The sequence below is a fragment of the Streptomyces sp. ICBB 8177 genome (assembly GCF_003144095.1).
In the GTDB taxonomy this organism is placed as follows: domain Bacteria; phylum Actinomycetota; class Actinomycetes; order Streptomycetales; family Streptomycetaceae; genus Streptantibioticus_D.
The window spans coordinates 190,228-303,134 of sequence record NZ_NSKH01000002.1; the positions used below are offsets into that span (position 1 = coordinate 190,228).

The window sequence follows — 112,907 nt, forward strand, 5'->3', positions numbered from 1 at the left end:
GCTGACGCAGGATGACCGTACCGGGCGCGGAGACGACCGTACGGACGGTCGCGCGGTGTCCGCCCCGGGCCGTGGGAGACCTCAAGCCGTAGGAGGAGACCGCCGGTGAGCCAGTACGTGCCCCGCCTGGGCGCGCGCCGCGCCCGCACGCACACTCACGGTGTCGTCCCGCGCCGCATGCGCCGCGCCGGCGCCGCGGGGGTCAGACGCGTCGCCATGCTGAGCGTCCACACCTCCCCGCTGCACCAGCCCGGCACCGGCGACGCGGGCGGGATGAACGTCTACATCGTCGAGCTCGCCCGCCGCCTCGCCGACCTGGGCATCGAGGTCGAGGTCTTCACCCGTGCGACGACCGGCGGCCTGCCGGACGTGGTGGAGCTGGCCCCCGGCGTGCTGGTGCGGCACGTCGACGCCGGGCCCTACGAGGGTCTCGCCAAGGAGGACCTGCCCGCGCAGCTGTGCGCGTTCACGCACGGGGTGATGCAGGCGGAGGCCTCGCAGCGGCCCGGTTACTACGACCTGGTGCACTCGCACTACTGGCTGTCCGGCCACGTCGGCTGGCTGGCCGCGCAGCGCTGGGGCGTGCCGCTGGTGCACGCGATGCACACGATGGCCAAGGTGAAGAACGCCGCGCTGGCCGAGGGCGACACACCCGAGCCCGCCGCCCGGGTGATCGGCGAGACGCAGATCGTCGAGGCGGCCGACCGGCTGATCGCCAACACCGAGGAGGAGGCGGAGGAGCTGGTACGGCACTACGCCGCCGCCCGCGAGAAGGTCGCCGTCGTCCATCCCGGCGTCAACCTGGAGCGCTTCCGCCCGGCGGACGGCCGCGCCGCCGCCCGCGAGCGCCTCGGCCTGCCGCAGCACGCGCTGGTCCCGCTGTTCGCCGGCCGGATACAGCCGCTGAAGGCGCCTGACGTGCTGCTGCGCGCGGTCGCGCTGCTGCTCGAAGAGGTGCCGTCGCTGCGGCAGCGGCTTGTGGTGCCGGTGGTCGGCGGCCCCAGCGGCAGCGGCCTGGCCAAGCCGGAACGGTTGCAGAAGCTGGCGGCGCGGCTGGGCCTGTGCGACGTCGTGCGGTTCCAACCGCCGGTGGAGCAGGACCGGCTCGCGGACTGGTACCGGGCGGCGAGCGTCTTGGTGATGCCCTCGCACAGCGAGTCGTTCGGCCTGGTCGCCATCGAGGCGCAGGCGTGCGGCACGCCGGTCGTCGCCTCGGCGGTGGGCGGACTGCCGGTCGCGGTGCGCGACGGGGTCAGCGGCTTCCTGATCGACGGGCACGACCCGGCGGACTACGCGAAGGTCCTGCGGCGCTTCGTGGACCGCCCGCAGCTCGGCGAGGAACTGGGCACCGCCGCCGCCCACCACGCCCGCGCGTTCGGCTGGGACGCCTCCGCCGCGGCGACGGCCGACGTCTACACGGGTGCCGTACAGCACCACCGGCTGGCGGCGCGGGCGTAACCGGGCCCGGCCGGAGGGCCCGGCCGTAGGCCTGGCCGGAGGCGGGCCCATCCAGCGGCGGCCCGCGCCCGGCCGGGCCCGGGGGGTGCCGGGCGCCCCCAGGCCCTACGATCGGCCCCATGGCGAGCGCGAGCGAGGCGGAACGGACGCAGGAGGCGGCGTGCCGCGTCCTCGAACAGGTCTTCAAGGACGCGGAACTCGACTGGGAGCACCCGGAGGGCTCACCGCGCACCTACGTGGTGACGCTGCCCGGCACCCGCAAGCTCGCGACGACCTGCGCGCTGACCGTCGGCCGCCACACGCTCGCGGTCAACGCGTTCGTGGTGCGCCGCCCCGACGAGAACCACGACGCGTTCCACCGCTGGCTGCTGGAGCGCAACATCCGTATCTACGGCGTGAGTTACGCGATCGACCGGCTCGGCGACGTCTACCTCACCGGCCGCCTCCCGCTGGCCGCGGTGACCCCCGAGGAGGTCGACCGGCTGCTGGGCTCGGTCGTGGAGAACGCTGACGGAAGCTTCAACACCCTGCTGGAGCTGGGCTTCGCGGAGGCGATCCGCAAGGAGTACGCGTGGCGGACGTCACGGGGGGAGTCGACGAGGAACCTGGAGGCGTTCCGTCATCTGACGGGGGAGGGGACGTCGGGGCCGGAGGGGGAGGCGTAGGCGGCTGGACGGGAGGGGGCCGCGGGGCGGGCGGGATCGCGGTGGCCGGAGCGGCCGGGATCGCGGAGGTCGGGGCAGGCGGGATCGCGGTGGCCGGGATCGCGGGGGCGGTCGCCGCGGGCGCGCAGCAGCAGCCAGTAGCCCAGCGCCGCCACCGTTCCCACGCCACCGCAGGCGAGCCACATCGCGCCACCCCAGGCCTGTAGCGCGACGCCGCCCGCGAGCGGCCCGACGAACGACGCCGCCGACCACGCCAGCGTGTACATGCCCTGGTAACGCCCTCGGGCCCGCGTCGGCGACATCTCCGTGACGACCGCGGTCGAGGTCGGCGCCTGGAGCATCTCGCCCACCGTCCACACGACCACCGTCAGCGTGTAGACGCCGGCCGATGCGGCGAAGGCGGTCAGCCCGAAGCCCCACCCCAGCAGCAGCGCCGCCGCCACCAGCAGCCCGGTCCGCCCGCGTCCCCGCGTCAGCCGGGTCAGCGGGATCTGGAAGATGACGATGAGCAGGCCGTTCAGCCCGACGACCAGCCCGTACTGACTGGGCGTCAGCCCGGCGCGTCCCATCGACACCGCGAGCGTGGTGGTCCCCTGCTGCATCACGGTTCCCAGGAGGAACGTGATCCCGACGAGCGCCATGAACCGCCGGTCGCGCAGCACGTCGACCAGACTTCCCGGCGCCTCAACCGCCTTGCCGCTCACCGCGGTCGACGGCATCGACTCCGGAACGCGTACGAAGACGACGACCGCGCACAGCGCAGTGGTCAGCGCGTCGAGGAGGAAGAGCAGCAGGTAGCCGTGGGCCGCGATGACGCCCGCGCCGGCCGCGGAGACGCCGAAACCGATGTTGATCGCCCAGTAGTTGAGCGAGAACGCCCGCACCCGGTCCCGTGCGGGCACCACGTCCGCCATCATCGCCTGCGCGGCGGGCCGCGAGGTGTTGCTCGCCACGCCGACCGCACAGGCCACCGCCGCGATCGCCACCGGACCGCGGACGATCCCGAGCGCGGCCGTCGCGACCGCGGTGCCGAGCTGCGCCGCGAGCATCGTCGAGCGCCGCCCCCAGCGGTCCGCCAGCACCCCGCCGAGCAGCGCGCCGCCGGTCCCGCCGAGCCCGTAGAGCGCGCCGACCAGACCGGCGTACGCGGCCGAGTAGCCGCGGTCGACGGTGAGGTAGAGCGCGAGGAAGACGGTGACGAAGCCGCCGAGCCGGTTGATCAGCGTGCTGGTCCACAGCCACCAGAAAGCCCGCGGCAGCCCGGCCACGGTCTCGCGAGCGGCTCCGGCGATCCGGGTGGACAGTGACCCGGGTCCGGGTCCGGAAGCGGCGGCGGCCAAGGTTGTTTCCCCCGATGGACGTGATGCGGACATGGTGCGGCGGCGCCCCGCAAGGACGGAGCGAGCCGTGGCGAAGTAATAGGTGAATGTGCGATCCGTAGCTTACGAGGGTCGCCCCGGAGCCCGCCAGCGCTTTTCGACTAGGCTCACGACCATGGCTGCTGCTCAGTACAAGCTGATCCTCCTCCGCCACGGCGAGAGCGAGTGGAACGCGAAGAACCTGTTCACCGGCTGGGTTGACGTCAACCTGACCGACAAGGGCGAGAAGGAAGCGGTCCGCGGCGGCGAGCTGCTCGTCCAGGCGGACCTGCTGCCGGACGTCGTCCACACCTCCCTCCAGAAGCGCGCCATCCGCACCGCGCAGCTGGCGCTGGAGGCCGCCGACCGCCACTGGATCCCGGTGCACCGCACCTGGCGGCTGAACGAACGCCACTACGGCGCGCTCCAGGGCAAGGACAAGGCGCAGACGCTGGCGGAGTTCGGCGAGGAGCAGTTCATGCTCTGGCGCCGCTCGTACGACACCCCGCCGCCCGTGCTGGAGGACGGCACCGAGTTCTCCCAGAGCGACGACCCGCGCTACGCGACGATCCCGCCGGAGGCCCGCCCGCGCACCGAGTGCCTCAAGGACGTCGTCGCGCGGATGCTCCCGTACTGGTACGACGGCATCGTCCCCGACCTCCTGACCGGCCGCACGGTCCTGATCGCCGCCCACGGCAACTCGCTGCGCGCCCTGGTCAAGCACCTGGACGGCATCTCCGACGCGGACATCGCGGGCCTGAACATCCCCACGGGCATCCCGCTCGTCTACGACCTGGACGAGAACTTCCGCCCGACCAACCCCGGCGGCACCTACCTCGACCCGGAAGCGGCAGCCGCGGCCATCGAGGCGGTCAAGAACCAGGGCAGGAAGAAGTAGCTTCCCTCGACCGAGGTCCGTCCGCCCCACGCGTGTCCGAGTGAGGCGGACGTGCCTCGGTGTGCCGTAGACCGTTCAGGAAGCGCTCAATCCCACGCAAGCCGTTGACCGTCGGGTCCGGCATGCCACCGCAGTCGCCCGGCGCCCGGTTCTCCCGCCGCCCGCCAGGCCGTGATGCGTTCCGTGATCGTGTCCCAGAGGCGTTCGGGCCCCGTCTGGCGTACGGACCAGTGGCCCGCGTCGTCCTGGGTGAGGCAGGCCCACGCCTGCGCCGTGACGTCGAGCAGGACGTGCCGCGTTCGGCCGTCCTCGTGCGGCAGTGTCAGCCGTTGGACCGTCGGGGCCGCCGACTGCGCGACGTAGCGGGTGGTCCAGTCGTCCAACGCGTCGGCGCCCAGCGAGCAGGGCTCCTCGTCCGCACCGGTCAGGTCGGGCAGCACCCCGAAGGGCGGCGGTGATTGCGGCCGCGCAGGCATGAAGGTGACGTGCCAGACGAGGACCGGACCGCTCGCGGTGCCGTCGCCGTGGACGGTGAGGCGGACGAGTTCGGAGGCGTGCATCCAACCGCCCATCGGCACGAGGATCTCCCCGCCCGGCCGCGTCTGCCCGATCCACGCCAACGGAACGTCGCGCACCCCGCACGTGGCGGTGACGCGGTCGTACGGAGCCCCCCCGCGTGACCGCCGAGGCCGTCACCGTTCACGAGGCGGGGACGCAGGCCGAGGCCCGCGAGCGCGATGGCGGCGCGGGCGGAGACCTCGGCGTCCAGATCGATGGTCGTAACGTGGTCGTCGCCGACGAGGTGGCAGAGCAGGGCGGTGGAGTAACCGGTCCCGGTGCCGATCTCCAGAACACGCGAGCCGGGTCGTACGCGTAGTTCCTCCAGCATGCGCACGACCAGGCTCGGCAGGGTCGAGGAGGAGGTCGGTGCTGCGGCGACGCGCCCCTCGACCTGATCCGCGAAGACGCCGCCCGCGACTTGGGTGGCGAGCGTGTCGTCCTCGTAGATTCGAGGCAGCGAGCGTTCGTCTGCCCGCGTGGCCCGGAACCAGCCGCCGTCCTCGTGCTCGAACCACCCGTGCGACAGGAATGCCTCCCGAGGCACGGCACCGAGGGCGTTCTTCAACGCGTCGGAACGCAACGTGTCGCCCCTGACAAGCGCGTGAACGAGCCGGCGGCGCAGGCGCTCGGAGCCGGGAAGGCCGTCAGTCACGTTCGGGGTCTTCCGTTCTGGAGCAGGTCGGCGATGGCGGCCGTGATCGGCAGGTTCGCGGCGGCTTCGAGCCAGGCCCACTGGCCGTTGGGGTTGCATTCGAGGAATCACTCGTCGGCCACGGCGAAGTCGAAAGGACGAGACCGGACGTGGGTGACCGCCTACCTGGCCCGAGCCCAGCTCGGCCAAGGTGAGATGGACTCGGCTGTGGCCACGGCGATGACCATCACGACCTCGGCCCCCACCCTCAACCCCCGCGCGTACGCGTCCTTTCGCGCCTTAAGCGCAGACCTGCAACGGCACGCGCCACACAGCACCGCAGCCCGAAGGTGGGATACCCACGTCCGCGAGGTCTTCAACAGCAGTGCCCGTCAACGGGCGGCTGTCACACGCACGCGAACACCAGTTAGCTCAGCACCTGTTGGTGGAACGCATGAGCCCACGAGCAAATGAAGCAGTGACTCTCACCCTTCGGCGAGACACCTAGCCTTGAGCTGTGACCTGGAGTGAGGCGGAGTACCTCGACTGTCTGAAGTCCGAGCGGCGTGGCTACGCATGGGTGATGCGGCACCATGGCGGGTTCACGCCGGCGGAAGCCAGGGAGGCCGCTCTGGAGCGATACCCGTACGAGCCGGATGGCGACCCGCACCGCGGGCTCATTTTCCACGACGAGGCGTGGCACTGGGCGATGCTGGCGATACACGGCGATCGGTACGTGGTCGAACACCCGGAACTGGTCGACCCGTCGCCTGAGTACCGGGCACTTGAGTGAACCGATGCGCGGGGGGGCGATGTGGCTCAGCTCGTGGGCCCAGAACCCGCTCGTCGCCGACGGCCGCTGCGGACCAAGAAGATGTGGTTGCCGACAGTCACGGCCTGGGCGTCCAGGGCTGCGGTGGCTCGTTGGGCGACGGCGTCGCGGTGCAGGGGGTATAGGAGATCCTGCCGTTCTCGAAACGACGGCTCGGCCCTCGCCATGACGAACGCGGGCAGCGGCCCGCTGGGGGACTGCCTGGCGGCGGCCAGCAGCGCGCTTTGCCCCTCCGGGCTGGTGTCCGCTACGCGGGCCTGCGCCTCCTCTTCTACGGCTCCGGCACGCTGCACGGGCGAGGCCTGCGCGGGGTTCGGCGTGCGGGCACTCGGAGGGGCACGATTGCCGGTTTGCCGAAGCGGGTGCGCCGACGACCCGCGTCGTCCCGGACGGCGCAGACCCACGACGCGCCGGAGGCGGCGCTCAGAGCGGGCAGCCTGTCGGCGTCACTCGATCCAACGGGCAGCCGCCTCGTAAGTAGTGGCTGGGTTGCTGTTGAACGCGATGGCCGCGCCGGGCGCGTACCGTCGGATCAGGTTGACCACTCGCTCCAGTAGCTCGACCTGGTTGTCCGAGTGCCGCAGGCCACCGCCAACGGTGACGCATTCCCACGAATGAGCTCGCAGCGCGTTCCCAACGGCCGCTTCCACGTCATCACTTCCGTCAAGCCCGATCAGGCAGGTTTCGACCCCGACACCGTGGGCGGCGAACTTGGCCAGGCCCGCCTCGATCGCCTTGGCCGCCGGCTCGGGATCCCACGGCCCGGGCACCCGGTACGGATCAAGTCCGATGACGAGGACGCGGGGTGAGGCGGTGGACTCCATGTCGGGATGATACGCATCAAACCACCCACGAATCGGGGACGACGTTCGGGCAAGGCCCCTGACTCGCCGAGACCCGGGCAAGGGCAGGGCTGGGTTGGGCTTGGCGCCAGGCAGGTCGTCGCGCGGCGCATCGGCAGCAGCGCTCGCGGGAGCGGACTCGCGCGGCGACCCTCAACTGCCTCGTGGCGCGAGGCTCGCGCCACCGTCCCGCAGTCGGACGACGGCGCGCGAGGGCCGCATGGCGAACGCGGCTACGCCTGGAAGACCTAACGGTGTGGAACGACCTGACGCCCCCACCAGATCGGTGCCGGTCACGCCGTCAGTCACGGAGACGCGGCGGACGCTCAACCGGCGGCCGGGCCCAACCGCCGGACAGCCGAGAAACGTCCTGCGCGCCCGCGTCGAGCGGGGACTACTGGAACTGCTTGTGCAAGACGTGGCAGGGACGGCCTGCCTGGCGGTCCGCTCGGCGGTCGATCTCCTGGTATCCGAGCGTCGTCCAGAATCCGAGCGCCTTCGGGTTGTTCTGGAGCACGGCCAGGCGGGCGCCGTCGCGGCCGTCCGTACGGAGACGGGCCTCGATGTGGGCCACAGCCACACGGCCGTAACCCTGCCCGTGGAAATCGGCGTGGATGAGCAACAGGCCGATCCACGGGTACGTGTCGAGAGGGTCGGGGTGCTCGTGCAACAGACAGGCGACGCCGACCGACCTGTCCGGCTCATCGCGGATGAGGAGGACTTCCGAGGCGGGATGGGCAAAATCCGGGGCGAGCGAGGATGCCACCTGCGCCGCGTCGATGTGCTCGGGGTCGGGAAAATCGCCACTGAGGCGATGGAACGCGACGTTCGAGGCGTAGACCGACGTCAGCTCCGTGAGCTGCGGCTCCGGGAGGGCCCCGTCGACGGGGTTGAGAGGCACCAGATGCACGACTCCACGCTAGGGGAAACCGCCTGCGACCGTCACCTCGTCCGCACACCGGAAGGGTGGCGGTTCCGGCGGATCGCCGTGCGTCCCGTCTGGACCACCGGTGAGCCGCGTGTCCTGAATCCTCCGGCCGACGACCCTACGCCGCACGGCGACTGAGCCGCCGCCGTCCTACCCCGACGCCCCCAGAGCCCTACGCGCCTCCGCCACGAACTCCTCGCTGACCGCCACCCTCGTGCGCAGCGCCTCCGCCCGCGCTGACGCCTCCGCCTCCGCCGAGGCTCGCCTTGCCCGCGCCTGGCGGCGGAACTCGTCGCCTATCGCCTCCACCACACCCGCCCCCTGTTCCGCGACCGCTTCCGGGCCCACCAACCGGACCCGGACATACGCCTCGTCCAGCGCCCTCCGCGCGGCGAAGCCGGCCTCCCGACGTCCCGCTTCCTCGTCGTCCGGCGCGGACCACCCCTCGTCCAGCATCCTGTAAGCGGCGTCCGCCCTCGTCAGGAACCGCTCGTACGCCTCACGCCGCAACTCGCGAAGAGCGACGGCCTGTTGTGCCGCCTGTTCCTCCCGCGCCAACGCGGCCTGGTGCCGCAGCTGCTTGCCCGTCGTCAACGCCGACGCCGTCCCCGCCATCCCGGCGGCGGCCAGCGTCGACAAGGACGTGATCAGGGCAACCGCGACCGTGTCGTTCACGGCGGCCATTCTGGCGCAGCGCCACGATCAGCTGTGGACCGTTCCCACGACTTCGCGGCACTACCCGCGCCTAGCCGGCCACCCGGCGCCCGACAGGACGGTCTTCCCGTAGCCCGCGTCATCCAGGTTCACATCCGTGCCCGGCGGTACGACACGGTCGATTCGGTCGAGGGCCGCTTAGACCAACGCCATGCCTCGCGCGGTGAGTTGGGAAGCCAAGTGCTCCGCCGTACGCGGTCCGATGATCGCCGCGGCCACCGCTGGATGCGTCGTGCCGAAGGCCGCCGCCGACTGACGGGTCGCCGGGACGGCGCACGGCCTGCGGCATCCTCAACCACCCCGCAATACCCAGACGTTCCGGCGCGCGATCCGGTTACCCTTTCCGGATGGCGGCAGTTCAGCGCATCGGATCCCGCAACGCCCGCTTCCAGCAGTGGCAGGCCCTGCTCACCAACCGTGCCAAGCGGCAGCGCGCGCGGGAGTTCGTCGTCCAGGGGGTGCGAGCCATCTCGCTCGCCGTGGAGCACGGGTGGCAGATCCGCGCCTTGCTGTATGACGCCGACCGCCCGCTGTCGCGCTGGGCCGAGGGTGTCCTGCGCACCGCGCGCGCCGGCGAAGTCGTCGCCATGGCGCCTGAGTTGCTCGCCGAACTGGGGGAGAAGGGCGAGGCGACGCCCGAACTGGTCGCCGTCGTCGGCATGCCGGACGACGACCTGGGGCGGATCAGCGTCAAGGACGACTTCCTCGGCGTGCTCTTCGACCGGCCGAGCCAGCCCGGCAACGTCGGCAGCGTCATCCGCTCCGCCGACGCCTTCGGGGCGAACGGACTGGTCGTCACCGGCCACGCGGCCGACCCCTACGACCCCAAGTCGGTGCGCGCCAGCACCGGTTCGCTCTTCGCGCTGCCCGCCGTGCGCGTTCCCTCGCCGCGTGAGGTGACCGAGTGGCTGGGCGGGCGGGCCCTGCTGGTCGGCACCGACGAGCACGGCGAGACCGACCTGTTCGACTTCGACCTCACCCGGCCCGTGCTGCTGCTCGTCGGCAACGAGACGACAGGGCTCAGCAACGCGTGGCGCGAGCGGTGCGACCACACCGTGCGCATCCCGATGACCGGCGCCGCCAGCTCGCTCAACGCGGCGAACGCGGCCACCGCGGTGCTGTACGAGACGCGCCGCCAGCGGATCGCGGCACGCTGACGGCCGCAGCCGTTCCCGTACGGTCAGCCGCAGCAGCCGCCGCACTGGCAGGGGCCGCCGGACTGGCAGCCGCACCCGCAGCCGGAACCGCACCCGCACGCGCCGAGCAACGGCAGTGGCGAACGGAGCGGGCGCGGGGCGGGATCGAGTGACGGCTGGGGGCGGGCGGTCGGCGTGCTGGGGGAGTCCGGCATCGTTGCCTCCTTGGCCTGGGCCTCGGCGTGCGCTGTACGACCGCACGACGCGGTCGCCACCAGTGAACTACCGGGTCCACGGTGCATCAAGGGCGCGTCGGGGCGCGTGAACTCCCGCGCCCCGCGCGCCCCTCGTCAACCGAGCGCCCCCGCAGCCTGGTTCGGACCGCCCCACCGCCCTGAATCGGCCCGCCCCAGCGGTCCGCTCAGCGGCCCGACCCGGACCGCCGCGCTCTCACACCGCCGTGTCGTCGCCGATGACCGTCGCCGGGGTCAGCTCGTCCGCGTGCTCGCCGGTGACGAGGTAGACGACGCGCTTGGCGACCGAGACCGCGTGGTCCGCGAAGCGCTCGTAGTAGCGGCCGACCAGCGTCACGTCGACGGCCGTCTCGATGCCGTGCTGCCAGCGGTCGTCCAGCAGGTGCTGGAAGAGGGCGCGGTGCAGCTCGTCCATGCGGTCGTCGTCCGCCTCCAGCTGGAGCGCGGCGTCCACGTCCTTGGAGATGATCACCTCGGCCGCCTTCGCCATCAGGCGCTGCGCCAGCTGGCCCATCTCCAGCAGCGTGCTGTGCAGGTCGCGCGGCACGGCCGAGACCGGGAAGCGCAGCCGCGCCAGCTTGGCGACGTGCCGGGCCAGGTCGCCGGAGCGCTCCAGGTCGGCGCTCATGCGCAGCGAGGTGACGACGATGCGCAGGTCGGTGGCGACCGGCTGCTGCCGGGCGAGCAGGTCGATGGCCCGGTTCTCCAGGTCCCGCTGGAGGTCGTCCACCTTCTCGTCCGCCGCGATCACGCTCTCGGCGATCTTCAGGTCCGCGTCGAGCAGCGCGGTGGTGGCCCGCCCGATCGCGGAGCCGACGAGCCGGGCCATCTCGACCAGGCCGTCGCCGATCGAGTCCAGCTCCTCGTGGTAAGCGTCCCGCATCGTGTTCCTCTCCTTGCACGTGCCTGCGAGCCCGGCGCGAACCGCGGGGCCCAGGGAGCGTAGGACCCGGTGTCCGCGCCGGTCTCCACCGTGCGGCGTACACGCGTCCCGGCCGGGCATCCGAGGTGAATCAGCCCCGACACCACGGTGAACTCTTGGCAACGAGTGTTCGAGAGGCCACCTGGATGGCTGTGGACCAGTGCTCGTCCCCGCTTAGCCTTGCAGACATGGACGTGAACGCGGCGGTGGCCGCAGCCAGCGCGATCGGCGGTGTGTGCACCGGCGCCTTCGCGGCGCTCGCGTTCCGCTGGAGCGAGCGCGAGCAGGCGCGTCCGTCCCGCTCCTCCCTGCACACCGAGGCGGTCCTGCCGCCCGGCGTCGACACCGTGCTGTCGGTACTGCGCTCGTCGGCCGTCGTCCTGGACGAGGGTGACACCGTCGTCAAGGCCAGCTCCGCCGCGTACGCCCTGGGGCTGGTGCGGGGCGGGCGGCTGGCCGTGGACCGGATGCTGCAGATGGCCCGCGAGACCCGGCGGGACGGCGAGATACGGCAGGTCGAACTGGACCTGGCCCGGCGCGGGGGGCGCGGCGAGCCGCTGGCGGTCTCCGCCCGGGTGGCCCCGCTGGGCTCCCGGCTGGTGCTGCTGCTGGTCGAGGACCTGACCGAGGCGCGGCGCATCGAGGCGGTCCGCCGCGACTTCGTGGCCAACGTCAGCCATGAGCTGAAGACGCCGGTCGGGGCGCTGTCGCTGCTGTCGGAAGCCGTGATGGACGCGGCCGACGACCCCGAGGCGGTCAACCGCTTCGCGGGCCGGATGCAGATCGAGGCGACCCGGCTGACCAGCCTGGTCCAGGAGATCATCGACCTGTCCCGGGTGCAGAACGACGACCCGTTGGACGACCCCGAGGCGATCGCCGTCGAGGAGCTGATCGCCGAGGCGGTCGACCGCTGCCGCCACCCGGCCAACGCCAAGCACATCACCATGGCCGCCGGCGACACCTCGGGCCTGTTCGTCCAGGGCCACCGCGGTCAGCTCGCGGCGGCGCTGGGCAACCTGGTCGAGAACGCCGTCAACTACAGCCCCGCCCGCACCAGGGTCGGCATCGCCGGTCGCAGAATGTCGGTCGGGGGCGGCGAATTCGTCGAGATCTCGGTCACCGACCAGGGGGTCGGCATCTCCCAGGCCGACCGGGAGCGGATCTTCGAACGCTTCTACCGGGTCGACCCGGCCCGCTCCCGGGCCACCGGCGGCACCGGCCTGGGCCTGTCCATCGTCAAGCACGTCGCCGCCTCGCACGGTGGCGAGGTCACCGTGTGGAGCTCCGAGGGCCAGGGCTCGACGTTCACCCTGCGCCTGCCGTCCGTCCCCGACCCCGCGGCCACGCCGCCGCGGGACGACGCGGAGGACGAAGTACGGGACGACGACGGCCTGCGTGACGAAATCGGCGACGACGTCCGTGACGACCTACGTGACGACGACGTGCTCGACGCGGACGCCGTTCGGGACGCGGACGCCGTACGGGACGCGAACGCCGTGCGCGACGACGGTGCCGCCCGGCGCGGGCCCGCCCGTGCCGTGACCGGCGGCGCCATCACCACCATCACCAGACCCGCAACCACAACCCTTCCCGCCCCGGAGGTCCTTCCGTGACCCGAGTGCTCGTTGTCGAGGACGAGGAATCTTTCAGCGACGCACTGTCGTACATGCTCCGCAAGGAGGGCTTCGAGGTCGCCGTGGCGGCCACCGGGCCCGACGGGCTGGAGGAGTTCGAGCGCAACGGCGCCGACCTGATCCTCCTCGACCTGATGCTGCCGGGCCTGCCCGGCACCGAGGTCTGCCGGCAGCTGCGCAACAAGTCCAACGTCCCGGTGATCATGGTGACCGCCAAGGACAGCGAGATCGACAAGGTCGTCGGCCTGGAGATAGGGGCCGACGACTACGTGACGAAGCCGTTCTCCTCGCGTGAGCTGGTGGCCCGCATCCGCGCCGTGCTGCGCCGCAGGGGCGAGCCGGAGGAGACGCTGCCTACCGCGCTGGAGGCCGGGCCGGTCCGGATGGACGTGGACCGCCACCTGGTGACGGTCTCCGGCGACAAGGTCGACCTGCCGCTCAAGGAGTTCGACCTGCTGGAGATGCTGCTGCGCAACGCGGGCCGCGTGCTGACCCGCATGCAGCTGATCGACCGCGTGTGGGGAGCGGACTACGTCGGCGACACCAAGACGCTGGACGTGCACGTCAAGCGGCTGCGCGCCAAGATCGAGCCGGACCCGGGCGCGCCGCGCTACCTGGTGACGGTGCGGGGTCTCGGCTACAAGTTCGAGCCGTAAGCCGTAGCCGTTGCCGTAGCCGTAGCTGTGAACCGTCGGCCGTAGCCGTGAGCGGTCGGCGGTAGCCGTAAGCCGTACCCGGTCGGCCGTACGGGGCGGTGTCGGGCCGTACGGCACCGCGCCGACGCGACGCAGGTGCGCGGACCGCACCCGGCCGCAGGAACGCGTGAGGGGCGCCCGGATCGATCCGGGCGCCCCTTCGCGTGCGCGGGCCTCAAGACCCGCAGCCGAGCCTTACGGCTTCCGGCCCTCAGGGCCTTACGGCCTCACCGCCTACGGCTTGGCCGACGTGCCGGCCTTGCCGGAGGGCGAGGTGGAGGCACTCGGGGCGCCGGACGCCGGGGCGCCCGCCGAGCCGGACGGGTGCGCGGACGGACGGCTGCTCGCCGACGGCGCGCTCGCCGGGGCGGTCGGGCCGTAGCCGCTGAAGTAGTGGTCCGCCGGCACGACGCCAGGGGTGACCGTGACCTGGCCGGAGCGGCTGAAGCTGAAGACCGTGGTCTGGAAGTTGCCGTCGACCACGCCGGTGTCGGAGGCCAGCATCGCGGAGGGGTTGCCCTTGCCGCCGAGGGTGATCGAACCGCCGGCCGGGATGGTGACCGGACCGGTCGAGCCGTTAGGGCCGGACAGCTTCACCGGCTGCGCGGCGCCCTCGACCGTGATGGACGTCAGCTGCTGCGCCTGGGTGCTGTTGTTGAAGACGCGGGCGCTGACCGCGGCCGCCCCCGAGCCCTGCGGCTCGGTCAGGATGTAGGCGTTCTGGATCTCGATGTCGCCGACGGTCGTGGCGACGGAGTCCGGCTTGACCTCCTGCGTCTGCGCGCTGCTGCCCGCACCGCAGGCGGCGGCGAACGGGGCGACCGAGGCGACGAGAACGGCGGCGAGGGTGGCGCGTCGAAGGGCGCGGGTGCCCCCGGCCGAAGGAAGGGGGAGGCTCACGGCGGCGGCATCTCCTTGGACGACTTGGACGTGGTGCGGCTGATGTAAAGCCGCACTAAGGGATCTTCCAGCGCGCTTAGGTTACCGAGCCGCCGAACGCGCACCGCACCCGGCCACCCCTTCGCGCGTCGCGCCCTCTTCTGCCACGTTCCGCCCGCCACGCGTCCGGGGCCGCCTTCGGCGGGCGGGGCCCGTGCGGCCGGGCCCCGTGCGGCCGGGCCCGTGCGCCGGGGTCCGCGCGCCGCGCCCCCGGGTCTGGGCCTCCGCGCGCCGGGGTCCCGGATTCCGCGCGTCGCGCGCACGTGGTCCGTTTTCGCGTGCCGCGTGCCGCGTGCCGCGTGCCGCGTGCCGCGTGCCGCGCCCCCGGGCCCGCCCCTGTACGAGCCGGCGCTCGCGCCTGCCGCCACTCCGCGCGACCCGCCCTCGCCACCCGCCCACATCCCCCGCGCTCATTCGTTCCCCGCGCCGATCAAACGTGCCGCAATATGCCGTGTCGCATGCCACCCTTCGTGCCCTACTTCACGCCGTGCTTCCGAAGATCGATTTCCGGGCCGCGTGGATGTCCTGCGGATGTCCGACGGACTCTGTGCGGATAATCGGAAACTGTCCAAATGATGATCACGCTCGCGGGTGGAAATTCGGGTTTTCGTGCGCGTTCCGCCCGGCCCGGGCGCGAAGTCGCGGCGGAACGGCCCGATCTCGCCAGTGACCAGCCGTCAGATCTCCGAACGGAGTAGCGGGAGCCCACTCCAGGGGGGTCGACAAAGCGGGATGAAACGCCCTTCTCTCCAGTCCTCCGATCGTGTAACGTGCGCGTTTCGCTGTGCCCGTACAGCCGCTCCGACCTGCGGATACCCGCTCCCGGACTGCTCCTCCAGCACGATCCGGCCGCTCTTGTCAAGCCCCGAGATATGCCCTGACCTGCGAAAACGCCATTCAGATGAGGCCGTTCCCGTGTTACCCTGGATAGCCACGGAAGGGGTACCTGTCACATGACGTTCAAGGTTGGCGACACCGTGGTCTATCCCCATCACGGGGCCGCGCTGATCGAGGCTATCGAAACTCGCCAGATCAAAGGCGTGGACAAGACCTACTTGGTGCTCAAGGTCGCTCAGGGCGACTTGACGGTGCGCGTACCCGCGGAGAATGCGGAGTTCGTAGGCGTACGCGACGTGGTCGGTCAGGACGGGCTGGACCGGGTCTTCGAGGTGCTGCGCGCGCCGTACACCGAGGAGCCGACGAACTGGTCCCGTCGCTACAAGGCGAATCTGGAGAAGCTGGCCTCCGGTGACGTCATCAAGGTCGCCGAGGTCGTGCGTGACCTGTGGCGTCGTGAGCGGGAGCGCGGGCTGTCGGCCGGTGAGAAGCGCATGCTCGCCAAGGCCCGGCAGATCCTGGTCAGCGAACTCGCACTCGCCGAGAACACCAACGAGGACAAGGCCGAGGCGCTCCTCGACGAGGTGCTCGCGTCCTGAGCCGGGTGCTCACGGTCGCGCGCTCGCGTCCTGAGTTCCAGGGCGGACGAATCGTGGTCGCGGGGTGACGCGGGCGACATGCCCCTTCACGACGCGCCTCGCGGTGTCCCGCCGACGCAGGCGTCCAGGTGCCGACGTGCTCACCACGTCGGAGGCTTCGACGCCGTCCTGACACAACATCGCCGCGGTGCCCGGGTGCGGTCCGGGTGCTGCGGCGTGTTTGTATGGCACGGTATTCCTGACGTGACGTGTCTGGCGCGTCCCCGAACCGGCTTCACGGAAGGGGCCTGCGAGGGGCGCACCGGCCACGTTGAGGCGATACCCATTTCGGCCAAGGACACAAACCTGAGTACTCCGACCCCCTCCGAGAACGCCCCCCTGCGCGGACCCGTCGCCGCCGTCATCCCCGCCGCCGGCCGTGGCGTCCGGCTCGGCCCCGGCGCCCCCAAGGCGCTGCGCGCGCTGGGCGGGGTGCCGATCCTGGTGCACGCGGTCCGGGCGATGCTGCGGGCCCGCGCGGTCGCCCTGGTCGTGGTGGTCGCTCCCGCCGACGGGGTCGCCGAGGTCCGCGCGCTGCTGGACGGCAACGGCCTGCCGGAGTCCAAGGAGATCAAGGTCGTCGCGGGCGGCGACACCCGGCAGGAGTCGGTCCGCCTGGGCCTGGCCGCCCTCCCCGACGACACCGCGATCGTCCTCGTGCACGACGCGGCCCGCCCGCTGGTCCCGGTCGAGACCGTCGAGGCGGTCGTCGCCGCCGTACGCGACGGCGCCCCCGCGGTCGTCCCCGCGGTGCCGCTCGCGGACACCGTCAAGGAGGTCGACCCGGCGCCGCGCCCCGACGCGCCCGAGCCGGTCGTCGGCACGCCGGAACGCGGCCGGCTGCGCGCGGTACAGACGCCGCAGGGCTTCCGCCGCGACGTGCTGGCCGAGGCGCACGAGAAGGTCACCGGCGCGGTGACCGACTGCGCGGGCATGGCCGAACGGATCGGCGTGCCCGTCGTCGTCGTCCCCGGCCACGAGGAGGCGTTCAAGGTCACCCGTCCGCTGGACCTCGTGCTCGCCGAGGCCGTACTCGCCCGCCGGAGGGCCGCCGATGTCTTCTGACCCGACCGCGCCCGGAGGCCCGACTGCTCCTGGAGGCCCGACCGCGTCCGGGGGCCCGACCGCGTCCGGGGAGTCGGCCGCTCACGGCCCCTTCGCCGTGCCGCTCCCGCAGGTCGGGATCGGGACCGACATCCACGCTTTCGAGGCGGGCCGGCCGATGTGGGTGGGCGGGCTGCTCTGGGAGGACGAGGAGGTCGGCCTCGCCGGGCACTCCGACGCCGACGTGGTGGCGCACGCCGCCTGCAACGCGCTGTTCTCCGCCGCCGGACTCGGCGACCTCGGCGCGCACTTCGGCACCGGGCGCCCGGAGTGGGCGGGCGCTTCCGGGGTGACGCTGCTGACCGAGGCCGCCCGCATCGTGCGTGAGGCGGGCTTCACGATCGGGAACGTCGCCGTCCAGGTGGTCGGCGTACGTCCGCGGATCGGCAAGCGCCGCGAGGAGGCGCAGAAGGTGCTGTCGGAGGCGGTCGGCGCCCGGGTGTCGGTCTCCGGCGCGACCACCGACGGCCTCGGCTTCACCGGCCGGGCGGAAGGCCTCGCGGCGGTTGCCACCGCACTGGTGATTCCCCTGGGGAATGCGGGTTCCTGACGCAGCGTTGGGTACGGATCGCAGGAACCGTTCCCTGACCGTCCCGAAGGGCATGCCATGACCGCCGCACTCTCCGACGACCTGAAGAAGCTCCTCGACACCCCGGTCTTCGTCACCATCGCCACCATCCAGCCCGACGGCAGCCCGCAGCTGTCCCCGGTCTGGGTGAAGCGGGACGGCGACGACGTGCTGATCTCGACCACGGTCGGCCGCCGCAAGGAGAAGAACCTGCGCCGCGACCCGCGGGTCACCGTGCTCGTGCAGCCCTTCGACGCCCCGTACACCTACGCCGAGATCCGCGGCGAGGCGACGCTCACCACCGAGGGCGGTCAGGAGCTGATCAACGAGCTGTCGCGCAAGTACACCGGAAAGGACTACGCGGACTTCAACCCGGCCTCGGGGGAGGACGCGGAGCGAGTGGTGGTCCGGGTCACCCCGCGCAAGGTGGTCGGCAGGGTCTGACGCCCCGGCGTCCCGGGTCCGTGGTCCGGGCGGTGAGCCGCCCGGCCGCGCCCCGGCGGCCGGCGCGGACCACGCCGGCACCCCGTACGCCGAAAATCACTTCGGTCACCGTCACATTTGTGTGTCCAGACGCCCCTTCGGGCCCTGGGCACACCGTCACGCCCACTACCCTGGTGGGCGTGACTATTCGCCTGTACGACACCAGCGCACGTCAGGTCCGCGACTTCACCCCGCTCGTGCCGGGCTGCGTCTCGATCTACCTGTGTGGCGCCACCGTCCAGGCGGCTCCGCACATCGGGCACATCCGCTCGTACCTCGACTTCGACATCATGCAGCGGTGGTTCGCCTACCGCGGCTACCGCGTGACGTTCATCCGCAACGTCACCGACATCGACGACAAGATCATCGCCAAGGCCGCCGAGCAGGGCCGCCCCTGGTGGGCGATCGGCTACGAGAACGAGCGGGCCTTCAACGAGGGCTACGACGCGCTCGGCTGCCTGCGGCCCACGTACGAGCCGCGCGCCACCGGCCACGTGCCCGAGATGATCGAGATGATGCGCGGCCTGATCGAGCGCGGCCACGCCTACGCGGCGGACGGCAACGTCTACTTCGACGTGCGCTCCCAGCCCGGCTACCTCGCGCTGTCCAACCAGGACCTGGACAACCTGCGGCAGCCCGAGGGCGAGGGTGAGACCGGCAAGCGCGACCCGCGCGACTTCGCGATGTGGAAGGCGGCCCGGCCCGGCGAGCCCAGCTGGGAGACCCCGTGGGGACGCGGCCGGCCCGGCTGGCACCTGGAGTGCTCGGCGATGGCCCACAAGTACCTGGGCTCCGCCTTCGACATCCACGGCGGCGGCATCGACCTGATCTTCCCGCACCACGAGAACGAGATCGCCCAGGCCCGGGGCTTCGGCGACGAGTTCGCCCGCTACTGGGTGCACAACGCCTGGGTGACCATGAGCGGCGAGAAGATGAGCAAGTCGCTCGGCAACTCGGTGCTCGTCGCCGAGATGGTCAAGCGCTGGCGGCCCATCGTGCTGCGCTACTACCTGGGCTCCCCGCACTACCGCTCGACCATCGAGTACAGCGAGGAGGCGCTGCGCGAGGCCGAGTCGGCGTTCGCGCGCATCGAGGGCTTCGTGCAGCGGGTCGTCGAGAAGTGCGGCGCGGTCGAGCCGGCCGCGCAGGTGCCGCCCGCGTTCGCCGAGGCGATGGACGAGGACCTCGGCGTCCCGCAGGCGCTGGCGATCGTCCACACGACCGTGCGCCAGGGCAACTCGGCGCTGACCGCGGACGACAAGGAGTCGGCGGTGGCCCGGCTGGCCGAGGTCCGTGCGATGCTCGGAGTGCTGGGCCTCGATCCGCTGGACCCGCAGTGGGCCTCGGCCGAGCGCGGCGACGACCTGCACGGCGTGGTCGACTCGCTGGTCCGGCTGGTGCTGGAGCAGCGGGAGGCGGCCCGTACCCGCAAGGACTACGCGACCGCCGACGCCATCCGTGACCAGTTGCAGCACTCCGGCCTGGAGATCGAGGACACGCCCAGCGGACCGCGCTGGTCGCTCGGCACCCGCTGAGCGGCCCGTCCCCGGCCGGCCGGGGACGGCCAGGGGGACCGTGCGGAAGCGAGGATGCTTCCGTACGGCTCATACTCATGTACGTCTGTATGTCTGCACGGTCGTCCGTACGCCTGACGCGCACGGCGGCCGTCGAGCCCGAAGAAGAAGTGAAGGTGCCCTGATGGCCGGGAACAGCCAGCGGCGTAACCGCCGTACCACGTCCAAGAAGGGCCCCACGGTCGGCAGCGGCGGCCAGCGGCGCCGCGCGCTTGAGGGCAAGGGCCCGACCCCGCCCGCCGAGATGCGCAAGGGGCACGCCAAGCAGCGCGCCGCGCAGGCCAAGGCGAAGCGCTCGGCGGCCTCCCAGCGCCGGGCGGCCGGCGGACGTGGCGGCAAGTCCTCCTCCGAACTGGTCGTCGGCCGCAACCCGGTCGTCGAGGCGCTGCGCGCGGACATCCCCAGCACGGCGCTGTACGTGCAGCAGTTCGTCGACAACGACGAGCGGGTGCGCGAGGCGATCAAGCTCGCCACCGAGCGCGGCATCCCGCTGATGGAGGCGCCGCGCCCCGAGCTGGACCGGATGACCAACGGGATCAACCACCAGGGCCTCGCCCTGCAGATCCCGCCGTACGACTACGCGCACCCCGAGGACCTGACGGCCGAGGCCGCCGACCAGGGCGAGGACCCGCTGATCGTCGCGCTGGACGGCGTGACCGACCCGCGCAACCTGGGCGCGGTCGTCCGCTCCGTCGCGGCGTTCGGCGGCCATGGCGTCGTCGTGCCGGAGCGCCGCGCCGCGGGTATGACGGCCGGCGCGTGGAAGACCTCCGCGGGCACGGCGGCCCGGATCCCGGTGTCCCGCGCGACCAACCTGACGCGGACGCTGGAGGGCTACCAGAAGGCGGGCCTGACCGTCGTCGGCCTGGCCGCGGACGGCGACGTCGAGCTGACCGACCTGGAGGTGCTGGACGGCCCGGTCGTGATCGTGGTCGGCAGCGAGGGCAAGGGGCTGTCGCGGCTGGTCGGCGAGACCTGCGACGTGCGCGTGCGCATCCCGATGCCGGGCGGCGCGGCGGAGTCCCTGAACGCGGGCGTGGCGGCGGGCGTCGTCCTGTACGAGGCGGCCCGCAGGAGGCAGCTCCGCGGCCGAGCCTGAGCCGCGGGAGCGCCCCCCGGATTCGATGGCGGGGGCTTGAGTGCCCCGGCGGTCGCCGGGGTCGGGCGGTCGGGCTCGCGGGCTTCCGAAGCAGCTGGCCACGGGGGGGCGGGCTCGCGGGGCCCCGGCGGTCGCCGGCCTCAGCCCGTCGGACCCAAGGGCCTCCGTAGTCGTCGGCGTCGGGCGGTCGGACCTGCGGGCGGGGCGTGGCGTGAGGTGAGTGCGCGCCCCCTCGCGTGCGGTACGGCGCTGGAAGCGCGGGGAGCGCGCCCGGGGGCGCGTTTCCCGCGCACCGCACGCACCGCACGTCAGCCGTCGCTCTAGGCACCGTTCGGCCCAAACTCCCCGCCCCTCACTCGTTCCGGTGATCTCCGGACCCGCGTTCGGTGATCTTGACGGGCCTCGGACATTCCGCCGCGCGTCAGGCAGTGTCCTAACCGGGCGTCACTCGGTTAGATGAGTGTGGACACCAGAACACCCCGCTCCCCTTCGGGGGGACGGTCGCCGGGGTTCGACGAGGACGTGCTCAACACGGTGCGCGTCCCGAGCGACCCAGCCCAGGTGATCGTCAACCACGCGAGTTTCCGGGTGAAGCTAGGCGCGAGCGCGCCACCGCCGCGGTTCGGCGCGGCCGCGGGCGACACCGCGCCCATGCCGGTCATCCCGACCTCCGTGCGCTCCGCCGCCGAGGCCCGTACCCGCAGGCGGCGCGCCGCGCCCGTCGTGTGGTCGGGGCGGGCCGAGGCAGGCGACGCCGAGGCCACCCAGCTGCTCCAGGCGGCGGTGCGCGGCGTGGGCGCGGGCGCCACGCAGGTGCTGCCCAGGGTGGCGGCCGAGGAACTGCTCGCGGAGGAACTGGACGAGACCCTGCCGCCGGTCCGTCCCGCGGTGATCGCCCCGCGCTCCCCGTTGCAGGGCGGATCGCTGCCCGGCGTCAACCTGCTCGGCGGCGTCCGTCCGGTGCGCGGCGCGTTCGACCACGACGCGGACGACGCCGCCTACGACATCTCCCGCCCCTCGCACTACGGCGAGGGTGACGACGGCGACGCGGACGACTACGACGAGCGGGACACCCGGGCCCGCGCGCGCGAGCGCCGGCGCAACGACCCGGTCCGGCACGCCTGGTACCCCGGCCGCCGGATGAACCTCGGCGTCGTGCTGCTGCCGATGCGCGTCTTCCTCGGCTTCATCTGCGTCTACGCGGGCCTGGGCAAGCTGTGCGACCCGGTGTACTTCGACGGCGGGCAGCGCGGCTCGATGGTGCACTGGCTGTCCTCGCTGCACCCGTGGTCGGTCGCGGAACCGCTGCGCGCGGCCGCGCTCGACCACCCGGTGGGCGCGGGGCTGACGGTGGCGTTCCTCCAGGTCGTCGTCGGCGTGCTGACGGTCATGGGCCTGTGGCAGCGGGTCGCCGCCTGCATGGGCGCGATGCTGTCGGTGGCCCTGCTGGTCACGGTCAGCTGGCGATCCGTCCCGGTCTACGACGCGCCGAACATCATCTACCTCGCCGCCTGGAGCCCGCTGGTCATCGCGGGCGCCCCGGTCTACTCGGTCGACGCCAAGCTGGCCGGCGAGGCGTGGCGCAAGCTCGGCCCGCGCGCCCCCATCTGGGACCTGCGGCGCTACGTGCTGCGGCGCGGCATCGTGCTGGCGACGTTCGTGGCGGGCGGCACGCTGATCCTCGGCGCGTTGTTCGGCGGCGCCGTGCGGGCCTCGCAGTCGCACCCGGCCGCTCCCGCCACCCCGACCGACCTGCCCACGAACAACCTGCCGGGCTCGCCCCTCCCGCAGGCCCCCGGCACCGGCGTGCCGACCCGGCACCGCGCGGTGCTGCCGGGCGCGTCCCGTACCGCCAAATCGGCCCTGCCCAAGGCGTCTTCGACCGGCCGCCCCGGCGCCGCGGGAGCCACGACCGGCCCCGGCAGGACGTCCGGCGCGGGGACCGGAGGCGGCCTGCCCAGCCAGGAGCAGACCGTGCAGGCCCCCACCCGGCACGTCACGCCGCCCCAGCACACCGCGCCCGTCGCCCCCAACCCGGCGCCGCCGAGCGGCGGTTCGTCGGGCGGCAGCGGCGGTGGCGGCTCGCTGGGCGGCCTGCTCGGCATCAAGCCCAGCAACGGCTGGCTGCTGGGCATGTCCGGCGAGCAGGGAGCGCCGCGTTCGCCCTCGGGCGGCAGCATGGCGTAGGACCGCCACGTACGACGGCGGCACACACGACGACGGCCGCGTACCGTTCCGCGCGAGCGGGGGTACGCGGCCGTCGCCGTGCGGGCGGTCAGGCCTGGGCGGGGGCGCCGTCCTCGGAAGGGGCGGAAGTGGCCGCGGCCGTGCCTGACGTGCCGCGGGCGAGTTCCTTGGCGGCCTCGGTGAGGTCCTTGGCGGTGTCGATGGCCCGCCAGTAGGAGCCCTGGGGCAGGCGGAACCCGGCGAGGCGGCGTTCGCGGGCGAGTTGCGGGAACGTGGTGCGCTCGTGGTCGCCGCGTTCCGGCAGCAGCGGGGCGAAGTCGGCGCCGAAGACGTAGACGCCCGCGTTGATCAGGTACGGCGACGGCGGCGCCTCGATGAAGTCCAGCACGTGGCCGAACTCGTCGGTCTCCACCGCGCCCCAGGGGATGTTGGGCCGGGCGAGCGCGAGCGTCGCGGTGGCGCCGCGTTCCGCGTGGAAGGCGGCCATCGAGCGCAGCGAGAAGTGGGTCCAGATGTCGCCGTTGGTGGCGTACCACGGTTCGTCGGGCCGGGGCAGCGACTTCGCCGCGTACTTCAACCCGCCGCCGCGGCCGAGCGGTTCGGGTTCGACGACGGTGGTGGCGTTGAGCGGGAGGTCCGCGCTCTCCAGCCAGTCCTGGAGCACCTCGGCCAGATGACCGCAGGAGATGACGGCGTCGGTCACGCCTTCCGCCGCCAGCCAGGCGAGTTGGTGGCCGATGATCGGGGTCCCGGTGCCGGGAATCTCGACCATGGGCTTGGGCCGGTCATCGGTGTAGGGCCGCAGCCGCGAGCCCTGGCCGCCGGCCAGGACGACGGCTTGGGTGACCGGGGCGGGGGAGTGGGCACCTGTCGTCATGCTGTGACGATACGGGGTGCGGGCCCCGGCAAGGAGCCGTACGCGACGAGAACGACGTCAACTTTCGGGGTCAACCGGCGTACTCACGGTTAACGGGAGTTGACGCGAGCCGGCTGCCGGGGCGGAGGCGCGGTGGTTCGGTCGAGGGGGAGTGGCGGGCGCCGCGCGAGGCGGCGGGTCGTCGTGGTGCGAGCCCGCCCGGAGGCCGACGTGGACGGGTACGGGACGCCCGTGGGCGCCGGACGCGTCCGGGGCGCCGGCCTCCGTGGCCGGGTCAGCCGGCGGAGGCGCTGTCCGCGCCGTATCCGGTGCCGTAGTCCGTGCCGTCCGTGCCGTTCGCGCCGGAGGAGACGCCGACGGCGAACGACGTGTCGCACACCGGCCGCGACCACGACTGCGCGCGCTGCCGCCCGTACTTGGCGACGGCGGCCCGGCCGAGGGCGCGGGCGATGGCCGAGCAGTAGCGGGCCAGGGTGGGCCGCTTGGCCATCTGGACCTGGAGGTCGGTCAGCGCGGCCCCGGGGTTCTTCCGCTGGAGGTCGGACAGGAGCTGCCGGCGCAGGACGTCCTGCGGGGCGTTGGAGGGCTCCGTGCCGCGCTTGGTGGAGGCGGTCAGCACCTGCGCCTGGGAGGGCGACACGGCCCACGGGACGCGGGTGACGGCGAGGGTCCCGGACAGTACGAGGACGACCGGGAGCACGAGTGCGAGAGTCTTGCCGATACGGCGGGCTGCCTGGTTCACGTCCGTGATGGTAGCGAGCAGTAATGATTTGGCGACATTTAGTCACCCTCAAGAGGGAACGAAGTCGCTGGATCGGGGGGTTTTTCTTGACGCATGGACGGCGAACTCCTCACGATCGCAGCCCAATTGTCGACAAACGGCGACGGCCACCCGCCGTACGAGGGCAGGTGGCCGTCACCGTTCATCGAGGGATGTCCGGGGCGTATTCAGGGCGCCCGGGGCCTCCGTAGCGCCCGGGGCTCAGTCGCTGAGGCGTTCGCCGGTGGAGGTGGAGAAGACGTGGGTCTCGCCCGCGCGGGGAACGACGTGCAGGACGTCGCCCTTGAGCGGCACCGAGCGCCCGCCGACCCGTACGACGATGTCCTTCTGCTCGCCGCCGACCTCGGCGGTGCCGTAGACGTAACCGTCCGCGCCGAGTTCCTCGACCACGTTGACGGTGACGGCGACGCCCGCGGGCTCGTCCTTGGACAGCGACTTGGCCTCGCCGTCCGCGATGTCGAAGTGCTCGGGCCGCACGCCGACCGTCACCGTGCGGTCGCCCTTGTCGACCGCGGCGGCCACGGCCTCGCGGTTGACCGGGACGATGCTGTTGCCGAACTTCACGCCGCCGTCGGTGACCGGGACCTCGACGAGGTTCATCGCCGGGGAGCCGATGAAGCCGGCGACGAAGAGGTTGGCGGGCCGGTCGTACATGTTGCGCGGCGAGTCGACCTGCTGGAGCAGGCCGTCCTTGAGCACGGCCACCCGGTCGCCCATGGTCATCGCCTCGACCTGGTCGTGGGTGACGTAGACGGTGGTGGTGCCGAGGCGGCGCTGCAGGCCCGCGATCTGCGTGCGGGTCTGCACGCGGAGCTTGGCGTCGAGGTTGGACAGCGGCTCGTCCATCAGGAAGACCTGCGGCTCGCGCACGATGGCGCGTCCCATCGCGACGCGCTGGCGCTGACCGCCGGACAGCGCCTTGGGCTTGCGGCCGAGGAACTCGGTGAGGTCGAGGATCTTGGCGGCCTCCTCGACGCGGGTGCGGATCTCGGCCTTGCTGACGCCGGCGATCTTCAGGGCGAAGCCCATGTTGTCGGCGACGGTCATGTGCGGGTAGAGCGCGTAGTTCTGGAACACCATGGCGATGTCCCGGTCCTTGGGCGGCAGGTGGGTGACGTCGCGGTCGCCGATGCGGATCGCTCCGTCGTTGACGTCCTCGAGCCCGGCGAGCATCCGCAGGCTGGTCGACTTGCCGCAGCCGGAGGGCCCGACCAGGACGAGGAACTCCCCGTCCGCGATGTCGATCTCCAGCTTGTCGACCGCGGGCCGGTCGGAACCGGGGTAGACGCGGGTCGCCTTGTCGAACGTGACAGTGGCCATGGTGAGAGGTCCCTTCACCGGCAGGAACGTGCCGGACGATCCGAGTAAAGGAGGTCTAGTCCACTGCACGCAGCGAACTGCGCGTGACGCTACCTGTCGCGGGAGCGCTTGTCAGTAGCCGGAAGCGGTGGATTCCGTGGGACGCCGCGGATTCCACCGGCTTCCAGGCCGAGGCCGGACCCGCCCGGCGGCGCCGAAGACCGGGAACGCTGAAGCGGGTCGGCTTCCGTCCCGCCCCCGTGGCGCACGCTTGGTACCCTTCAGGTGACCCCGTACGGCACGGCCGCCCGGGGCCAAGCCTCCTTAGCTCAGCTGGCCAGAGCACCGCTCTTGTAAAGCGGGGGTCGTCGGTTCGAACCCGACAGGGGGCTCTCGGCTTCCGAGCCGCAGGTGGTACGACGAAGGCCCAGGTCGACCGGTGGTGAGCCGGTGGCCTGGGCCTTGATCGTGTCGGGCCGCGGATCATGACGCTTCGGCGGTCGTGCCAGATCCGTGCCAGATCAGTTGATCTTGCCCTTCGTCCCCTTCGGGTCCTTCCTTCCGCCCTTCGCGTTCTTCCGGGACTTCTTGATCAGGCGGTCGACGTGGTCGGCGATCTGCTGGTCGCGTCCGCCGACGAGGTGCTGGTAGACCATGGCCGCGCGGACGGTCGAGTGCCCCATCCTGTGCATCAGCTCCCGCGTAGTCGCGCCGCCCGTCGCCGCGAGGGTGTTCCCGGTGTGCCGGGGATCGCGATGGAGGCCCGCGCGCTCGCCCGTACCGGAGACCGGCGGGCCTGCGAAGCCGCGCTTACCGAGGCCGCACGCGCGCTGGACAGCCGCAACAACGACGACGAGCCCGAGTGGATCACCTATTTCGATGAGGCCGAACTTGCCGCCGAGGCCGCCCATTGCTTCCGCGACGTCCGCAGCGCCCGCCAAGCCGTCGCCCACGCCGAGAACGCGATGAGCGGCAGCCACGTCCGCAGCGACTTCTTCGCGACGATGGTCCTGGCCGACGCTCACCTCCACGCCGACGATCCCGAGGAGGCGTGCCGAGTCGCCCTCGACGCGCTCGATCTCGGCGAACAACTCAAGTCGGCCCGATGCGTGGCCTACCTCACGGAGTTCCGACGCCACCGCACGTTCCAGGCGTCACCGACCGTCCGCGAATTCCACGAACAAGCGCGGGAGCATCGGCTGTGGGCCGCAACGGCGACCGTCATTATGCAGTCACGATAGACATCGTGAGGCTCCTCGGGGCACTGTGCGCACGATCACGTCGAGGGTGGAACAACCTGTCCAGTGACTGCGTCGATGACGACAGGTGTGCCTGGCGAACCCGCTGCTCCCACGGTCACTGCCCAGCAGGGCCGCCAACGACCGTCCTCTTGTTGGGCGAGAAGGAAGGCGGCCTGAACAGGGCCAGGATTCTGTTTGGCAGCTATGGCGAGTGCCTGAGCCCTTGCGATCTTGACTGCGGGAACGGCTGGGTCGGGCACGTTCCGCGACGTGAACTGAACTATGTGCCCGCCCGGATCGACCTCGATGTCGAGTCGCATCGGCTCCAGTAGGCCGTCAGAGGCACGGTAGCGCCGGTACTCCACGATCCTCCGGGCCTTGGTGGGATCGATCCTGAAGACCTTCGACGTCGCCCCTGCGGCGTCGCGCGGGAACCAGCGTCGAGCGAAAGCGTCGGCGGTTGCCCGAGCTTCCCTGTCTGATCCGCCGGTCGAGGGCAGTGGCTGGAATCCTAGGGTGCCCTGGTTGAGCTGGCCGGACGGCCATTCGACGCTGAAGGACCCGGTATCGGTGGTGACAAGGAGGAGTTCCGGGACTTGAGCGAGGGCCGCTTGGTCCTGCACTCTGACGACCTTCGTGTGGACGCCGAAGAGGGCTTCCGCATCGCGGTTCGCCAGTGCTTCCTGGGTTGAAGAGTGCGAGTCCGTCAGGGGGGTGTCTTCCCACTGCGGTTGAATCACCCCTCGCTGCACCATAGCGAGCGCGACTGCGCCGGCCGCCAAGGGGGCCACCGCCCAGACAGCCTCACGACGGGTCGGTATGAGAAAGCGCTGTCGTGTCGAGATCCAGAGGCAGGCGGCGCCCACCCCTGCTATCGCCCCAGCAGAATTCGTGACGAAGTCCTGGGAGTCGCAGGCGCGCCCAATGTGAGGAATCAGGGCTTGCAGGGTCTCCGTTGTCGCGGACAGCAGGAGGCATCCGGCCAATAGGGCCAAGGGCTTGCGGAGGGCCAAGACACCGAAGAGCCCCAGTGGCACGTACATGGCCACGTTCATCAGGCCTTGCTGATCGCCGAACGCGGCGGCGAAGTCGTAGCTGTAGAAGCAAACGTAGGAAGCAGCAGCGTGCTTGCCGGTCGGGTACAGCGTCGCGGTCAGCTCCGCGGCTAAGGAGACCCCGAACAGGACTGTGGTCCACGTTGGTGTGCGGCCTCGGGACAGACGCCACGCGGCGACGCCGAACAGCACGGCAAGAACGAAGAAGGTGGGCATCAGGTCCGGGTTGGCGCCCAAGATCGCGCGGAGCATGCAACGTCCTTCGGCGGGAAGAGGGGAAGGCCTGCACCTCGTGTGACGCGGGTGCAGGCCTTCCGGTGCCTCTCTTGCGGTGTCAGTACCTCAGCAGTCGTCTACCGGAGGGGTCTGGAACGTCCCCTGGCCGGAAACCGACAGGGTTCCCACGATGGGCGCGCATGACGCCGGGTACTGGTTCTTCCACTCGAACGTCTTGGTCTGGCCCGAGGTCTGGCTGAAGGCGCCGTTGTCGTGGTGGATGCTCGATCCGTCGTCGTACTCGAACCGCGCCGTGATCGTGCCGGTGTGCGCAACTGGGCGGCAAACTGGGGCCCGGGAACTGGCTACGTTCCCGGGCCCCGTCGCGTCGTTGCTCCGGCGTCCCGTCGCGGCACCAGTCCCGTCCCGTCGCGAGGTCGTCGGCGAACCGGTCGACGGCAACAAGATCTGGTACCGGCTGCGCGACCGCGTCGGAGGCCAGCTCGCCTGGGTCACCGCGCGCTGGGTGCGCAACACCGGCAGGGTTCCCGCCTCCCCGCCCAGCCCCCGCCTGACCCGGCAGGAGACGGCCCCCGTCGAGCAGAACACCCGGCAGGAGAGCCCGCTGGGCTGACGTCGAGTACCCGGGCGCCCCAGCCCCAGCCAACCGGGCGCCCGATCCCCACTCGGGCGCCCGGGTCCGCCAGGCCCGCGAAGCGACGACCGCGACGGCCCGCCAGGGCCGACCGGATCACAGATGTCGGTCCAGGAACGCCCGTATGCGGTTCATGACGTCCGCCTGGTGTGTCGGGTCGGAGAAGACGTGACCCTGCCCGGCGTAGCGGACGAATTCGTGGGGCACCCCGAAGTGGCGCAGCGCCCGGTGCAGGTAGACCGCCTGAGCCACGGGGACGTTCGTGTCCTGCTCGCCGTGCAGAATGAGCACCGGAGCGGTTATGGCCGCGGCGTAGCTGATCGGGCTGACCGCGTCGTGCGAGTGCGGCCCGGGACCTTCCCAGCCGTGGGAGCCGCTGTATCCGGCCTCCTCGCGGCCGAGTTCGCCGAACGCGGTCTGCATGCCCCAGTCGGCGATACCCGCGCCGACGATCGCGGCGCGGAAGCGGTCGGTACGGGCGGCGGCCCAGGCGGCGAGGTAGCCGGCGTGGCTCCAGCCGGCGATCGCCAGCCGGGCGGGGTCGGCGACGCCGTCGGCGGTCAACTGGTCGATGCCGGCCAGGACGTCGTCGAGTTCGGCGCCCCCGAGGTCGCCGACGACCTGGGCCGCGAAGGCCGGGCCCCGGCCCAGACTGCCGCGCGGGTTGGGCAGCAGAACGGCGTAGCCCCCGGCCGCCAAGTGCTGTGCGGACACGTAGGAGTTGAACTGCAACGCGTCCGCGTACCGCGCGTACGGGCCGCCGTGCACGAGGGTCACCAGGGGCAGCGGTCCGTCCGCCCGGCACCGGCCGGGGGGCAGCACCAGCAGGCCGTCGAGTGGCAGTCCGTCCGGTGCCGTCCACGTCAGGCGTTCCTGCGGTCCCCAGTCGACGTCGCGGAAGTGAGGCCTGGTGTCGCTGAGTTGGCGCGGCCCGCCGCCGCCGGAACCGAGGGCGAACACGTCGTTCGGGGTGTGGGGTCCGCTGATCCGCAGTGCCGTCACCTCGCCGTCCCGGTCGGTGGCCAGTGAGGAGGCCAGCCCCCGTACGCGGGCGATCTCCTCGAAGTCTCCCGCCGCGGGGCGGAACCGGCGCACCGAGGTGTCGAGCCCGTCGGCGAACAGGGCCAGCGGCCCGCCGGAGGACTGGACGAGTTCGACCGGACACGTGGTGCCGGACGGTGTCAGATCGCGCAGAGGGCCGGGCGCCACGCCCTGCGGCGGCACCGTGGCGTCCAGCACGGTCAGACCGCCTACCGGCCCCGGCGGGACGACGCCGAGCAGCGCGATGTGCCAGGCGGTCCCGTCGTGCCACCACACGGGACTGGACGCGTTGAGCGGCAGCGGACCCATGTCGCGGGCGGTGTCGTGACGCGGGTCGACGACGTGCAGCCGGGCGGTGAACGCGCCCGGTTCGTCGGCGGGTTCGTCCCAGCTGACGACGGCGAGCGCTCCGCAGTCCGGCCGTGCGGCGGCCGCGGTGACGTGCCGATCGCCCAGCGCGGTGAGCTGCCGGGGTGCAGTGTCGCCTGGGGTGAGCAGCATCAACCGTGCGCCGGCCGGGGTTTCGTCGCCGGTCCAGACCGTGATGCCGTCCCGCGGCTCCTGGCGGTCCGGCTCGCCGACCAGCACGAGCAGGTCACCGTCCAGCGGAATCACTTCGCCGATCGAGCCCGTCCACGCGGTCGGCGCGGCCTGGACCCCGTCGAGCCCGAGCCGGACGAGTCCGCCGTCCGCCAGGTGGATCAGCGCGCCGGAATCAGGGGTCCAGCGCGGCCGCGACACCCGGCGGGTCCCGTCGGTCAGGCGCCGGGCGGGGGCCGAACCGTCGGCGGGCGCCACCCACAGCGCGGCGTACGGCGCCCCCTGCGACACCACCGGCCCGGTCACCCATGCCACCCAGCGACCGTCGGGGGACACCGCCGGCGCCGAGGGCGACCATCCCCCGTGCAGCAACTCAGGCGTGATCGACATCGTGCACCTCCCCGGTGATCAGGACGGCCCGAGCCTATGGCGATGCCGTCCTGCGCGCCGCGCAGTTCTCGGCCTCCTCGTGCCGACGACACCGCCGGCCTGGAGGTCCATCTGCACCGGGAGTTCGCGCCTGGTCGAGTTCACGCAGGAGCCGCGGGCGCTGGAGTGGCGGGCCAGTAAGGCGGGTTGAGCGCGGCCCGCTGTCCGCCCGCCCCGCCTCAGCGCCCGCCTCAGCGCCCGCCCGGCCTCAGCGCCTGCCCCCCGCGTCAGCGCCTGCCCCCCGCCTCAGCGCCCGCCTCAGCGCCCGCCCGGCCTCAGCGCCTGCCCCCCGCGTCAGTAATACCCGCGCATCAGCTGCTTCGACCACTCCGGCTGGGTCACCTCGCCGCTCGGCGCGAACTCCGCCATGTACGGCTTGATGTCGAGGACCGGGGTGCCCGCGACCGCGTCCAAGCCGCTGACGTGCAGGTCCAGGCCGTCCACCCGGTGGAGGCGGCAGCGGGAGACGCCCAGGCGGTTGGGGCGGTTCTTGCCGCGCTGGGCGAAGATGCCGACCAGCGGCCAGTCGGGGTTGCCCCGGGGGCGGCGGGCGCCGGTCTCGATCTTCTCCGGCGGTACGCGGTCGAAGTGGAAGACCACCTCGATGTGCGAGAACGCGTCCAGGCCGTACAGCGCCTCCGGCGTGAAGCGCGCGGCGTCCAGGCGGATCACCGCCTCCACGTCCTGCCAGGCGTCGTCGAAGACCTCCGCCCGTCCGCCGACCACGTGCGCCACCGGTTCCACGACCACCGTGCCGTCGTCGCTCACGACAACTCCCCCTTGACCACAGTTCCTTGGGCGCGTCCTGTGCGCGCCCCGGTCCGATCCTCGCACCCGCTCCGTCCGCCACGTCACCCGGGCCTCGTGCGCGGTAGCCTGCGAAGTATGAACGCCGGACTCAAGCGGCAGCGCGAGCAGGGGATGGCCGGCCTGCTGGGCGCGATGGTGACGGCGCGGGCCCTGGCGGTCGGCGTGATCGTCCTGGTGATGCTGGCGCTGCTGCTCGTACGGCTGGTGTGAGCGCGGCCCCACGTCAGGCCAGGTGCGTCAGCAGGTCGTCCGCGGCCGGGTAGGGCCGTTCCAGTGGGAGCGCTGCCCTGGCCTCGTCCTCCCGCCCCTCGCGTACGAGCGCGTGGACGTGGTGGGCGAGCGGGGTGACGTCGGTGATGGCGACCGTCCACTCGTCGGCGTAACGGCGTGCCGCCTCGCCGGACAGGCCCAGTTGGAGCGAGCGGTACGGCAGCGGGCGCAGGTGGAGGTCGCGTTCCGGATCCCACTGCACCCGGGCCGGCGCCTCCTTCAACTGCCGCCGCCAGGACGGGAGATCACTGTGGACGCCGCGCGCGTAGTGCGACAGGCAGGCGTGCCGCAGCGCCCACTCGAAGCCCTCGCGGGTGATCTCGACGGCGAGGACCGTCTCCTGGTCCTGCTTGGCGCCCCAGCCGCAGCGGTACATCATCCACAGGAACGAGGGCTTGATCCACGTCATCCGCTCCCGGCTCCAGGACGCGGGGAAGCGGCCGTCGCGGGCGGCGGGCAGGCCGATGGACGGCGCGTAGGCCTGGTAGACGGTGACGGTCGAGTCGGTGTGCAGCGCGCGGACGCGGTGGGTCGGTGCGGTCACCGCGACAGCCTGCGGCAGCGGCAACGGGACGCGCCACCGCGTTTCCGGCGGCCCCCTCGGCGCCTACTTCGGCGGGCGGCGCAGGAGCCGGGCCCACAAGCCCCTGCGCGGGCCGCGGATGACGACGTTGCCGCTGCGGACGCTGCCGCTCATGGTGACCGTCAGCCGGCGCGGCAGGGCGGGGTCGGGGTGGACGCGGTGCCGGATGCTGCCGCTGCGGACGGACACGGCGTCGACGTCCACCATCACGTCGGGCGGCACGACCAGCCGGACGTTGCCGCTGCGCACCGAGATCGCCAGGTCCAGCTCGGGGTGGGAGATGGCGGCGGTGGTCAGGTCGATCAGGACGTTGCCGCTGGTGGTCTCCACCTCCAGCCTGCGCGGGACCGCCCACGGGCCGCCGCGTTCCAGGTTCCCGCTGGTGGCCTGGAGCCGGACCAGGTCCTTGACCGGGGCGGTGGGCGTGACGGTCGCGGCGGCGGACTCGGCTGGCAGGTCGCGCAGCAGGACCTCCAGCTCACCGTAGGTGCGGGCGGTCAGCGCGGTCTCCAGGCGCTCGTCCAGCTCCTGCGCCGTCAGCCGTCCGTCGCCCGCCGCGACCCGCAGCCGCTCCACCACCCGGTCCCGGTCGTCGTGCGAGGCCCGCAACTCGCGCCGGTCCGGCAGCATCTCGCCATCAGCCATGGCCCGCACCCTATCCGGCGCGGCGCGAAGCGTCGCCGGGCGTCACTCGTCCGGGAGGTGGTCCCAGATCTCGCCTTCCTCGACCAGGTAGAAGCCGGCCTCGCGGGCGATCCGCCGGGCCTCGGCCTTGCTGCGCAGCGCGGCTTCCACATGGGGGTCGGCGGTGGACTGCCCGGGGGCGGGCGTGGTGTGCCACACCTCGTAGACGACGCGGCCGTCCGCGTCGCGCATGAGGATCATCAGGGGGGCGTCCGCCTCCGGCTTGTCTCCCATAAATGGACAATATCTCTCATTGTCCTGGTTTGCATCGCTGTGCGCTACGGCGTCACCACCGAGCGCTCACCGGCCGCTCACCGGCCGCTCGTCGGCCGCCACCTGACTCCTCGGCCGTCGCCCGGCTCACCGGCCCGCCCGGTCCCCGCCGGCGGACCCCGCGAAGCGGATCTGCGGATGGCAGGGGGACGGCCCGTCGAGCAGCGTGCTGTCGCGACCGCGCAGCCAGCGGTCGAAGAACGCGGTGAGGTACGCCTCCTGCGCGGCCACCGCCCGCGCCGGACCGGCCGTGCCGACCAGAGCGGTGACGGTGGATCGCGGCAGCCGCAGCTGCCGGGCGATCTGCGGCACCATCGACTCCGCGTCGGTGAACGACGCGTGCCGCCCGCCCAGCAACGTCAGATCGCGCCGCCACCCGTCGCTGTGCTCCCACAGCAGCCCCCAGGACGGCACGGTCGTGTGGTCGTCGCCCTCCTCGCCCATCAGCATGAACGGCTTCCGCAGCCCGGAGCGCGCGACCGGGAACGGGTTGCCCGGCGTGTGGTCGTCCTGCTCGTACGCCAGCACGCCGTCCATGTCGACGCCCGCCGCCAGGCGCGGGTCCTCGTGCATGGTCTCCAGCGCCGCCATGCCGCCCGCCGACTGGCCGAACATGCCGACGTGGTGCGGGTCCAGGGCCCCGGCGAGACCGCGCGGCAGCCGCCGTCCGTCCGCGTCCGGGTCGTGGCCGGCGGCCAGCGCGTCCACGGCGTCCAGCACGGACCGGGTGTCGGCGACCCGCGCGTCCACCGTCCTGCGCAGCAACGCGATCACCTTCGCCGGATCGCCCCCGGTCGCCGCGAGCGCCGCCGGGAGGACGGACTTCTCGACCCGCCCGTGAGGGAACTCCACCGCCGAGGCGTCGTAGGTGTGGTCGATCGTGACGACGACGTAACCGTGACTGGCCAGCTCGTCGCCGAGCGTCGTGCCGAGGGTGCGCGGGTCGCCGACGCCGGGGGAGTAGAGCACCACCGGCAGCCGTCCGCGCCCGCGCGCCACCGGTGCGCCCTCGTGCGCGTACGACAGCGTGCCCGCCCAGTCCACCTTCCCCTTCGGGATCTTCCCGCCGAAGTTGTCGAGCGCGTCGAACCCGGCCGCCGCGCCCGGAAGCATCTGCGGCGCACGCGGGTAGCGGTCGGCGTCGCGGGCCGGGTACCGCACGCTCACCATCAGCTCCCGGTACGGCACCGAGGGCACCCAGGGGTCCTTGCGGGAGTGGTCCACCAGCCGCAGTTCCACGGTGCCGACCTGGTCGGGCCCGGTGGGCCGGGGCAACGTGAGACGGGCCTGCCCGGTCGTGGCGCCGGACGTCCCGGTGACGGCGGTTCGCGTGGCGGCGGTGGCCGGGGCGGCCGTGAGAGCCGTGGCCGTGAGCGCGGTGACGGTGAGCGCGGCTCCCAGGCCTGCAAGGCGCCGCCGGGTCGTAGCCGAACTCGCCCGCCCGGTGGGCGGGTTGACGGGTCGTCGGTGTGCGGAGTGCATGGGTTCCCCGTTCGGTCGTGCGTGGTGATGGCGTACGTGTGATTCGCCGGACGGCTTCCAGGGTCCGCGTGGGCGGGGTGGGAATGCCATCCGGCGGTCCGCAGAACCACGTTCGGGTTATCCCCCGGAGCCACTCGCGCCGGACGGGCCGTCAGTGACCGCCGACGACCTTCACCATGACGATGCCGAAGCCGATCATCACGTCCGCCGTTCCCGCGAGCAGCGCGGCGACGCGTCCCTCGCCCATCCGCAGGCCGGTCACCGTGCTCCACGCGAACAACTCGGCGAGGTCCACCCCGCAGGCGGTGTACATCGCGACCGGCAGGCTCATCAGGCCCAGCGCGGAGACCCCGGTGAACGCCAGCGGGCCGACCGCGCTGAGCAGCAGCGGGCTGCTGGTGTACAGCATCTGCCGGAACTCCTCGCTGCGGGCGTAGCGGTGGGCCACCGCCCGGTGCGCCTGCTGGTCGGCGACGAAGGTGGCCAGCCACACGCCGACCGAGGTGCCGAGGATCGACCACACCGCGTCCTCGTGGTTCGCCGTGCCCCCGACCGCCAGGGACACCACGACCGCGAGCATCGTGATCGTCGCGTAGACGCGTTCCTTGAGACGCTCCTTGAGCAGGACGTTGGCGAGGATGGGCTGCGTGAAGGCCGGGCCGCCCAGGGCGGACCCGTCGGAGTCCGCGGCCTGCTGCGGCCCGGCCGTGTCCCGGTCCGGCCGCCGCGCCCCGCCCTCGGCGTCGTCCGGTGTCCTGTCCGGCACGGCGTGGACCGCCTCAGCCGATCGACTGCACCGACTCCAGGGCCATCGGCCGCGCCTTGCCCTCCACCATCGCGCCCAGACCGCGCACCGCGCAGTTGCCGGGGCTGTCGGCTACGACCAGCGGCATGCCCGTGGTCGTGCGCAGCATGGTGTCCAGGCCGGGCAGCAGCGCGCTGCCGCCCGCGAGCGTGATGCCCCGGTCGGCGAGGTCGGCGACCAGGTCGGGCGGGCAGCGCCGCAGCACCGCGCGGATGCCGTCGAGCACGGAGTTGAGCGGGGTGCGGATCGCCAGCCGGACGCTCTCGGTGTCCACCCGGACCGATCGCGCCAGCGCGCTGGCCGCGTCCATGCCGTGCACCTCGATGCTGGAGGGGCCCTGGCCGGCCGCCGTGGTCTCCAGCATCCGGTGCAGCGGGCGGACCGCCTGGCTGGGGAGCATCAGGGCGTGCTGGTTGCGCAGGTGCTGGATCACGGCGCGGTCGATGACCTCGCCGCCGACCGGGATGGTCTCGGCCGCCACGATCGCGCCCAGCGACAGCACCGCGATCTGGGTGGTGGCCGCTCCGCACACCACGATCATCGTGGCCTCCGGGTACTCCACCGGCAGGCCGCAGCCGACCGCCGCCGCGATCAGCGTGTCCACCAGCTCGACCCTACGGGCGCCGAGACCGGTGAGGGTCTCTACGGCCGCGCGCTGGGCCATCGGCTCGCTGCCGTGCGGCACGCAGACGGCCGCGCGCATGATCGGCTTGCGGCGCCACGCCTTGCTGAGCTTGTCGCCGATCAGGTGCCGCAGCATGCGCTGCGCCATCTCGACGTCGACCACGATGCCGCTGGCGATCGGGCGGACCACGCGGATGTGGTCGGGGGTGCGGCCGATCATCCGCTCGGCGGTCTCGCCGACCGCGACCAGCGATCCGGTGTGGCAGTCCACGGCGGCGACGCTGGGCTCGTCCACGACGAGGCCGGTGTTCTTGAGGTAGACCCTGGTCCTGGCGGCTCCGAGATCCACGGCTACGGAGCAGCGGCGCAACTGGTCGAGGCTGGCGGTCATGGTCTGTCGAACCTGCCCTTGGTCGGTCCATCCTGCCCGGGTGCCCCGCCGGGGTGCCGTCCGGCGGCTGCCGTCCGGCGTCGCTCCCGCCCGGGGTGTCGTTCGGCCGAATTTTCGGACGATATGTCAGCCATGTTCCATGGGGCGGGCGTTGTGTAATCCGCCGCCCGGGGAAATCCGCCGGAAAATGCGCCGGTTGGGTGAGCGCACGCGGGGGCGGGCGGCGGCCGGGCCGCCACCGTTGAGCCTCTTCCGCGCGTCCCTCGTCGTCCGCGCCCGCCCCGGCCGTCCGGGCCGCCCGCCCGGCCGCCTCCCCGGCGCCGCCCGACGGCCCGCCTCCCCGGCGCCGTCCGCATCCGCGGCGCCGCCCGACGGCCCGCCTCACCCGGCGCCGTCCGCATCCGCGGCGCCGCCCGACGGCCCGCCTCACCCGGCGCCGACCGCAGTGACCTCGCCCCGGCGCCTGCGTCCCGTTCTCACGCCGTCCGCGCCACCGCCGGCGTGCGCTCCCGTCGCGTCGCCATCGCCGCGTACGCCACCGCGAGCAGCGTCTCCAGGCCGGTCAGCGCGGCGATCGCCAGGCCGAACGCGTGCGGGTAGGCGTCCGGGCGGCCGGTGCCCAGGGCTTCGTAGAAGACGATGCCGATGAGCGCGACGCCGAGCGCGTTGCCGACCTGCTGGACGGTGGCGACGACGCCGGAGGCGGTGCCGACCAGCCGCGGTGCCACGCCTTCCATCACCGCCGAGGTCATCGGCGCGATGACCATGCCCATGCCGACGCCGTCCACGAACATGCCCGGGCCCAGCCACCACACGCTGCCGCTCGTCGCGACGTCGTGCGCCGCCAGCCCGGTCAGCGCCAGCCCGGCCGCCATCAGCAGCATCCCCGCGGGCAGGGTACGGCGGCCCAGCCGGGCGGCGATCAGGTGCGAGGTCGTCGAGGTGATCAGGTAGCCGGCGCCGATGGTGACGAAGACCAGCCCCGAGCGCAGCGCGTCCAGCCCCCGGCCCTGCTGGAGGTAGAGCGCCAGCACCAGGAAGAACGACGCCTGGCCGCACCAGAACAGAAGCTGCGTCAGCAGCCCCAGCGCCAGCGGGCGGTCGCGCAGCAGCGCGGTGTCGACCAGCGGGTCGCCGTCGCGGCGGGTGAGCCGGTGCTGGTACGCGCCGAAGACCGCGAAAAGCACGGCCGACCCGGCCAGGCACACCCACGTCCACGCGGGCCAGCCCTGCGCCCGTCCCTGGATCAGCGGCAGGACGAGCGCCACCAGCGCGCCGGTGCACAGCGCGACGCCCACCGGGTCCAGCCGCGGGCGCCGGGGGGCGCGGGACTCCGGCAGCGTGCGCCCCACGAGGGGCAGGGTGACCAGGCCCACGGGGAGGTTGATCAGGAAGCACGCCCGCCAGTCGAGGCCGAACAGGTCGGCCCTGATGAGCAGGCCCCCGATGAGCTGGCCGAAGACGGCGCCGAGGCCCATCGTCAGGCCGTACGCGCTGAACGCCCTGGCCTGCGCCTTGCCGGTCCACGCGGTGCCCAGGATGGCCAGCACCTGCGGGCCGGTGAGCGCGGCGGCCACGCCCTGCGCCACACGGGCGGCGATCAGGGTCCCGGCGGTCGGCGCGAGTCCGCAGGCCACGGAGGCCGCGGTGAACAGCGCCAGGCCGACCGCGAAGACCCGTCTGCGGCCCGCGACGTCACCGATCCGGCCTGAGGTGATCAGCCCGGCGGCCAGCGCCAGCCCGAACCCGGCCACCACCCACTGCACGGCGGCCGTCCCCGCGCGCAGGTCGCGCTGCACGTCGGGCAACGCGACGTTGACGATGAAGAAGTCGAGCGCGGTCATGAAGGTCGCGGCGAGCAGGACGAACAGGGAGAGGGCGGACGGCCTTCCCGGCGTCTCGCGTTCCGCGCGCGGTGCGCGGCGCCGCGTTCCGGCGAGCGGTCTGAGGGCAGTGGGCACGGCTGGGCTCCTTGGCTCATGGATCTCGTACAACGGGAGGCGGAGTGGGCGGGGTGAGCGGGGGCGGGGGCCGTGCGGGCCCCCGGGGGCTCGCGGAGCGAGCGGGCTTGCGGGGCGCGGGCGGCGCGTCCGCCCCGGGTGGGGCGGCGCGTCGCCCGCGGTGCCTCACATCGCCGGCACCTTGTCCAGGAAGCCGTGGACCGCGGTCAGCCGGAGCGCGTCCGGGCCGCCCTCGGTGCCGTTCAGCACCGCCACGTCGAAGCCGACGACCAGCGCCTCGCCGTCCTTCGGGCCCAACTCCCAGGTGAAGCGGGCCAGGTGGTGGTGCGCGTCGACCGGTCCGGCGAGCCGGAAGACCATGTCGGGGAACTGCGCCCGCACCGCGCCGATCGTGGCGTCGATCGCCTCCGGGCCCTCGGCCACCGCGAGCGGGTCCACGTAGCTGCCGTCCTCGGTCCACAGCGCCTCGACCATCGCGCGCCGGGCGGTCGGGTCGGCCTCGTTCCAGGTGTCGATGTAGCGCTCGATCAGGGCACGGGCGTTGTCCGCAGTGTTCATGGGAAGGTCCTCCGATTCTCTGTCCGCGAGTTGTTCTCGCAGGTCAAGACGGTACGGAGGACGGCGGGACGCGGAATCCGTCACGCTTAGGCAATCGTGACGCGCGCTTAGGTAACCGCACCCGTCGCACGCCGGAGGGCTCGGGCAACCGTCGCCGGACAATGGCTTCGACGGGGTCCGCGCGATGCCCGTAGGCTGCGGACATGCCGGTCACGCTGTACGGGAGAGAGCACGAACAGGCGGTCGTCGACGGGCTGCTGGCTGACGCGCGCCGAGGGGCCAGCGGCGTGCTGGTGCTGCGCGGCGAGCCCGGCATCGGCAAGACCGCGCTGCTCGACCACGCCGCCGACGCCGCGACCGGTCACGGCATGCGGCTGATCCGCGCCACCGGCGTCGAGTACGAGGCCGAACTGCCCTTCGCCGCACTGCACTTGCTGCTGGGCGCCGACTTCGGGCGGCTGGCCGCCGCCCTGCCCGAGCCGCAACGCCTCGCCCTGCAAGCCGCGTTCGGGATCACCGCCGCCGGCGACACCCCCCGCTCCTCCGACCGGCTGCTCACCGGCCTCGCCGTCCTGACGCTGCTCGCCGAACTGGCCGAGGAGCAACCGCTGTTGTGCGTGGTGGACGACGCGCAGTGGCTCGACCACGCCTCCGCCGAGGCGTTGCTGCTCGCGGCGCGCCGCCTTCAGGCCGAGCCGGTGGCGCTGCTGTTCGCCGCCCGCGAGGGGGAGGGCGCCTTCCCCGCGCAGGGCCTGCCCGAGCTGCGACTCGAAGGGCTGACGCAGGAGGCGTCGGGGCGGTTGCTCGACGCCCGTTCGGCGGGTTCCACCGCGCCGGCCCCCGCCGTGCGCGCCCGGCTGCTCGCCGAGGCCCACGGCAACCCGCTCGCGCTCACCGAACTCCCGCGTGCCCTCGCCGCCGAGACACGCGCCGACGGGGGCCGGGCCGCCAGGACGCCCGCCGCCGCGTCCGAACCGCCCGGTGCGGTGGGGCCGCTCGGCCCTGCGGGCGCGGTGCCGTTGACGACCCGGCTCCAGATCGCGTTCCACGGCCAGGTCAGCAGGCTGCCCGCCGCCACGCAGACGCTGCTGCTGCTCGCGGCGGCCGAGGAGAACGGCGACCCGGAGGTGCTGCGCCGCGCCGCGGGTCACCTGGGTCTGGCCATCGACGACCTGGGCCCGGCCGAGGACGCCGGGCTGGTGCGGCTGGTCGGGCGGGTCGCGTTCCGCCATCCGCTGCTGCGCGCCGCCGTCTACCAGCGCGCCCCGCTCGCCCAGCGTCTCGCCGCCCACCGCGCGCTGGCCGACGCCCTCGACACGGCGGGGTCCCAGGGCCCCGGCGGCGCCGACACCGAGAACGCCGACCGCCGCGCCTGGCACCTGGCGATCGCCGCGCCCGGGCCCGACGAGCGGATCGCGCGGGCGCTGGAGCAGGCCGCCCTACGGGCCCACGAACGCGGCGGTCACGCCGAGGCCGCCGCCGCCATCGAACGCGCCGCCCGCCTCACCCCCGACCCCGCCACCGCCGCCCGCCGCTGGACGCTCGCCGCCGAAGCCGCCCTGGAGTCCGGCGACCTCGCGCACGCCCACACCCTCGCCGCCCGCGCGGAGACCCGGATCACGGCGGGCGGCCCCGACCCCGGCGCCCCCGAACGGGCCGCGGGCGCCGGGGGCACGACACAGACCGAAGGCCCGGGCGGTCCCGGCACCGGTCTGGCCGCGGACGGCTCCGCGCCCGCCCTGCTGCGCACCCTGCGCCACGTCCAGGCGACCGCCCGCTTCCTCCAGGGCGACTTCCCGGCCGCCTACCGCCTGCTGCTGCGCGACGCCGCACGCACCGCGGGCGCCGACCCCCAGCAGGCCGCCCGGATGCTGCTCCAGGCCTTCCACGCCGCCTGGTACCTCGGCGAGGAGCCGCTGCGCGAGGTCACCGGCGCGCTCGCCGCGCTCGACCTGCCCGAGCGGGACGCCATCGGTCCGCTCGCCCGCTACGTGGTCGCCGCCGTCCGCCCGGTGCTGGGCGAGCCGTCCGGCGCTCTGCCCGGGGTGGACGAGACGGTGGAGGCCGCGCGCCTGGGCGGCGCCATGGTGCCGTGGGACGTGGTGCAGGTCTGTGGCGCCTCGCTGATCCTCGGGCGGGACGCCGAGACGCACCGGCTGGCCGCCCGCCTCGCCGCCGACGCCCGCGCCCGCGGCGGCTTCGGCCAGCTGCCGACCATCCTGTTCTTCCTCGCCGAGGCGGAGCTGTTCCACGGCCGCCCCCGCGACGCGCTGGCCGGTGCCACCGAGGCACTGCGCATCGCCCGCGACACCGGCCAGCGCCAGTGGACCAGCCAGCTGACCGCCTTCCTCGCCCACCTCGCCGCCGTGGAGGGCGACCCGGAGGCCTGCCGCCGGCTCGCCGACGAGGCGCTCGCCGTCACCGGCCCGGACGCCGCGGGCGTGATCGCCCCCGGCACGCCCTGGGCCCAGTGGGCGCTGGGCCTGCTCGACCTGGGCGCGGGCCGCGCGCGGGAGGCGCTGGACCGGCTGGAGGCACTGGCGAACGGGCCGATGCGGCACCACGTCTGCGCGACCCGGGCGATCCCCGACCTGGTGGAGGCGGCGGTACGGCTGGGCTGCCCGGAACGCGCCGCCGGTCCGCTGGCCTACTTCCGGCGCTGGGCAAAGCTGACCGGCCAACCGTGGGCCGAGGCGCTGGTCCTGCGCTGCCGGGCGCTGGCGGAGGAGGCCGACGAGGACGAGGTGCGGGCGGCGTACGAACGGGCGCTGGCGCTGTACGGCGGCGACGCCGGGCCCGACCGCCCCTTCGAGCGGGCCCGCACCGCGCTGCTGTACGGCGAGTGGCTGCGCCGGGGCCGACGCAGGACGCGGGCCAGGGGGCCGCTGCGCGAGGCCATCGGGGTCTTCGAGCGGCTGGGCGCCGTGCCCTGGGCCGAGCGGGCCCGGGCCGAGCTGGACGCCACCGGCGAGTCCGTCCCGCGCGCGGGAGCCGCAGGGCCGGCCGGGCTGACACCGCAGGAGTCGCAGATCGTCCGGCTCGCGGCACGCGGACTGTCGAACCGGGACATCGCCGCGCAGCTGTTCCTCAGCCCGCGCACGGTCGGCTACCACCTCTACAAGGCGTATCCGAAACTCGGCGTCGCGGCCCGCGGTGAACTCGCGGACCTTCCCGAACTGGCGGAACTCGCGGGACCCGCCGCATGACGACGGACGGTCATTTCCGTCGCGTTGCGTCCCTGTCCCCTGCCTGTGCGTGACCTTCGCGCGCGCTGTTACCAACCTATGACGTAATTCATGGACCCGGCGGGCATCCGCGCGCCGTCCTTTCGCATCTCACAAGGGGAAATCGGACCCGTGTGCGTGTTGATGTGAGGAAGCAAGATCCGGTGGAGCGATCCGTGAAGAAGCGCTGGCTTACGGCGTTCGTCGCCCTGTTGTCGTTGGGGCTGGTCGCTGGGTGCAGCGATCAGGGGGACCCCGTCTCGTTCGGCGCCCCGAGTTCGTCGGCGAGCGGCGCACCCGGTGGTGCGGCCGACACCCCGCCGGCCGGTGGCGCCTCGCTCGCCCAGATGGCCACCGGGCCGCAGGCCACGTGGAAGGTGCAGCGCACCGTGGAGGCGGCCGACAACACCAAGATCGCCGTCACCACGTACCACGGTCCGAAGTCCGGCTTCACCGGCAAGGTGTGGGTGTGGGCCCCGCCCGCGTACTTCCAGAAGGAGAACGCGAACAAGGGTTTCCCCGTCATGATCGCCCTGCCGGGCGGGCTCGGCTATCCGAACAACTACTGGTTCGGCGCCGACCTGAAGCTCCAGGAGGACTTCTACAAGTGGACGCAGGAGGGCAAGGCGCTGCCCTTCATCGTCGTCATGCCGGTGCTCAATCCGGACAAGCAGTACCACGACTGTAGTGACATTCCGGGTTCCGAGAAGATGGGCACCTGGCTCACCGAGGACGTGCCGAACCTGGTGCGGCAGAATTTCCGGACGCTGAAGACGCGGGACGGCTGGGGCTACATGGGTTCGTCCTCCGGCGGATTCTGCTCGCTCAAGAGCGTGCTGCAGTACCCGGACCGGTTCAAGACGGCGATTCCCTCCGGTCCCGACATCGTTCCGGACTCGCCGCTGTGGCACGGCGACGTTGCCGCGATGCGCGCCAACAACCCGGAGTACCTCGCCTCGCAGCTGATCAAGAAGGGCGGCCCGGACGTCTACCTGGGCTTCCAGGTCGGCACGACCGAGGTCAGCGACATGGCCAAGGTGAAGAAGTTCATCGCGCAGTACGGCAGGGGCCCGGTGCACACCAGGCTCCAGGTGATCGGCGCGGGCGAGCACAACGCCGCCAGCTACACCCGGGGCATGGACGAGGGCACGATCCAGTGGATCAGCGAGCAGATGCAGGGCCCGAGCACCTGAGGTCAGGCCTGACGGCCGACCCGGGCACGTGACGTCAGGCCTGACGCCCGTCGCGTGACGGCGGACCGGCGGGCCGTGCGTGACGGTTCCGCGGCGGCCTCGCGTGACGGTTCGCGGCGGCCCGTACGCGACGGTCGCGCCCGTGTAGCACACCACCGCGTTCTCCCTTCCGGGAGGGCGCGGTGGTGTGTTACGGTGAAGTCGTTGCAGTTGTGGTTCCCATGTAACTGATGTGTGCGCCTGCTGATAAACGGCATGGCGCATTTCTTGTTTTTCCGGGCTTGCCCGGGCGGGGCAATCATCACGGCGACACGGAGCCCACGAGGTGTGGGCTTCGGCACTGCCCCGAAGGAGACAGACATGGCTACCGGCGTCGTCAAGTGGTTCAACGCGGAAAAGGGCTTCGGCTTCATCGAGCAGGACGGCGGCGGCGCCGACGTCTTCGCCCACTACTCGAACATCCAGGCTCAGGGCTTCCGTGAGCTGCACGAGGGCCAGAAGGTCGAGTTCGACGTCACGCAGGGCCAGAAGGGCCCGCAGGCGGAGAACATCCGCCCGCTGTGACCCGTTCGGCTCGCTGAACGGACCACGTTCCAGAGCCTTTTCGAGCCGGCACGCTCCGCGCTCGAACCGAGGGGCCCGCACCGTCACGGTGCGGGCCCCTCGTCGTGCCCCGGGCCGTCCGCCTCTCAGCCGCTTCCCGTGCCGGTTCCCGATCCCGGCGAAGTCGAGTTCGAGGCCGAGGACGACGGGCTCGGCGTGATGCCGATCTGCTTGTCGTATGTCACCTGGTACTTCGGCATCAGCGACTCGATCTTGCTCACGTAGTCCTGCGTCTCGCTGATCTGCGGAATGCCCTGAGCGTTCAGCACCGCGCTGGGGCCTGCGTTGTACGCGGCGAGCGCCAGCTGCGTCGGGTCGCCGGGGACGCCCTTGACCTCCTTGAACAGCTCGCACATGTAGGCCGCCTGGGAGGGGATGGCGTCCTTGGGGTTCCACACGTCGGGCGCGCCGTCACCGGAATAGGACTTGCCCCACTCCTTCCAGGTCGACGGGTAGAACTGCGCTATCCCCTGGGCCTGGCCGGAGTCGGCGTCGGGGTTCCACTTGCTCTCCGCGTCGATCTGCGCCGCCAGCAGCGGCACGTTCAGCTGCGGGCAGGTGGTGGCGGCCAGCTCCACCGTGGACAGGTACTCGTCCGGGATCGAGGGCAGCGCGGGGGGCCGGGTGAGCCACCAGGCGACACCGATGGCGGCGCCCGCGACGACCGCCACCAGCAGAGCCAGGCTCACCAGACAACCGCGGCCCTTCCTGCGGGAGCGTCCGGTCTCTGTCTCCATGTACGTCCTGTGTTCGCGTCGTGACGTGTGGTCCTCGCCCCCGTTCCCCCTTCTATACACGGGGAAAGCGGAGGTGGAGGTTCCAGACGGCCGGGTTGTCCGCCAGGCCGTCGTGCATGTCTACCAGGTCGGCGAGTACGTCGTGCAGGAAGTCCCTGGCTTCCCGCCGCAGATCACCGTGGTTGAGGGAGAGGGGCGGTTCGTCCTCGGCCCAGTCGGCGGTGACGTCCACCCAACCGAATCTCCGTACGAATCGCAGCCGTTCGGTGGACTGGGTGAAGTCCAGCTCGGCGCGCTGCGGCCGGGCGGCACGGCTGCCCATCGGATCGCGGTCGAGCTGCTCGACGATGTCGCACAGCGCCCAGGCGAAGTCCAGCACCGGCACCCATCCCCAGGCTGTGGACAACTCCCGCTCGCCCTCGGCGAGGTAGACGTCCCCGCAGAACAGGTCGTGCCGCAGGGACCGCACGTCCGCCGTGCGGTAGTCGGTCTGCGGAGGGTCGGGGAAGCGACTGGAGAGGGAGTAGCCGAGCTCGATCACCCGGGAATGGTAGGCACACCGCGAGCGGCCCTCGGGCCAGGGCCGGCGCTCGCCGGGGTCGGGCCGGTGCGCCGCGCCACCCGCGGTGGCCACAGGCCGGGCGGAACGCGGCGCCCTGCGGAGGACGACCGCTGCGGCCCGCGCAGGAGTCGGGGGCCCGTAACTCTCGTACCCGTCGCGCAGCCGCCAGCGAAGGGGGCCTCCGGGCTCGCCGCGCGCCCCCGGGGGTCGTTGCTGGTGCCATGCCCTCGTGACGGCCGCGCGCAGGGCCGGGGGCGGGCGCGAGCAGCCCCGTTCACGGGGTCGCGCGAGAGACGGCCTGCGAGCCGGTTTCCGGTGGGCGGGGTGCGGCGCACGTGACGCACCGGTGAGGGGCTGGACCGGGCCGAGGGCCCCTCACCGCCGGCGGCTCCGCCGCGTCAGACGTTCACGCCGAAGTCCTGGGCGATGCCGACCAGGCCGGAGGCGTAACCCTGGCCCACCGCGCGGAACTTCCACTCCGCGCCGTTGCGGTACAGCTCGCCGAAGACCATCGCGGTCTCCGTCGCCGCGTCCTCGCTCAGGTCGTACCGCGCGATCTCGGCGCCGCCGGCCTGGTTGACGATGCGGATGTACGCGTTGCGCACCTGGCCGAAGTTCTGGCTACGGGTCTCGGCGTCGTAGATGGAGACCGGGAAGACGATCTTGTCGATGTCGGCGGGCAGCCCGGCGAGGTTGACGTTGATCTGCTCGTCGTCGCCCTCGCCCGCGCCGGTGGTGTTGTCACCGGTGTGCACGATGGTGCCGTCCGGGGTGGACTTGTTGTTGAAGAAGACGAAATGCGCGTCCGAGTGCACCTTGCCGGTGCCGTTCACCGCGATCGCGCTGGCGTCCAGGTCGAAGTCGGTGCCGGTGGTGGTCCGCACGTCCCAGCCCAGGCCCACCGTGACGGCGCTCAGCCCCGGCGCTTCCTTGGTGAGCGACACGTTGCCGCCCTTGGACAGGCTCACTGGCATGGAAGTCCCCTCCGGTCCTCGTGCGGCGGCGGTCACCGCCTGGTCTCACCCCTCACAACGCGGGCCGGGGGGCGCTTGGTTCCGGGAAACCCCGGTGACGGGAGGCCGGATTCGCGGGATCATGGACATATGTCCGGACCACTTCTCATCCGCGGTTCGGTCTCCGTGCCGGAGTCCGAGCTGATGTGGCGCTTCTCGCGCTCCTCGGGCCCCGGCGGCCAGCACGTCAACACCTCCGACAGCCAGGCGGAGTTGCGCTTCGACCTCGCGCGCACCACCGCGCTGCCCGAGGCGTGGCGCCGCCGCGCGCTGGAGCGGCTCGCGCCGCGGCTGGTGGACGGCGTGCTGGTGGTCCGGGCCAGCGAGCACCGCTCGCAGTGGCGCAACCGCGAGACGGCCGCCGCCCGGCTCGCCTCCCTGCTGGCCTCCGCCACCGCGCCGCCACCCGCGCCGCGCCGCCCGACGCGGATACCGCGCGGGATCAACGAGCGCCGGCTGCGGGTGAAGAAGCAGCGCTCGGAGACGAAGCGCTCGCGGGGCAACCGCGACTGGGACTGACCGGCGGCGCGCCCGCCGCTCCCCGCCCGCGCTCGCGCCGCGCCGTCGTTGCGCCATCCGGGTGAACGGGACGGGTCTGCGCGTGCCGCGGCCCGGTTCGCGCCTCCACGTGCCGCCGGCTCAGCTCAGCCCGTGGTAGCGGCCCCGGAAGTACGTCAGGGGCCGCCCGGAAGCGCTCGGGGTGGACGCGGTCAGCACCTGGCCGACGACGAGCGTGTGGTCTCCGGCGGCGACCCGCCGCACCGTCCGGCACTCCACGACCGCCAGCGCGCCGCTGATCAGCGGGGCCCCGGTGACCTCACCGCGACGGTAGGGGACGTCGTCGAAGAGCAGCCGGTCGCTGATCCGGCCGCGCATCGCGAAGCGCCCGGCGACGTGCCGCTGGCTCTCGCTGAGCACGGAGGCCGCCCAGTACGGGTGCCGGGCCAGCAACTCGTCCATCCGGGAGTCCTCGCGGACGCTGACCAGCACCAGCGGCGGCTCCAGCGAGACGGACATGAACGCGGTCGCGGTCATGCCGACGTCCTCGCCGCCCACGCCCTCCTCGGGGTCGTGCGCCGAGACGAGCACCACGCCCGCCGTCAGCCGTGACATGGCGGCGCGGAACTCGCCCTCGCTCGCCAGGGGTTCGTCCGGCACCCCTCCAGGATGCGGGAGGCCGGGTGCGGGCCGCTCGGCGGGAGGGACGGCGGGCTTCATGGAGGACTGGGTTCGTTCGGCGGAAGACACGTGTCGAACGTAAGCGCGCGCCGGGCCGTCGCGCATCGGGCCGGGGGCCCGAGTGCGGCCGGCAGGCGTCCTAGGACTTGCCCAGGTCCACAGTCGTATGTCGTACTCTCCCACCTCGGCCGGATTCCGACCGCGCAGAAGCTTTCCGTATGAAACCACGAAGCGTATTCGACTTCAGGTTCGATGATGTGACCTCAGTCACAAGCAGGGGTAATTGTTGACCCTGTGTACCGGGCGGGCTGCTCGCTGTGATTCAGTGGCGGTGTCAATCGGACCATACGACATCAGGGATTCTCAGGAGTCGATCCGCGAAGGCTCGTCGGGGGAGTGACATGGACACCGAGTCGGAGCCCTACGTCCGCCTCGCCACCCTGCGCCAGCTGCACCAGGTGGTGGCCGACCTCAACACGGCCCGCAGCCTGGCCGACACGCTGCAGGCCGTGGCGGACGGTGCCGTGGCCGGGCTGGGCTTCGAGCTGGCCGCGGTCAACCTGGTCCGTCCCGACGGCGACCTCATCGTCGCCGCCGTCGCGGGGGACGCCAGCGCCGAGGCCCTGATGGCCGGGCGGGTCGCCCCGCGCTCCGCCTGGGACCGCTGGCTGGCGATGGGGCACCACTGGGGGTCGCTGCGCTTCATCCCGTACGACGAGGGCTGGGTGCTGGACGACGACGAGGTGCCGCAATGGCGCTCGGAGGGCCCCGCCCCGCGCTTCCCCGACGAGTGGCACCCCGGCGACCGGCTGCTGGCCCCGATGTACGCGACCCCGGCCGGCGGCGGCGAGCTGATCGGCGTGATCACGGTCGACCGGCCGCGCGGCGGCCGCCGCCCCGGCGCGTGGTCGCGCGAGGCGCTTCAGACGTACTCGTTCCAGGCGGCCATCGCCATCAGCAACGCCCGGCTGCGCGCCAACATGCAGCGCGCCCTGGTCCGCCTGGAGCGCGAGCAGCAGGCGCTGCGGGCCAGCGAGGAGTCGTTCCGGCAGGCCTTCGAGTACGCGCCCAGCGGCATGGCGATCGCCGAGATGGGCGGCGAGCAGCACGGCAAGCTGCTGCGGGCCAACGACGCGCTGTGCAGGCTGCTGGGCCGACCGGCGTCGGTGATGCGCCGCTACGCCTTCTCCGACCTGGTCCATCCCGACGACGTCAACACGCTGCTGCGCACCTCCGCCGAGGGCGGTCGCGCCGAGCTGCGGCTCGCCCGCAGGGACGGCAGCTACCTGTGGGTGTCGCTGCGCAACTCGGTGGTCGCCGACACCACCGACGGGCCGCGCTTCCTGCTCACCCACGTCGAGGACATCGAGGAGCGCAAGCGCCGGGAGCTGGCGCTCGCCCACCGCGCGAGCCACGACTCGCTCACCGGCCTGCCCAACAGCGCCGAACTGCGCGCCCGCCTCAGCTCCCGGCTGTGCGGACGCCCGCTGACCGCCGACGGCCTGCCGGGCGGACCGGACGACTTCGGCTACGACTTCCCCGCCACGCCCGCGCTGCCCTACGACCACCACGTGCACGCCGTCGAGCCGGACGAGGACGGCGGCGGGGCGGACGGCGCCAAGGGGCTCGCGGTGCTCTTCTGCGACCTGGACGGCTTCAAGACCATCAACGACCGCTTCGGACATCACACCGGTGACGCGGTCCTCATCGAGGTCGCCCGGCGGCTGTCCAGCGTGGTGCGCGACGGCGACACGGTGGCCCGGCTCGGCGGCGACGAGTTCGTGGTCCTCGCCGACGGCCTGGACCGCGAGGGCGCCCAGGAGCTGGCCGTCCGGCTGCGCAACGCGATCATCCCGCCGATCCGGGTGGACGGCCGCGCGGTGCGGGTCGGCGCCAGCTTCGGCATCGGCTGGGCGGGCTGCGGGATGACCGTCGAGGAGGTCCTGCACTCCGCCGACCAGCGGATGTACATGGAGAAGCGCACCCGTTCCAAGGCGCACCGCAGGGCGGGCTGACCCGGGTCCGGCGCGGTGCCCGGGATACGGGAGCGGGACGCGTTCGGACACGCGATCGGGGTAGGCTCGCCCGGGTCCAGTCATGTCCGGACCGCGCAGGCCGGACGCAAGGGGAGTGAGCAGCGGATGACGGCCGGTAACAACGGCACGCCGGAGCCGGGGAACGACGACCCGTTCGCGTACCTGTACCGCGGCGAGGGTGACGAGGCCGCGCCGCCACCGGACCGCCCCGGGGTGCCGCGCACCTCCTACCACCAGGTCTCCCGGGTCGGCGAGCGCCGCCCGGCGCCGCAGCAGCCCGCGCAGGGCGGCTACGGCTACCCGCCCCAGCAGCCCGCGTACGGCCAGCAGCAGGCGCCCTACGGCCAGCAGCCCGGCTACGGCCGGCAGGGCCAGCCGCCGTACGGCCGTCCGCCCCAGCAGCAGCCGCCCGGTGCCGAGCCGCCGCAGCGCGCGAGCCACGGCGCCGGCTCCGGCGGCGGATCGAGCCGCCGCGGTCTGATGATCGCGGCGATCGCGGTCGTCGTGGTGGTCGCCGCGGGCATCGGCGTGGCGCTGGTCGCGGGCAACGACGACAGCGGCGACAAGGCGGGCGGCGGCACCCCGGCCCCGACGACCAGCCAGACGCAGCCCTCGCCGTCCACCTCCGTGAGCACCGACCCCAACGCGACGCTGCCCCAGCAGTTCGCGGCGGCGCTCGCGCTGTCGGGCGGCGCGGCGGTCAACCATCAGGACCCCGGCGCGAGCGGGCCGAACGGTGTTTACGTCACCCTCGGTTCGGTAGGGGCCACCGCGACGTGGAACGTCAACGTGCCTGAAGCCGGGTCGTATTCGCTGTACGTCGGCTACGGCAACGCTGGGCAGTCGGCCACCGCGACGCTGACGGTCAACGGCCAAGCGCAGTCGCGGCCGATAAACCTCGCCAACTTCACCAAGCAGAGCGACCCCGCCCACGCGTGGACGGAGACCTATTCGTTCGTGGATCTCAAAAAGGGCGCGAACAGCGTCGCGATCTCCTGCGCGCAGGGAGACCAGTGCGCTTTCGATCTCGACCGCGTCTGGCTCAAGGCGCGCTGACCGGGCGCGCTGCATGGCCCGGCGGGGTCGGCCGTGCTGTCGTCGGCCGACCCCGCCGAGGGCACAGGTGCTGTCTTGGTCCAGATGCTCAGTACTGCCCGACGCCCACGCACCGCGTGGCTACCCAGAGGTCCTTCCCCTTGTAGTTCACGGCGGTCCACTCGTTGCCCGAGGGGCCGCCGCTCCAGCACTTGTAGGAACCACCGGGCGCGTAGCCGCAGTTGGACTTCCAGCACAGCACCTTGCCACCCGCTGGGATGGTGACCACCACCCTGCCGCTGGTGGAAGCGGCGTCGCGCAAGTTCGCGGCGTGACCGGAGACCTTCTGCCCCCACTCGTTCGAACCGAATATGCCGCCGCCGACGTAGACGCCGCCCCAGGCGTCGTCCGACGGAGCGGCGGAGGCCGAGGTGGTGCCGACGGCCAGCCCGAACACGGACAGGATGCCTGCTGCGATCAGGGATTTGTCCTCGTGGCGCGCATGGTTTTGGAATCTCCCCATCAGTGGTTGTGCGAAGAGCCGGCAGAGCCGCCTGCCTTCGCCCGGATCGATTTTGATCTTGAAGTGGGGGAGGCGAGGCGTCAAACGCCATAGGTTCCGGACGTGTGGAACCGGCCATTCCCTGGGCATGACGTCGCGCGAGCAGGCGGACATGAGCAGCAAGGATGACCGGAGAGCGCGCCTAATCGGCGATTCGGCTCGGCGAATCGACCCGGACCACGGGCAGCAGGCGTTCGTACGCCTCGCGGTCGAACTCGCCCGCCGCCGGGGCCAGTACGGTGGCCGCCGACAACGCCACCGCGCGGGCCAGCCGGTCCGGCCACGGCAGGCCCTCCGCCAGCCCCGACAGCAGCCCCGCGACCGCCGAGTCGCCCGCGCCCGTCGGGTTGCCCTCCAGCCGCTCGGGCACCGGCGCCTGCCACACCCCCTCCTCGGCCACCGCCAGCAGCCCGGCGGGCCCGGCGGAGGCGACGACCGCGCGGGCCCCGCGCCTGCGGGCCTCGCCGGAGGCGCGCGACGGCTCGGTCAGGCCGGTGAGCTGGGCGAGTTCGTCCGCGTTGGGCTTGATGGCGTCGGGGCGGGCCGCGATGCCGCGGCGCAGCGCCTCACCACTGGTGTCCAGCAGCACGTACACCCCGGCGGTGCGGGCCGCGCGGACCAGTTCCGCGTAGGCGCCGACCGGCAGGCCCGGCGGCAGGCTGCCGCACAGCGCCACCGCCCGCGCCCCGTCCAGCAGTTCGGTGTAGCGGCGCACGAAGGCCGCCCACTCCTCGGCACCGACGAGCGGGCCGGGCTCGTTGAACATCGTGGTGTCGCCGCTCGCCGCGTCCACCACCGCGACCGTGCGCCGGGTCTCGCCGCGCACCGTCATCAGCGCGTCGGTCACCCCCGGCGCGACCGCGGCCATCCCCTCGCGCAGCGCGTCGCCGGTCCGGCCGCCGGCCAGACCGGTCGCGACCGTCTCGTGGCCGAGCGCGGCCAGCACGCGGGAGACGTTCAGACCCTTGCCGCCGGGTCGCGCGGTGACGTCGGAGACCCGGTGCGTGGCGTGCGGCGTCAGCCGGGGCACGTGGTACGTCACGTCGAGAGCGGCGTTGAGCGTGACCGTGACAATCACCGCGAGGCACCCCTCCTGTGTGGTTGGCGTTCCGCGTCGTCGCGTCGCGCGAGCGATCATGCCAAAACAACGGCGGCCGGCCCAGAGCCGGGCCGACCGCCGTACCTGATTGTCGTCCTGCCTGCCTGAGTGGCCCCGGCCGGTGCTACGACGCGATCGGGTGGGTGAGCCACTCACCCTTGCGCATGACACCGGCCAACCGGAAGTCCTCGTCCAGCACGACCAGGTCCGCGTCCTTGCCGGCTTCCAGCGAGCCGATCCGGTCGTACCGGCCCAGCAGCCGCGCCGGGTTGGCGGAGATCGCGGCCACGACCTGCTCCACCGGCAGCCGGTCCACGGTCACGGCCCGCCGGAACGCGGTGTCCAGGGTCAGCGTGGAGCCCGCGATGGAGCCGCCCTCGACCAGCCGCGCCACGCCGTCGCGCACCTCGACCTCCATCGGCCCGAGCGGGTAGCGCCCGTCGCTCATCCCGGCCGCTCCCATGGCGTCGGTGATGAACGCGACCCGCCCGGCGCCCGCGGCGCGGTGGGCCAGCTCCAGCACCGACGGGTGCAGGTGGGTGCCGTCGTTGATCAGCTCGACGGTGACCCGCTCGTCCTCCAGCAGCGCCGCCACCGGACCCGGGTCGCGGTGCCCCAGCGGCGGCATCGCGTTGAACAGGTGGGTGGCGACCGTGGCGCCCGCGTCGACCGCCGCGAGGGTGGCCGCGTAGTCGCCGTCGGTGTGGCCGACCGCCGCGATCACGCCCTGCTCGGCCAGCAGCCGCACCGACTCCAGACCGCCCGGCAGTTCGGGCGCCAGCGTCATCATCCGCGCGGTGCCGCGCGCGGCGTCCACCAGCTTGCGCACGTCGGCCGGGTCGGGGTCGCGCAGCAGCGTCGGCTGGTGGGCACCGCAGCGGTGCGGGGAGATGAACGGGCCCTCGAAGTGCACGCCCGCCAGGTCGCCCTGCTCGACCAGCTCCGAGAGCACCGCGGCCTGCCGGGCCAGCTCGTCCAGGTCACCGGTGACCGTCGAGGCGAGCATCGTGGTGGTGCCGTGCGCGCGGTGCGTGGCGATGGCCGTCATCGCCTCCTCCACCGTCCCGGCGGAGAACGAGGCGCCCCCGCCGCCGTGCACGTGCATGTCGACGAAGCCCGGGACCACCCAGTGGCCGGTGAGGTCGACCACCTCGGCCCCGGCCCGACCGCCGGGGGAGGCGGCGGCCTTCGCTCCGGGGGCGGCGGCGATCCGGTCGCCCTCGATCGTCAGGTCGTCCCGCACGACGCCCGCCGGCAGGACCACGCGCGCCCCGGTCAGCACGGCGCGGCGGGGGTTGGTGTGTGCGGCCATCAGGCGGATACCTCCACGGAGAGTCGGTCCCAGGCGAGCAGTCCCGCGCCCAGGCAGCCCGCGGCGTCGCCGAGCGCCGCCGGAACGATCAGGGGGAGCTTCTGGAAGGTGATGCGCCGCTCGACGGCGGCGCGCAGCGGCGCGAAGAGGGTCTCGCCGGCCTCGGCCAGTCCGCCGCCGACGATCAGCGTGCCGGGGTCGAGCAGGGTGAGCCCGGTGACCAGGCCGTCCGCCAGCGCGGCGACCGCGTCCCGCCACACCGCCAGGGCGCGCGGGTCGCCCTTCTCCACGGCGGTGGCGCACTCCGCCGCCGTGGCGCCCTGCCCGCCGCCCGCCTCGGCCCAGGCGCGGGCCACCGAGGACGCCGACGCCTCGGTCTCCAGGCAGCCGGTCTGCCCGCAGGGGCACAGCCGGCCGCCGGGGCGCACCACGATGTGGCCGATCTCGCCCGCGTAGCCGTTGGCCCCGGCCTCGATACGGCCGTCGATGCCGATGGCGGCGGCGATGCCGGTGCCGAGGGCGAGGAAGAGGAAGCGGTCGCGGCCCCGTCCGGCGCCCAGCCTGCCCTCGGCGAGGCCGCCGCAGCGCAGGTCGTGGCCGAGGGCGACCGGCACGCCGTGCAGCCGGTCGGTGAGCAGGGCCCGCATCGGCACGTCACGCCAGCCGATGTTCGAGGAGTAGACGGCGATGCCGGCCGCGTCGTCCACCACACCGGGCACCGCCACCCCGGCCGCCGCCGCGGGCTCCCCGAACTCGGCGATGCCGTGCCCGCGCAGCTCGTCGGCGAAGTCCAGCACGGACGCGACGACCGCCTCGGGCCCGCGGGCCCGCTCGGTCGGGCGGCGCGTCTCGTAGAGCCGGTCGCCGCTGGGCGCGATGAGCGCGCCTTTCATGCCGGTGCCGCCCACATCGAGGGCGATGACGTGTCTCACGGGGTCCAGTCTGACCCGGCACCGGCCAAGAGGTCTAGTCCACCGGCCGGCGGGAGCGTCGCCGCCGTAGCCCCGCGGCCGACCACGCGACGGCGGTACGTCACGAACCGTCACCGGCCCGCGCCGCGGCCCGCCGGACCCGGAAGGGCGCCGCGTATGTCGGGAATGGGGGAGCTGCGTGTCGCGCAGTTGTACCGAAGGGGAACCCGTTGTCGAGTCGATACGGAGAGTGGTGTAGACCTTAGGGGGCGGTTGCTAGCAGACTGTGCCGTTCCGAGAGGCTCAACGGGTCGGCGAGAAGGCGGTAGGACAAGTGGATCGGCGGCGTTTTCTGGGACTGGCGGCGGTGTCGGTCCCGGCGGCCATGTCGCTCACGGCGTGCAGCGGTGAGGGGGTGGGCGGCACCAAGCTCACCATGATCGCGGCGAACTACGGCGACTCGTCGGCCAACGACTCGCAGACCTACTGGAACGACGTCGCCAGTGCCTTCCAGAAGAAGTACGGCGGCATCAGCATCGACATCCAGGTCTACGACTGGACCGAGGTCGACAAGAAGGTCGCCCAGCTGGTCGCCGCGGGCAAGGCGCCCGACATCGCGCAGTGCGGCGCGTACGCCGACTACGCGGCGCGGGGCGCCCTCTACAGCGCCGACCAGTTGCTGTCGGTGTCCGTCGAGGCGGACTTCATCAGCTCGATGGCCGACGCGGGCAGCGTCAACCACACCCAGTACGGCATGCCGTTCGTCTCCAGCGCGCGCATGCTCTTCTACAACAAGACGCTCTTCAAGCAGGCCGGTGTCGTCGACGCCCAGGGCCAGCCGGCGCCGCCGAAGACCTGGGACGAGCTGAAGGCCGCCGCCACCAAGCTGAAGTCGGCGGGCGTCAAGGTGCCGTTCGGGCTGCCCTTCGGTCCCGAGGAGCCGGCCGCCGAGACGATGATCTGGATGCTGGGCAACGGCGGCGGCTACACCGACGACGTCGGCAGCTACACCATCGACTCGCCGCAGAACATCGAGACGTTCCAGTGGATCAAGACCAACCTGGTCGACACCCAGCTGACCGGCACCAACCCGGCCAAGACCAACCGCCAGGACGTCTTCGACGCGTTCAGCCGCGGCGAGTGCGGCTTCCTCAACGGGCACCCCACCCTGATCCAGCAGGCCGACAAGGGCCGCATCGACTACGGCATAGCCAAGATCCCCGGCAAGAACGGCCCGCTCACCTCCACCCTCGGCGTCGCCGACTGGGTGATGGCCTTCAAGCGGAACGGGAACGCCTCCGCCGCGGGCAAGTTCCTGGAGTTCATGTACAGCGCGCAGAACACGCTGACCTTCCTCAAGGAGTACGAACTCCAGCCGGTCACCGTCTCCGCCTCCAGCGCGATGCGGACCGACCCCTCGCAGAAGAAGATCTGGCCGTTCCTCGACGAGCTGCCCAACGCGCAGTTCTACCCGGACGACAAGACCTCCTGGGGCCCGGTCAACGCGGCGCTCAAGCAGGTCATCGGCAAGGCCGTCACCCAGGACCCGGCAGGCGTGCTGAGCAGCCTCCAGCGCACCGCGGAGGCCGACGACAGCAGCGCCGCGGCGAAGTAGCGTCGAGGCGTGGACAACGCTGAGCCCGGCACCCCGCCCCCCGGGGACGAGCCGGAAGCCGCCGAGGCGGAGGCCGCCGAACCGGAAGCCGCCGAGCCGGAGGCAGTCGCCGCCGCGGCCGAGGAAGCAGCGGCCGTCGCCGGCGACGCGGGCCTGCCGCCCCAGGACGCGGCGCTGCTGGACCTCGAAGGCCGCCAGTGGCGCAGCCAGGGGGCCAAGGAGCGCGCGATCCGCGAGCGCCTGGAGATCTCCCCGACGCGCTACTACCAGCGGCTCAACGCCCTCCTGGACGACCCCCGCGCCCAGCGGCACGCCCCCGCGCTGGTCAACCGCCTGCTGCGGATCCGGCGGGCGCGCCGAGCGCAGCAGGGGTAGCGCGGGCCGCGCCGCCTCCCGCGGGGACGGCGTACCGCGGCGCGTGCGTCCGTGCGCCCTCCGGTGGCGGCGCGTTCCCCGGTAGGGTCGTCGCATGGGCAGCCAACCCCTTCCACAACCGGGCACCCCGGAGGGCCGCGCGGGGCTCGACGCGTTGCTGGCCGAACCGAAGCGGGCGGTCGTCGCCCTGGACTTCGACGGCACGCTGGCCCCGATCGTCGCCGACCCCGACCAGGCCCGCGCCCACCCCGGCGCGGTTCCCGCGCTGGCCAGGCTCGCACCGCAGCTGGGCTCGGTGGCCGTGATCACCGGCCGGCCCGCGGGCGTCGCGGTGCGCTACGGCGGCTTCGCGGGGGTGGCCGGCCTGGACCGCCTCGTCGTGCTCGGCCACTACGGCGCGGAGCGCTGGGACGCGGTCACCGGCGAGGTGCGCAGCCCCGGCGACCACCCCGGCGTCACCGCCGTGCGCGCCGAACTCCCCGGTGTCCTGGACCGCAACGGGTCCTGGAGCGGTACGTGGATCGAGGACAAGGGCGGCCGCGCGGTCGCCGTCCACACCCGCCGCACCAGCGACCCGCAGGCCGCCTTCGACGCGCTGCGCGGCCCCCTGGCCGAGCTGGCCGAGCGGCACGGCCTGATCGTCGAACCGGGCCGCATGGTGCTGGAACTGCGCCCGCCCGGCGTCGACAAGGGCGCCGCCCTCCAGGCCTACGCCCGCGAGGTCGGCGCGGGGTCGATCCTCTACGCGGGCGACGACCTCGGCGACCTGGCCGCTTTCGACGCGGTGGAACGGCTGCGGGGCGAGGGCGTGCCGGGTCTGAAGGTGTGCAGCGGCAACGCGGAGGTCGAGGCGCTGGCCGCCCGCGCGGACGTCGAGGTGGACGGGCCCGAGGGCGTGGTGGCCCTGCTGACCGCGCTGGCGGACGCGCTGTAGCCGACCGCGTGCCCTGGCCGGGGAGCGGTCACCCGCCGAGCGCGTCCAGCTGGTCCAGGAACCACCGCTGCGGCGGCAGGGCCGTGGCCGCCGCGGCCAGCCGCTTGGAGCGGTCGGCCCGCTCCGCCGCCGGCAGGCTCAGCGCCTCGTGCAGCGCCGCGGCGGTCGCCTCGACGTCGTAGGGGTTGACCACGAACGCGTCCTGGCCCAGCTCCGCGTACGCGCCCGCCTCACGCGAGAGCACCAGCGCGCACCCGGCGTCCGAGACGACCGGAACCTCCTTGGCGACCAGGTTCATGCCGTCGCGGATGGGGTTGACCAGGGCGACGTCGGCCAGCCGGTAGGCGGCCAGCGAACGCGCGAAGTCGTCGTCCACCCGCAGCAGCACCGGCTGCCAGCCGTCCGTCCCCCAGCGGGAGTTGATCTCCTCGGCGACCTGCTGGACCTTCGCGGTGTAGTCGCGGTAGACGGCCAGGTCGTAGCGGGAGGGGTAGGCGAACGCGACGTGCACCACGCGCTCGCGCCACTCGGGGTGCTCCGCCAGCAGGCGGTCGTACGCCTGGAGCCCGCGCACGATGTTCTTCGACAGCTCGGTGCGGTCCACCCGCACGATCGTCCTGCGCCCCTCGCCGATCTGCTCGCGCAGCCTCGGCAGCCACGCGTCGACGTCCTCGCGGTGGGCGCGCTCGCGCAGGAAGTCCGGGTCGGCACCGAGCCCGTGTACCCCGATCCGGGTGGTGCGGCCCTCGTGGGTGACCGCCAGCTCGCCGTTCGTCCCGGCGACGTCGCGGACCTCGGCGCCCAGCACGTCCGCCGCGCAGTCCGCGAAGGCCCGCGCCCAGCGGTGGGTCAGGAACGCGGCGCGGTCGCCGCCGAGGATGCCGCGCAGCACGTCGGCGGCGACGTCGTCGGGCAGCAGGCGGAAGTAGTCCGGCGGCGCCCAGGGGGTGTGCGAGAAGTGGCCGATGCGCAGGTCGGGGCGGCGCTCGCGCAGCAGTCCCGGTGTCAGTGTCAGGTGGTAGTCCTGTACCAGGACGGCCGCACCCCGCTCGGCGTCCCTGGCCAGCGCGTCCGCGAAGGCGGTGTTGTAGCGGACGTAACTCGACCACTGGGTGCGGAAGTCGGGGCCGAAGGACGGCTCCAGCGGGGTCTGGTAGAGGAGGTGGTGGATGAACCACAGCACGGAGTTGGCGATGCCGTTGTACGCGTCGGTGAACGTCGCCGCGTCGATGTCCAGCATGCGCACGCGCTGATCACCGGTGTCGGCCGGGTCGAGGTGTCCGTCCGCCGCGCGGGCCGCCGCGCGGTCGTCGTCGGACAGCGCCGAGCAGACCCACACGGCACCGGCGTCCGGGCCGATCGCGCTGAGCCCCGACACCAGGCCGCCGCCGCCGCGTTTCGCGGTCAGCGTGCCGTCGTCGGCGCGGGAGTAGGAGACCGGTCCGCGGTTGGACGCGACCAGGATGCGGGCGGTGTGACCAGCGGTGCGCGGTTCGACCATGTGTCCAAGCCTAGCCGCGCGCCTCGTGCCGCAAACGGGTCCGGGCCGCGCCCGCCGCGTCGTCGCCGTCCGGTGTCCGGATCACGCCGCCCGCTCACGCCCCGGCCGGACCGCCCGCTCACGCCGCCCGCGAGCGCGCGTACTCCGGGATCGTGATCATCGGCGGGCGCTCCTCCGCCGCGACGTCGTGCACGCGCGGGGTGAAGACGCCGTCCGGGGCGCGGTCGAACTGGGTGAGCACCGGCCGCGTCAACTGTGCCCGCGCCAGCCGCACCTGCGCCGTGCGGTAGATGGTCGCCGCCATCCGGCCCAGCGCCTGGCCGTCCTGGTGGCGGTGGTGCCGCACGCCCACGTCCACCTGCGCCAGCGCGTCCAGCCCGACCTCGGCCAGCGCGTCCACCAGCATGCCCAGCTCCACCCCGTAGCCGACCGGGAACGGCAGCCGCTCCAGCAGCGAGCGGCGGGCCGCGTACTCGCCGCCCAGCGGCTGCACGAAGCCGGCCAGCTTCGGCCAGTGCAGGTTCAGCAGCGGGCGGGCGACCAGCTCGGTGACCCGGCCGCCGCCCGCCGGGACCACCCCGCCGCCGGTCTCCAGCGGCCGGTCGTACATCGCCTTGACCAGCCGCACCCCCGGATCGGTCAGCAGCGGGCCGACGATGCCGTGCACGAAGGAGGCGTCGAAGTCCCGCAGGTCGGCGTCGACGAAGCAGACGATCTCGCCGGAGGTCGCCAGCAGCGACCGCCACAGCACCTCGCCCTTGCCCGGCACCGCGGGGATGCGCGGCAGCACCTCGTCGCGGTGCACCACCCGCGCCCCGGCCCGCTCGGCCACCTCGGCGGTGCGGTCGGTGGAGCCGGAGTCCATCACCACCAGCTCGTCCACCAGCGGCACCGGCCCGTCCATCAGCTCCCGGCGGATCTCGCCGACGATCGCGCCGACCGTGGCCTCCTCGTCGAGCGCCGGAAGCACCACGCTCACCGTGCCGTCCGGCCCGGCCGCGCGCTTGGCGTCCAGCAGCCGGTCGAGCGGCCGGTCCGCCGCGGACCACGACCGCGTCCGCAGCCAGCGCTCCACCTCTTCCAGCACGTACGCGTCTCCTCGCTGTGACCGGGCGAAACCCTGGGTGCCTGTGATGCGTCTCGCGGTTCGGACGACTATCTCAAGTGTCCGATGCTTCGGTTACAGTCTTGAACAACGCGTATGACGCCCGCATGCCGGGTCCGCGCGTGACCACAAACGCCCGGGCCCGCGCCCGGTGCCATACCGCTCATCCAGAGGGGCAGAGGGAACGGCCCGTTGAAGCCCCGGCAACCCTCCCGCCGACCGCGAGGTCACGGTGGGGAAGGTGCCAATTCCGTCTCGCGACGAGGTACGCCGCGAGGAAGATGAGGAGAAAGGGCCTCGCCATCATGGCCGTGCAGACCGCCGACACCGCCACCCCCGCACCCCCCGCCGCCCCGGACTTCGGGCCCGCCGTCGCGCTCTCGTGCCGCGAGTGCGGGGAGCGCACCCCGCTCGGCCCGGTCTTCGCCTGCGCCTCGTGTTTCGGCCCGCTGGAGGTCGCCTACGAGTTCCCCACCGGCGACCCGGAGGGCCTGCGCAAGCGCATCGAGGCGGGCCCGGACAACATCTGGCGGTACGCGCCGCTGCTCCCGGTCCCGGCCGACGTCACCGACAAGCCCAACCTCAACCCCGGCTTCACCAAGCTGGTCAAGGCCGACCGCCTCGCCGCCGAACTCGGCGTCACCGGCGGGCTGTTCGTCAAGGACGACTCCGGCAACCCCACGCACTCCTTCAAGGACCGCGTGGTCGCCATCGCCGTCGAGGCCGCTCGCAACTTCGGCCTGACCACGCTCTCCTGCTCCTCCACCGGCAACCTCGCCGGCGCGGTCGGCGCCGCGGCGGTGCGCGCGGGCTTCCGCTCCTGCGTCTTCATCCCGCACGACCTGGAGGCCGGCAAGGTCGTCATGGCCGCGGTCTACGGCGGCGACCTGGTCGGCATCGAGGGCACCTACGACGACGTCAACCGCTTCTGCAGCGAGCTGATCGGCGACCCGATCGGCGAGGGCTGGGGCTTCACCAACGTCAACCTGCGCCCGTACTACGGCGAGGGCTCCAAGACGCTCGCGTACGAGATCTGCGAGCAGCTCGGCTGGCGCCTGCCCGACAACATCATCGTCCCGATCGCCTCCGGCTCCCAGCTCACCAAGATCGACAAGGGGCTCCAGGAGCTGATCAAGCTGGGCCTGGTCGAGGAGAAGCCGTACAGGATCTACGGCGCGCAGGCCGAGGGCTGCTCGCCGGTCTCCGCCGCGTTCAAGGCCGGCCACGACGTGGTGCGGCCGGTCAAGCCGGACACCATCGCCAAGTCGCTGGCGATCGGCAACCCGGCGGACGGCCCCTACGTGCTGGACATCGCCCGGCGCACCGGCGGGGCGGTGGAGGACGTCAACGACGAGCAGGTCGTCGCGGGCATCAAGCTGCTGGCCCGCACCGAGGGGATCTTCGCCGAGACCGCCGGCGGGGTCACCATCGGCGTGCTGAAGAAGCTGATCGAGACCGGCCTGCTCGACCCCTCCGAGGAGACCGTGGCCATCAACACCGGCGACGGCCTCAAGACCCTGGACGCGGTCGCCCCCACCACCGGCCCGACCGCCGTCATCCGTCCGTCCCTTGACTCGTTCCGAGAGGCTGGCCTCGCATGAGCGTCAACGTCCGCATTCCGACGATCCTTCGCACCTACACCGGCGGGCAGGCCGAGGTGCCGGCCGAGGGCGGCACGCTGTCCGAGGTCATCGAGTCGCTGGAGAAGAACCACCCGGGCATCGCCGCCCGCGTCCTGGACGACCAGGGCAGGCTGCGCCGCTTCGTCAACGTCTACGTCAACGACGACGACGTGCGCTTCGAGGACGGCCTCGGAACGGCGACCCCGGACGGCGCCGGCGTCTCGATCATTCCCGCGGTCGCGGGCGGCTGACCGGCGCCCGGCGCGGAACGGCTCGTAACGCGTTCCAATTTCCCGCGCATGCCCCGTTTGCCATTGCGGTGAACGGGGCATACGCACGTCTCCCGGCGCGGTACAGTAATCGGGACGGTGGTGGCCGGCGTCGCGAACCCGCGGCGCTGGACTGCCCGAACTTCAATTCCGGCCAATCGGCCGGTTTTTTCCGTCCCCCGCACTACGCTCGGCGCAACTCCCGCCCAGGGCAAGGTCCGGCCATACGTCCGGCTGTGACGCGTGTGCCGTGGGCGCGCGAGGAACGCGACAAGTTGTGCGCGAAATCGGGGCGTGAATTGTCGCGTTGGTCCCGCTGTGCCCGGTCCGAGTTGCCCTGAATTCCCGTCCTTTAACGGCAAATTACCGATCGGCCGTGCCCAGAATTCTCGTCCGATTGACCTGTTGCAGAGGGCGGTCGTGCAGATACATTCAGCCGCGGTCGACGCGTTCCGGCGCACGCCCCCTGACCGAGTTGTACGGGGGTGAGGTCTGACCCGGGTCCGCGGAGTGCGGGTCCGTGCAAGGGCCAGTAATAGGGGAGTTAGGGATGGCTCAGGGCACCGTCAAGTGGTTCAACGCGGAGAAGGGCTACGGCTTCATCGCGGTCGACGGTGGTGCGGACGTCTTCGTGCACTACAGCGCGATCCAGATGGACGGCTACCGCACCCTCGAAGAAGGTCAGCGGGTCGAGTTCGAGATCTCGCAGGGCCAGAAGGGGCCGCAGGCGGACATGGTCCGGCTCGCCGCCGCCGGCTGACCCGACCGCGTACGACCGCGAAGCTCGCGCGCGCGAGCGCGCACCCGCAAGGCCCGCACCCCGCACAGGTGCGGGCCTTGCCGTGTCGGAAGCCCGCTTCGCGGGGGCTTGCGCCCGCCCGTCGCCCCACCCACCACCCCTACCGGAGCCCGCTTCGGGGGCGCTTGCGCCCACCCGTCCCCCACCGCCACCCCTATTGGGAGCCCGCTTCGCGGGCGCTTGCGCCCACCCGTCCCCGACCGCCACCCCTATTGGGAGCCCGCTTCGCGGGCGCTTGCACTCTCGGGGGGAGAGTGCTAATCATTGGCTTAGCACTCTGACGTTGAGAGTGACAGAAGGACCGAGTCGGTGAGGTCGTCTCAGGGAGCGGGAAGGAACCGCTGCCGGGGTGGCCGTCCGTCGCGGGCGCCACGCGGTCCGGAGCCCACCCCGTCCGGGAGGACCACTTCACATGGCCAAGATCATCGCGTTCGACGAGGAGGCGCGGCGCGGCCTCGAGCGCGGGATGAACCAGCTCGCCGACGCCGTCAAGGTGACCCTCGGCCCCAAGGGCCGCAACGTCGTCCTCGAGAAGAAGTGGGGCGCCCCCACGATCACCAACGATGGTGTGTCCATCGCCAAGGAGATCGAGCTCGAAGACCCGTACGAGAAGATCGGCGCCGAGCTGGTCAAGGAGGTCGCGAAGAAGACGGACGACGTCGCCGGTGACGGCACGACGACCGCGACCGTCCTGGCCCAGGCGCTGGTCCGCGAGGGTCTGCGCAACGTCGCCGCGGGCGCCAACCCGATGGCCCTCAAGCGCGGCATCGAGAAGGCCGTCGAGGCCGTCTCCGGCCAGCTGCTCGAGCAGGCCAAGGACGTGGAGACCAAGGAGCAGATCGCCTCCACCGCCTCCATCTCCGCCGCCGACACCCAGATCGGCGAGCTGATCGCCGAGGCCATGGACAAGGTCGGCAAGGAAGGCGTCATCACCGTCGAGGAGTCGCAGACCTTCGGTCTGGAGCTCGAGCTCACCGAGGGCATGCGCTTCGACAAGGGCTACATCTCCGCGTACTTCGCGACCGACATGGAGCGGATGGAGGCGTCGCTCGACGACCCCTACATCCTGATCGTCAACTCCAAGATCTCCGCGGTGAAGGACCTGCTCCCGCTGCTGGAGAAGGTCATGCAGTCCGGCAAGCCGCTGCTGATCATCGCCGAGGACGTCGAGGGCGAGGCCCTGTCGACCCTGGTCGTCAACAAGATCCGCGGCACCTTCAAGTCCGTCGCCGTCAAGGCCCCGGGCTTCGGCGACCGCCGCAAGGCCATGCTGGGCGACATCGCCATCCTCACCGGCGGCCAGGTCATCTCCGAGGAGGTCGGCCTCAAGCTGGAGAACGCCGGTCTCGACCTGCTGGGCCGTGCCCGCAAGGTCGTCATCACCAAGGACGAGACCACCATCGTCGACGGTGCCGGTGACAGCGAGCAGGTCGCGGGCCGCGTGAACCAGATCCGCGCCGAGATCGAGAACTCCGACTCGGACTACGACCGCGAGAAGCTCCAGGAGCGCCTCGCCAAGCTGGCCGGCGGCGTGGCCGTCATCAAGGCCGGCGCGGCCACCGAGGTGGAGCTCAAGGAGCGCAAGCACCGCATCGAGGACGCCGTTCGCAACGCGAAGGCGGCCGTCGAGGAGGGCATCGTCGCCGGCGGTGGCGTGGCCCTGATCCAGGCCTCCTCGGTCTTCGAGAAGCTCGAGGCGGACCTGACCGGCGACGAGGCCACCGGTGCCGCGATCGTCAAGCTGGCCCTGGAGGCCCCGCTCAAGCAGATCGCCGTCAACGGCGGCCTCGAGGGCGGCGTCGTGGTGGAGAAGGTGCGCAACCTCCCCACCGGCCACGGTCTGAACGCCGCGACCGGCGAGTACGTCGACCTGGTCGCCTCCGGCATCATCGACCCGGCCAAGGTCACCCGGTCCGCGCTGCAGAACGCCGCCTCCATCGCGGCGCTCTTCCTCACCACCGAGGCCGTCATCGCCGACAAGCCGGAGAAGGCCGCCCCCGCGGGCGACCCGACCGGTGGCATGGGCGGCGGCATGGACTTCTGATCCCCGCGAGAGCGAGGATCGGAATCCGGCCACGCACGGCTGAGAACCGGACCGAGGGCGGTACCCCGCGAGGGGTGCCGCCCTCGGGCGTTCCCGGGAGCCTTCGGCGTGTGCCCGCCTCCCGGCGGCCGTGCGCCCGTGCACGTCGTCGGCTCTCACACGCGCCCGCGAGCGCCGCGTTCAGCCCCCGGCGGCCTTGCGGGTCAGGGCCGGGCGCAGGCGGCCGCCCGTCGTCTCCAGCAGCGCCGCCGCCGTGGCCGCGTCCACCCCTCCCAGCAGCACCAGGATCGCGTTCTTGGTCTCGCCGCCGGTCGCGGCCAGCGCCGCCGCGATCTCCTCGTCCGCCGCGCCGGTCGCCAGCGCGACGATGCGGTGCGAACGGGCGCGCAGCTTGTCGTTGGAGGCACGCACGTCGACCATCAGGTTCCCGTAGGTCTTGCCGAGCCGGATCATCGTGATGGTCGAGATCATGTTGAGCACCAGCTTCTGCGCGGTGCCCGCCTTGAGCCGGGTCGAGCCGGTGAGCAGTTCGGGGCCGACCACCACCTCGATGCCGTGCTCCGCCGCGGCGGCCAGCGGCGAGTCCGCGTTGCAGGACAGGCCGACGGTCAACGCGCCCTGCGCGCGGGCGTGTTCGACGGCGGCGACGGCGTACGGGGTGCGGCCGGACGCGGAGACGCCCACCACGGTGTCGGCCGGGCCGACCGCCAGCGCGTCGAGGTCGGCGGCGGCCAGTTCGCCGCGGTCCTCGGCGCCCTCGACCGCCTCCGTCATCGCCCTCGGGCCGCCCGCGATCAGGCCGACGACCTGGCCGGGCGCGGTGTTGAAGGTCGGCGGGCACTCGCTGGCGTCCAGCACGCCGAGGCGGCCCGCGGTGCCCGCGCCCGCGTAGACCAGGCGGCCGCCCTTGGCCATCCGGTCGGCGGTGGCGTCGATGGCGGCGCAGATGCGGGGCAGTTGGGCGGCGACGGCCGCGGGCACGCCGGCGTCCTCGTCGTTCATCAGCCGGGCGAGGTCGGGCGTCGGCAGCTGGTCGATCCCGGCGAGTTCGGGCCGGTAGGCCTCGGTCGTCAGGACGTCCAGCTCGCGCCGCAGGCCGTGGGCGGCTTCGGGGCGCGAGGCCGCGCGGGCGGGCCGTTCGCCGCGGGGGCCTTCGTGGTGGGGCCCCTGGCGGGGCGCTTCGTCGTGGGGCATGGGTGACTCTTCGTTCCTCACGTGTCCGCCGCTCCAGGCGTCCGCCGCCGGGCGGCCGGCGGACACCCGGCGCCGGACGCCTAGAGCCGGGTGGTGCGGGCGGTGTGCCGGTGGGCCAGTGCTTCGTAGGACGCGGACAGCGCCGGGGCCGCCCGCTCGTAGGTGCGCTGCGCGACGCCGACGAACAGGCAGTCCACGACGAGCAGTTGACCGGTCCTGCTGGACATCGCGGCCGGGCGCAGCTCGCTCTCGCGGGCGGTGGACGTGGTCAGCACGTGATCGGCGTACTGCGCGACCGCGCCGTCCGGGCGGCCGGTGATCGCGATGGTGGTGGCGCCCGCGTCGAAGGCGACCCGCAGCGGTTCTATGACGTCGACCGTGTTGCCGGAGTGGGTGATGGCGAGCGCGACGTCGCCCTGGCGCAGCTGCACGGCGTTGGTGACCGCCAGGTGCGGGTCGCTGTGGGCGTGCGCGACCAGGCCGATGCGCAGCAGCTTCTGGGTGAGGTCCTGGCCGACCAGGGCGGAGGCGCCGACACCGTAGACGTCGACGCGGCGGGCGGTGGCCAGCGCGCCCACGGCGAGCTCCAGTTGGGACAGGTCGAGGGCGGCGGCGGTGTCCGCCAGGGTCTGGCGTTCGTCGTGCGCGAGCTTGGCGACCACGTCGGCGAGCGGATCGTCCACCGCGATGTCGGCGGTGACCGAGGCCGGGGCGCCCGCCTCCAACTGCGCGGCGAAGCCGGCCAGCGCCAGCCGCAGGTCGCGGTAGCCGGGGTAGCCCAGCAGCCGGGCGGTGCGCACCACGGTGGCCTCGCTGGTGCCGGTGCGCTGGGCGAGCGCGGTGACGGTGAGTCGGGAGCAGGCGGCCGGGTCGCCCGCGACCGTCTCGGCGACCCGCTGCATGGAACGGGTCATCGAGGGCGCGAGGGTGCGGACCTTGGCGGCGAGCGCGGTGCCGCCCGCGCCGGGCGCGGGGGCCGGTCCGGGCGCGGCGGCCGGTCCCGCGGAGTCGGCACGGGCCTGCCCCACCGCGCTGCCGAAAGTTTCCTTCGTCGTCGGCCTCATTCCTGAAAGGTATTTTCAGCGGTGGGTCGGGTCAAGCCCCCGTACGGGACAATCGGTCCATGGACCTCGAAGCCGCCCTCCACGCCGCCCGGGCTCTCGTGCTCGCCGATCTCCAGGCCGCCGGGGTGGCCGACGCCGACGTCGTGTCGCTGGTGGAGGACGCGGTGGCGCACCGCAGGTGGTGGTGCGAGCAGTGGCCGCAGGGCGCCGGCTTCGTCGCCGGTCTGGTCGCCCAGGACGTCCAGGACGCGCTGCTGGAGCGTCGGGGCCGCTGGCCGCTGTGCCCGACGTGCGCCGAGCCGCACGCGCTGGACGTCGAGCCGGAACTCGGGCCCGACCCGCACTGGGTCTGCGGCCGCTCCGGCACGGTGGTGGCCGCCGTCGGAAGCCTGCGCTCGTGACCGTCTACATCGACCCGCCGACCTGGCCCGGCCACGGGCGGATGTGGTCGCACCTGGTCAGCGACGAGTCGTACGACGAACTGCAAGCGTTCGCCCGGCGGTTGGGGGTGCCGGAGCGGGCGTTCGAGCGCGACCACTACGACGTGCCCGCCGCCCGGTACGCCGACGCCGTCCGGCTGGGCGCGGTCGAGGCGCGCAGCCGCGAACTGGTCGCCCTCCTGACCCGGGCGGGCCTGCGCCGCCGCAAGCGCGGCTGACGGCGCGCTGCTGAATGCCTGAGGCTGACGGCCCGGGGCTCAGCCCGCCGTCAGCAGCTCCAGCTCGGTGCCCACGTTGTGCCGGGCCGCGCGCTCCCAGTGCTCGACGCCGTACGGGGTGCGGAACAGCCGCGGCAGGCCGAGGAGTTGACGCAGCACCTCGGCCCGGCCCGCGCGGAAGTCCGCGTCGGGCACGAAGCCGTACTCCTCGCGCACCGCGGCGGCGTAGGCGGCGTACGCGCCGGGGGAGCCGGCCAGCACGGCCAGGTCGGCGTCGCACAGCACCTGGCCGTCCGCGTCGTCGTCCGCCGGGTCGTGGCCGGCCGTCAGCCGCACCAGCCGGGCCACCTCGGCGGTGACCGCCGCGCCGGCGCCCGCCTCGGGCAGCGCGCGTTCCGCGAGGTGGGCGCTGCGCTCCTCGTTCTCGCTGCGGTCCGGACGGTAGACGGCGTCGTGGAACCACGCGGCCAGCCGCACGGTGTCCGGGTGCGCCGCGTGTCCGGCCAGTTCGTCCACGCGGTCCAGCACCGCGAGCAGGTGGTCGGTGGTGTGGTACCTGCGGTGCGGTTCACCCCAGCGGGCGAGCAGGTTCTCGCCGTACGGGACGGGGTCGGCGCTGCCCCCGGCGCCGCGCAGCGCCCGCGTCCAGCGGTCGAGCAGGTCGTCGTGCGCGGCGTGGCGGCGGCTTGGTGCGCCGGATGCCGCAGGCAGGTGCCCGTTGGCTGACATACGCCCATTGTGGGGGAGCCGGGCGGGGCCGTCTGGCAGTCGGCGCGGGCGGTGTGGCACTCTGTCGTACATGTCTAGACCAATATTCGAAGTGATCGCCCTGGACGCCGCCGACGCCGTCGCCGCGCAGGCCGGAGGGGCGGATCGCCTCGAACTGGTCAGCGACATGGCGGCGGACGGCCTCACCCCGACCCGAGAGACGTTCGCCGCCGTCAGGGCCGCCGTCGGCATCCCGATCCGCGTGATGCTGCGCACCGCGGCCGGTTTCCGCGCGGGCGACGTGGACGCGCTGTGCCGTCTCGCGCGGGACCTGAGGGCCGAGGGCGCCGAGGAGTTCGTGCTCGGCTTCCTCGACGAGGCCGGGGCGGTCGACCTCGGCGCGGTGCGGGCGCTCGCCGCGACCATCGCGGGCTGCCGCTGGACCTTCCACCGCGCCATCGACCACGCGGCGGACCGGGACGCGGTGCGCCGCGCGCTGTCCGGCATGCCGGGGCTCGACACGTACCTGACCGCGGGCAGCGCGGCCGGCGTGGACGACGGCCTGCCCACGCTGCTGGCCGAGGCGGCACGCAGCGGCTCCGGCGACCCGCGGTTCGCCCCGCGCCTGCTGATCGGCGGCGGCCTGCGCGCGGAGCACCTCCCGGCGCTGCGGGCGGCCGGCGCGGACGCCTTCCACGTCGGCGGCGCGGTACGCGGCCCGGGCGGCTGGTCCTCGTCCGTGGACACCGCGACGGTGCGCTCCTGGCGCGAGAGCCTGGACCAGCCCCTGAGCCAGCCGGTCGGCTGAGGCGTGGGTCGTCGGCGCCCGGTCTCCACCGGGCGCCACGTGCCCGCCCGCCCCCCCCGCGTGGCGTCCCGCGCCTACCCCGCCAGCTCCCGCGGCAACGGCGACGCGTGCACGACGGTGAGGCCGGAGACCGCCCGGGTCAGTGCGACGTAGAGCCTGCGCAGGCCGGTGCGGACGTCCGGCTCGCCGGCCACCACCGCGGCCGGTTCGTCGACCACCACGTAGTCGTACTCCAGGCCCTTCGCCAGCGACGCGGGCACCAGCGTCAGCCGGGACTCCCGCGACGTCTCCTCGCCCGGCGCCAGGCACGCCAGCCCGGCCGCCTCCAGCGCCTGCCGCAGCAGGGGGATCCGCGCGTCCGCCGCGATCAGCCCGATCGACCCCTCGCGCCGCAGCGACTCACGGCACGCCACCACCACGGCGTCCGTCAACTCGCCCTCGTCGACGGCTCGTACGACCAGATCGCCCGCCGACTCGCGGACCGAGGTCGCCGGGGCCAGCCGGGGCGCGATCCTGGGCAGCAGCCGGGAGGCGTACGCGATGACCTCGCGCGGCACGCGGAAGCCGCGCGTCAACTCCTCGATCCGCCCGTCGGGTTTGCCCAGGTGCGCCAGCGCCTCCTGCCAACTGCCCGTGGCCCAGGGCGTGGTGCCCTGCGCGATGTCGCCCAGCACGGTCGCGGAACCGGTCGTGCAGCGCCGCCCGACCGCGCGGTACTGCATGGGGGACAGGTCCTGCGCCTCGTCCAGCACCACGTGCCCGAGCGAGGGCGTGCGGTGCACCTGGTCCGCCGCCTCGTCCACCAGCACGGCGTCCGCCGCCGACCAGCGCGCCGACTTCACGCCCCGCGCCGGCTTCTCCCACAGGATCGCGGCCTGCTCCTCGGGCGTCAGCAACCCCTCGGCGCACTCCGCGAGGAAGTCCGCGTCGGACAGCAGCCGCAGCACCGTCTTCGCCGGGTCGGCCGGCGGCCAGATCGCCTTCGCCGCCGCCTTCACCGGCTGCGAGCGGGCCACCGCGTCCTGCACCCGGTCGTCCGGCGCCTCGCCCGCCGCCTCCATCCGGACCAGCACCGCGTGCGCGATCCGCTGCGGCAGCGCCTCGGCTGCGGCCCCGTACCGGATGTCGCGCCGCGCCAACTCCTCCACGATCTCCTGGAGTTCGTACGACGGGACGCGCCAGCGCCGCGAACCGCGCACCACGACGACGCCCTCGGACGGCATCGTGATTCCCGAACGCACCGCGCGGCGCACGACCTCGGCCATCCGCGCGTCGCCCTTGATCCGGGCGGCGGCCGGCGAGTCGGTGCCGCGCACCTCGACGTGCGCCACCAGGTCGTCCACCGTGGCCTGTTTCACGTGCAACTCGCCCAGCGCGGGCAGCACTTGCTCGATGTAGTGCAGGAAGGAACGGTTCGGCCCGACCACCAGCGTGCCGGTGCGCGCCAGCCGTTCGCGGTGCGCGTAGAGCAGGAAGGCGACCCGGTGCAGCCCGACCGCCGTCTTGCCGGTGCCGGGCGCCCCCTGCACGCAGACCGTGCCGCCGATCCCGGACCGCACGATCTCGTCCTGTTCCGGCTGGATGGTGGCCACGATGTCCCGCATCGGACCGACGCGCGGCCGCTCGATCTCGCTCTGGAGCAGCTTGCTGCTGGTCTCGGCCTCGGCCGGGTCCGTGAGGTGCTCGTCCTCGTACGCGGTGAGGCTGCCGCCGGTGTAGCCGAAACGGCGGCGCAGCCCCACGTCCATCGGCTCCTTGCGGGAAGCCCGGTAGAACGGCTGCGAGACGGGTGCGCGCCAGTCGATCACCATCGGCTCGCCCTCGGCGTCGTGCACGTGCCGCCGCCCGATGTAGAAGCGCTCGCCCTCGGCGCCTTCCGCCTGGTCAGCGCCGGGCGCGTGCAGGTAGTCGAGGCGGCCGAAGAACAGCGGGGTGTGCGCGAGGTCGGCGAGCGCGGCGATGCGGTCGTCGATCTGGCGTTGCAGCACCTCGGCGTTGACCCAGTTCGCGGTCACGTCCCGGATGTCGAGCGCCTCGGCCTCCGCCCGCATGGCCCGCAGCGCGCTGCGGGAGGCGGCGAGGTGGGCGCGCTCCCGCGCGAGGGGGTCGTCGTCGCCATGGGGCGCGGCGGGCGCGTCGGCCGGGCCGGCGGAGGTGGCGGGGCCGGGTGGTACGGCGGGGCGGGCGGCCGGTGGGGTGGCGTCGGCCGGTGCGGTGGCTGGGCCGGCCGGTGCGGTGGCGTCGGCCGGTGCGGTGGCTGGGCCGGCGGGTTCGGGCGCGGGCAGGGGCGCGGACACGGTGCGATGCCTCCGGAAGTACGCGGGCGCGCCACAGCCGCCGCACGAGCGGGCACCGCGAAGGGCCCGGCCGACGCGCGGCCGCTGTGTGTACGCGAGTGGTAGTACGACTCGGCTGCCGACCGGTTTCCGTCCGGGCGGCGCTCCCGACCCGGCAGGTGAACCGGGTGCGCGGAGACAGCAAGACGCGAGATGTTACGCCGCCGCTGGCCGGGACGCGAATGGATTTCGGGGCGGGGAGCCTCCGCGGGTCCGCGGCCGGCGAGGAGGGCGCGGCGGCCCGCGGGGTTCGGAGGAGGCCCGCGGGGGTTTGGGGGAGGCCCGCGGGGGTTCGGGGGAGGCCCGCAGGGTTTCGGGGAGGGGAGGCGACGGCACGCGGCACGGCCCGGAGGGACTGCCCTCACTCCCCCGAGTGACGGGTCAGCCTGGAGTCGTAGCGGACGCGCCGGGACGATCATCCCGGGGACCGATGCGCGCCAATCGGGTGAAAACCTACCGTGGAGACATGGCTACCCACACACTGAACCCGATCCGCGGCAGCACGGCCATCTCGGCCCTGCCCGCCACCGCCCCGACCCAAGACGACCTGGCCGCCCGGTCCGCCCCCGGCGCCGACCGCCGTGACCATCCGCGCCACCTTCTCGGCAGTGCCCTGCGCGCCGTCGGCGTCTTCGTCGACACCGCCTTCCGCGTCGTCGTGCTCGGCACCGACGGCACCAAGCAGCCCGACCTGTCGCACATACCCCGCCAGGGCCCGCGCGGCGGCCTCGCCTGACCCGTTGCCCGGCGTGGTCCGCCGGTCGCTGGGTAGGGTCGCCGGGGGTGTCGGCTCACCGCCGGTGCCGACCGACCACGGTGACCGGAAGGCCAGCTCAGGTGAGTGCGACCACGACGGCGATACGAGGCGACCGAGGCGACGCCGAACGGAACCGGCCGGGGGCACCCACCCCCGCGGTCGCTCCTGGCCCCGCCACCCTCAGAACCGCGCTCGCCGCGGCCCCCCGGCGTCCCTTGCTGCTCGCCACCGCCCTGCTCGCCGTCTCACTGCTCGCCTACGCGAGCCTGTGCGTGGCGATGCGCTTCGAGATGGCTGACATCGTCGTCTACCGCGCCGAAGGGCTCGCCGCCGCCACCGGCCACGGGCTGTACGACCTGAGGGTGACCCGCTGGCAGCTGCCCGCGACGTATCCGCCGTTCGCCGCGATTCTGTTCGTCCCGACCTCCTGGCTGCCGCTGCACGTGCTGCGGCTGGTGGTCACCGAGGCCAACGTCGTGCTGCTCGGCGTTCTCGCCCATCTGTCGATGCGCTTCGCCGGGTGGCCGCGCCGGGTGGGACTGCGGCCGGTGGCGCTGCTGGTCGTCGTCGCGCTGGGGATATGGATCGAGCCGGTCTTCCAGACGCTGGTGTGCGGCCAGGTGAACCTGGCGCTGGACTGCCTGGTCCTGTGGGACCTCTCCCGGCCCGACGGCGCGCGCGGCAAGGGCGTCGCCACCGGTGTGGCCGCCGGGATCAAGCTGACGCCCGCGCTGTTCGTCGTCTACCTGCTGCTGTCCGGACGGCGCAGGGCGGCCGCCACCTCGGCCGCCGCGTTCGCGGGCACGGCGCTGGTGGGCTGGCTGGCGCTGCCCGCCGCCAGCGCGGACTACTGGACGCGCGAGATGTTCGACACCTCGCGGGTCGGCAAGGTGTGGACGGTGGACGACCAGTCGCTCCAAGGACTCGTCGCCCGGCTGCTGCACACCACCGCGCCGGGCCTGTGGTGGCAGGTGCCCGCCGCGCTGGTCGCGGTGGCGGGGGTGGTGGTGGCCGCGTGGGCGGCGCGGCGCGGGCTGGAGACGTGGGGGGTGCTGTGTGCGGCGGTCACCGCGTTGCTGGTCTCGCCGATCAGCTGGACGCACCACTGGGTGTGGTGCGTGCCGCTGCTGATCGTGCTGGCCGCCGAGGCACGCCGGGTCCCGTGGCGTTGGGCGGTGCTCGGCCTGGTGCTGGTCGCCTTCACCGCGCGCACCATGTGGCTGGTGCACCGCCCCGGCTCCTACGTGCTGCGGCTGCCGTGGTGGCAGCAGCCGCTGGCGTCGCCGTACCCCGTGCTGGGCCTGGCCTTCCTTGCCTTCGCCGTCTGGCGAATACGCCGCTACACCTCGTCGCCGGTCAGGTCGTCGCCGGTCAGTCCGCCTCCGGCGGGCCCCTCGGTGGCGAGGTCGTCGGTGGCGAGGTCGACGCCCGCCAGCACGTCGTCGGAGTCCACGATGCGGTACGCGTAGCCCTGCTCGGCGAGGAAGCGCTGCCGGTGCGCGGCGAAGTCCTGGTCGACGGTGTCGCGCGCGACGACCGAGTAGAAACGGGCCTCGTGGCCGTCCGCCTTGGGCCGCAGCACCCGGCCGAGCCGCTGCGCCTCCTCCTGGCGTGAGCCGAAGGTGCCGGAGACCTGGATGGCGACGGTCGCCTCGGGCAGGTCGATGGAGAAGTTGGCGACCTTGGAGACCACCAGCACGCTGATCTCCCCGCGCCGGAAGGCGTCGAAGAGCTTCTCGCGCTGCGCGTTGGTCGTCTCGCCCTTGATCACCGGTGCGTCCAGGTGCTCGCCCAGCTCGTCCAGCTGGTCGATGTACTGGCCGATGACCAGCGTCTGCTGCCCCCGGTGCCGGGCCACCAGCGCCTCGGTCACCCGCCGCTTGGTCGCGGTCGTGGCGCAGTAACGGTACTTCTCCTCCGTCTCGGCGGTCGCGTACGCGAGGCGTTCGGCGTCGGTGAGGTTGACCCGCACCTCGACGCAGTCGGCCGGGGCGATGTAGCCCTGCGCCTCGATCTCCTTCCAGGGGGCGTCGAAGCGCTTGGGGCCGATCAGCGAGAAGACGTCGGACTCGCGGCCGTCCTCGCGCACCAGGGTCGCGGTCAGCCCGAGCCTGCGGCGCGCCTGGAGGTCGGCGGTGAACTTGAAGACCGGCGCCGGCAGCAGGTGCACCTCGTCGTAGACGATCAGGCCCCAGTCGCGGGAGTCGAACAGCTCCAGGTGCGGGTAGACGCCCTTCCGCTTGGTCGTCAGCACCTGGTACGTGGCGATGGTGACCGGCCGGATCTCCTTGCGGGTGCCGCTGTACTCGCCGATCTCGTCCTCGGTCAGCGAGGTGCGGCGGACCAGTTCGTGCTTCCACTGCCGGGCGGAGACGGTGTTGGTCACCAGGATCAGCGTGGTCGCCTTGGCCCGCGCCATCGCGCCCGCGCCCACCAGCGTCTTGCCCGCGCCGCACGGCAGCACGACCACGCCGGAGCCGCCGTGCCAGAAGCCGTCGACGGCCTGCTGCTGGTACGGGCGCAGCTCCCAGCCGTCCTGCTCCAGCTCGATCGGGTGCGCCTCGCCGTCCACGTAGCCCGCCAGGTCCTCTGCGGGCCAGCCGAGCTTGAGCAGCACCTGCTTGATCTGCCCGCGCTCGGAGGGGTGGACGATCACGCTGTCCTCGTCGATCCGCTTGCCCACCAGCGGCTGGACCTTCTTCGATCGCAGCACCTCGTGCAGCACCGGGCGGTCGGTGGTCTCCAGCACCAGGCCGTGCGTCGGGTGCTTCAGCAGCCGCAGTCGCCCGTAGCGGGCCATCGTCTCGGCGACGTCGATCAGTAGCGCGTGCGGCACCGGGTAGCGCGAGTACTGCACGAGCGCGTCCACGACCTGCTCGGCGTCGTGACCGGCGGCCCGCGCGTTCCACAGCCCGAGCGGGGTGACCCGGTAGGTGTGGATGTGCTCGGGTGCCCGCTCCAGCTCGGCGAACGGCGCGATGGCCCGCCGGCAGTCGTCCGCCTGGGGGTGGTCCACCTCCAGCAGCAGCGTCTTGTCGCTCTGGACGATGAGGGGTCCGTTCACGCGCTCTCCGCCTCTCCGATCGCGTTGGGCTAATCCTCCAGTGTGCCTCATGGCGTCACGGGTCGGCTCCGCCCCGGCTGAGTGCGCCGACGGGACGGCTGAGCGCGGGCGGGACGGCCCGGGCCGCACCGCGCCGGGAAGCCTTCAGCCCAGGTATGGCTGGTCGCGGGCCTCCTGGTAGTGCCGCAGCCGCAGCCGCTGCGTGTGGTGCATCGGCAGCACCGCCAGGTCGTCCGGTGCGACGAATCGCAGTTCCGTGGACTCGTCCGAGACGGCGAGCGCGCCACCGGTCACGCGTGCGGTGAAGCAGACGTTGAACTGCCTGCGCACCTCGCCGTCGCTGTACGCGATCACATGGCGGGGGTCGGTGTACGTGCCGACGAGACCCGTGATCTCGATGTCGAGAGCCGTCTCCTCCTTGACCTCGCGCACGGCGGCCCCCGGAAGCGAGTCACCCATCTCCATACCGCCGCCGGGAAGCGCCCACAGGCCGCTGTCCTCGCGACGCTGCAACAGGATGCGTCCGGCCTCGTCGGTGACGACGGCAGAGGCGGCGACGACCAGGCTGTTCGGCTTCGGGGCGGCGGAGTCGTCGTAGTACTCGGTCCGTGGCATCGCTCACCCTCCCGCTACGGGCGTGGCCGATGCCCAGACGGCCTCGAAGCTTCCCGCGGCCGAGGTTCACCCACCGCTCAACGGACTTGGGGTCCACCTCGGCCTTCGCGGCCAGGCCGGCGTTGGTCCACCCGCCCGCCGCCATGGCTACTCGTGATCTCTCGTTGGACATTCGGTCTTCACCCTCCTGCCGGGACGTTGGTAGGGACGTTCTACCTCTGTCAGGACGTCCCGAAGTGGGCTTTGTGGGAGGTGCCCACGTGCTGATGACGGGCACGAAGCTCCTGGCACGGACACCGGTGAGCGGCCTCGCATGACCCTTCGGATCAGCCGTGACAGCGGCCGCACTTGGGGACCGACGCAAGTGGTGTGGCCGGTCGAGCCCTCGGACATCCTGGCGCGGCCATGCGCCTGTCCACCGCGCGCGTGCGCCCGGTGTGTTCGTTCGGGCTGCAACTCACCTGCGACCGCGGCCAGTTCAACCGCCCGGCCGAGTGGGGTGCCGGTGCGCGGGTAGGCGTTCGGGCGGAGGGTCGGCAGGGCGTGAGGGCGGGAGGTCCTCGTGGACGGTGTCGCACGATGGCGGGAGCGTGGCGCGGGCGGGCGGAAGCGACGCGGCGGGCGCGCCCGGGCGTGGTGGAAGCGGCCGGAGAACGGGCGGTGGCGGGCTCGGGTCGTCGCGGGACGCGAACGGTGGCGGGCGCGGACCGCCGAGCGGCGGGCGGCTCGGGTCCGGGCCGGGCGTCGGGAGCGGGAGCGGGAGGCCGCGTGGGAGCGGGAGTGGGCCGAGCGGCGCAGGCCGCGGGCCGGGCGGGTGGTGCGGGCGGTCGTGATGCTGGTCGCGTTCGTGGGCATGGTGGCGTTCGCGGTGCTGCTGGCCAGGGTCACGCTCGTGCCGTCGCCCGCGTCGCGGTCGCTGGTGCACGCCAACTTCCGTCCCCTGGCGTCGATCCGCGCCTACCTCGACCAGCCCGACTGGCGGGACTCCGTCAAGCAGATCGGCGGGAACGTGGTGCTGGGCGTGCCGTTCGGCATGCTGCTGCCGGTGCTCTTCCCGCGCACCCGGGGCCTGGTGCGGGTGGTCGTGGTGACCGCGTTCGTCATGCTGTGCGTGGAGACCGCGCAGGGCACGCTCGTCGAGGGCCGGGCCTTCGACATCGACGACGTCATCCTCAACACCGCGGGCGCGCTGCTGGGTTACCTGCTGGTCGGCCGTCTCGTCGGCCGGGCGCTGCACCCCAGGCGGCGGCACTGGTGGCAGAGCTACCGCGTCGCCAGGGTGCGCGAACGCGCCGGGCTCAGGGCGTCTCGTTCGTCAGTTCCGCCGTCCCCGTGATGCGGTGCAGGGAGAAGGTGCGGACCTCGTCGGTGGTGTGGTCGTAGGCGGTCACGTAGCCGCCCTCCACCCTGACCGGTTCGATGACGCGCTGGGTGGCGGCGCCCTCGGCGTTGACGTAGCCGATCCACAGCGGGTCGCCGGTCAGCACGGCGGCCTGGACCGTGGCGAGCGTCTCGGCGGAGGAGGTGCGCGGGACGGCGCGGCGCTCCCCGGCCGGGCCCCGCACGGCGGTGGCGGCGCGGTCGCCCGCCCGGATCGCCTTCACCGCCGCCGCCAGCAGCCGGTCGTCCGGGACCGCCGGGCCGTCCGGCACCGGCACCGGCGCGGCACGCGGCGGGGTGCGGTGGGCGTCGGCGCGGGTGATCAGCACGTCGCCCTCGGCCGACTCGGCCGCCGGCGCGAACCCCATGCCGCGCAGCCGCTCCAGCAGCGCCGCGGGGTCGGTGCGCGAGGCCAGCACGGTCGGCGCCAGGCGGCGCAGGCCCAGCCCGGAGGCACGCCGGTCGGCGAGGATCTCGGCGAGCAGCGCGTCGTCGTCGCACCGCAGGTAGGCCGAGGCCGCGCCGACCCGGAGCCTGCCGTGGCGGCGGGCCACGTCGTCGATGAGGTAGGTCAGCGGCTGGGGCACGGGCGTGCGCGAGTGCGCGGCAAGGAAGGCGTGCAGGTCGTCCGCGGTGCGCCCGGCGTCCAGCGCCCGGCGCACCGAGCCGGGGGTGAAGCGGTAGACGGTAGCGCCGCCCTTGGACTCCACTTCGGCGGCGGTGTCCATGAACTCCGCCAGCGGTGCCATCAGCGGCCCCGGCGCGACCGCCGTCAGGTCGGCCTGGAGCAGCACGTGGTCCAGCGGTTCCGGCAGCAGCGGGCGCAGTCGTGCGGCGGCGCGCTCGGCGGAGCCGTCCAGCAGGTCGCGGCCGAACGAGGCCAGCGCCCCGCGCCCGGTCACGCCCAGCGACTCGGCCTCCTCCAACGTCCAGCGGACCAGCCGGGACAACGTGTCGTCCGGTCCCGCGCCGCGTCGCGGCCACTCCCACCGCAGCCGCGCCGGCACGCTGTCCGCCGTGGGCGCCGCGCCCTCCGGCACCGACGCCAGCAGCTCCAGGACGCGGCGGCGCACCTCCGGCGCGAGCGAGCGGTCCAGGCCCGGGCCGAGCGCCGCCAGCGCACGCCCCTTGGCATCGCGGGCACCGACCGCGCCGGGCGTGCGGGTGGCCGGGAGCCAGGCGGTGACCAGCCGCGTCCAGCGCTCCTGCGGGGGCAGGCGCAGCCACTCGTCGTACGCGGGGGTGGGCGCGTAGACCTCGTCGACCTCGCCGTCGGAGGCGAGCAGCCCGGCGCCGTACGCCAGCTCCAGCCAGAACGCGGCGACCGGCTCGGGCACCTCCAGCTCGACGGCGGTCCGCTTCAGGTCGCGCACGCTCAGGCCGCCCGCGCGCAGCACCGCCGGGCCGCCGGTCTGCCAGGACTTCAGCAACTCCTCCACCGTCCGCACGGCGCCGAACGCCTGCCCGGCCGCCGTCGCGTCGGCCGTCGCGGGGCCGTGCGCGGCGGCCACCTCCAGCGGAGGCGGCACGGGCAGCGGCTCGCGGTGCGCCCGCCCGCCGCGCAGACTCAGCGCGGCCTCCCGGGGCAGCACGACGTTGCGCGGCCCGGCCGGAAGCAGTACGCCGCGCGCCAGCAGCCACTGCACCGGGGTGGTGGCGGTCGCGGCGCGCACCGGCTCGGAGGCACCCGTCACCTCGCCGTACGGCGGCCCCCACACCAGCTTGTCCAGCACCGCCGTCGCGCCGTCCGGGGCGGCGGCCAGCAGCTCCCGCAGACCCGCCCGGTCGCTCAGCAGCCCCGCGAGCGCGGCGACGGCGCTCACCGGGTCGTGGGTGGCGGGCAGTCCCGCGTCGGCCAGGATCTCCTGGAGCCTGCCCGGCGACATGCCCGCGGTGGCCTCCGCGACCGTGGGCCCGAGCCCGGTCGGCGAGGGCGCGGCGGCGGAGGGCGCCAGCAGGTCGCGGGCGGTGCGCACCAGGGTGAGGCGGTCGTCGCCGCCCCACACGAGCGCGTTGTCCCGCAGCACGCCGACCGCCCTGGGCAGCGCGGCGGCGACGGGACCCGGATCGCCCGGCTCGAGTCCTTCGTCGCCCGTCATCAGCGCGAGCAGCGCCTCGTACGGGCACGGGTCCGGCGCGACCGCCAGCGCTTCGGCGGTCTGGAGCACGAAGCGGTCCAGCCGCTCCAGCGCGCGCAGCACCGACGCCCGGGTCCCGGCCCGGGTGGCGAGCTGGGTCAGGTCGTTGGGAACCGGGCTGACCAGGTCGGGGCGGGCGCGCAGCAGCGCGACCACCGCCTCGTCGCCCCGGGCGCGCAGATCCTCGGCGAGAGTGCGCGGTCCGGGTCGCGCGGCGGCGTTCTCGGAACCCGTGTCGCCGTTCACGTGCCCCCTCCCCACTTCAGGTGCGGCCATCCGTTCAACATTAGGGCCTGACGCCGACAAGGCGGCGGGGGGCGACGCGTCGCCGCTGCGCTGCTGTGACGCGAGGGGCGGTGGCGGTACCGTCAACGGGGCGCCGCGGCAAGGGCATTGGCCGCGGCACGGGCACTGGGCGGTGAACCGATGGGCATCGAGAGCGACAAGCTGGTCCTCGACTACCTGAGCCGGGTCGGCGACCTGGCGCAGATCACCCTGCCCGCGGCCGAGCGCATGCGGCTGGTCGCCCAGCTGCGCAACGACATCGACCGCGCCCGCGACGGCAGCGCCGCCGACAGCCCGGCGGCGGTGCGGCGGATCCTGGGCAGGCTCGGTTCGCCGGACGACGTGGTGGCCGCCGCCGCGAGCAGGCCCGGCGAGGCCGAGGCGCCGCAGCCGCCGCGGGCCTCCGCCCCTCGCCCCGAGCCGTCCGAACGCTCGCCGCGACCGGAGGCGCCGGGACCGCGGGCGACCGCGTCCGCCGCGCGTGCCGAACGGCAGGACGCGGTGTCGTTCGACAAGCGGGGCGAGCGGGAGCCCTCCGGCGGGTCGCGTGGGTCCGGTACGGAGCCAGGGCCCGAGGTGCCGGCCGGGGGCGGCCCCGAGTGGTGGCGGGTCCCCGCGCCGCGCAGCGCCGCGCGGACCAACGAGATCCTGGGCGGCGGCTGGACCGGCGGGATCTTCCTGTCGGAGTTCGACGATCCCGGCGAGGAGGACGACGCGGACGGTGACGGCGAGGACGACGAGGCCGTGGAGGCGGTGGCGGGCGCCGCTGCGGGCCGCCGCCCGTTCCCCCGGCTGCGCCTGCGCCGCCGGGGAGCCGCCGCGCCGGACCCGGTCGCGCGGGAGGTGGCGGGACGCCGGGGGCTGCCGGTGGGCCCGCTGGAACTGCTGGGCGCGCTCGCGCTGCTGGCGGGGGCGGTGCTGGGCAACGGGATAGCGCTGGGGGCGGGCTGGGTGCTGGCGTACACCAGCCGGGGCATGAGCCGCCGCGACGCGAAGTTCGCCGCGCTCGGGGCGCCTGGGCTGGTCGCGCTGGGCGCGGTGCTGTGGCTGTGGGGGCGCACCGAGGGGCGCTGGGGGGCGCCGATCGCCGGCGGACAGCTGGGCGCGGTCATCTCGTCCGACTTCCCGACGCTGCTGCGGGTCGCCGCGGTCGCCTCGGCGCTGGCCCTGCTGTGGCGCGCATCGGCGGCGCGCAGGCGGTAGCGGCGAGCCCGGAGGCGGGCCCGGCCGCCTACGCCCCGCCCGGCCGCCTACGCCCGCCCCGCCTCACGCCGCCGTCCCGCCTCCCGTCGCCCCGCCGCCTTAGGCCCCCGCTTTCCCGCCCGTCACCCCCGCGTCATCCCGCTCGCGTAAGAATGGGTGGCATGGCCACGCATCCTCTGACGGTCGGGTTCGATCTCGACATGACGCTGATCGACTCCCGGCCCGGCATCAAGGCCGTCTACGACCGGCTGTCCGAAGAGACCGGGACGTACATCGACTCCGAACTCGCCATCACCCGTCTCGGGCCGCCGCTGGAACAGGAGCTGGCGTACTGGTTCCCGGCCGCCGCCGTCCCCGCCGCCGTCGACCGCTACCGCGAGCTGTACGTGGACCACGCCATCGTGCCCACCCCGGCCATGCCCGGCGCCGTCGAGGCGATCGCGGCGGTGCGCGCGGCGGGCGGCCGGGCCATCGTGGTGACCGCCAAGCACCAGCCCAGCGCCCAGTCGCACCTGGACCACCTGGGCATCGGCGCCGACGCGCTCATCGGCTGGCTGTGGGCCGAGGCGAAGGCCGAGGCGCTGCGCGAGCACGGCGCGTCGGTGTACGTGGGCGACCACGTCGGCGACGTGCGCGGGGCGCGTACCGCCGGAGCGTTCTCGGTGGCGGTCGCCACCGGTCCGTGCGACGGCGCGCAACTGCGCGCGGAAGGCGCCGACGTCGTGCTGGACGACCTGACGCGCTTCCCGCGCTGGCTTGAGGACTGGCTCACCGACGGCGCCGCCGCCTCAGAGCCCGAGGACGCCGCCGAGGACGCCGCCTAGGACCGGGGGCCCGCCTACGCCGCCGAGGCCTCGCGGATCTGGCGCCGCTGGGCCCGCGCGGCCCGTAGCAGGCCGGCCAGGGCGAGCGCGAAGCCGACGCCCATCAGCATGCAGACGAAGTACGCCGGGGTGGGCAGCGGCTTCGTGCCGATGAACAGCGGGGTCATGGTCGCGAGGGTCGCTACCGCGCCAATGATGAACACGATCGCGCCGATCCGTACGAGCGCGTCACCGGGCCTGGGGGTTTCGTTGGTCACCTCAATAGGGTAGGTCGCGTCCAGAGCGCCGGGGGACGGGGCCCGGGAGCGTCTTGTCACCCGCGCCGGGACCATTAGCCTGGTGGGAGGCGGGCCACCGGGCCCGCTCCACTGCTGTCCGGCCCCGGCCGGGGTCCGGCCCGGGAAAAAGAACCGGACTCCCGGTCCGTGCGGTGCCAGGTGTTTCCCGAGTGACGAGGACGAGGTCGGACGTGCCAACCGGCAAGGTCAAGTGGTTCAACAGCGAGAAGGGCTTCGGCTTCCTCTCCCGCGACGACGGCGGCGACGTCTTCGTGCACTCGTCCGTGCTCCCCGCCGGAGTGGATTCGCTCAAGCCCGGCCAGCGCGTGGAGTTCGGCGTGGTCGCCGGACAGCGCGGCGACCAGGCGCTGTCGGTGACCGTGCTCGACCCGGCGCCCTCGGTCGCCGCCGCGCAGCGCCGCAAGCCCGACGAACTGCTGCCGATCGTCCAGGACCTCACCAGCCTGCTGGAGGACGTGGCCCGCTCGCTCCAGCGCGGCCGCTACCCGGAGAAGACGCACGGACGCAAGATCGCGGGCGTGCTGCGCGCGGTCGCCGACCAGCTGGACGTCTGACAGGCGGGCGTCCGGCCGGACGCCCGCGTTCGTACGCCGGCGGACCCCGCGCGCGGCCGTGAAGCCCGCGCGCGGAGCCGCCCTTCGGCGAGCGGCCCCTCGCGGGCGGCCTCCCTTGATCAGGGGAAGCGCAGCGCGTCCGGTCCCAGCGGCGGCACCAGGCCCTCGGCCGCGGCCCGGGTGAGCAGCCCGCGCACCGCCGCGTAGCCCTTCTCGCCGAGGTCCTCGGTGAACTCGTTGACGTACAGCCCGATGTGCTGGTCGGCCACGCGGGCGTCCATCTCCTGCGCGTGCGCCAGCACGTAGTCGCGGGAGGCGGCCGGGTCGTCCCAGGCGGCGCGGACCGAGGCGCGGGCGGCGTCGGCCAGCTCGCGCAGCCGCTCCTCGCCCAGCGAGCGCCTGGCGACGATCGCGCCGAGCGGGATGGGCAGGCCGGTGGTCCGCTCCCAGTGCTCGCCCATGTCGGCCAGCTTGTGCAGTCCGTAGTCGGCGTAGGTGAAGCGGGCCTCGTGGATGACGAGTCCGGCGTCGACCCGGCCGTCGCGCACCGCCGGCATGATCTCGTGGAACGGCAGCACCTCGACGCGGCCGATCCCGCCGGGCACCTCGGAGGCCGCCCACAGCCGGAACAGCAGGTAGGCGGTGGACCGTTCGCTCGGGACCGCGACCGTGCGCCCCGACAGGTCGGCGTCCGGCTCCCGGGTGAGCACCAGCGGCCCGCAGCCGTGCCCCAGCGCGCCTCCGCACGGCAGCAGCGCGTACTCCCGAAGCACCCACGGCAGCACCGCGTACGACACCTTCAGCACGTCCAGCTCGCCGCGCTCGGCCATGCCGTTGGTGACGTCGATGTCGGCGAACGTCACGTCCAGCGCGGGGGCGCCGGGTACCAGGCCGTGCGCCCAGGCGTGGAAGACGAAGGTGTCGTTGGGGCAGGGCGAGTACGCGATCCGCAGGGGCTCAGCCATGGTCCGTCGCTTCCTGGAGTACCGGGACCATGGCGCGGAAGGCGTCGCCGAGCGCGGCCAGCGCGTCGCCGATCCGCCAGGCGGCCCGGTCCCTGGGGCCTACGGGGTTGGAGACCGCGCGCACCTCCAGCACCGGCACCCGGTGCGCGGCGGCGGCCTCGGCGACGCCGAAGCCCTCCATCGCCTCGGCGAGCGCCGTCGGGTGCCGGTCGGTCAGTTCACGGGCGCGGGCGGCGCTGCCGGTGACCGTGGAGACGGTCAGCACGGTGCCGTGGCCGGCCCCGGCGGCTCGGGCGGCGGCCCGGGACAGCTCGGGCGGGGGCAGGTGGCGGGAGGTGCCGAAGCCCAACTCGGTGACGGGGACGAACCCCTCGGGCGTCTCGGCGCCCAGGTCGGCGGCGACGATCGCGTCGGCGACCACCACGGAGCCGACCGGCGCCGCGGGCGCGAACCCGCCGCCGATGCCCGCGCTGATCACGAGGTCGTACGGGGTCCCCGCCGCCTCGGCCGCGGCCAGTGCCGTCGCGGTGCCCGCCGCCACCGCCGCCGGGCCGACGCCGGCGGCGAGCAGGTCGACGGTGCCCAGCGGGCCGCCGGTCAGCCGCAGCGCGGTCCGGTCGCCGGGCAGCGGGTGCTGGACGCCCGCGTTGGCGTCGCCGTCACCGCCGCCGGGCGCGGTCAGCCCGCGGGCGGCGGAGTCGCGCTCCGCCGCCACCGCGGTCACCACGAGCAGCATGGGGATGCGCGTCAGCCCTTGAGCTGGAGCGCGAAGTGCCACACGCCCTGGTAGGACTGGGCGCCGGAGTTCTCGACGATGGTCAGCGTGACCTTCGTCTTCTGCTGGCCGGTGCTGGAGTCGGTGAAGAACTGGTTCACCAGGTCCGGGCTGAACGTGTGGTACGTGCTGGTCAGCCTGCCGGAGGCGCCCTGCTGGTCCACCACCACGACCCAGCCCTTGTCGGCGATCGCCGGGTCCACGCCGACGTGCACCGTGTCACCGGAGGAGACGTCGACGGTCTCGGAGGGCGTGCTGTTGAGGCACTTGGTGAAGTCGGCCGTGGAGAGCGACTTGCCGTTGTCGTAGCACGCCGCCTCCGTGTGAACGGAGGTCTTGCCGACCGTCACGGTCGCCAGCGGGGTCGGCTTGGTGCAGGCGGACAGGGCGAACAGCCCGAAGGCGACCGCACCCACGGCGGCGGCACTGCGGCGAATGGTCATGACGCTGAGGCTACCGGGCGGTCCCCCTCACGCCGCACGCGGGTGCGGCGTGCCGTGCCGGGCGGCGGCCAGCAGTCCCCGCCCGGTCAGCGCGGCGCCGGCCGCCACGATCGCGGCGCCGGCGCCGAGGCCGACCAGCCCGTTCAGCGGCAGCACGATGCCCAGGCCGCCGCCGATCACCCAGGCCAGTTGCAGCACGGTCTCGGAGCGGGCGAACGCGGAGGTGCGCACCGCCTCCGGCACGTCGCGCTGGATCAGGGCGTCCAGCGACAGCTTGCCCATCGCCTGGGTCAGCCCGGTCAGCCCGGCGGCCAGCACGACGCCCACGACGCCGTAGACGATCGCGCCGAAGACCAGCGAGCCGAGGGCGATCAACTGCACCGTGGTGATGATCACTTCGGGCGCGCGGGCGCGCAGCCAGGAGCCGAGCACGTTGCCCAGCGCGTTGCCCCCGCCCGCGGCGACCGCGACCAGGCCGAGGGAGAACGCCGGGCTCAGCCCGCCGACCGGGTGCTCGCGCAGGGTGAAGGCCAGGAAGAAGGTGAGCAGCCCCGACAGCCCGCGCAGCGCGCAGTTCGCCTGGAGCGCGTAGAGGACGGAGGCGCCGACCGTGCGCAGCCCCGGCCGCCGGATCGTCTTGTCCACCGGCGGCGCCGACTCGTCGTCCGCGTGCAGCACCGCACGGCCCTCGCCCTTGGCCGAGTCCACGGTGTGCGGCAGCGAGAAGCACAGCAGCGAGCCGACCGCGTAGATCACGAACGCGCCGTACAGCGGCCAGCCGGGGCCGATCAGGTGCAGCAGCCCGCCGACCGGCGCGGCGGCGGCCGTGGCCAGCAGGCCCGCGAGCGTCATCCGGGAGTTCGCCTTGACCAGCGAGATCCGCTGCGGCAGCAGCCGGGGCACGACCGCGCTGCGCACGACGCCGTTGGCCTTGGAGGCGACCAGCACGCACAGCGCCTCCGGGTAGAGCGCGAGGCCGCCGCCCACCGAGGAGGCCATCGACCAGGCCAGCACCGCGCGGGCCATCATCGACGCGGCCATCGCCGCCCTGCGGCCGTGCGGCACCCGGTCGAGCAGCGGGCCGATCACGGGCGCGAGCAGGGTGAACGGCGCCATCGTGACCAGTAGGTAGAGCGCCACCCGGTCGCGGGCCTGGCCGGTGGGGACCGAGAAGAACACCGTGCTGGCCAGCGCGATGGTGATCATCATGTCGCCGGCCGAGCTGACCGCCTGGAGTTCCAGCAGCTTCGCGAGCCCGGTCTCGCCCGCGCCCTGCGCGTGGGTCATCCGCTTGATCAGCGATCCCGCGCCGCGCCCGGCCCGCGCGGCGGAGTGCGCGACGGACCGCCCGGCCCGACGCATCGGGCCGGCTCCGGACATCCGGACGGTTCCCACGCCTTGCATCCTCCCCCAATCGCGGTCGCGCATGGCGGTTTTCGGCAGCGCTTCGCGTGGCTACCGCGATTCACCCGCCCGGGCGCGCCGTACCCGGTCCGTCCTCCGCCGTCCTCGCGGCCACCCGTACGGGTGGCCGGCCGGGCGCCCGTACGAGCGGGTCGGGTGCCGGGCGGGCCCGTCCGACACGCGGTCGCCGACGGGCGCGCGGACCCCCCGACTTCCCGCCGGGGGCGTGGACGGGTAGCGTGCGTCACGCGCCGTCGACGGCACGTTCCTCGCCGCGCGCTCCAGGCGGATCCCTCAGAATGGGACGGACCAGGTGCGCCCGAGAGCTGCCGGGCGATACGTCGACGCGGTCCCCAGGTCCGCTCCGTACCGCCCCCGCCCTCGGTTGGCGCGCTCGTGAGACGGCGTAGGAGAGAATCGATTCTTGTGAGTGCTGCGATGCGAAGCCGGACACCGGACCGCCTGTGCGCCGAGGCGGTCGACCTCGCCCGGACGGCGGCAGAGGAGACCGCCGGGGCGGACGTGGTCGGTGAGCACCTCGGGGCCACCTGGGACGGGGACCGCGTCGTCACGCACTCCTTCGTCTGCAAGGACCCCGCCTACCGGGGCTGGCGCTGGGCGGTCACCGTGGCCCGCGCCTCCCGCGCGAAGCTGGTCACCGTCGACGAGACGGTGCTGCTGCCGGACGCCGACGCCGTGCTCGCGCCGGAGTGGGTGCCGTGGAGCGACCGGCTGCGCCCCGGCGACATGGGCCCGGGCGACCTGCTGCCCACCGAGGCGGACGACCTGCGCCTGGAGCCCGGCTGGCTGGAGGGCCCCGAGTCGGTCGAGCCCGCGCCGCAGGGGCTGGCCGAGATCGTGGAGTCCGAGGACGTCCAGGCGGCGCCCCCGGTCGACCGCGCCGGGCCGGTCTCCCTCGCGGAGGAACTCGGGCTGCGCCGCGACCGCGTCCTGTCCCGCTACGGGCTGCACATCGCCGCCGACCGCTGGGACGAGGCGTTCGGCCCCAAGACGCCGATGGCGCAGGCGGCGCCCGCGCACTGCGTGAGCTGCGGATTCCTGGTGCCGCTCAGCGGCTCCCTGCGGCAGGCCTTCGGCATCTGCGCCAACGAGTTCTCGCCCGCCGACGGCCGCGTGGTGTCGCTGGCCTACGGCTGCGGCGGCCACTCGGAAGCCGCCGTGATGCCGAAGACACCGCGCCCCGCGCCCCCGGTCCTGGACGAGCTGCGCACCGAGCCGATGCCGCTGCACCCGGAGCGCACCGGCGGCTCGGTGGACCCCACGACCCCGGACTCGGAGGAGCTGGGGCACTCCTGACGTCCCCCGGGACCCGGTGAAGTTCCCCCGCCTCAGCGCGGGACGAGCGGCTCGGGGCCGGGCGCGACGGCTTCGAGGCGGACCTGCTGCGTCGCCGTCGGCCTGCGCACGAACGCCACGGCGAGGACCGCCGCCGCGGCGTTCAGGCCGTCCGCCACCGGGCAGGCCATGGTGCGTCCCGCCGGGGCGTCGTACGGCACGGGGTGGTGACTCTCGACCGAACGGCGGGAGAGGCGAACGGCGCGTGCGCCGGGGGCATCGAGCCACCTCGAAGCGGAGCAATGCGCGGGTAAGCGGACGTTGTGACGCACCCCCGGATGAGGCCGAAGCGATTTGCGGGAACGCGGGCCTTGCGGAGCGCACCGGGGAGAAGGCGCGGACGGTGCCCGCGACGACCGGCGGCAGGAAGCGCGGGACGCGCGGGCGCTCGCGCGGCCCGGGGCGCCGGAGCGGCGGGCGTGCGGCGCGGTCCGCTCGGCCGAACCGGTAACGTCCCCCCTGGTCCGGGCGATCGGCCCGGGCGACCCGGTCGGCGGGCGCCCCGCCCGCCCGGTCCGTCCCGCTGTCCCAGCCCCCGAAGGAGACCCCGTGAGCGCAGTGGTGAATCCGGTGCCCGCCGGTGGAGCCGACACCTTCGGGGTGGCGCGCCTGCGGCAGGCCGTGCTGGACGCCTGGGCCGCCTCGCCCGCGCGCTTCCGGGAGGACGCCAACGCCGAGGAGGACCTCGCCCTCGGCGGCTACCGGGACCGGCTCGTCGTCGAACTCGCGCAGAACGCCGCCGACGCGGCCGTGCGCGCGGGCGTCCCCGGCCGCCTCCTGCTGACCCTGCGCGACGGCGTGCTGGCCGCCGCCAACACCGGCGCCCCGCTGGACGCGGAGGGCGCCGAGTCGCTGTCCACGCTGCGCGCCTCCGCCAAGCGCGGGCAGGAGGGCGTCGGCCGGTTCGGCGTCGGCTTCTCCGCCGTACTCGCGGTCAGCGACGAGCCCGCGGTCGTCTCGCACGGCGGCGGCGTGCGCTGGTCGCTGGCGGAAGGGCGGGAACTGGCGGACGACGCGGCCGGACGCAGCCCCGGTCTCGCCGACGAACTGCGCCGCAGGGACGGCCACGTACCGCTGCTGCGGCTGCCGTTGCCCGCCGAGGGCAGCGCGCCGGAGGGCTACGACACGGTCGTGGTGCTGCCGCTGCGCGACGGCGCCGCCGAGGATCTCGCGGCCCGCCTGCTGGACGGTGTGGACGACGCGCTGCTGCTCGCGCTGCCCGCCCTGTCCGAGGTCGTGATCGAAACCCCGGACGAGCGCCGCGTGCTGACGCAACGTCAGGACGTCGACGGCGAAGTCGTCGTGGACGACTCCCGCTCGGGGGCGACGCGTTGGCGGGTCGCCTCGGACGCCGGTGAGCTGGACGCCGCCCTGCTCGCCGACCGGCCCGTCGAGGAACGCCTGCGCCCCGCCTGGTCGGTGACGTGGGCGGTGCCGGTGGACGGCACCGGGGCGCCCGCCCGGCCGCGCACCGCCTCCGTGGTGCACGCGCCCACCCCCACCGACGAACCCCTGGGCCTGCCCGCGCTGCTCATCGCCTCCTTCCCGCTCGACCCCACCCGGCGGCACGTCGCGCCCGGCCCGCTGACCGACTTCGTGCTGGAGCGCGCCGCCGACGCCTATGTGCGACTGCTGGCCGGATGGCGTCCGGTGGGCGCCGGGGTGATCGACCTGGTGCCGGGACCGCTCGGCCGCGGTGAACTCGACGGCGCCCTGCGGGGGAAGGTGCTGTCCGCGCTGCCCGCCACCGCGTTCCTGCCCGCGGCGGCGGCCACGCGGGAGGACGGCGACCACGCCCTGCGCCCGGACCGCGCGGAACTGCTGGAGGGCGGCACCGCGCAGGCCGTCGGGGTGCTGAGCGAGGTCCTTCCCGCCCTGCTGCCCGCGGGCCTGGAGCGCCGGGCCGAGCTGCGCGCGCTGGGGGTCGCCCGGCTGCCGCTCGGCGAGGCCATCGACCGGCTCGCCGGGACCGAGCGCCCGGCCACGTGGTGGCGCAGGCTCTACGACGCGCTCGCCGGGACCGACCCGGACCGCCTCAGCGGACTGCCGGTGCCGCTGACCGACGGCCGCACCGTCGTCGGGCCCCGCCAGGTGCTGCTGCCGTCGCCAGGGACGCCGCTGCCGGAAGGGCTGGTACGGCTCGGGCTGAAGGTGGCCGACCCCGAGGCGGCGCACCCGCTGCTGGAGAAGCTGGGCGCGACCCCGGCCACCCCGCGTGCGGTGCTGACGACACCTCAGGTGCGGGCGGCGGTCGCCGGATCGCTGGACGCCGAGGAGGTGTGGGACGAGGACGCGCCCGGGCTCGACGCGGAGGAACTGGCCGACCTGGTACTGGCGTTGGTGCGGGACGCGGGTCTGGCCCCCGGCGACGAACCCTGGCTCGGCGCCCTCGCCCTGCCCGACGACGAGGGCGAGTTGTCCCCGGCCGGTGAACTGGTCTACCCGGGGAGCGCGTTCGAGCAGGTCATCCGTCCCGGCGAACTCGCGGCGTGCGACCACGACCTGGCCGTCCGCTGGGGCGAGCAGCCCCTGACCGCGGTCGGGGTGCTCGCCACCTTCGCCCTGGTGCGCGCCGCCGACGTGGTGCTCGACCCGGACGACCTGGAGCCGCGCGACGCCGACTGGGCCGAGCCGGACGACGCCGGTCTGCTGGACGCCGTCGACGTGTGGTGCGAGGACGTGCTCGACCAGCTGCCGGAGACCGACGTGCCCCCGGTCGCCACCGAACTCGTGGGCGTGCGCGACCTGGACCTGGTGGACGACGACGCCTGGCCGCAGGCGTTGCGGCTGCTGTCCCTACCGCCGCTGCGGGACGCGATCACCGCGCCGGTGCGGGTGCTGCTGCCGGACGGCACGACGCGCAGCGTGCGCCCGTACACCGCGTGGTGGCTGCGCGACCACCCCGTGCTGGACGGCCGTCGTCCGGTGGGCCTGCGGGCATCCGGCGGCGACCCGCTGCTGGCCGGGCTCTACGACGAGGCGGACACGGCGGCGGTGGACGACCAGGTGCTGCGGGCGCTGGGGGTGCGTACCTCGGCGGCCGCGCTGCTGGACGAGCCGGGCGGGGCGGCGGAGCTGCTCTCCCGCCTCGCCGATCCGGAGTCGCACGTGACGTCCGGGCAACTCAAGGCGCTCTACGCGGAGTTGGCGCTGCTGGAAACGCACGAGGTGACGCTGCCTGACGAGCTGTGCGCGGTGGTGGACGGCCGTACGACCGTGGTGGACGCGGCCGACGCGCTGGTCGCCGACGCGCCCGACCTGCTGCCGCTGGCGTCCGGCCGGGCCCTGCTGCCGGCCGGCCCGCGGCACGCCGAGGCGCTCGCCGAACTGTTCCAGGTGCGCCGCCTGAGCGACCAGCTCGCGGCCCCGGTGGTCAGCCACGGCGAGCCGCACGAGGTGCCCGACGAGGTACGCGAACTGCTGCCCGGCGCCCCCGCCTCGTACGTCGAGCACGAGGAGCTGCTGGTCGCCGCGGCCGACGGCGAGCAGGCGCTCGACTGGCGCTGGGCGGACGGCGTGCTGCACGCCGCGACGCTCGAGGGCGTGGCGGCCGGGCTGGCCTGGGCGGCGGGTCAGTGGCGGCGCCGCTTCGAGGTCGCCGCGCTGCTGGAGGACCCCTCGCGCGCCGGGGAGCTGGCCACGGCGCGCTGGTTCGAGTGAGGCGGGCCCGGTCGGTGCCTGGCCGGGGTGAACGGCGGGGCGCGGCGGGTCAGTTGCCGCTGAGTGCCCGCCGCACCCCGTAGATCACGGCGAAGACGGCCACGACGCCGATCAGCACCCACAGCAGCGCCCACCCGCTGCCCGTGCCGTGCCCGTACCCGTGGCCGTAGGTGGTCGTGGTGTACGTGTGGTGGGTGACGTAGTGGTGGGTCACGGTGTGGTGGACGATGGAGTGGGAGCCGCCGTGGGACCGGGCGGCGAGGTCGAAGGACATGAGCCGGGATACTAAAGCCCCGATCAGTTCACCGTAAAGGACGTAAAGGGCGGCCGGGGTGGACGGCTACACCGGCCTGCGCCTGATGACCTGCCAGGCGCCCTCGACCGCCAGCGAGCCGATCACCGCGACGCCGACCGCCGTCCACGGCCCCTCGGTGCCCACCAGCCGCAGCGCGAAGAACGCCTGGAGCGACGGCGTCACCAGCACGACGAGGAACGCCGCCCCCATTGCCGGCACCAGCGCGATCCGCCACCAGGTGTAGGGGCGGGCGACGATCGCCAGCACCCACATCGAGATCAGGAACAGCGTGAGCGTCGCCGCGCTGGTCTCCGCCTCGCGAGCGCCCGCGCCGCCGTAGTGGTGGCGGGCGACGACGTACGTGACGAACGTGGCCGCGCCCGCGATGATCCCCATCGGCACCGCGAACCGCATCACCCGGCGCACGAAGTGCGGTTGCGCGCGCTCGGTGTTGGGCGCCAGCGCCAGGAAGAACGACGGCACGCCGATGGTCAGGGTCGACAGCAGCGTCAGGTGCCGGGGCAGGAACGGGTAGGGCACCCGCCAGATCACCACCAGCAGCGCCAGCAGCACCGAGTAGACGGTCTTGGTGAGGAAGAGGGTGGAGACCCGGGTGATGTTGCCGATCACCCGGCGGCCCTCGGCGACCACCGAGGGCAGCGTGGCGAAGCTGTTGTCCAGCAGCACGATCTGCGCGACCGCGCGGGTCGCCTCGCTGCCGGAGCCCATCGACACCCCGATGTCGGCGTCCTTGAGGGCCAGCACGTCGTTGACGCCGTCGCCGGTCATCGCCACGTTGTGGCCGCGCGACTGCAACGCGCCCACCATGTCCCGCTTCTGCTGCGGGGTGACCCGGCCGAAGACGCTGCCGTCCTCCAGGGCCCGGCCCATGCGCTCCGGCTCGCGCGGCAACTGGCGGGCGTCCACCGGACGTTCGGACCCGGGCAGCGACAGTTTGGCGGCGACCGCGCCGACCGAGACCGCGTTGTCGCCGGAGATCACCTTGGCGGCGACGTCCTGCCGGGCGAAGTAGCGCAGTGTCTCACCGGCGTCCGCGCGCAGCCGCTGCTCCAGCACGACCAGCGCCGCGGGCTCCACCGACGCGACCACCTCCGGGTCCTCCAGCGGACGTTCGGCGCGGGCCAGCAGCAGCACGCGCAGTCCCCGCGCGCCGCGCTCGTCGACCTCGGCCAGCTCCGGGTGGCCCGGTGGCAGCAGTACGTCGGGCGCGCCCAGCAGCCAGTGCTCGACGCGCCCGCCGCCGTCGTACGAGAGCGTCGCCCCGCTGTACTTGCGGGCGGAGGAGAACGGCAGCGCGCCGGTGCACCGCGGGCCCTCCGCGCCGTCCTGCGCCGAGTCCGCCGGGTAGGCGTCGATGACGGCCTTCAGGCTGGCGTTGGGACGGGGGTCGGCGGCGCCGAGGGCGGCCAGCACCCCGCGTACGCGCGTGTCGTCCGCGCCGTCCAGCAGCCGCAGTTCGGTGACGTCCATGCCGCCCTCGGTCAACGTGCCGGTCTTGTCCAGGCAGACGGTGTCCACCCGGGCCAGGCCCTCGATCGCGGGCAGTTCCTGCACCAGGCACTGCTTGCGGCCCAGCCGGACCACCCCGATCGCGAACGCCACCGACATCAGCAGCACCAGGCCCTCGGGCACCATGGGCACGATCCCGCCCACCATCCGGCGCACCGCCTCGCGCCAGTCGTTGCCCTCGACGTACAGCTGGCTGGCGATCAGGCCGACGGCGACCGGGACCATCATCCACGTCACGTACTTGAGGATCTGGCTGACGCCGCCCCGCAGTTCGGAGTGGACCAGGGTGAAGCGGCTGGCCTCCTCCGCCAGTTGGGCGGCGTAGGCTCCGCGCCCGACCTTGGTCGCGGTGAAGGCGCCGCCGCCGGCGACCACGAAGCTGCCCGACATCACCTCGTCGCCCGGCTTCTTGAGCACCGGGTCGGCCTCACCGGTCAGCAGCGACTCGTCGATCTCCAGGCCGTCCGCCTCGGCGACCTCGCCGTCCACCACGACCTTGTCGCCCGGGCCCAGCTCGATCAGGTCGCCCAGCACGATCGCGGAGGTCACCACCTCGGCGGCCCGCCCGTCGCGGCGCACGGTCGGCCTCGCCTCGCCGACCACCGCGAGGCTGTCCAGCGTCTTCTTGGCGCGCAGCTCCTGGACGATGCCGATCGCGGTGTTGGCGACGATCACGAAGCCGAACAGGCCGTCCTGGATCGGGCCGACGGCCACGATGATCAGGAAGAGGACGCCGAGGATGGCGTTGAAGCGGGTGAAGACGTTGCCCCGGACGATGTCGGCGACCGAACGGGAACTGCGCACGGGGATGTCGTTGACCTCGCCGCGTGCGGTGCGGTCGGCGACCTCGGCGGAGGTCAGGCCCTGGGCGCGGGCGGGCGAGGTGGCGACACGGTCCGTCATGGGTCGAGACTACGTGGCATTCATGACGGTATGCCTGCTTTGCCTCCCGGCTCGCGGAGGAGCCCCGAAGGGCCCACGGACGACTCGCGGAGGGCCCACGGACGGCTCGCGGCGGCCCCGCGGACGGTTCGCGGCGGCTCGCCCGGGAAGGCCGCCGGCTCGTTCGGGCCCGCTGCCGGCCCGCCCGGGACCGTCAGCCGGCGAGGGGCGCGCCGCCGCCCTCGTCGCCGTGCCCGTCGCGGGACGCGGCCGCCCGGCGGATCGCGTCCCTGCGCCTGCGCACGTAGAGGATGCCGACGCCGCCCAGCGCCGCGCCGGCCGCGCAGCACCAGATCCACCAGGCGTGGCCGTGGTCCGCGTACCAGCCGTAGAAGGGGAGCTGACCTAGGAAGAGGACCAGCCAGACGATCGTGCCGCCGGTGACGATCGCGACGTCGTTCGCCTCCAGCGGTTCCGGCGTCTCGTGCAACGGCGTCCACTTCGACTTCATGCCGCACAGCCTACGGGGCGCCTCCGACGGGACCGCCGCCGCTCCGCAGGTCGGTCCCTACCCGGTGTCTACGCGCGGAGATGGAAGTCGGAGGGGATATCTGTTCATACTGAAACGACCTCTGACTGGCTGGTTTGTTTCGTAAGAACGTCTGAAAGTGATCAGACTTGGACCAGGCCAGTGCACCCCCCTGCCCCGTCATCGCGAGGATTCCGAGGACCCCCATGCCCAGCTCGGCCACTTCCCCGGTCGGCTCCGCCCCGCCGCAGGCCCCGCTGCCCCGCAACGCCTTCGACCGCTACTTCCGCATCTCCGAGCGCGGCTCCAGCGTCTACCGGGAGATCCGCGGCGGTCTGGCCACCTTCTTCGCGATGGCGTACATCATCGTGCTGAACCCGATCATCCTCGGCAGCGGCGTCGACAAGTACGGCCACCACCTCGACCACGGCCAGCTGGTCACCGCCACCGTGCTGACCGCCGCCCTGACCACGCTGCTGATGGGCGTCATCGGCAACGTGCCCATCGCGCTCGCCGCGGGCCTGGGCATCAACAGCGTGGTCGCCCTCCAGCTCGCGCCCAGGATGAGCTGGCCGGACGCGATGGGCATGGTGGTGCTCGCCGGTCTGGCGATCATGGTGCTGGTCGCCACCGGCCTGCGCGAGCGGGTGATGGCCGCGGTGCCGCTGAGCCTGCGCAAGGCGATCGCCATCGGCATCGGCCTGTTCATCTTCCTGATCGGCCTGGTCGACTCCGGCTTCGTCTCCCGCGTCCCGGACTCCGAGCAGACCACCGTCCCGCTCCAACTGGGCGGCAACGGGCACCTGCTGGGCTGGCCGGTGCTGGTCTTCATCGTCGGCGCCCTGCTGACGCTGGCGCTGATCGTGCGCAAGGTGCCCGGCGCGATCCTCATCAGCATCGTCGCCATGACCGTGCTGGCGCTGGTCATCGACGCGGTCGCCACGGTCCCGGCCGCCTCCTGGGGCCTGACGGTGCCCAAGTGGCCCGGCGACCCGGTCGCCACGCCCGACTTCGGCCTGGTGGGCAAGGTGAGCCTGTTCGGCGGCTTCCACCAGGTCGGCATCGTGACGGGCATCCTGTTCGTCTTCACCGTGCTGCTGTCCGGCTTCTTCGACGCGATGGGCACCATCCTGGGCGTCTGCGACGAGGCGCACCTGCTGGACCCCAAGGGCGACCTGCCGGGCATGAACCGGGTGCTGTTCGTCGACGGTGTCGCGACCGCGCTGGGCGGCGCCACCTCCAGCAGCGCCAACACCTGCTTCGTGGAGTCCACCGCGGGGGTCGGCGAAGGCGCCCGCACCGGCCTTTCGGCCGTGGTGACCGGCCTGCTCTTCGTGGTCTCGCTCTTCCTGACGCCGCTGGCCACCATGGTCCCGGCGCAGGCGGCCACCCCTGCGCTGGTCGCGGTGGGCTTCCTGATCCTGTCCAACAGCATCAGGGACATCGACTGGAGCGACTTCACCATCGCCGTCCCGGCGTTCCTGACGATGCTGATGATGCCGTTCACCTACTCGATCACCAACGGCATCGGGATCGGCTTCCTGACCTTCTGCGTGCTGCGGATCGTCACAGGCCGCTGGCGCGAGGTGCCGGTGCCGCTGTACGTGGTCTCGGCCGTCTTCGCCTTCTACTACCTGATGCCGGCGCTGCGGCTGACGTGAGACGCCGCCGGGCCCGGCCCCTCGGGGGGAAACCCGGCCCGGCGACGCCGGCAGCACCCGCGGGTCAGGACATCGACTCGCACAGGATCGTCACGTAGTAGCCGCCCGGCTGACCGGTGGTCTGCACCGTGCCGCACTGGAAGGGCGTGAAGCCCGCCATCTGCGCCTGGAGCAGCGCCGTCTGCTGCGCCAGCGGGATCGTCGGCCCGGTGCCGTAGAAGTAGTTCATCCGGAACAGGTCCGGCGTGACGGCGTGGGCGCGGTCCGCGGTCCGTGGGACGGCGGCGTCGGCCGGGGCGGCGACGGCGGCCAGGCCGGTCAGGGACAGCGCGAGCGTGGCGACGCCTGCGGCGACGCGGGTGCGCAGAGCCATGGAGGGTCCTTTCCGTGGTGGATCCGGGTTCGGGTCGGGAGACGCGCCGGTCGCGCTCCGGCCCACCACGGTGGCCGCGCCCCGGCACGCTGTCGCGGCTCCCGAACGAACCCGAATGCGGCGCCGAACGAGCCCGAACACCGCCCGCGGCCACCGTGCAGCGATACATTTCAGCCTAGTAACTCCCCTTGGCATTCACATCAGTTGACCGGTTGGTGCCCGCGGGTGATCCTGGCTGAGCCGTCGGCCCGTCGGCGGGACCAGCCGGCGCGGGGCGGGGCGGCTGAGGGGGAGGACGGCCTTGGCGACATCACTCGGGGAGCCGGTGACCGGGCTCGGGGCACCGGCGGCCAGACCGGTGCGCGGACCCGGACCGGCGCGCACGCTGGACGAACTGGTCGAACGGCTGCGGCTGCTGCGCTCGGACGCGGGCGATCCCTCGTACACCGAGATCGTCCGGCGGATCGCCGACATCAGGGCCCGGCGCGGCCTGCCCGGCGCCGAGCGCGTCCCCGGCCGCATCACCGTCTACGACTGCTTCCGCACCGGCCGCCGCAGGATGGACGCCGAACTCCTGGCGGACGTCGTGCGCGCGCTCGGCGCCGACCCCGCGCCGTGGCGGGCGGCGCTGCGCGGCACGGTGGACGGCAACCCGGCGACCGCGTCGTCGGCCGTGCCGGTCAAGGGGGTGCCGGACGCCGGGGAGGTGGAATGCCGGGGGCGCGACCGGGAGCTGGACCGGCTGGCCTGCGTGACCCGCGGCGTGACCGTCGTCGCCGGGATGCCCGGGGTCGGCAAGACCCGGCTGGCGCTGTGCGCGGCCCGCCGGGTGCTGGACCGCGGGGGCTGCGGCGGGCACCTCCACGTCGACCTGCGCGGCTTCGACCCCGCGGGCCCCCCGGCCGACCCGCACGTGGTGCTCGGCGCGCTGCTGCGCGGCCTCGACGTGCCGGGGGAGCGGGTACGGCGACTGGGCCGGGACGAGCGGACCGCGCTCTACCGGCGGCTGACGGCGCTCCGGGCGCCGCTGGTGGTGCTGGACGACGCGGCAGGACCCGGCCAGGTGCGCGATCTGCTGCCCGCGTCCGGCCGCACCCTGATCACCTCGCGGCGCGCCCTGCCCGGCCTCGGTGCCGGGGTGCTGACGCTGCGCCCACTGGCCGCGCACGACGCGCTGGCGGTGCTGGCCGGCGTGGTCGGCGAGGACCGGCTGCGCGCCGAGCCCCGGGCCGCCGAACGCCTCGCGGCGCTGTGCGGAGGCCTGCCGCTGGAGCTGACCACGGCCGCGTTGCAGATCGCCCGGCGGTCCGGCTGGTCGCTCGCCGACCACGTCCACCGGCTGGAGAGCGCACCGGGCAGCCTGCCGCTGCGCGCCGCGCTGGACGCCTCGTACCGGCGGCTGGACGAGCCCGCGCGCCGGATGTTCCGGCTGCTGGGGCTGCATCCGGGGGGCGCGATCACGCCGGCCGCCGCGGCCGCCGTCGCCGCCTGTCCGGTGCCGGAGGCGGCCATGACGCTCCAGCGGCTTCGCGCCGACCACCTGCTGTTCGCGGCGCGCGGCGAGGACGGGACGCCGAGGTACGGCCTGCACGACCTCGTACGGCAGCACGCGCGACGGCTGGTGGCCGCCGAGGTGCCGTACTCGGCGCAGCGGGAGGCGGTCGGCAGACTGCTCGACCACTGCCTGGCCTCCGGCCGGCCGGTGCGTCCCGGTCAGCCCGGTCAGCCCGCGTAGAAGCGTTCCGTCGCGTCGACCGCGTTCTTGAACCGCTCGTCGAAGTCGTCGCGCACCAGCGTCCGCACGACGTAGTCCTGCACGCTCATGCCGCGTCTGGCGGCGTGCTGGGCGACGCGGTCGAGCAGGTCGGCGTCCATCCGCAGACTGAGCACCTTCGATCCGTGCGCTTGCGATCCGTCCGGTCCCATAGTCATACGGTCCACGGCAGGCTCGGGCGATGCCGCCGTTCCGGGAGGCGCGTCACTCGTAAGGGTGATCTCGCGCACATGCGCGTTTGAGCGCGGCTGCGGACTTTTCTTTAGCGTAAGTAATGAGATAATCTAACAGTCGTGACCAAACTGTCCGAGGCCGATCTCGCCGCGGTGAGTTCGCTGAGATCGGCCGTCATGCGGCTGTCCCGGCGCCTTCGCCATCAGCGGGTGGACGAGTCCCTCAGCCCGACCGAGATGTCCGTCCTGGGCACCCTGGCCCGCTGCGGCTCGGCCACCCCTGGAGAGCTCGCGCGCAAGGAGCACGTGCAGCCGCCGTCGATGACCCGCATCGTCGCCATGCTGGAGGCGAAGGGCCTGGTCCGCCGGGACCCCCATCCCGAGGACCGGCGCCAGGTCGTCGTCAGCAGGACCGAGCAGGCCGACGCGATGCTCGCCGAGAGCCGCCGCAAGCGGAACGTCTGGCTGGCGCAGCTCGCCGAGGGCCTGACCGACGAGGAATGGGCGCTGCTGCGCGAGGCGGCGCCGGTGCTGGAGAAACTGGCCCACCTCTGAGCCGCCGTGAGCCGCCGTCGGGCGGCCCGGCGGCAGGCGGCGGGCGGCGGAGGGACAGCGCGAGCACGCACGATCGTCCGAGAAGTCCGGAGCATCCGGATCGCCCAGGTGAGGAGAGACACCTTTGAGTTCGGCCCCCGGAGCAGACGCCGCACCCGGATCGAACCCGACCACCCCCACGAACGCACCGCATCCGCCGGCCGCCGCAAAGACCCCGCGGGCCACGGCGGGGGGAGCCACCGAGGCGGCCAAGCCGTCCAGGCGCCAGACCTTCAGCTCGCTCAAGGTCCGCAACTACCGGCTCTTCGCCACCGGTGCCGTGGTGTCCAACACCGGCACCTGGATGTCGCGCATCGCCCAGGACTGGCTGGTGCTCAGCCTGACCGGGTCCTCGACGGCGGTCGGCATCACCACCGCCCTGCAGTTCCTGCCGATGCTGCTGTTCGGGCTGTACGGCGGCGTCATCGCCGACCGCTACCCCAAGCGGCAGCTGCTGATGCTCACCCAGGCCACCATGGCGCTGCTGGGTCTTGCGCTCGCGGTGCTCACCCTGAGCGGTCACGTGCAGGTGTGGCACGTCTACCTGATCGCCTTCCTGCTGGGCGTGGTCACGGTCGTCGACAACCCCACCCGGCAGTCGTTCGTGGTCGAGATGGTCGGCCCGAAGGACGTGCGCAACGCGGTCAGCCTCAACTCCGCCAACTTCCAGACCGCCCGCCTGGTCGGCCCGGCGGTCGCCGGTGTGCTGATCTCCGCGGTCGGCAGCGGGTGGGCGTTCCTGGTCAACGGGCTGTCGTTCGCCGGACCGCTGATCGGGCTGATGCTGATGCGCGAGAGCGAGCTGCACGAGGTCGAGCGCCCGCCGCGCGGCAAGGGCCAGTTGCGCGAGGGTCTGCGGTACGTCGCCGGGCGGCCGGACCTGATCTGGCCGATCGTGCTGGTCGGCTTCATCGGCACCTTCGGCTTCAACTTCCCCATCTGGCTGTCGGCGTTCGCGCACACCACCTTCCACGCCGGGGCCAGCACGTACGGCATGTTCAACACCGCGATGGCGCTCGGCTCGCTGGGCGGCGCGCTGCTGGCGGCCCGCAGGTCCACCACCCGGATGCGGATGCTGCTGGGCGCCGCGGTGGTGTTCGGCGCGCTGGAGATGGCGGCGGCCTGGTCGCCCTCGGTGTGGCTGTTCGTCGGACTGCTGGTGGTCGTCGGGGTGTTCGGCATCACCATCAACACCACCGCCAACTCCTCGGTGCAGCTGGCCACCGATCCGGTGATGCGCGGGCGGGTGATGAGCTTGTTCATGATGGTGTTCGTGGGCGGCACCCCGCTGGGCGGTCCACTGGTCGGCTGGATCACCGACCGCTACGGCCCGCGCGTCGGGTTCTCGCTCGGCGGTCTGGTCTCCGCGCTGTCGGGGCTGGCGATCGCCGCGGTCCTGATGCGGGCCGGGGACATGCGGGTGCGGGTCGACCGGCGCGGCGTCGCGCTGGTCCCCCGGCAGCGGGCGCCGCAGGGGCAGGACGAGGAGACGGCCGCGGTCGCCGCGTGAGGTGAGCGCGGGCGGGGCCCGGCCGGACGCGACGTCGTGCGCGCCCGGCCGGGCCCCGTTCTCCTGCTCGCGCGTCACGTTCCCGCCCTCGCGCGATCCCCTTCGCCGGTACGCCCGTTCAGTACGGGGCGCCGGTTCGGTGCGCGGCGACCGTTCAGTACCGGATCGTGCCCGGGCGCGCCGCCTGGTGGGACGGGGTGGCGTGCGTGGCCCAGCCCCAGCCGCCGTCCTCCGGCGTGATGGAGAAGTCGCCGCCGTTCAGCTCGCCGGGGCCGTAGCCGCCGCTGGTGATGGCCTGCGGGTCGTACGACGAGAACGGCTTGCCGTTGACGGTCACGTTGGAGAAGTCCAGCTCGTCGAAGGACGGGTAGCTCTGGGTCGGCGACTCGATGACCGCCTCGGCGCTGACGTTCTGCGCCGACAGCCGCTGGGTGGTGTGCTCGGTCCAGCCCTTGGTGGTGTCGCTCAGGGTGATCACGTAGGTGCCGCGGCTCTGCGCGACGACCGACGAGGTGATGGTGTCGCCGGGGCTGACGGCGTCCCTCCAGTACACCGGCGCCGCCGGGTACATCTCGTACCACGCGGACAGCACCGGCCGCCCGCTGGAGCAGTCGGTCTGCACCCCGGCCTGCTCGACGGTCTGCGAGCCGTAGCCGTCTATGCCGACCCAGGGGGCGAACAGGTCGTCGCTGGTGTTGCAGGTCGCCTGCGGCTCGACCCACGAGCCGCTGATGCTGGTGAACCGGCCCTGCGCGACGTAACCGCCCCACACGCCGTCGTCGTACGGTCTGACCTGGCCGGTCCCGTGCGAGCCCGCGGCGAGCGGGGTCTGCGGACCGAACGCGGTCGCCGCGCCCACCGGCGCCGCGCTGCCCGCGAGCGCCAGGACCGCGGTGGTCGCCAGGGCCGCGGTGGCTGCCGCGACGGCCCGGGAACGGCTGCGTGCCGAAGTCGTCTTCATGCCCATGTGCCGTGCCTCCAGAGGCAGTTGGGGGGATGGACGGCGTTCAGCATGGGCTCGGGCGAGCGGCCCGCTCAAGAAGCGGTACGCGGCGCGAACAAGCTATGGCGGGAACATGACAGCGGTCACGCGACCGTCGTCTTCCAGCCGGATCCGGGATGATCGGCGTATGAGGCTCTTCGTCGCGCTCGTGCCGCCTCGGCAGGTGTTGCGCGGTCTCGACGCCGCCGCGCGCCCGCTCATGGACGCCCGCCCGGATGCCGGGGACGCGCTGCGCTGGACCGCCGACGCGGACCGCCACCTCACGCTGGCCTTCCTGGGCGAGGTGGACCCCGGCACGCTGCCCGGGCTCGGCGAGCGCCTGGAGCGGGCCGCGCACCGGCATCCGCCGATGACGCTGCGGCTGGCGGGCGCCGGACGGTTCGGCGACCGGGTGCTGTGGGCAGGCGTGGCCGGCGATACGGACGCGCTGCGGCACCTGGCCGGATCGGTGGCCGCCGCGGCCCGGCGCTGCGGCATCGCGGTCGAGGAGGGCCGCGCCTTCCGCGCCCACGTCACGCTGGCCCGCGGGCGCGGCCGGGGCGGGGCGCGCGGGCCCGGCCTGCGGCCGCACGTCGCCGCGCTCGCGGAGTACGAGAGCGAGGCGTGGACCGCCGACCGGATCGCGCTGATCCACAGTCTTCCGCCCGCGCCCGGGGTGCCCGGCGCCCGGCCCCGGTACGAGACCGCCGGGACCTGGGCGCTGGGCCGGTAGGGCGGTCCGGTTACGCTCGTCGGGTGGATCCCAAGACCCGAACCCGAGTGATGACCGCCGCCCTCGTGCTGATGCTGGCCGTGGTGGTCGTGGCGGCCGCGGTCCGCTGACCCCGGCCGGCGGGGTGGCCGCGAGTCCGCTCGCCCCGGCCGCCCCCGCCCGCCACCGTCACCAGGCGAAGGCCTCCGGCGCGGGCCCGGTGGCCGGGAAGATCTCGTCAAGACCGGCCAGGAACTCCTCGCCCAGCTCCAGCTCCACCGCCCGCAGGGCGGACGCGAGCTGCTCGCCGGTGCGCGGCCCGACGATCGGACCGGTCACCCCCGGCCGGGTCAGCAGCCAGGCCAGCGCGACCTCGCCCGGCTCGTGGCCGTGCTTGGCGCACAGGTCCTCGTACGCCTGGATCTGGTCGCGCTGGGCGGCGTTCTTCAACGCGTCGGCGCTGCGCCCGGTGCCGCTGCGGCCCGCGCCGCCCTCGCGCTCCTTGCGGATCGCGCCGCCGAGCAGGCCGCCGTGCAGCGGCGACCAGGGGATGACCCCGAGGCCGTAGTCCTGCGCGGCGGGGATCACCTCCAGCTCGGCGCGGCGCTCGATCAGGTTGTACAGGCACTGCTCCGAGACCAGACCGAGCGACCCGCGGCGCCGCGCGGCCTCGCCGGCCTTGGCGATGTGCCAGCCGGCGAAGTTGCTGGACCCCGCGTAGACGACCTTGCCCTGCTGGATGAGGACGTCGATGGCCTGCCAGATCTCGTCCCAGGGGGTGTTCCGGTCGACGTGGTGGAACTGGTAGAGGTCGATGTGGTCGGTGCGCAGGCGCTTGAGGCTGGCCTCGGCGGCGCGGCGGATGTTGAGGGCGGACAGCCTGCCCTCGTTGGGCCAGTCGCCCATGTCGCCGTAGACCTTGGTGGCCAGGACGGTCCTGTCCCGGCGGCCGCCGCCCTTGGCGAACCACGCGCCGATGATCTCCTCGGTGCGGCCCTTGTTCTCGCCCCAGCCGTAGACGTTGGCGGTGTCGAAGAAGTTCAGCCCCGCGTCGTGCGCGGCGTCCATGATGGCGTGACTGTCGGATTCGTCGGTGACCGGCCCGAAGTTCATGGTGCCCAGCACCAGCCGGGAGACCTTCAGACCGCTGCGTCCGAGCTGCGTGTACTCCATGCCTCCCAGCCAAGCAGGTTGGAGTGCGCTCGAAGCAAGACCGCCCACGGCCAGGCGCGCCGCGAACGGACCCGCGAACGGCTGACGGCTCAGTCCGGCAGGTCGTACGGCGCGCCCACGCCCCACGCCTGGTGCATCGCGTTCGCGAAGGCCGCCGCGATCCGGTGCTCGCCCGCCGCGTTCGGATGGGTGCCGTCGTAGGTGTCGCGGTGGATGTCGTAGCCCGGCGGGCGGGACGCCAGCAGCAGGGGGGAGGCCGCCGTGTCCAGGTCGGCGACCGCCTTGGCCGTCCGCACGTTCAGCTCGTCGCACTGCGCGGCGAACCACGCGTCGCTCACCGCACGGGTGTTGGGGATGACCGGCAGCAGCACCATCCGCACCGACGGCGACGCGGCCCGCGCCTCGGCCACGAACGAGCGCAGCGACTCCTCGGTGCGCGCCGCGTCGGTGTAGAAGCCTAGGTCGATCAGGCCCAGCGAGATCAGCAGCACGTCCGGCCGCTGCTCCGCCACCTCCGCGCGCACCAGCGGCGCCAGTTGCAGCCAGCCCTCGCCCCACCCGGCGAAGTGCCCGCGCGCGGACGCGGGGAAGGCGGGGTCGGCGTAGCGGTGCGAAACAGGCGCGTCGGCTTCCCTGTCGTACAGCGCGGTCCGCGAACCGGTGATCGCGAACGGCTCGCCCAGCGCGCTCAGGTGCCGCCACATGCGGTAGCGCCAGGTGTGGTCGCCGGCGCTGCCGATGGTCATCGAGTCGCCGACGAACAGATAACGCATGCGCGCATCATCCTCGAAGACCGCGCGGTGCCGCGAGGCCGGGCCGCGTGAGACCGGCCACAGGAGACGGCGGCACGCGGAGGCAGGACATGGCGGCGCGCGGCCGGGATGGCACTCTTGGCGCATGCGCGCGCGTACCTGGGCCGTTCCGCTGGCCGCCACCCTCCTCGCGGCGAGCGCCGCCCTCTCGGCGACCGCCGACAGCGGGCCCACCGTCGCCTTCACCATGAAGGACCCGCGCATCACCGAGTCCAGCGGCCTGGCCGCCAGCCACCTGCACCCGGGCGTCTACTGGACGCACAACGACAGCGGCGACGGCCCCTACGTCTACGCCATCGACTCCGCCACCGGCGCCACCGTCGCCCGGATCACCCTGCGCGGCGTGCACGCCCGCGACTGCGAGGCGATCTCCATCGGCCCGGACGGCGACATCTACCTCGGCGACATCGGCGACAACCTGAACGGCGCCTGGCCCGAGGTCTACCTCTACCGCTTCCCCGAGCCGAAGACGCTGCGCGACCAGACCGTGGACGCCACCACGTACACCGTGCGCTACTCCGACGGGCCGCGCAACGCCGAGTCGCTGATGGTCGAGCCGAGGACCGGACGGGTCTACATCGCCAGCAAGAACGAGGACCGCGGCCACCTGTACGAGGGCCCGGAGAAGCTGTCGCCCTCCGGCATCAACGTCTTCAGGCCGATCGCCGACGTGCCCTGGGTGACCGACGGCGCGTTCTCGCCGGACGGCACCCGGCTGGTGTTCCGCGGGTACTTCATGACCAGCGAGTACCGCTGGAACGGCGACCGGCTCGGCGCCGAGATCGGCAACCCCGACGTGCCCGTCCAGCAGCAGGGCGAGTCGGTCACGTTCACCCCCGACGGCCGTGCGCTGATGACCGGCAGCGAGGGCAGGGACAGCCAGGTCTACCGGGTGCCGCTGTCCGGCAGCGAACTGCCGGACTCCGTAAGGGCGTCGGCGGATCCCTCGGGGTCGGCCGCACCGGCCTCCGGCGGCGCGGCGGCGGGCTCGGGAGGCCACCGGTACCCCTTCTTCGGCGTCGCCTTCCTCGCCGTCGCCGCGTTGCTGGTCGTAGGCACGCGCAGACTGCGGCGCCGCGGCCGGTGAGGCCGCGGCGCCGGAGGGGGCGTGTTCGCGCGGCTAGAGGCGCTCGATGACGTAGTCGACGCAGGCGGTCAGCGCCTCGACGTCCGCCGGGTCGACGGCCGGGAACATCGCGACGCGCAGCTGGTTGCGGCCCAGCTTGCGGTACGGCTCGGTGTCCACGATGCCGTTGGCTCGCAGCGCCTTGGCGATCGCGGAGGCGTCGACGCCCTCGGTGAAGTCGATGGTGCCGACGACCTGGGAGCGCTTGGCCGGGTCGTGCACGAACGGCGTGGCGTGGTCGGAGGAGGTGGCCCAGCCGTACAGCCGCGAGGAGGAGTCGGCGGTGCGCTTGACCGCCCACTCGAGGCCGCCCTGGCCGTTGATCCACTTCAGCTGCTGGTCCAGCAGGAAGAGGGTGGCCAGCGCCGGGGTGTTGTACGTCTGGTTCTTCGCCGAGTTGTCGATCGCGGTCGGCAGGTCGAAGAAGGCCGGGATGTGCCGGTCGGACGCGGCGATCTCGGCCGCGCGCTCCAGGGCGGCGGGCGAGAAGACCGCGATCCACAGGCCGCCGTCCGCCGCGAACGACTTCTGCGGCGCGAAGTAGTAGACGTCCGTCTGCGCGATGTCCACGGGCAGTCCGCCCGCGCCGGAGGTGGCGTCCACCAGAACGAGTGACCCCTCGTCCGCGCCGTCGACGCGCCGCAGCGGCATGGCGACACCGGTCGAGGTCTCGTTGTGGGTGAACGCGTACACGTCCACGCCCGCCTCGGCGGACGCTTCGGGGTGGGTGCCCGGCTCGGTCTCGATCACGGTCGGGTCGGCCAGCCAGGGCGCGAGCTTGGCGGCCTTGGCGAACTTCGAGGAGAACTCGCCGAACGACAGGTGCTGCGACTTGCGCCGGATCAGGCCGTGGGTCGCGATGTCCCAGAACGCGGTGGACCCGCCGTTGCCCAGCACCACTTCGTACCCCGCGGGCAGCGAGAACAGCTCGCGGACGCCGTCGCGCACCGAACCGACCAGGTTCTTGACCGGAGCCTGGCGGTGGGAGGTGCCGAGCAGGGAGGTTCCGGTGGCGGCCAGGGCGTCGAGCGCCTCGGTCCGCACCTTGGACGGGCCCGAACCGAAGCGACCGTCGGCGGGCTTGATGTTTGCGGGAATCTGGATATCGGCCACGTCCGCAGCGTAATCCGTCACCGGCCCGGTGCGGACCGTGTTCCAGTCGATGAGACACCTTGGGGACGACCACGCGAGACGCGGCGCGACACGTGGTGGGACGGGCACTGTAGTGACCATGGCTGAGGTGACGCGGGACCTGGAAGAGACGCGGGACCTGGAAGAGGCGCTGCGGGCGGCGGTGCGCGGCGAGGTGGCGTGCGACGCGGGCGCCAGGGCGCTGGTGACGATGGACGCCTCCAACTACCGGCGGGTGCCGTCCGCGGTCGTGGCGCCCCGGGACGCCGACGACGTCGAGGCGGCGCTCGCGGTCTGCCGGGAGCACGGCGTGCCGGTGGTGCCGCGCGGCGGCGGCACGTCCATCGCGGGCCAGGCGACCGGGACCGGCGTGGTGCTGGACCTCACCCGCCACATGAACGCGATCCGCTCCCTGGACCCCGGGGCTCGCATCGCCGTCGTCCAGCCCGGCGTCGTCCTCGACCGCCTGCGGGAGGCCGCCGCGCCGCACGGCCTGACCTTCGGCCCCGACCCGTCCACCCACTCCCGCTGCACCCTCGGCGGCATGATCGGCAACAACTCCTGCGGCGCGCACTCGGTGGCGTGGGGGACCACGGCGGACAACGTGCGGGCGCTCAGGGGGGTGACGTACCGGGGGAGGCGGTTCGCCGCGGTGGCCGGGACCGGGGGCGGGCTCGCGGGCCTCCCGTCCGACATCGCCGCCGGAATCGAGAAGTTGACGGCACGTCACCTCGCCTTGCTGCGTACCGGATACCCTGTCCTGCCCCGCCGCATCTCCGGCTACGCGCTGGACGGACTGCTCCCGGAGAGGCGGGCCGACGTCACCCGGGCGCTAGCCGGCAGCGAGGGCACGCTCGCGGTGCTCACCGAGGCCACGGTCGCCCTGGTCGACGTGCCGGCCGCGCGCGCCCTCGCGGTCCTCGGCTACGCGGACGAGAGCGCGGCGGCGGACGCGGCCCCCGCACTGCTGCCGCTGGCGCCGCTCACCGTGGAGGGCATGGCGGCCGATCTCGCGGGTGCGGCGGCGCGCACCCTGCCGCGCGGCGGGGCCTGGCTGTTCGTCGAGGTCGCAGGCACGACGGCGGCCCAGGCGCGGGCGGCGGCCGAGGCGGTGGTGCGCGCCGGGGACGCGGTGGCCGCCGAGGTGGTCACCGACGCCGCCGCGCAGCGGGCGCTGTGGCGGCTGCGCGAGGACGCCGCGGGCACGGCGACCCGGATGCCGGACGGCTCCGAGGCGTGGCCTGGCTGGGAGGACTGCGCGGTGCCGCCGCCGCGACTCGGCGCCTACCTGCGCGGCTTCCGGGCCCTGCTGGGCGCCCACGGCCTGCGCGGCACGCCCTACGGCCACTTCGGCGAGGGCTGCGTCCACGTGCGCGTCGACTTCGACCTGCTGACGCCCGGCGGCATCGACCGATACCGCCGGTTCTCCGGGGAGCTGGCCGACCTCGTGGTCGCGCACGGCGGGTCGCTGTCCGGCGAGCACGGCGACGGGCAGGCCCGCGCGGAGCTGCTGCCGAGGATGTACGGGCCCGAACTCGTCCGCGTCTTCGAGGAGTTCAAGGATCTGTGGGACCCGGACGGCGGCCTCAACCCCGGCATCCTGGTGCGCCCCGCACGCCTGGACGAGAACCTGCGCTTCACCCCCCTGCCCCGGCGACCGGTGGACGTGGCGTTCGGCTACCCCGGCGACGGCGGCGACTTCACGGCGGCTGTGCGGCGCTGCGTGGGCGTCGCCAAGTGCCGTGACAGCGTGGCGCGTTCGGGTTCCGTGATGTGCCCCTCGTACCGCGTGACCGGCGAGGAGCGGCACTCCACGCGTGGCCGGGCCCGGCTGCTGCACGAGATGCTGGCCGGCGAGGTGGTGACCGGCGGCTGGCGATCGCGGGAGGTGCGCGAGGCGCTGGACCTGTGCCTGTCGTGCAAGGGGTGCCGGAGCGACTGCCCGGTGGGCGTCGACATGGCCACCTACAAGGCGGAGTTCCTGCACCACCACTACGCCGGGCGACGGCGGCCCGCCGCGCACTACTCGCTGGGACTGCTGCCGGTGTGGCTGCGCGCGGCCGCCGTGCTGCGGCTCGCCCCGGTGGTCAACGCGCTGGCCACGACGCCGGTTGCGGCGCTCGCCAAGCGGCTGGGCGGGATCGACGCGCGGCGCGCGGTCCCCCGTGTCGCGCCCGAGACGTTCCAGCGGTGGTGGCGCGGGCGGACGCGGCGGGACGGCGGCGGTCAGGGTCGGACGGCTGCCGCGGGCGCGGGCCGGGGGCGGACCGTCGTGCTGTGGCCCGACACGTTCACCAACCACCTGCGGCCCGGCGTGGGCCGGTCCGCCGTGCGGGTCCTGGAGGCGGCCGGGCTGCGGGTCGTCGTCCCGCCGGGACCGGTCTGCTGCGGCCTGACCTACGTCTCCACCGGGCAACTGGAGCGCGCCCGCGCCGCGATGCGCGCCACCGTCGAGGCGCTGCGGCCCGCGCTGGACGCCGGGCATCCGGTCGTCGGACTCGAACCGAGCTGCGCCGCCACCCTCCGCACCGACCTGCCCGAACTGCTCGGCGGCCCGGACGCGCGGCGGCTCGCGGCGTCCGTCGTCACGTTCGCGCAGGCGCTCCGGACGTACGCGCCCGACTGGACTCCGCCGCGGATCGACCGCCCGGTGACCGGCCAGACCCACTGCCACCAGCACGCCGTACTGGGCGACGAGGCCGAGCGCGCGCTGCGTGAACAGGCCGGGCTGGCAGGCGAGTTGGCCGGTGGCTGCTGCGGCCTGGCGGGCAACTTCGGCTTCGAGCAAGGGCACTGGGAGGTCTCGGCGGCCTGCGCGGAGGAACAACTGCTCCCCGCAGTACGGGACGCGCCCGACGATGCGGTCGTCCTGGCCGACGGGCTGTCCTGCCACACCCAGCTCGCGCAGCTCGCGGGCGTCGAGGCCCGGCATCTCGCGGAGGTCCTGGCGGAACGTCTGTAGGGCGGGGGCCCGCGGTTCGGGTGGCCGGAAACGGCCGCGGCCCGGTCTCCCGCGAGGGGAGGCCGGGCCGCGGCCGTGGGCGGGCACGCCTCAGTGGCGTGTCTCGCCGTAGCCCTCGACGTCGCGCGGGTCGCGCGGGCCGGGGCCGATGTAGCGGGCGGACGGCCGCACCAGACGGCCGGTGCGCTTCTGCTCCAGGATGTGCGCCGACCAGCCCGCGGTGCGCGCGCAGGTGAACATCGAGGTGAACATGTGCGCCGGGACCTCGGCGAAGTCCAGCATGATCGCCGCCCAGAACTCCACGTTCGTGGCGAGCACCCGGTCGGGGCGCCGGCTGTGCAGCTCCTCCAGCGCCGCCTTCTCCAGCGCCTCGGCGACCTCGTAGCGCGGCGCGTCCAGCTCCTTGGCGGTGCGGCGCAGCACCCGGGCGCGCGGGTCCTCGGCGCGGTAGACGCGGTGGCCGAAGCCCATCAGGCGCTCGCCCTTGTCGAGGGTCTTCTTCACGTACGCCGTCGCGTCGCCGGTCCGCTCGATCTCCTCGATCATGCCCAGGACGCGGGAGGGCGCGCCGCCGTGCAGCGGGCCGGACATCGCGCCGACCGCGCCGGACAGCGCGGCGGCCACGTCGGCGCCGGTGGAGGCGATGACGCGGGCGGTGAAGGTGGAGGCGTTCATGCCGTGCTCCGCGGCGGACGTCCAGTAGGCGTCGACGGCCTTGACGTGCTTCGGGTCGGGCTCGCCGCGCCAGCGGATCATGAACCGCTCGACGATGGTCTCCGCCTTGTCGATCTCCTTCTGCGGCACCATCGGCAGGCCCTGCCCGCGCGCCGACTGCGCCACGTACGACAGCGCCATCACGGCCGCTCGGGCGAGGTCGTCGCGGGCCTGCTCGGCGTCGATGTCCAGCAGCGGTTTCAGGCCCCACACCGGCGCCAGCATGGCCAGCGCCGACTGCACGTCGACCCGGATGTCGCCGGAGTGCACCGGGATCGGGAACGGCTCGGCGGGCGGCAGACCCGGGTTGAAGCGGCCGTCGACCAGCAGCCCCCAGACGTTGCCGAACGAGACCTGGCCGACCAGGTCCTCGATGTCGACGCCCCGGTACCGCAGCGAACCGCCTTCCTTGTCGGGTTCGGCGATCTCCGTTTCGAACGCGACGACTCCCTCGAGCCCGGGAACGAAGTCGGACATCAGGCGGCTCCTCACGATGTGTGCGACGGGTGGCAGGTGACACCCCGGTCATGCCCCGCTCGGGTGTGGGTCACCCTGCCGGGAAGGAATCAGGCACGGGACGGTGGCGGCCTGGTCTGCACCGGCGTTGCGGACGCGGACGGACGGTCGTTGCGGAGCGACGCGACATCGGGGGATGTCGGGTTGCCACAGCGGTCCAACCCGTAAGTTTGGCGGTTTCCGCACATGACGGGAAGCGTGACGTGGCACACAGTGCCACCTTCCGCGCCCGCCCCCCTCCCGACCAGGCGGAACGTCTCCGCCGCCGGTGGCGGGCGACGGACGGACGGTGCGCGGGAGGCCGATGGGTCCGCGCGGGGTCGAGGGGTGCCGGGCGGTGGGCGGGCGCGGGGTGCCGGGAGAGAGGGCGCGCGCGGGCTGCCGGGAGGGAGGCGGGCGCGGGGTGCCGCGTGAAGGGCGAGAGCCAGGTGCTGCAAGATGAACGGGTGCCCCACCCCGATCCCTCCGCGATGCGCGCCCACTACCGCGCCGCCGGCCTGGACGAGTCCGACCTCGCGGCGGATCCGTACGAGCAGTTCGCCCGCTGGTTCGCCGACGCCGCCACCGGCGGCCTGCCCGAGCCCAACGCGATGGTGGTCTCCACCGCCGACGCCCAGGGGTGTCCCAGCTCGCGCACGGTGCTGCTGAAGAGCTACGACGAGCGCGGCTTCGTCTTCTACACCAACTACGGCTCCCGCAAGGGCCGCGACCTGGCCGCCAACCCGCACGCCTCGCTGCTCTTCCCCTGGCACGCCATCGCCCGGCAGGTCATCGTCTCCGGCCCGGTGGAACGCGTCAGCCGCGAGGAGACGGTCGCCTACTTCCGCACCCGCCCGCACGGCTCGCAACTCGGCGCGTGGGCGAGCGAGCAGTCGTCGCGGGTCGGCTCCAGGGAAGAGCTGGAGCGCCGCTTCGCCGACCTGGCCGACCGCTACCCGCCCAGCGAGACGGTGCCCGCGCCGCCGTTCTGGGGCGGCTTCCGGGTGGCGGCCCGGACGGTGGAGTTCTGGCAGGGCCGTGGCGACCGGCTGCACGACCGGCTGGTCTACGAACGGTCGCGGGCCGCCACGGAGGCGGCGCCGTCCGCCGAGAGCGAGGTGGCCGGAAGCGGCTGGACCGTGGCGCGATTGTGCCCGTGACGCGGTGAGCGGGCCTGTGGAAGCGGCGGGGGCGTCCGTTGGTTCCGCGACCGGCCCCGTGAACGCGGACGACCCGTGGGCTGCCAACCGGAAAGAGGTCTTCCGGCTACCGGCCGGACGTATCCGGCGAGCCCACGGGTCGGGTGACTGCGTTGGATTAAGGCTGCGGTACGAACAACGCGCCGCAGGCGTGGTGCACGGGCCTCAGCCCGCAGCCACCTCACACGTCCGATAAGCACTCATTCTTCGGACCACCTCCCTTCCTGTGTACCGCCAGCCTAAGAACCACTTCACGCCAGAACAAGCGATTTTCCGGAACCTGATGTGGGCTGCGTCACAGAGGGGTTGAATGGGGAAACGTGCAGCCTTCCGACGCGCAGCCCGCACAGCCGCTGACCGGGGTCGACGAGCGGCTCCTCGCCGCGCTGCTGGCCAGCATGGACGCCGCCCTGTGCGCCTTCGACGCGGACGGCGTCGTCACCCACTGGAACGCCGAGGCCGCCCGGGTGCTCGGCTGGACCCCGGACGACGCCATCGGCCGCCCGGGGCTCGCGGGCTGGGCGGTGC

At 73.4% G+C, this 112,907-nt stretch carries 103 protein-coding genes, 1 tRNA gene, 5 pseudogenes and 1 riboswitch (1 of these 110 running past the window's edge); of the genes and pseudogenes, 51 read left to right on the forward strand and 58 right to left on the reverse strand.

Going from position 1 to position 112,907, the window contains the following annotated elements; translation table 11 throughout:
- Positions 1-177 precede the first annotated feature (177 nt).
- The gene (gene mshA, locus CK485_RS01210; protein WP_109446519.1) at positions 178-1,458 is read left to right on the forward strand and encodes a D-inositol-3-phosphate glycosyltransferase; all 1,281 of its coding nucleotides are present in this window, start codon (positions 178-180) and stop codon (positions 1,456-1,458) included.
- Positions 1,459-1,577: 119 nt separating this feature from the next.
- Positions 1,578-2,123, forward strand: a complete 546-nt coding sequence (locus CK485_RS01215) for a YbjN domain-containing protein (RefSeq protein WP_109445898.1) — start codon at positions 1,578-1,580, stop codon at positions 2,121-2,123.
- Here the strand turns inward: CK485_RS01215 and CK485_RS01220 are convergent.
- Positions 2,078-3,463, reverse strand: a complete 1,386-nt coding sequence (locus tag CK485_RS01220; RefSeq protein ID WP_241968049.1) for an MFS transporter — start codon at positions 3,461-3,463, stop codon at positions 2,078-2,080. The two genes, CK485_RS01215 and CK485_RS01220, sit on opposite strands and share 46 nt — an antisense overlap.
- A gap of 154 nt (positions 3,464-3,617) precedes the next feature.
- Between CK485_RS01220 and CK485_RS01225 the strand changes: the two genes are divergently transcribed.
- Positions 3,618-4,379 (forward strand): phosphoglyceromutase, encoded by a 762-nt coding sequence (locus CK485_RS01225; protein ID WP_109445902.1) that lies wholly within the window; start codon positions 3,618-3,620, stop codon positions 4,377-4,379.
- 86 nt (positions 4,380-4,465) lie between these two features.
- Here CK485_RS01225 and CK485_RS01230 read toward each other — a convergent pair whose 3' ends face one another.
- From CK485_RS01230 to CK485_RS29285, 3 genes and pseudogenes are all read right to left on the reverse strand, one after another.
- Complete coding sequence (locus tag CK485_RS01230) at positions 4,466-5,014, reverse strand: hypothetical protein (RefSeq protein ID WP_275124528.1); 549 nt, start codon at positions 5,012-5,014, stop codon at positions 4,466-4,468.
- Positions 5,015-5,115: 101 nt separating this feature from the next.
- Positions 5,116-5,268, reverse strand: a pseudogene (locus CK485_RS29975) (protein-L-isoaspartate(D-aspartate) O-methyltransferase); the annotation flags it as partial.
- Positions 5,269-5,588: 320 nt separating this feature from the next.
- Positions 5,589-5,726 (reverse strand): annotated as a pseudogene (locus tag CK485_RS29285) (ATP-grasp ribosomal peptide maturase); the annotation flags it as partial.
- 362 nt (positions 5,727-6,088) lie between these two features.
- On the opposite strand from CK485_RS29285, the gene CK485_RS01240 reads away from it, so the two are divergent.
- Positions 6,089-6,364, forward strand: a complete 276-nt coding sequence (locus CK485_RS01240) for a hypothetical protein (RefSeq protein WP_109445904.1) — start codon at positions 6,089-6,091, stop codon at positions 6,362-6,364.
- 485 nt (positions 6,365-6,849) lie between these two features.
- Here CK485_RS01240 and CK485_RS01250 read toward each other — a convergent pair whose 3' ends face one another.
- The 3 genes from CK485_RS01250 to CK485_RS29980 all read right to left on the reverse strand — a co-directional run bounded on the left by CK485_RS01250 (position 6,850) and on the right by CK485_RS29980 (position 8,848).
- The gene (locus tag CK485_RS01250; RefSeq protein WP_109445908.1) at positions 6,850-7,227 is read right to left on the reverse strand and encodes a hypothetical protein; all 378 of its coding nucleotides are present in this window, start codon (positions 7,225-7,227) and stop codon (positions 6,850-6,852) included.
- 412 nt (positions 7,228-7,639) lie between these two features.
- Entirely contained in the window at positions 7,640-8,155 is a 516-nt protein-coding gene (locus CK485_RS01255) for a GNAT family N-acetyltransferase (RefSeq protein WP_109445910.1), read from the reverse strand.
- Positions 8,156-8,323: 168 nt separating this feature from the next.
- Positions 8,324-8,848 (reverse strand): hypothetical protein, encoded by a 525-nt coding sequence (locus tag CK485_RS29980; protein WP_146214473.1) that lies wholly within the window; start codon positions 8,846-8,848, stop codon positions 8,324-8,326.
- Between the two features lie 386 nt (positions 8,849-9,234).
- Between CK485_RS29980 and CK485_RS01265 the strand changes: the two genes are divergently transcribed.
- The gene (locus CK485_RS01265) at positions 9,235-10,044 is read left to right on the forward strand and encodes a TrmH family RNA methyltransferase (protein ID WP_109445914.1); all 810 of its coding nucleotides are present in this window, start codon (positions 9,235-9,237) and stop codon (positions 10,042-10,044) included.
- A 429-nt stretch (positions 10,045-10,473) separates the two neighbouring features.
- On the opposite strand, the gene phoU is transcribed toward CK485_RS01265, so the two are convergent.
- Entirely contained in the window at positions 10,474-11,160 is a 687-nt protein-coding gene (gene phoU, locus CK485_RS01270) for a phosphate signaling complex protein PhoU (protein ID WP_109445916.1), read from the reverse strand.
- Between the two features lie 227 nt (positions 11,161-11,387).
- Between phoU and CK485_RS01275 the strand changes: the two genes are divergently transcribed.
- Positions 11,388-12,812 (forward strand): ATP-binding protein, encoded by a 1,425-nt coding sequence (locus CK485_RS01275; RefSeq protein ID WP_241968051.1) that lies wholly within the window; start codon positions 11,388-11,390, stop codon positions 12,810-12,812.
- The gene (locus CK485_RS01280) at positions 12,809-13,489 is read left to right on the forward strand and encodes a response regulator transcription factor (RefSeq protein WP_109445918.1); all 681 of its coding nucleotides are present in this window, start codon (positions 12,809-12,811) and stop codon (positions 13,487-13,489) included. The genes CK485_RS01275 and CK485_RS01280 overlap by 4 nt, the downstream gene beginning before the upstream one ends.
- Before the next feature lie 273 nt (positions 13,490-13,762).
- Here the strand turns inward: CK485_RS01280 and CK485_RS28635 are convergent, their stop codons facing one another.
- Positions 13,763-14,428: a hypothetical protein gene (locus CK485_RS28635; RefSeq protein ID WP_158288143.1), complete on the reverse strand. Its 666-nt coding sequence runs from the start codon at positions 14,426-14,428 to the stop codon at positions 13,763-13,765.
- A gap of 992 nt (positions 14,429-15,420) precedes the next feature.
- Between CK485_RS28635 and CK485_RS01295 the strand changes: the two genes are divergently transcribed.
- From CK485_RS01295 to CK485_RS01325, 7 genes are all read left to right on the forward strand, one after another.
- On the forward strand, positions 15,421-15,903 hold the full coding sequence (locus tag CK485_RS01295; protein WP_109445920.1) for a CarD family transcriptional regulator: 483 nt from the start codon (positions 15,421-15,423) through the stop codon (positions 15,901-15,903).
- Positions 15,904-16,281: 378 nt separating this feature from the next.
- Positions 16,282-17,007 carry a 2-C-methyl-D-erythritol 4-phosphate cytidylyltransferase gene (gene ispD, locus CK485_RS01300; RefSeq protein ID WP_199239206.1) on the forward strand — a complete coding sequence of 242 codons (726 nt, stop codon included), beginning with the start codon at positions 16,282-16,284 and terminating at the stop codon, positions 17,005-17,007.
- Positions 16,997-17,596: a 2-C-methyl-D-erythritol 2,4-cyclodiphosphate synthase gene (gene ispF / locus CK485_RS01305; RefSeq protein WP_109445922.1), complete on the forward strand. Its 600-nt coding sequence runs from the start codon at positions 16,997-16,999 to the stop codon at positions 17,594-17,596. Before ispD ends, ispF begins: the two co-directional genes overlap by 11 nt.
- Before the next feature lie 57 nt (positions 17,597-17,653).
- Positions 17,654-18,058, forward strand: a complete 405-nt coding sequence (locus CK485_RS01310) for a PPOX class F420-dependent oxidoreductase (RefSeq protein WP_109445924.1) — start codon at positions 17,654-17,656, stop codon at positions 18,056-18,058.
- 179 nt (positions 18,059-18,237) lie between these two features.
- On the forward strand, positions 18,238-19,632 hold the full coding sequence (gene cysS, locus CK485_RS01315; RefSeq protein ID WP_109446523.1) for a cysteine--tRNA ligase: 1,395 nt from the start codon (positions 18,238-18,240) through the stop codon (positions 19,630-19,632).
- A 163-nt stretch (positions 19,633-19,795) separates the two neighbouring features.
- Entirely contained in the window at positions 19,796-20,770 is a 975-nt protein-coding gene (gene rlmB / locus CK485_RS01320; RefSeq protein ID WP_109445926.1) for a 23S rRNA (guanosine(2251)-2'-O)-methyltransferase RlmB, read from the forward strand.
- 456 nt (positions 20,771-21,226) lie between these two features.
- Positions 21,227-22,957 carry a DoxX family protein gene (locus CK485_RS01325; protein WP_109445928.1) on the forward strand — a complete coding sequence of 577 codons (1,731 nt, stop codon included), beginning with the start codon at positions 21,227-21,229 and terminating at the stop codon, positions 22,955-22,957.
- Positions 22,958-23,045: 88 nt separating this feature from the next.
- Here the strand turns inward: CK485_RS01325 and CK485_RS01330 are convergent, their stop codons facing one another.
- The 3 genes from CK485_RS01330 to ugpC form a co-directional block, all read right to left on the reverse strand.
- A complete protein-coding gene (locus CK485_RS01330; RefSeq protein ID WP_109445930.1) occupies positions 23,046-23,834 on the reverse strand; it encodes a nucleotidyltransferase family protein in 789 nt (262 codons plus the stop codon).
- A gap of 274 nt (positions 23,835-24,108) precedes the next feature.
- Positions 24,109-24,576, reverse strand: a complete 468-nt coding sequence (locus CK485_RS01335) for a hypothetical protein (protein ID WP_109445932.1) — start codon at positions 24,574-24,576, stop codon at positions 24,109-24,111.
- Positions 24,577-24,816: 240 nt separating this feature from the next.
- Positions 24,817-25,935 (reverse strand): sn-glycerol-3-phosphate ABC transporter ATP-binding protein UgpC, encoded by a 1,119-nt coding sequence (ugpC, locus tag CK485_RS01340; protein ID WP_109445934.1) that lies wholly within the window; start codon positions 25,933-25,935, stop codon positions 24,817-24,819.
- A gap of 297 nt (positions 25,936-26,232) precedes the next feature.
- On the opposite strand from ugpC, the gene CK485_RS01345 reads away from it, so the two are divergent.
- A tRNA-Thr gene (locus CK485_RS01345) sits at positions 26,233-26,306 on the forward strand.
- Between the two features lie 129 nt (positions 26,307-26,435).
- Here the strand turns inward: CK485_RS01345 and CK485_RS01350 are convergent.
- On the reverse strand, positions 26,436-26,597 hold the full coding sequence (locus CK485_RS01350; RefSeq protein ID WP_342673445.1) for an integrase: 162 nt from the start codon (positions 26,595-26,597) through the stop codon (positions 26,436-26,438).
- Positions 26,598-26,666: 69 nt separating this feature from the next.
- Between CK485_RS01350 and CK485_RS01355 the strand changes: the two are divergent.
- Positions 26,667-27,155: pseudogene (locus CK485_RS01355) on the forward strand (hypothetical protein); the annotation flags it as partial.
- Positions 27,156-27,190: 35 nt separating this feature from the next.
- On the opposite strand, the gene CK485_RS01360 reads toward CK485_RS01355, so the two are convergent.
- A complete protein-coding gene (locus CK485_RS01360; RefSeq protein WP_109445936.1) occupies positions 27,191-28,462 on the reverse strand; it encodes a VanZ family protein in 1,272 nt (423 codons plus the stop codon).
- Between the two features lie 154 nt (positions 28,463-28,616).
- Here CK485_RS01360 and CK485_RS01365 point away from each other — a divergent pair, with 154 nt between their 5' ends.
- Positions 28,617-29,060, forward strand: coding sequence for a hypothetical protein (locus CK485_RS01365; protein ID WP_109445938.1), 444 nt, complete (start codon positions 28,617-28,619; stop codon positions 29,058-29,060).
- 117 nt (positions 29,061-29,177) lie between these two features.
- Here CK485_RS01365 and CK485_RS01370 read toward each other — a convergent pair whose 3' ends face one another.
- Together CK485_RS01370 and CK485_RS01375 are read right to left on the reverse strand one after the other, a co-directional pair.
- A complete protein-coding gene (locus CK485_RS01370; protein WP_109445940.1) occupies positions 29,178-31,052 on the reverse strand; it encodes a prolyl oligopeptidase family serine peptidase in 1,875 nt (624 codons plus the stop codon).
- Between the two features lie 333 nt (positions 31,053-31,385).
- Positions 31,386-31,859: an SAM-dependent methyltransferase gene (locus CK485_RS01375; protein ID WP_241968052.1), complete on the reverse strand. Its 474-nt coding sequence runs from the start codon at positions 31,857-31,859 to the stop codon at positions 31,386-31,388.
- A 117-nt stretch (positions 31,860-31,976) separates the two neighbouring features.
- On the opposite strand from CK485_RS01375, the gene CK485_RS29985 reads away from it, so the two are divergent.
- On the forward strand, positions 31,977-32,111 hold the full coding sequence (locus CK485_RS29985; protein ID WP_275124544.1) for a hypothetical protein: 135 nt from the start codon (positions 31,977-31,979) through the stop codon (positions 32,109-32,111).
- A gap of 13 nt (positions 32,112-32,124) precedes the next feature.
- Here CK485_RS29985 and CK485_RS01380 read toward each other — a convergent pair whose 3' ends face one another.
- The 8 genes from CK485_RS01380 to CK485_RS01415 form a co-directional block, all read right to left on the reverse strand.
- Positions 32,125-32,715: a DUF4291 domain-containing protein gene (locus CK485_RS01380; RefSeq protein ID WP_109446527.1), complete on the reverse strand. Its 591-nt coding sequence runs from the start codon at positions 32,713-32,715 to the stop codon at positions 32,125-32,127.
- 63 nt (positions 32,716-32,778) lie between these two features.
- Positions 32,779-33,399, reverse strand: coding sequence for a DUF1707 domain-containing protein (locus CK485_RS01385; RefSeq protein ID WP_109445942.1), 621 nt, complete (start codon positions 33,397-33,399; stop codon positions 32,779-32,781).
- A gap of 42 nt (positions 33,400-33,441) precedes the next feature.
- On the reverse strand, positions 33,442-33,672 hold the full coding sequence (locus CK485_RS01390; RefSeq protein WP_109445944.1) for a hypothetical protein: 231 nt from the start codon (positions 33,670-33,672) through the stop codon (positions 33,442-33,444).
- A gap of 126 nt (positions 33,673-33,798) precedes the next feature.
- On the reverse strand, positions 33,799-35,193 hold the full coding sequence (locus CK485_RS01395) for a hydrolase (protein ID WP_109445946.1): 1,395 nt from the start codon (positions 35,191-35,193) through the stop codon (positions 33,799-33,801).
- 151 nt (positions 35,194-35,344) lie between these two features.
- On the reverse strand, positions 35,345-35,959 hold the full coding sequence (locus CK485_RS01400) for a hypothetical protein (RefSeq protein ID WP_241968053.1): 615 nt from the start codon (positions 35,957-35,959) through the stop codon (positions 35,345-35,347).
- Positions 35,960-35,972: 13 nt separating this feature from the next.
- A complete protein-coding gene (locus CK485_RS01405) occupies positions 35,973-37,013 on the reverse strand; it encodes a rod shape-determining protein (RefSeq protein WP_109445948.1) in 1,041 nt (346 codons plus the stop codon).
- A 476-nt stretch (positions 37,014-37,489) separates the two neighbouring features.
- Entirely contained in the window at positions 37,490-38,974 is a 1,485-nt protein-coding gene (locus tag CK485_RS01410) for an MFS transporter (RefSeq protein WP_241968054.1), read from the reverse strand.
- A 165-nt stretch (positions 38,975-39,139) separates the two neighbouring features.
- Entirely contained in the window at positions 39,140-39,532 is a 393-nt protein-coding gene (locus CK485_RS01415) for a nuclear transport factor 2 family protein (protein ID WP_109445950.1), read from the reverse strand.
- A 203-nt stretch (positions 39,533-39,735) separates the two neighbouring features.
- Here CK485_RS01415 and CK485_RS29990 point away from each other — a divergent pair, with 203 nt between their 5' ends.
- The 3 genes from CK485_RS29990 to CK485_RS01430 all read left to right on the forward strand — a co-directional run bounded on the left by CK485_RS29990 (position 39,736) and on the right by CK485_RS01430 (position 44,513).
- Positions 39,736-42,738 (forward strand): LuxR family transcriptional regulator, encoded by a 3,003-nt coding sequence (locus CK485_RS29990; protein WP_109445952.1) that lies wholly within the window; start codon positions 39,736-39,738, stop codon positions 42,736-42,738.
- A gap of 182 nt (positions 42,739-42,920) precedes the next feature.
- Positions 42,921-43,949 (forward strand): alpha/beta hydrolase-fold protein, encoded by a 1,029-nt coding sequence (locus tag CK485_RS01425; RefSeq protein WP_109445954.1) that lies wholly within the window; start codon positions 42,921-42,923, stop codon positions 43,947-43,949.
- Positions 43,950-44,309: 360 nt separating this feature from the next.
- On the forward strand, positions 44,310-44,513 hold the full coding sequence (locus tag CK485_RS01430; protein WP_109445956.1) for a cold-shock protein: 204 nt from the start codon (positions 44,310-44,312) through the stop codon (positions 44,511-44,513).
- A 125-nt stretch (positions 44,514-44,638) separates the two neighbouring features.
- Here CK485_RS01430 and CK485_RS01435 read toward each other — a convergent pair whose 3' ends face one another.
- From CK485_RS01435 to CK485_RS01445, 3 genes are all read right to left on the reverse strand, one after another.
- Positions 44,639-45,289 (reverse strand): lytic transglycosylase domain-containing protein, encoded by a 651-nt coding sequence (locus tag CK485_RS01435; RefSeq protein ID WP_109445958.1) that lies wholly within the window; start codon positions 45,287-45,289, stop codon positions 44,639-44,641.
- A 52-nt stretch (positions 45,290-45,341) separates the two neighbouring features.
- Entirely contained in the window at positions 45,342-45,830 is a 489-nt protein-coding gene (locus CK485_RS01440; RefSeq protein ID WP_109446533.1) for a hypothetical protein, read from the reverse strand.
- 419 nt (positions 45,831-46,249) lie between these two features.
- Positions 46,250-46,825, reverse strand: coding sequence for a TerD family protein (locus CK485_RS01445; RefSeq protein WP_109445960.1), 576 nt, complete (start codon positions 46,823-46,825; stop codon positions 46,250-46,252).
- Positions 46,826-46,954: 129 nt separating this feature from the next.
- Between CK485_RS01445 and arfB the strand changes: the two genes are divergently transcribed.
- Positions 46,955-47,383 carry an alternative ribosome rescue aminoacyl-tRNA hydrolase ArfB gene (gene arfB, locus CK485_RS01450; RefSeq protein WP_109445962.1) on the forward strand — a complete coding sequence of 143 codons (429 nt, stop codon included), beginning with the start codon at positions 46,955-46,957 and terminating at the stop codon, positions 47,381-47,383.
- Positions 47,384-47,503: 120 nt separating this feature from the next.
- Here the strand turns inward: arfB and CK485_RS01455 are convergent, their stop codons facing one another.
- Positions 47,504-47,977, reverse strand: coding sequence for a flavin reductase family protein (locus CK485_RS01455; RefSeq protein ID WP_241968090.1), 474 nt, complete (start codon positions 47,975-47,977; stop codon positions 47,504-47,506).
- A gap of 467 nt (positions 47,978-48,444) precedes the next feature.
- Between CK485_RS01455 and cdgB the strand changes: the two genes are divergently transcribed.
- Both cdgB and CK485_RS01465 read left to right on the forward strand, forming a co-directional pair.
- A complete protein-coding gene (gene cdgB / locus CK485_RS01460; protein ID WP_109445966.1) occupies positions 48,445-50,058 on the forward strand; it encodes a diguanylate cyclase CdgB in 1,614 nt (537 codons plus the stop codon).
- A gap of 126 nt (positions 50,059-50,184) precedes the next feature.
- Complete coding sequence (locus CK485_RS01465) at positions 50,185-51,135, forward strand: CBM35 domain-containing protein (RefSeq protein WP_109445968.1); 951 nt, start codon at positions 50,185-50,187, stop codon at positions 51,133-51,135.
- 88 nt (positions 51,136-51,223) lie between these two features.
- Here the strand turns inward: CK485_RS01465 and CK485_RS01470 are convergent, their stop codons facing one another.
- The 4 genes from CK485_RS01470 to CK485_RS01485 form a co-directional block, all read right to left on the reverse strand.
- On the reverse strand, positions 51,224-51,571 hold the full coding sequence (locus CK485_RS01470) for a hypothetical protein (protein WP_109445970.1): 348 nt from the start codon (positions 51,569-51,571) through the stop codon (positions 51,224-51,226).
- Positions 51,572-51,818: 247 nt separating this feature from the next.
- Positions 51,819-52,754 carry a 1-phosphofructokinase family hexose kinase gene (locus CK485_RS01475; RefSeq protein ID WP_109445972.1) on the reverse strand — a complete coding sequence of 312 codons (936 nt, stop codon included), beginning with the start codon at positions 52,752-52,754 and terminating at the stop codon, positions 51,819-51,821.
- A gap of 145 nt (positions 52,755-52,899) precedes the next feature.
- A complete protein-coding gene (nagA, locus tag CK485_RS01480) occupies positions 52,900-54,087 on the reverse strand; it encodes an N-acetylglucosamine-6-phosphate deacetylase (protein ID WP_109445974.1) in 1,188 nt (395 codons plus the stop codon).
- A complete protein-coding gene (locus CK485_RS01485; RefSeq protein WP_109445976.1) occupies positions 54,087-55,019 on the reverse strand; it encodes an ROK family protein in 933 nt (310 codons plus the stop codon). The genes nagA and CK485_RS01485 overlap by 1 nt, the downstream gene beginning before the upstream one ends.
- Before the next feature lie 346 nt (positions 55,020-55,365).
- On the opposite strand from CK485_RS01485, the gene CK485_RS01490 reads away from it, so the two are divergent.
- From CK485_RS01490 to otsB, 3 genes are all read left to right on the forward strand, one after another.
- Entirely contained in the window at positions 55,366-56,613 is a 1,248-nt protein-coding gene (locus tag CK485_RS01490) for a sugar ABC transporter substrate-binding protein (protein ID WP_342673446.1), read from the forward strand.
- Between the two features lie 9 nt (positions 56,614-56,622).
- The gene (locus tag CK485_RS01495; RefSeq protein ID WP_109445980.1) at positions 56,623-56,988 is read left to right on the forward strand and encodes a DUF3263 domain-containing protein; all 366 of its coding nucleotides are present in this window, start codon (positions 56,623-56,625) and stop codon (positions 56,986-56,988) included.
- Positions 56,989-57,082: 94 nt separating this feature from the next.
- A complete protein-coding gene (otsB, locus tag CK485_RS01500) occupies positions 57,083-57,922 on the forward strand; it encodes a trehalose-phosphatase (RefSeq protein ID WP_109445982.1) in 840 nt (279 codons plus the stop codon).
- Between the two features lie 28 nt (positions 57,923-57,950).
- On the opposite strand, the gene CK485_RS01505 is transcribed toward otsB, so the two are convergent.
- Complete coding sequence (locus tag CK485_RS01505) at positions 57,951-59,423, reverse strand: trehalose-6-phosphate synthase (protein WP_109445984.1); 1,473 nt, start codon at positions 59,421-59,423, stop codon at positions 57,951-57,953.
- A gap of 118 nt (positions 59,424-59,541) precedes the next feature.
- Entirely contained in the window at positions 59,542-60,510 is a 969-nt protein-coding gene (locus tag CK485_RS01510) for a glucosyl-3-phosphoglycerate synthase (protein WP_109445986.1), read from the reverse strand.
- 178 nt (positions 60,511-60,688) lie between these two features.
- Positions 60,689-60,816: riboswitch (SAM riboswitch) on the forward strand.
- Between the two features lie 17 nt (positions 60,817-60,833).
- Between CK485_RS01510 and thrC the strand changes: the two genes are divergently transcribed.
- The 4 genes from thrC (at position 60,834) to groL (ending at position 65,262) form a co-directional block, all read left to right on the forward strand.
- Entirely contained in the window at positions 60,834-62,129 is a 1,296-nt protein-coding gene (gene thrC, locus CK485_RS01515; RefSeq protein WP_109445988.1) for a threonine synthase, read from the forward strand.
- Positions 62,126-62,401: a MoaD/ThiS family protein gene (locus tag CK485_RS01520; RefSeq protein ID WP_109445990.1), complete on the forward strand. Its 276-nt coding sequence runs from the start codon at positions 62,126-62,128 to the stop codon at positions 62,399-62,401. Before thrC ends, CK485_RS01520 begins: the two co-directional genes overlap by 4 nt.
- A 568-nt stretch (positions 62,402-62,969) precedes the next feature.
- A complete protein-coding gene (locus CK485_RS01525) occupies positions 62,970-63,179 on the forward strand; it encodes a cold-shock protein (RefSeq protein ID WP_109445992.1) in 210 nt (69 codons plus the stop codon).
- A gap of 451 nt (positions 63,180-63,630) precedes the next feature.
- The gene (gene groL, locus CK485_RS01530) at positions 63,631-65,262 is read left to right on the forward strand and encodes a chaperonin GroEL (RefSeq protein WP_109445994.1); all 1,632 of its coding nucleotides are present in this window, start codon (positions 63,631-63,633) and stop codon (positions 65,260-65,262) included.
- Positions 65,263-65,442: 180 nt separating this feature from the next.
- Here groL and murQ read toward each other — a convergent pair whose 3' ends face one another.
- Together murQ and CK485_RS01540 are read right to left on the reverse strand one after the other, a co-directional pair.
- Positions 65,443-66,456, reverse strand: a complete 1,014-nt coding sequence (gene murQ, locus CK485_RS01535) for an N-acetylmuramic acid 6-phosphate etherase (protein ID WP_109445996.1) — start codon at positions 66,454-66,456, stop codon at positions 65,443-65,445.
- 80 nt (positions 66,457-66,536) lie between these two features.
- On the reverse strand, positions 66,537-67,520 hold the full coding sequence (locus CK485_RS01540; protein WP_109445998.1) for a MurR/RpiR family transcriptional regulator: 984 nt from the start codon (positions 67,518-67,520) through the stop codon (positions 66,537-66,539).
- A 59-nt stretch (positions 67,521-67,579) separates the two neighbouring features.
- Between CK485_RS01540 and CK485_RS01545 the strand changes: the two genes are divergently transcribed.
- Both CK485_RS01545 and CK485_RS01550 read left to right on the forward strand, forming a co-directional pair.
- The gene (locus tag CK485_RS01545; protein ID WP_109446000.1) at positions 67,580-67,921 is read left to right on the forward strand and encodes a hypothetical protein; all 342 of its coding nucleotides are present in this window, start codon (positions 67,580-67,582) and stop codon (positions 67,919-67,921) included.
- Complete coding sequence (locus tag CK485_RS01550) at positions 67,918-68,178, forward strand: DUF4031 domain-containing protein (RefSeq protein ID WP_109446002.1); 261 nt, start codon at positions 67,918-67,920, stop codon at positions 68,176-68,178. Before CK485_RS01545 ends, CK485_RS01550 begins: the two co-directional genes overlap by 4 nt.
- Positions 68,179-68,217: 39 nt before the next feature.
- Here the strand turns inward: CK485_RS01550 and CK485_RS01555 are convergent, their stop codons facing one another.
- Positions 68,218-68,907 (reverse strand): hypothetical protein, encoded by a 690-nt coding sequence (locus CK485_RS01555; protein WP_241968055.1) that lies wholly within the window; start codon positions 68,905-68,907, stop codon positions 68,218-68,220.
- Positions 68,908-68,977: 70 nt separating this feature from the next.
- On the opposite strand from CK485_RS01555, the gene CK485_RS01560 reads away from it, so the two are divergent.
- Positions 68,978-69,694 (forward strand): copper homeostasis protein CutC, encoded by a 717-nt coding sequence (locus tag CK485_RS01560; RefSeq protein ID WP_109446004.1) that lies wholly within the window; start codon positions 68,978-68,980, stop codon positions 69,692-69,694.
- A 74-nt stretch (positions 69,695-69,768) separates the two neighbouring features.
- On the opposite strand, the gene CK485_RS01565 is transcribed toward CK485_RS01560, so the two are convergent.
- On the reverse strand, positions 69,769-71,991 hold the full coding sequence (locus tag CK485_RS01565) for an ATP-binding domain-containing protein (RefSeq protein WP_241968056.1): 2,223 nt from the start codon (positions 71,989-71,991) through the stop codon (positions 69,769-69,771).
- Positions 71,992-72,496: 505 nt separating this feature from the next.
- Here CK485_RS01565 and CK485_RS01570 point away from each other — a divergent pair.
- Complete coding sequence (locus CK485_RS01570) at positions 72,497-72,766, forward strand: hypothetical protein (RefSeq protein ID WP_109446006.1); 270 nt, start codon at positions 72,497-72,499, stop codon at positions 72,764-72,766.
- Between the two features lie 236 nt (positions 72,767-73,002).
- A pseudogene (locus tag CK485_RS01575) lies at positions 73,003-74,103 on the forward strand (glycosyltransferase 87 family protein); the annotation flags it as partial.
- 23 nt (positions 74,104-74,126) lie between these two features.
- Here CK485_RS01575 and CK485_RS01580 read toward each other — a convergent pair.
- The 3 genes and pseudogenes from CK485_RS01580 to CK485_RS29310 form a co-directional block, all read right to left on the reverse strand.
- Positions 74,127-75,851, reverse strand: coding sequence for a DNA repair helicase XPB (locus CK485_RS01580; protein ID WP_241968057.1), 1,725 nt, complete (start codon positions 75,849-75,851; stop codon positions 74,127-74,129).
- 144 nt (positions 75,852-75,995) lie between these two features.
- Complete coding sequence (locus CK485_RS01585; protein ID WP_109446007.1) at positions 75,996-76,466, reverse strand: NUDIX domain-containing protein; 471 nt, start codon at positions 76,464-76,466, stop codon at positions 75,996-75,998.
- A gap of 55 nt (positions 76,467-76,521) precedes the next feature.
- A pseudogene (locus CK485_RS29310) lies at positions 76,522-76,638 on the reverse strand (XRE family transcriptional regulator); the annotation flags it as partial.
- 390 nt (positions 76,639-77,028) lie between these two features.
- Here CK485_RS29310 and CK485_RS01595 point away from each other — a divergent pair.
- Positions 77,029-77,802: a VanZ family protein gene (locus tag CK485_RS01595; protein ID WP_241968058.1), complete on the forward strand. Its 774-nt coding sequence runs from the start codon at positions 77,029-77,031 to the stop codon at positions 77,800-77,802.
- On the opposite strand, the gene CK485_RS01600 is transcribed toward CK485_RS01595, so the two are convergent.
- Positions 77,765-80,230, reverse strand: coding sequence for a helicase-associated domain-containing protein (locus CK485_RS01600; RefSeq protein ID WP_241968059.1), 2,466 nt, complete (start codon positions 80,228-80,230; stop codon positions 77,765-77,767). The genes CK485_RS01595 and CK485_RS01600 overlap by 38 nt on opposite strands.
- A gap of 180 nt (positions 80,231-80,410) precedes the next feature.
- On the opposite strand from CK485_RS01600, the gene CK485_RS01605 reads away from it, so the two are divergent.
- Both CK485_RS01605 and CK485_RS01610 read left to right on the forward strand, forming a co-directional pair.
- On the forward strand, positions 80,411-81,472 hold the full coding sequence (locus CK485_RS01605) for a hypothetical protein (RefSeq protein ID WP_109446017.1): 1,062 nt from the start codon (positions 80,411-80,413) through the stop codon (positions 81,470-81,472).
- Positions 81,473-81,633: 161 nt separating this feature from the next.
- Positions 81,634-82,296 (forward strand): haloacid dehalogenase-like hydrolase, encoded by a 663-nt coding sequence (locus tag CK485_RS01610; protein WP_109446019.1) that lies wholly within the window; start codon positions 81,634-81,636, stop codon positions 82,294-82,296.
- A gap of 14 nt (positions 82,297-82,310) precedes the next feature.
- Here CK485_RS01610 and CK485_RS01615 read toward each other — a convergent pair whose 3' ends face one another.
- Positions 82,311-82,553, reverse strand: a complete 243-nt coding sequence (locus CK485_RS01615) for a hypothetical protein (RefSeq protein WP_109446021.1) — start codon at positions 82,551-82,553, stop codon at positions 82,311-82,313.
- Positions 82,554-82,765: 212 nt separating this feature from the next.
- Between CK485_RS01615 and CK485_RS29995 the strand changes: the two genes are divergently transcribed.
- A complete protein-coding gene (locus tag CK485_RS29995) occupies positions 82,766-83,149 on the forward strand; it encodes a cold-shock protein (RefSeq protein ID WP_109446023.1) in 384 nt (127 codons plus the stop codon).
- Between the two features lie 119 nt (positions 83,150-83,268).
- Here CK485_RS29995 and CK485_RS01625 read toward each other — a convergent pair whose 3' ends face one another.
- Genes CK485_RS01625 through CK485_RS01640 form a run of 4 tightly spaced genes read right to left on the reverse strand, consistent with a single transcriptional unit; the run spans position 83,269 to position 86,736 of the window.
- A complete protein-coding gene (locus tag CK485_RS01625; RefSeq protein ID WP_109446025.1) occupies positions 83,269-84,114 on the reverse strand; it encodes a 1,4-dihydroxy-6-naphthoate synthase in 846 nt (281 codons plus the stop codon).
- A complete protein-coding gene (locus CK485_RS01630; RefSeq protein WP_109446027.1) occupies positions 84,107-84,850 on the reverse strand; it encodes a futalosine hydrolase in 744 nt (247 codons plus the stop codon). The genes CK485_RS01625 and CK485_RS01630 overlap by 8 nt, the downstream gene beginning before the upstream one ends.
- Before the next feature lie 11 nt (positions 84,851-84,861).
- Positions 84,862-85,332: a hypothetical protein gene (locus CK485_RS01635; protein WP_109446029.1), complete on the reverse strand. Its 471-nt coding sequence runs from the start codon at positions 85,330-85,332 to the stop codon at positions 84,862-84,864.
- A gap of 27 nt (positions 85,333-85,359) precedes the next feature.
- On the reverse strand, positions 85,360-86,736 hold the full coding sequence (locus CK485_RS01640; protein WP_199239196.1) for an MFS transporter: 1,377 nt from the start codon (positions 86,734-86,736) through the stop codon (positions 85,360-85,362).
- Between the two features lie 438 nt (positions 86,737-87,174).
- On the opposite strand from CK485_RS01640, the gene CK485_RS01645 reads away from it, so the two are divergent.
- Positions 87,175-88,053: a DUF3027 domain-containing protein gene (locus CK485_RS01645; protein WP_109446033.1), complete on the forward strand. Its 879-nt coding sequence runs from the start codon at positions 87,175-87,177 to the stop codon at positions 88,051-88,053.
- 32 nt (positions 88,054-88,085) lie between these two features.
- On the opposite strand, the gene CK485_RS28640 is transcribed toward CK485_RS01645, so the two are convergent.
- Positions 88,086-88,253 (reverse strand): hypothetical protein, encoded by a 168-nt coding sequence (locus tag CK485_RS28640; RefSeq protein ID WP_158288144.1) that lies wholly within the window; start codon positions 88,251-88,253, stop codon positions 88,086-88,088.
- A gap of 397 nt (positions 88,254-88,650) precedes the next feature.
- Here CK485_RS28640 and CK485_RS01650 point away from each other — a divergent pair, with 397 nt between their 5' ends.
- Positions 88,651-91,752, forward strand: a complete 3,102-nt coding sequence (locus CK485_RS01650; RefSeq protein WP_109446035.1) for a molecular chaperone Hsp90 — start codon at positions 88,651-88,653, stop codon at positions 91,750-91,752.
- A 49-nt stretch (positions 91,753-91,801) separates the two neighbouring features.
- Here CK485_RS01650 and CK485_RS01655 read toward each other — a convergent pair whose 3' ends face one another.
- From CK485_RS01655 to CK485_RS01665, 3 genes are all read right to left on the reverse strand, one after another.
- Entirely contained in the window at positions 91,802-92,026 is a 225-nt protein-coding gene (locus CK485_RS01655; RefSeq protein WP_109446037.1) for a hypothetical protein, read from the reverse strand.
- Positions 92,027-92,092: 66 nt separating this feature from the next.
- Positions 92,093-94,480: an HAD-IC family P-type ATPase gene (locus CK485_RS01660; protein WP_109446039.1), complete on the reverse strand. Its 2,388-nt coding sequence runs from the start codon at positions 94,478-94,480 to the stop codon at positions 92,093-92,095.
- A gap of 193 nt (positions 94,481-94,673) precedes the next feature.
- Entirely contained in the window at positions 94,674-94,970 is a 297-nt protein-coding gene (locus CK485_RS01665) for a DUF2530 domain-containing protein (protein ID WP_109446041.1), read from the reverse strand.
- A 224-nt stretch (positions 94,971-95,194) separates the two neighbouring features.
- Here CK485_RS01665 and CK485_RS01670 point away from each other — a divergent pair, with 224 nt between their 5' ends.
- Positions 95,195-96,649, forward strand: coding sequence for an NCS2 family permease (locus CK485_RS01670; RefSeq protein ID WP_109446049.1), 1,455 nt, complete (start codon positions 95,195-95,197; stop codon positions 96,647-96,649).
- Positions 96,650-96,713: 64 nt separating this feature from the next.
- On the opposite strand, the gene CK485_RS01675 is transcribed toward CK485_RS01670, so the two are convergent.
- The gene (locus CK485_RS01675; protein ID WP_109446051.1) at positions 96,714-97,022 is read right to left on the reverse strand and encodes a hypothetical protein; all 309 of its coding nucleotides are present in this window, start codon (positions 97,020-97,022) and stop codon (positions 96,714-96,716) included.
- A gap of 301 nt (positions 97,023-97,323) precedes the next feature.
- Between CK485_RS01675 and CK485_RS01680 the strand changes: the two genes are divergently transcribed.
- Entirely contained in the window at positions 97,324-98,757 is a 1,434-nt protein-coding gene (locus tag CK485_RS01680) for an ATP-binding protein (RefSeq protein WP_146214474.1), read from the forward strand.
- On the opposite strand, the gene CK485_RS01685 is transcribed toward CK485_RS01680, so the two are convergent.
- A complete protein-coding gene (locus CK485_RS01685) occupies positions 98,745-98,948 on the reverse strand; it encodes a ribbon-helix-helix protein, CopG family (protein ID WP_109446054.1) in 204 nt (67 codons plus the stop codon). The genes CK485_RS01680 and CK485_RS01685 overlap by 13 nt on opposite strands.
- Before the next feature lie 141 nt (positions 98,949-99,089).
- Here CK485_RS01685 and CK485_RS01690 point away from each other — a divergent pair, with 141 nt between their 5' ends.
- On the forward strand, positions 99,090-99,524 hold the full coding sequence (locus CK485_RS01690; RefSeq protein ID WP_241968060.1) for a MarR family transcriptional regulator: 435 nt from the start codon (positions 99,090-99,092) through the stop codon (positions 99,522-99,524).
- A 124-nt stretch (positions 99,525-99,648) separates the two neighbouring features.
- On the forward strand, positions 99,649-101,073 hold the full coding sequence (locus CK485_RS01695; protein ID WP_109446056.1) for an MFS transporter: 1,425 nt from the start codon (positions 99,649-99,651) through the stop codon (positions 101,071-101,073).
- A gap of 154 nt (positions 101,074-101,227) precedes the next feature.
- Here CK485_RS01695 and CK485_RS01700 read toward each other — a convergent pair whose 3' ends face one another.
- Positions 101,228-102,040, reverse strand: coding sequence for a G1 family glutamic endopeptidase (locus tag CK485_RS01700; RefSeq protein WP_241968061.1), 813 nt, complete (start codon positions 102,038-102,040; stop codon positions 101,228-101,230).
- Positions 102,041-102,203: 163 nt separating this feature from the next.
- Between CK485_RS01700 and thpR the strand changes: the two genes are divergently transcribed.
- Positions 102,204-102,788: an RNA 2',3'-cyclic phosphodiesterase gene (thpR, locus tag CK485_RS01705; RefSeq protein ID WP_109446058.1), complete on the forward strand. Its 585-nt coding sequence runs from the start codon at positions 102,204-102,206 to the stop codon at positions 102,786-102,788.
- Positions 102,789-102,956: 168 nt separating this feature from the next.
- Here thpR and CK485_RS01715 read toward each other — a convergent pair whose 3' ends face one another.
- Both CK485_RS01715 and CK485_RS01720 read right to left on the reverse strand, forming a co-directional pair.
- The gene (locus CK485_RS01715; RefSeq protein ID WP_109446062.1) at positions 102,957-103,940 is read right to left on the reverse strand and encodes an aldo/keto reductase; all 984 of its coding nucleotides are present in this window, start codon (positions 103,938-103,940) and stop codon (positions 102,957-102,959) included.
- A gap of 89 nt (positions 103,941-104,029) precedes the next feature.
- The gene (locus CK485_RS01720; protein ID WP_109446064.1) at positions 104,030-104,713 is read right to left on the reverse strand and encodes a GDSL-type esterase/lipase family protein; all 684 of its coding nucleotides are present in this window, start codon (positions 104,711-104,713) and stop codon (positions 104,030-104,032) included.
- 124 nt (positions 104,714-104,837) lie between these two features.
- On the opposite strand from CK485_RS01720, the gene CK485_RS01725 reads away from it, so the two are divergent.
- Positions 104,838-105,839, forward strand: coding sequence for a hypothetical protein (locus CK485_RS01725; RefSeq protein ID WP_109446066.1), 1,002 nt, complete (start codon positions 104,838-104,840; stop codon positions 105,837-105,839).
- A 33-nt stretch (positions 105,840-105,872) separates the two neighbouring features.
- On the opposite strand, the gene serC is transcribed toward CK485_RS01725, so the two are convergent.
- Entirely contained in the window at positions 105,873-106,991 is a 1,119-nt protein-coding gene (serC, locus tag CK485_RS01730; protein ID WP_109446068.1) for a phosphoserine transaminase, read from the reverse strand.
- Between the two features lie 118 nt (positions 106,992-107,109).
- On the opposite strand from serC, the gene CK485_RS01735 reads away from it, so the two are divergent.
- Positions 107,110-109,971 carry an FAD-binding and (Fe-S)-binding domain-containing protein gene (locus tag CK485_RS01735; protein WP_109446547.1) on the forward strand — a complete coding sequence of 954 codons (2,862 nt, stop codon included), beginning with the start codon at positions 107,110-107,112 and terminating at the stop codon, positions 109,969-109,971.
- Between the two features lie 90 nt (positions 109,972-110,061).
- On the opposite strand, the gene CK485_RS01740 is transcribed toward CK485_RS01735, so the two are convergent.
- The gene (locus CK485_RS01740) at positions 110,062-111,162 is read right to left on the reverse strand and encodes a citrate synthase 2 (RefSeq protein WP_109446070.1); all 1,101 of its coding nucleotides are present in this window, start codon (positions 111,160-111,162) and stop codon (positions 110,062-110,064) included.
- A gap of 509 nt (positions 111,163-111,671) precedes the next feature.
- Here CK485_RS01740 and pdxH point away from each other — a divergent pair.
- The gene (pdxH, locus tag CK485_RS01745) at positions 111,672-112,340 is read left to right on the forward strand and encodes a pyridoxamine 5'-phosphate oxidase (RefSeq protein WP_109446549.1); all 669 of its coding nucleotides are present in this window, start codon (positions 111,672-111,674) and stop codon (positions 112,338-112,340) included.
- 359 nt (positions 112,341-112,699) lie between these two features.
- Positions 112,700-112,907 carry the 5' portion of a PAS domain-containing protein gene (locus CK485_RS01750; protein WP_109446072.1) on the forward strand. The gene runs 1,139 nt beyond the window's last position, so 208 of the gene's 1,347 nt are visible here — the first part of the coding sequence; the start codon lies at positions 112,700-112,702; its stop codon lies beyond the right edge, outside the window.

Coding starts and splice junctions, on each gene's coding strand:
- mshA (WP_109446519.1), top strand. CDS start 178: ATGCGCCGCGCCGGCGCCGCGGGGGTCAGACGCGTCGCCATGCTGAGC.
- CK485_RS01215 (WP_109445898.1), top strand. CDS start 1,578: ATGGCGAGCGCGAGCGAGGCGGAACGGACGCAGGAGGCGGCGTGCCGC.
- CK485_RS01225 (WP_109445902.1), top strand. CDS start 3,618: ATGGCTGCTGCTCAGTACAAGCTGATCCTCCTCCGCCACGGCGAGAGC.
- CK485_RS01250 (WP_109445908.1), bottom strand. CDS start 7,227: ATGGAGTCCACCGCCTCACCCCGCGTCCTCGTCATCGGACTTGATCCG.
- CK485_RS01265 (WP_109445914.1), top strand. CDS start 9,235: ATGGCGGCAGTTCAGCGCATCGGATCCCGCAACGCCCGCTTCCAGCAG.
- phoU (WP_109445916.1), bottom strand. CDS start 11,160: ATGCGGGACGCTTACCACGAGGAGCTGGACTCGATCGGCGACGGCCTG.
- CK485_RS01275 (WP_241968051.1), top strand. CDS start 11,388: ATGGACGTGAACGCGGCGGTGGCCGCAGCCAGCGCGATCGGCGGTGTG.
- CK485_RS01295 (WP_109445920.1), top strand. CDS start 15,421: ATGACGTTCAAGGTTGGCGACACCGTGGTCTATCCCCATCACGGGGCC.
- ispF (WP_109445922.1), top strand. CDS start 16,997: ATGTCTTCTGACCCGACCGCGCCCGGAGGCCCGACTGCTCCTGGAGGC.
- CK485_RS01310 (WP_109445924.1), top strand. CDS start 17,654: ATGACCGCCGCACTCTCCGACGACCTGAAGAAGCTCCTCGACACCCCG.
- rlmB (WP_109445926.1), top strand. CDS start 19,796: ATGGCCGGGAACAGCCAGCGGCGTAACCGCCGTACCACGTCCAAGAAG.
- CK485_RS01325 (WP_109445928.1), top strand. CDS start 21,227: ATGAGTGTGGACACCAGAACACCCCGCTCCCCTTCGGGGGGACGGTCG.
- CK485_RS01330 (WP_109445930.1), bottom strand. CDS start 23,834: ATGACGACAGGTGCCCACTCCCCCGCCCCGGTCACCCAAGCCGTCGTC.
- ugpC (WP_109445934.1), bottom strand. CDS start 25,935: ATGGCCACTGTCACGTTCGACAAGGCGACCCGCGTCTACCCCGGTTCC.
- CK485_RS01350 (WP_342673445.1), bottom strand. CDS start 26,597: ATGGGGCACTCGACCGTCCGCGCGGCCATGGTCTACCAGCACCTCGTC.
- CK485_RS01360 (WP_109445936.1), bottom strand. CDS start 28,462: ATGCTCCGCGCGATCTTGGGCGCCAACCCGGACCTGATGCCCACCTTC.
- CK485_RS01365 (WP_109445938.1), top strand. CDS start 28,617: ATGGGCGCGCATGACGCCGGGTACTGGTTCTTCCACTCGAACGTCTTG.
- CK485_RS01370 (WP_109445940.1), bottom strand. CDS start 31,052: ATGTCGATCACGCCTGAGTTGCTGCACGGGGGATGGTCGCCCTCGGCG.
- CK485_RS29985 (WP_275124544.1), top strand. CDS start 31,977: ATGAACGCCGGACTCAAGCGGCAGCGCGAGCAGGGGATGGCCGGCCTG.
- CK485_RS01385 (WP_109445942.1), bottom strand. CDS start 33,399: ATGGCTGATGGCGAGATGCTGCCGGACCGGCGCGAGTTGCGGGCCTCG.
- CK485_RS01390 (WP_109445944.1), bottom strand. CDS start 33,672: ATGGGAGACAAGCCGGAGGCGGACGCCCCCCTGATGATCCTCATGCGC.
- CK485_RS01395 (WP_109445946.1), bottom strand. CDS start 35,193: ATGCACTCCGCACACCGACGACCCGTCAACCCGCCCACCGGGCGGGCG.
- CK485_RS01405 (WP_109445948.1), bottom strand. CDS start 37,013: ATGACCGCCAGCCTCGACCAGTTGCGCCGCTGCTCCGTAGCCGTGGAT.
- CK485_RS01415 (WP_109445950.1), bottom strand. CDS start 39,532: ATGAACACTGCGGACAACGCCCGTGCCCTGATCGAGCGCTACATCGAC.
- CK485_RS29990 (WP_109445952.1), top strand. CDS start 39,736: ATGCCGGTCACGCTGTACGGGAGAGAGCACGAACAGGCGGTCGTCGAC.
- CK485_RS01430 (WP_109445956.1), top strand. CDS start 44,310: ATGGCTACCGGCGTCGTCAAGTGGTTCAACGCGGAAAAGGGCTTCGGC.
- CK485_RS01435 (WP_109445958.1), bottom strand. CDS start 45,289: ATGGAGACAGAGACCGGACGCTCCCGCAGGAAGGGCCGCGGTTGTCTG.
- CK485_RS01445 (WP_109445960.1), bottom strand. CDS start 46,825: ATGCCAGTGAGCCTGTCCAAGGGCGGCAACGTGTCGCTCACCAAGGAA.
- arfB (WP_109445962.1), top strand. CDS start 46,955: ATGTCCGGACCACTTCTCATCCGCGGTTCGGTCTCCGTGCCGGAGTCC.
- CK485_RS01455 (WP_241968090.1), bottom strand. CDS start 47,977: ATGTCACGGCTGACGGCGGGCGTGGTGCTCGTCTCGGCGCACGACCCC.
- cdgB (WP_109445966.1), top strand. CDS start 48,445: ATGGACACCGAGTCGGAGCCCTACGTCCGCCTCGCCACCCTGCGCCAG.
- CK485_RS01465 (WP_109445968.1), top strand. CDS start 50,185: ATGACGGCCGGTAACAACGGCACGCCGGAGCCGGGGAACGACGACCCG.
- nagA (WP_109445974.1), bottom strand. CDS start 54,087: ATGGCCGCACACACCAACCCCCGCCGCGCCGTGCTGACCGGGGCGCGC.
- otsB (WP_109445982.1), top strand. CDS start 57,083: ATGGGCAGCCAACCCCTTCCACAACCGGGCACCCCGGAGGGCCGCGCG.
- CK485_RS01505 (WP_109445984.1), bottom strand. CDS start 59,423: ATGGTCGAACCGCGCACCGCTGGTCACACCGCCCGCATCCTGGTCGCG.
- thrC (WP_109445988.1), top strand. CDS start 60,834: ATGGCCGTGCAGACCGCCGACACCGCCACCCCCGCACCCCCCGCCGCC.
- CK485_RS01520 (WP_109445990.1), top strand. CDS start 62,126: ATGAGCGTCAACGTCCGCATTCCGACGATCCTTCGCACCTACACCGGC.
- CK485_RS01525 (WP_109445992.1), top strand. CDS start 62,970: ATGGCTCAGGGCACCGTCAAGTGGTTCAACGCGGAGAAGGGCTACGGC.
- groL (WP_109445994.1), top strand. CDS start 63,631: ATGGCCAAGATCATCGCGTTCGACGAGGAGGCGCGGCGCGGCCTCGAG.
- murQ (WP_109445996.1), bottom strand. CDS start 66,456: ATGCCCCACGACGAAGCGCCCCGCCAGGGGCCCCACCACGAAGGCCCC.
- CK485_RS01540 (WP_109445998.1), bottom strand. CDS start 67,520: ATGAGGCCGACGACGAAGGAAACTTTCGGCAGCGCGGTGGGGCAGGCC.
- CK485_RS01545 (WP_109446000.1), top strand. CDS start 67,580: ATGGACCTCGAAGCCGCCCTCCACGCCGCCCGGGCTCTCGTGCTCGCC.
- CK485_RS01555 (WP_241968055.1), bottom strand. CDS start 68,907: ATGTCAGCCAACGGGCACCTGCCTGCGGCATCCGGCGCACCAAGCCGC.
- CK485_RS01560 (WP_109446004.1), top strand. CDS start 68,978: ATGTCTAGACCAATATTCGAAGTGATCGCCCTGGACGCCGCCGACGCC.
- CK485_RS01570 (WP_109446006.1), top strand. CDS start 72,497: ATGGCTACCCACACACTGAACCCGATCCGCGGCAGCACGGCCATCTCG.
- CK485_RS01585 (WP_109446007.1), bottom strand. CDS start 76,466: ATGCCACGGACCGAGTACTACGACGACTCCGCCGCCCCGAAGCCGAAC.
- CK485_RS01605 (WP_109446017.1), top strand. CDS start 80,411: ATGGGCATCGAGAGCGACAAGCTGGTCCTCGACTACCTGAGCCGGGTC.
- CK485_RS01610 (WP_109446019.1), top strand. CDS start 81,634: ATGGCCACGCATCCTCTGACGGTCGGGTTCGATCTCGACATGACGCTG.
- CK485_RS01625 (WP_109446025.1), bottom strand. CDS start 84,114: ATGGCTGAGCCCCTGCGGATCGCGTACTCGCCCTGCCCCAACGACACC.
- CK485_RS01630 (WP_109446027.1), bottom strand. CDS start 84,850: ATGCTGCTCGTGGTGACCGCGGTGGCGGCGGAGCGCGACTCCGCCGCC.
- CK485_RS01635 (WP_109446029.1), bottom strand. CDS start 85,332: ATGACCATTCGCCGCAGTGCCGCCGCCGTGGGTGCGGTCGCCTTCGGG.
- CK485_RS01640 (WP_199239196.1), bottom strand. CDS start 86,736: ATGCAAGGCGTGGGAACCGTCCGGATGTCCGGAGCCGGCCCGATGCGT.
- CK485_RS01645 (WP_109446033.1), top strand. CDS start 87,175: ATGCGAAGCCGGACACCGGACCGCCTGTGCGCCGAGGCGGTCGACCTC.
- CK485_RS01655 (WP_109446037.1), bottom strand. CDS start 92,026: ATGTCCTTCGACCTCGCCGCCCGGTCCCACGGCGGCTCCCACTCCATC.
- CK485_RS01660 (WP_109446039.1), bottom strand. CDS start 94,480: ATGACGGACCGTGTCGCCACCTCGCCCGCCCGCGCCCAGGGCCTGACC.
- CK485_RS01665 (WP_109446041.1), bottom strand. CDS start 94,970: ATGAAGTCGAAGTGGACGCCGTTGCACGAGACGCCGGAACCGCTGGAG.
- CK485_RS01670 (WP_109446049.1), top strand. CDS start 95,195: ATGCCCAGCTCGGCCACTTCCCCGGTCGGCTCCGCCCCGCCGCAGGCC.
- CK485_RS01675 (WP_109446051.1), bottom strand. CDS start 97,022: ATGGCTCTGCGCACCCGCGTCGCCGCAGGCGTCGCCACGCTCGCGCTG.
- CK485_RS01685 (WP_109446054.1), bottom strand. CDS start 98,948: ATGGGACCGGACGGATCGCAAGCGCACGGATCGAAGGTGCTCAGTCTG.
- CK485_RS01700 (WP_241968061.1), bottom strand. CDS start 102,040: ATGGGCATGAAGACGACTTCGGCACGCAGCCGTTCCCGGGCCGTCGCG.
- thpR (WP_109446058.1), top strand. CDS start 102,204: ATGAGGCTCTTCGTCGCGCTCGTGCCGCCTCGGCAGGTGTTGCGCGGT.
- CK485_RS01715 (WP_109446062.1), bottom strand. CDS start 103,940: ATGGAGTACACGCAGCTCGGACGCAGCGGTCTGAAGGTCTCCCGGCTG.
- CK485_RS01720 (WP_109446064.1), bottom strand. CDS start 104,713: ATGCGTTATCTGTTCGTCGGCGACTCGATGACCATCGGCAGCGCCGGC.
- CK485_RS01725 (WP_109446066.1), top strand. CDS start 104,838: ATGCGCGCGCGTACCTGGGCCGTTCCGCTGGCCGCCACCCTCCTCGCG.
- CK485_RS01735 (WP_109446547.1), top strand. CDS start 107,110: ATGGCTGAGGTGACGCGGGACCTGGAAGAGACGCGGGACCTGGAAGAG.
- CK485_RS01740 (WP_109446070.1), bottom strand. CDS start 111,162: ATGTCCGACTTCGTTCCCGGGCTCGAGGGAGTCGTCGCGTTCGAAACG.
- pdxH (WP_109446549.1), top strand. CDS start 111,672: ATGCGCGCCCACTACCGCGCCGCCGGCCTGGACGAGTCCGACCTCGCG.